The organism is Pseudomonas sp. JDS28PS106 (assembly GCF_036706555.1).
Classification (GTDB): domain Bacteria; phylum Pseudomonadota; class Gammaproteobacteria; order Pseudomonadales; family Pseudomonadaceae; genus Aquipseudomonas.
Genome location: NZ_JBAJGT010000008.1, coordinates 1 through 115,343, shown reverse-complemented (window position 1 = coordinate 115,343; position 115,343 = coordinate 1). Strand labels below are relative to the sequence as shown.

Here is a 115,343-nt window from a genome sequence, read left to right as displayed (position 1 = left end):
TCCAGACAACCGCCGGTATGCAGATTGGCAGTACGCCGTACCGCGAGCTTTTCATCCATAGGCAGGATAGTCGAGTAATCGTAGCCCGCTTCGCGAACCGTCCGCTCGGTTTCCTCGTCCATCGGGATCTTGCTCTCGCCATCGGTGGCGGCGGCGCGACGGCGGCTCTGGGCTTCGATCAGCTGCTTGATGGTATGACGACCATCACCAATGATCTCGGCGGGCCGCCGGATCGCGGCAGCCACCACTTCGAAGCCGATCACCACGATGCGCAGATCCAGCCCTTCGTGAAAGCTTTCCAGAATCACCCGTGTATCGAACTGACGCGCTCGCTCGATTGCGCTCTGCACTTCCTCGATGCTGGTCAGGTTCACCGCAACGCCTTGGCCTTGCTCGCCATCCAGCGGCTTGACCACAACGCGGCCGTGCTCTTCGAGAAAGGCCAGATTGTCATCGGGAGTTGCGGCGCGCTGCTGGGCGGGGAGATTCAGCCCGGCGGCCTTGAGCGTGCGGTGAGTCAGGCTCTTGTCCTGGCACAAAGTCATGCTCACGGCGCTGGTCAGGTCGCTGAGCGATTCGCGGCAGCGGATGCGGCGGCTGCCGTAGCTCAGGGTGAACAGTCCGGCATCGGCATCGTCGACATGTACGTCAATGCCACGGCGGTGAGCTTCTTCGACGATGATCCGCGCGTAGGGGTTGAATTCTGCCTGCGGGCCGGGCCCGAGAAACAGAGGCTCGTTGATGCAGTTCTTGCGCTTGATCGCGAAGGTCGGCAGGTTGCGGAAACCGAGCTTGGCATACAGCGCCTTGGCCTGATGGTTGTCATGCAGCACCGACAGATCCAGGTAGCTCAGGCCGCGGCTCATGAAATGCTCGATCAGATGACGAACCAGCACCTCGCCCACACCGGGACGGGTGCATTGCGGATCGACAGCCAGGCACCACAGGCTGCTGCCTTTTTCCGGGTCATTGAAGGCTTTCTGGTGATTGAGCCCCATCACGCTGCCGATGATCGAATTGTTGCTCTCGTCCTCGGCCAGCCAGTACACCGGACCACCCTGGTGGCGTGGCGTAAGCAGCGTGTGGTCGATGGGCAACATGCCCCGCGCCAGGTACAGGTTATTGATCGCCTGCCAGTCCGATTCGCTCTGCGCGCGTCGGATGCGAAAGCCGCGGAACACGCGATGCGCCGGGCGATAGTCGCTGAACCATAGGCGCAGGGTGTCGGAAGGGTCGAGGAACAACTGTTGCTGGGAGTGCGCCAGCACCTGCTGCGGCGCGGCCACGTAAAGGGCAATGTCGCGCTCGCCGGCCTTCTCGTTGAGCATTTCCTCGGCCAGCGCCGCCGGGTCAGGGTAGGTATGCCCGACCAGCAGCCGACCCCAGCCGCAGTGCAGCGCCAGAGGGTGGTCGTCGGGATGACGACCGTCCTCGGCAAAGCGTGCCTGTAACCGCTCATAGGAGGGCGACTGGCCGCGCAGCAGGCGCTGACTGTAATTGGTCGCATTCTGCTTCATGATTCAGAGTCCTTGCTCGCTGAGCCACAGGTTCAGCGCTGCCAGTTGCCACAGCTTGGAGCCGCGCAACGGCGTGAGTTGACCCTGGGGATTGGTCAGCAATTTGTCGATCATCGACGGGTTGAACAGGCCGCGATCCTGGCTCGGATCGACCAGCAGGTCGCGTACCCAGTTCAGGGTGTCGCCTTCAAGGTGCTTGAGGCCCGGAACCGGGAAGTAGCCTTTCTTGCGGTCGATCACTTCGGATGGAATGACCAGTCGCGCGGCTTCCTTGAGCACGTGCTTGCCGCCATCGGGCAACTTGAATTGGCCTGGAATCCGGGCGGACAGCTCGACCAGACGGTAGTCGAGAAACGGCGTACGCGCTTCCAGACCCCAGGCCATGGTCATGTTGTCGACGCGCTTGACCGGGTCGTCCACCAGCATCACGGTGCTGTCCAGACGCAGTGCCTTGTCCACCGCCGCATCGGCGCCAGCTTGCGCAAAATGCTCGCGTACGAAATCGCCCGCTGCGTCATTGGCGGTCAGCCATTTAGGCTGAACGGTTTCCGCATATTCGGCATAACTGCGGTCGACGAACGCATCGCGGTAAGCCGCGACCGGGTCGGCCGCGCCGTCGACTTGCGGATACCAGTGGTAGCCGGCGAAGAGTTCGTCCGCGCCCTGGCCGCTTTGCACGACTTTGCAGTGCTTGGCGACTTCACGGGACAGCAGGTAGAACGCGATGCAGTCATGGCTGACCATCGGCTCGCTCATCGCCCGGAAGGCAGCGGGCAGCTGTTCGATGATCTCGCTTTCCTGGATACGCAGCTGATGATGTCGAGTGCCGTAATGACGGGCAATCAGGTCCGAGTACTGGAACTCGTCGCCACGCTCGCCGCCGGCGTCCTGGAAACCGATGGAAAAGGTCGACAGATCCTCTACGCCGACTTCGCGCAACAGGCCGACCAGCATGCTCGAATCGACACCGCCGGACAGCAGCACGCCGACATCCACGGCCGCGCGCTGACGGATGGCGACTGCTTCACGGGTGCTGTCCAGCACGCGATCACGCCAGTCTTCCAGAGTCAGATTCTTCTCATCCTCATGGGGGCCATAAGGCAGTGTCCACCAGACTTTCTGCTCGACCTTGCCGCTGGCATCGACACGCATCCAGGTGGCGGGGGGCAGCTTTTCCACCCCGGCCAGCAGCGTGCGCGGCGCGGGCACCACGGCATGGAAGTTCAGGTAGTGGTTGAGCGCCACCGGGTCCAGCATCCCGCTGATGTCACCGCCCTTGAGCAGCGCCGGCAGTGAAGAGGCAAAGCGCAGGCGCTTTTCTGTCTTGGAGAAATACAGCGGCTTGACGCCAAGGCGGTCGCGGGCGATGAACAGCTGACGGCTGTCGCGCTCCCAGACGGCGAAGGCGAACATGCCGTTGAGCTTGGGCAGCATGTCCGCGCCCCAGGCGTGGTAGCCCTTGAGCAGCACTTCGGTGTCGCCGCCGGAATGAAACGCGTAGCCCAAACTTTCCAGCTCGGCGCGCAGTTCGGGATAGTTGTAGATCGCGCCGTTGAACGCCAGCGACAGGCCCAGATGGCTGTCGATCATGGGTTGGGCGGAGCCGTCGGAGAGATCCATGATCTTGAGCCGACGATGACCAAGGGCAATCGGCCCCTGGCTATGAAAACCCCACGCGTCCGGGCCGCGAGGCGCCAGCTCGTGAGTGATGCGTTCTACAGCGGCAAGGTCCGCTGGTTGATGGTCGAAACGTAGTTCACCTGCTAATCCGCACATAATTCCTTACCGGGTTTCCGTTGGGGATGTGCCGGCCCGAGGCGCGGTCACTCAGAAACTGACCCGAAGCAATCGCGGGAGTTTTATATCAATCGGTTATAAGCGGCCCTACGCATTGGCTCAGTCTGGTGCAGGAATGGGCCGGGGAGGCGATGACTGCGCCATCCTGGGTCAATAACCGGTCATTTCCAGATAGCCTACGCCTTCCTGACTGCCGCTCAAGTTCACCGGGCCTTCCCAGTAAGGAATGTTCACCCCCATCCAGGCGTTGGGGTTCAGCGCGTCGACCTTGATTTCCAGCTGGCGCGCGGGAAAGGTGATCGCCCAGCGGGTGGGGATGCTGCGACCCGCAACGTTATTTTGCTGGAGTGGCGAGACTTTCACCTCATCCGCTCGGATCGGCCTGGAACGGCCATTCGGCTCGATCCAGGTCCCGCTGACGTAAGGCTCGCCCGTCGTGTGACGCACCCGGAAGAGCATGATCCGCACGCCATCGGTCAGGTGTAGGGAAAACCAGTCCCAGCCTGTCTGGTTGGCGGTCAGCGGCTGGCTACTCCATTCACGGTCCAGCCAGGCATGGCCGGTGACCTTGTGCAGCTTGCCGTTTATACGCACGTTACCTGCAGCCTCGAAAAACGGCTGGCTGTAGTAATAGGACGCCTGGCCGGCCTCGGACTTCTGGCTGAAACCCTGCTCCCCCTGGAGCACCAAGGGTTTGCTGGAAGTCAGCGTCAGGTCGTAATCGAAGCCATCACCACCGGCCTTGAGCCGCATGCGTCCCAGAGCATCGTTTGCGTCCGAGCCGCTGGCCAGTGACCAGTCGTCGATCCAGGCCGAAAAAGGGGCAACCGTCACGTCGGCCTGGCCGATGCCGCCACGGGCATAACGCTGAGCAACGCGATGTTCGGTGGAAGAGGTGGCTGCCGCGTGGCCGAGCCAGATCGTACCGTCGTTCCAGCTGCTGCCGGGCTGTGAACCTGGACGCAGGGCGCTGCGGAACAAGGTCCACTGCACGCCGAAACGCTGACCCCGTTCGTCTTCGAGGGTCGCGGTCACGTACCACCATTCGATGCGATACCCCGGATGCTGGCCGTGGTCCTGGGGAAAACTGAACGTGCGTCCGGGCGCGACCTGGCTGTAATCGTCAGCCTGGCCGCCGAGTCCGGCAAAGCCGGCATCGGGGGCCGGCGGCTCGTCACAGGCCGCGAGCAGACAAGTGGCGAGAATGATCCCCAACCAGCTAGTTTTCATTGGCGAACGTCCTGATCAGGTCGGCCGGGCGGGTGCGGTACAGCTTGAACAGCGGCCACGCCGAGGCGAGCAGGGTGGCGATCATCGCCAGCCCCAGCAGTTGCAGCAGTTGTCCGGGAAAGATCTGCAAAGGCAATCGCCAGCCGAATGCCTGCACATTGATGACCGCATCCAGACACCACGCCAGCGCCAGGCCCAGCGGCAGGGCACACACCAGCGTAAGGATCGCCAGTAGCCAGGTCTGGCCCAGGTTGAGCATCATCAGCTGGCGTCGCGTGACGCCCAGCGCCCAGAGCGGTGCGAGTTGTCCGACCCGGCTCTGGCTCTGAGTCAGCAGGCTGATGAACAGCGCGACGCCGGCGACCCCGAGCGTCAGGCTGTTGAGCGCAGCCGTCGCGGCAAAAGTGCGCTCGAAGACTTGCGCGGACCAGTTTTTGAGTTGGCTCTGATCGATGATGCGATTGTCGTCCAGCGCGAAACGGGCTTGCAGGCGTGGTATCAGCGCAGGGATGCTGGCGTTGTCGATGCGCAGATTGAAGCGGGTCGGTGTCAATTGCGGCCAGTGCGCCAGCAGGTGCTGTGCATTGACCAGCAAGTGCCCTTTGGGATTACCGTAATCGGCGTAGATACCTACAACTTCGGGGCTCCACTTGCCTTGGGCCACAGGGATATCGATGTGCTGGCCCACGCGCGTTTTCAGGCGGCGGGCCAGTTGCTCGCTCAGCATCACCGCTTGATCATCAACCAATCGGGCCCAGGGATCTCCCGCCCCCGATTCCAGCAATTGCCAGTGCTGACGATAGTGCGGATGGTCCACCACGCCATACAGATCAGCGGGCCAGCCCTGCATCTGCACAGGGACTTGCCAGTTGGGTAGCACTGCCTTGATCTCCGGTTGTTGCTGCAGCCAGTCATGCATCTCACGCGCCTGCGACGGGTCAACGGGTGTGGCATACAGCTCGGCCGCCAGACGCTGTTCCAGCCAACTGCTGAAAGTCTGGCGAAATCCTGAGGTCATGGTGCCTGCCCCGATATTGGCGGCCATTGCCAGCAGCAGCGCCATCAAGGCAAGACTCAGCGCCGGCAACTGCTGTCGACAGTCGGCGACGAACCACTGACCCAGCACGGAGCGGTTGTGTCTGGCTACCGTGCCAAGCAGTGCATCGAGCAGCGTCGGCAGACCCAGCGCCGCGCCTAGCAGCAGTCCGGAAATCAGGGTGAAGCCCGCAGCCAGACTGTCGCCCCACAGCAAAGCGCACAGCGCGACCACGCCGCAAAGCCCGGCCAGCCAGCCCTGGCGGCGCAACCAGCGAGTGTGCGCGTGTTGCCAAGCCTGAGCGTTGGCCAGCGCCAGCAATGGCAGGCGTGCCGCGCGCAACAAACTGTTGGCGCCGGCCAGCAGCGCGCCGAGCAGGCTAAGCCCGATGCCGCTCAACCACCAGCCGAGGTCAAGATGCAGCTGCCCCGCGACTTCCGCGCCATACAAGCCGCGCAGGCTGGCGGCGACATCCGGCAGCAGCAGCCCGGCCAGCAGATAGCCGCTGACCACGCCGAACAGACCGCCCACCAGCGCCAGTGCGCCCAGTTCCACAATCAGCGCACTGATCAGAACGCGTGCGCTGACCCCGGATGCGCGCAAGTTGCGCAACAGGCCCCGGCGTTGCTCCAGGGCCAGACCGATCGCGGCATGAACAATGAACAGCCCGACGATGAACGACAGCACGCCGAGTGCATCGAGATTGAGGTGAAAAGACTCGGTCAGGCGTTGCAGATTGTTGTCTTCGCCGCTCTGGCGGATGACCAGTCGTCCGTTGAGCCCTGGCGGCAGGGCAGGGTGAGTGCTGGCGAAGTTCTTGGGCAGCACCAGGTTCGACAACTGGCCGGGCAGACCGAGCAGCGGCTGGGCGAAGCCGATGTCCATCAACAGCACGCCCGGCGCCATGTCCGGCTGCGTGCGTAGCGGCGGCAGAGAGCGGCCGTCCGGGGTCAAGGGCTGGTCACCCTCGTGCAGGTCCAGCGACGCCAGGGTCTGCGGCGCGATCCAGGTCACTCCCGGCGGCACCAGAAAGCTGACGATACGTTCCGAGTCCAGCTGTTGCCCGGCCACGGCGGAACCTGTCGGCAAAGTGACCGGCTCGATGCCGATCACCTGCAGGCGCTGCGTCTCGCGGTCTTTGAGATGAATTCTGCCCTGCACCATGGGCGAAACCGGCCAGCCAGCGCGACGCAGCTCGATGTACAGCGATTGGGGAAACACCGCGCCATCGGCGGTCGTCAACCGGGTCTGCGGTTCGCCGCCGATCAGCTGACTGGCGCGCTGATAGCTGTCCCGCGCCTGACTGTTGAGCGCCTGAACGCCGGTCAACAAGCTGGTCGCCAGCCACAGACCGGTCAGGATGCTGAAAAACTGCACCGGGTGACGCCGCCAGTGACTGAGCAGCGCGCGCAGCGTCCAGTAAAACACCCGCATCTCAGCTGTCGCCTTGCGCGGCCAGACGGCCATAGTGCAACACCACCGTGCGCGACAGGCGCGCGGCGACCTTGGCACTGTGCGTGACCATCAGCAGGCTGGTGGCGCTGTCGTCGAGCAGGTCCAGAAGTAGCTGCAGCACTTCGTCACTGGTGGCTTCGTCAAGATTGCCGGTGGGTTCGTCGGCCAACAGCAGGCCGGGCCGGGAAGCGAGCGCGCGACCGATGGCGACCCGCTGCTGCTGACCGCCGGAAAGCTGTTCGGGATAGCGCGTGAGCAAATCGGACAGACCCAGCCGTCCCGCCAAATGCGCTTGCCAGTGCGGATCGAAACGGCCGGCCAGACGCGCCTGGAAGGCCAGGTTGTCCTCGACCTTCAGGCTGCCGATCAGATTGAATTGCTGGAACACCAGACCGATCTCGGTACGCCGCCAGTTCGCCAGACGACTTTCGCTCATCAGGTCGAGGCGCTGGCCGTCGACCTCGATGCTACCGGCATCCACCTGATCGAGCCCGGCCACCAGATGCAGCAGAGTACTCTTGCCACTGCCCGACTCACCCATCAGCGCCAGGCTTTCACCCCGCGCCAGTTCCAGGTCGACCCCGCGCAACACTGCCAGCGGCCCTTGCGCGGTCGCGTAACTCTTGAAAACGTTTTGCACTTGCAGCATAAGGGCTCGACCGGTCTGAGGAACGACAAGCATAGGACGTATGGGCGCTCAGGTCTGTTCCGACGGATCGAACTCCTTTCAAAACGACTTCAGTCAGTGACTGCCGAATTGCGCGCGATATGACATGGGCGCCAGCCCCACGGTCTTGCGAAAGGCCGCCCGAAAACTTTCCGCGGAGGCGAACCCGCAGCGTCCAGCGATCTGCTCGTTGCTCAGTTGACTGCTTTCCAGCAGGTCGCGCGCCCGGTTCATCCGTACCTGAAGCAGCCAGGCTTTCGGCGCCATTCCTGTCGCTTCAGTGAAACGGCGCAGGAAAGTTCGCTCGCTCATCAGCGCCCTGGCCGCCAGTTGCTTCACCGTAAGCGAGGTGTCCACATGCAGCGTCGCCCATTCCAGAACCGATGCCAGGTCATCGCGAGGCGTGCGGGCAACCGGCGCGGGAATGAACTGCGCCTGCCCGCCCGAGCGCTGGGGCGCCATTACCAGACGCCGGGCAACGACGTTGGCGACATGCGTACCGAAGTCTCGATTCACCAGATGCAGGCAGGCATCGATGCCGGCCGCGCTGCCTGCTGAAGTGATTACCTGACCACTGTCGACATACAGCACATCCGGGTCCACCTCGATAAGCGGGTAGCGTGCCGCCAGTTCATCCGTATAGCGCCAGTGAGTCGTGGCCCGCTTGCCGTCCAGCAGACCCGCGGCCGCGAGCACGAATACCCCAGAACAGATAGACAGCAATCGGGCGCCCCGCTCATGGGCGGCACACAACGCGTCCAGCAGCGCCTGCGGTGGCCGCTCATCGCGATCACGCCAACCCGGAACGATGATGGTCCGCGCATCGACTAGCGACTCCAGCCCGAACTCCGGCACGACCTGCATCCCACCCGACGCCCGCATGGGACTCGAATCAACGGCGACAATCCGATGGCTGTACCACGCAAACTCGAACTCCGGACGCAGCAGCCCGAATATCTCCACGGCGATGCCGAATTCAAACGTGCACAGCCCGTCATAGGCCAGCACGGCAACCAGACCTGGATCATCAAGCATTGGCGGAAAACTACCGGTGACTGTCGAATGCGCCACTGTAGCGGCCCAGACCCGCTTCCTACAATGGCCGCACTTACAGCCCAGGAGCGAAACCCATGACAAGCTTGGTCAGCGAATACCCGGCAGCACATCCATCCGACGCCTTGCTGCATTTCAGCCGTCGTCTGGCCTTCGAAACGGATTGTTCGGACGTCCAGCGTAGCCAGCAGACAGGCGACGTCGATTACGTGCTGGTAGACGTCAGGAGGAGCGAAGCATTTGCATCAGGCCACGTACCAGGCGCGATCAATATTCCAGGCCGCACCATCACCGCAGAACGCATGGCGGAGTATCCGCAGCAGACGCTGTTCGTCGTTTACTGCGCGGGCCCTCATTGCAATGGCGTACATAAAGCGGCGGCCCGCCTGGCCGGTCTGGGCTATGCCGTCAAGGAAATGCTAGGCGGAGTCACCGGCTGGCTGGACGAAGGGTTTTCGCTGGTTGGCGCGGATGAGACGGCTCAGGGTCATGGCGTGTCCTGCGCATGTTGAGCGAAGCGGGCAAAGTTCGACCCGCACGCCCCGAAGATGTCTCCAGCCTGATCCAACACATGCGAGCGTTGGCGGAGTTCGAGGAATACCTGGACGAGTTTCGGGTAGACGAAAAAGCCCTGCTTGCCCGAGCGTTCGGCGAGCGTCCTGAATGCCACATCTTTGTGGTCGAGGGCAGGGCAGGGATCGCCGGCTATGCCGTCGGGCTGACGATTCCTTTCACTTACGACTTACGACCCACAGTCGTTCTCAAAGAGCTGTTTGTGGCGGCGGAGTACAGAGGGAACGGATTTGGGGCGGCGTTGCTGCGTCGTGTGGCGGCGTGGACGTTGAGCATCGGCGGGGCGAGGTTGAAGTGGGATGTGATGGTGGGGAACCGGAGGGCTGAGGCGTTTTATCGGGGGTTTGGGGGAGGTCCTGATCCGAAATGGATGCCTTATCAGATGAATCAAGGGGCGCTGAAGGGGTGTGCTGGTATCGAGTGATGGCCATGAAAAACGTGGCTTGTGGCGTCAGTGTTCTGGGTGAGCCGGAGGGCTGGTCGCAGCTGGCATGATGATTTTTAAGGGACTGCGTTGGGTGAAAGCTGCCGCGTTTCAATGGCCGCTTTCGACCCAAAGCGGACGGTCCACCCTAGCGCGCATGGCTATGGGATATCCGTGGGATAGGCGGGTAGATGAATAAGTAAGGGTGGCAGCACGCGGGTCGAAGTCATCAGGCGTCAGCGAGGCAACTGTATTTATCTCGATCCGCGCACTTTGAATCAATCAACCTCGCGCTACTTTTCAGCGCGCTTTAGCTTCTCGTAGCTCAGACGAATGTCTGCGGCCCATCCATCGAGTACCGGTTTCACGTCCTCTAGGGCTAGCTTAGTTTTGTTGTCTTCTAATGACTTGCCGCTACCTTTGCGTACTACCTGGGCGAGAATCCTTTTGCTGGAGCCATCAAGAAAAGCGGCTTCGGTAGCGATTTCTACATTCTGGTCTCGTCCGCCCGCTGCGGTATTGACGGCTGCTGCCACGAGGGCAATGGGGATGACTTCGTACGGCTTCAGACCTTCAGTGCTGGTTGAAACCGCTGTAATAGCCGGGCGGACGACAATGGTGTTGGGCCCTGGTGCGGTTGCCAATGGCAAATCCTTGCCAAGTTCACGTTTGAGTGCGGCATCGAAGTAGCGTGTGATGGATTGCAAGGTTTGCGCTGAGATCACTGCTGTCGGCTGCGGCTGCGGATAAAACTGACTGGGCTCGATATACACCTGCGAGTATTCGCTTAGCTTGATGTCAGGATCGATCCAGCGCATGACCGGCGCTCCGGTTTCGCTTTCTGCCGGTTTCAACTGGCTGTAATCTTTTAAAAAGCCAGAGTAATGGCGCGGGTCCACCTGGGAGACTGCGCAGCCCCCTAAACAGAGTACCGCGCAGCAAAGTAGCATATTAAATACCGACGTTTTCATCAGATGATTCCCTGCGTTGGTTAAACGACGTTGGAACTTCTACCAAGCGTATTGCAACCGTAGTGTCCAGGTGTTCACGTCCGCGGAGCCGGTGCGCTCCGAGACTGTATCCGAGTAGGCGATCAGACCGCCGAACTGTGGCGAGAGCATGAACCCAACGCTGGCACCCAGCAGCGCATTTTCCTGCTTGTTGTCTTGCCAGTCGCCGTTGATCCGGCTTTCGCCACCACGGCTGTAGGTCGCATCAACGGATGCCCAGAGGGCGCGGTTGAAGGTATAGCTGTAGTGGCCTTCTACCGCATACAAGGGCTTCTGTTCGAGCTTGCCGTTACCTTGATAATCGTCGTTGTCACCAAACAGCGAGACCCAGGTATTGAACTCCAGCCAGGTCGGTCCGATCGGTGTGCCAAATGCCAGCTCCGGCTTGAACACCCAGCGATTGGAACCGATGTTGATAACACGATTCTTGTCGTAGTCCCCGGTGGGAGCGGTAACCCACAATGCCCCGGTCACGAACGTTCCCGGGGTCCAGGTGGCAAACTCTTCTTTGCTCAACGCGGGTCCGCCAAACAGGTTATGGACCAGCACGACCTGGGTGTCGGCCATGCCGCCATTGTGTTTGGTACCGTCAAAGAAGCGGGCATTGTCGAAGGAAGCAGAGATGTCTGCATACGGTTGCAGGATCTGGATCGCGCTGTTGCGGCCATCGATTCCAAATGAGCGCGCGTAACGGGCGATGTACAAATCGGCATTCAGCGAGAGGCCATTGATCGGCAGCGTGGTATCAATGGGCGTATTGGTATCGATCCGGTTGTAGTACCCGAACACCATGTTCAAATCGGTCGGCAGGTTTTGCCAGTCCCGGGCGTTGTCGGCGAACCCGAGGAGCGGGGTCAGCACCAGCGTTGCAGCACTTAATGCGCGTAACCTTGAAAACGCACTCATGATTCGCTCCTGTCAGGGCTCTGCCAGTTGCCCGGAGTTATAGGTCTGCTGGCGTCAGCAACGGCAACTTCCATTTTCCACTGGCCACTTCCGGCTTGGGCAGATAGATCCTCAGCACCCCATAAAACGGTCCTTTGGGTGCGGGAAGCCAATTGCTTTGCTTATCGTTTCCAGGCGAGGCGTTCTGCACGTACAGGGTCAAACCACCATCCGCATCGCGCTTCAGGTCGGGCAGCATTCTTGAATTGATCAGGTAGCGTTTTAAAGGGTTGTCCACCAGCAACTTGGACGTGCCATCGTACATGGTCAGTGACCAGAAGGCGTTGGCCGGGGGAAGTTGGTCTTTGGCGAAGTGCAGGGTGTAACGGTGTTTGGCGCCATCGACCGGCGTGCCTTTGTTATCGACAAAATAGCCAATGTAAGCCGCTTCATCCGCCGAGTTACCGAAAATGCCCATGTTGGCACCGGCATAGCGGTACAGATAGTTGTTCTGCAAATGTTCACGGGTACCAAAAAGATCGCCGCTGGTGACAGCGTGAGTGTCAACCTTGTCTTTTTTGAAAGCGGCGAACTCAGCCTTGCCATCGGCAATCCCGGCCTCCAGCGCCTGGCGTTGTTCAGCGCTTAGATTATCGATCCGGAAGGGCTCTCCCGGGACGATGCCGATCCTGGCGAAGCGCTCCAACAGGCTCTTCTCGGAAGCCTGCGGATGAGCGAACGCCAGCATGAAGCTCAGGTAGCGAAACAGATCCGGCGTTTCACTCATGTTGGCTTCAGGTTTAGGCCAACTGACTTTGGCGGGAGCCTTGCCGGCGGGTTGGCCGAGATAACTGCCAAGCGCCTGAACCTTGTAACCGTTCTGGATCTGCTTGACGTTTGTCAGGTCTTTTTCATCAAACAGCTGGGTACGATACAACGCGTACGCGATATTGCTTTCGCTGTTGATAACGCGATCGATGTTCGCAGGTGGCTTACCCTTCCAGTCGGGCCCGGCAATCATGAAATGGCCGCCATCGTTGCCCGTGGTACGAGTGCCCAGGTAAGCAAAGTTTTGGGTGTAAAGGTCGATCAACTGCACCGAGTAATAGCGGTTCGCTTCGACTTTCGGCAGGGTCAGGACGATGGGCTCGGCGCGCAAATCCAGCCAGACGAAGGAGTAGGGAGTATCTGAATTGGGCGTGACAAACGCCGTATCTTTAGGGGTAAAAACCATGGCGGTATTGCCGATCTGATTGAACGGTGCCTTGAAGTTCTCGCCGCCTTCATCGACCGCTTGGGTGTAAAGCGTTTTGTACATTTCCACGACCGGGAACCCATAAAGATAGGCTTCCTTGGCAATGGCCTGCGCCTCAGCTGGCGTGGCGGTGAAATCGGCCCAGGCGGAACTGCCCAATGTGATGGACAGGCTTGCACAGAGCAGCCGCGCGGTGTGTCTGATGATCATTATTGAATCCTTCAAATAGGCGGGCTGCGGCCCTCAATCGACTCGTTTGATATCGTCAAGCTTCCAGCTTTTATCGAAGTAGGCTTCGGTGGGTGCGTATAAACGGAAGTAACTGAACCAGTGTCTGCCCGGTACGGTTTGCACCCAGTTGCTTTCAAAGCCTTTGGGCGCAGCAGGGCCAAAGTAAAGGTCTACCGAGCCATCATCATTTCGTCTCAAATCCTGGCGGGAAGAGAGGTCGGCTTTGCGCTGTGGATTGTCAATCAGGCAACGGCTTGCGACGTCATAGACGGTCATCGACCAGAACTGCCTGGCCGGAGGATTGGCGCCGACGTGCAGGCGATAGTTCTTGCCGCCATCGAGCCAGTCGCCTTTCGCATCGGTGTAAGAGCCGAGATAGGTCTGACCCAGCCCAGGGGTCTTGGAGACCATGCCTTTGGTGTTTGTCACGGCCTCATAGAACCACGCACTGCGTTCCCACAGCTGATCATAAAAGGCCACTCGCTGTGACGGCTCTGCAATGTTTAACACAGTGTCCCATTGACGATCCGGCCAGTATTGAGCACCCGGGAAACGCTTGGCGAAGGTGTTGGCCTTGGCGACAAGTTCGCCCATCCGGGCGCCTTGCTCCAGCGCCTTGCGTTGTGCCTCGGTGGGGTTGAAGGTTTTACCTTTTTCGATCCCCAGACTGGCGAGCATGGCCATATAGAACCGGTCTCGTTCATTGACCGGCTCTCTTTGAATGATCTGATGCAAGCGCTCCCAGTACGCCATGCCCCTGGGCTGAGTCCCCGACCACGCTTTTCCTCCCGGGGTTAACAGGTTGGTTCTGGTGGGTTGGGCGCGATTGGAGTAAGGGTACATTTTGAATTTCTCGACCAGCGCCTTGCCCTTGGCGGGGTCGGGGTCCAGCACGCGAAAGCCCACAAGGACGTTCATCGTTTCTGACTTGGCGAGATAGTAGTTGCCACCGTCCGCCGGTGATACCGCGCCCGGTGGAAGCACAAGGTATTTGCCACCCTTGCCCTTATCAGGGCCTGTCTCGCCCATATCGATGATTGCTCGCTGCCAGAAATCTCCGACACCGCCGGCGGTAGGCCCCGGCGGTAACTCAATAACCAACGGGCCGGTTTCATTGAGATCAACAAAACCGAGAATGTAAGGTGTAGTTGCATTAGCGGTGATGACACCGAGCTTGTCTTCGTAGCTATTGAGCACCATCAAGTCGCCACTTTTCGCGCCAAGCTTGTCGCGAAACTCACCTTGCCATTGCGCATAGGACACCAACGGAAGCGCCCACAAATAAGCCTGGGTTGCTTGCTGGAAATCCAGTTCGGCATACAGCGAAGCGATAGAGGCGCGAGCTGGCAGTTCGCCCTCCATGGCAATCTTGCCAATTCGGGTATCAAGGGACGTAGGAGAGTGCGTTCCCGTTGCGCAGCCCGCGACTAATGCAAGCAGGGAAGAACCGGCCAACCGAATTACTCCACGCACAGCCTGCCCTCATTTTCCGAAAGTGATGTTGATACCGGCAAAAAGCGTGAATTGCGGCAAACCATCGCCTTTGCGATCGACCGTCCACTGTGGTTCAACAAATGCGTTGAGGATATTGCTGCCGGATTTCCATGCCTTGCCGACGCCCAGCCCGATGGGGATGTAGTGCGTGTCGTTCTTCAGGTCAAAGGTCCAGGTACCGGTGGAGCGCAGGTACCAGCCTCTCGGCAGATTATGGATGATGAACGGCTGGAAAGTGGTGGTCTCAACGTGCTGACGGTCGCTGTCACCTGCGAAAGAGCTTTGGTATTGCACCAGCGCGCCGAGCAATCCACGGGGCGACGCATCAATGGCGACGGCAGCCAGACCTGCCTGCCATTTGCCGGTGCCCAGTTCGTCCTGCGCAGCCGTCGGAGCGGTAATTTGCGGGCCGACACCTAGCTGTACGCCATCGGTTTTCAGCAAGAATATATCGAAGAGGTTCAGGTCTCCGATGCCGGTGCTGTAGCCATGATGCGGATCGGGGCGCGTGCTGATGGGGAGCGTGGCACGCAGAATTTGCGGGACGCCAATGACGTCACCCGCAGCGACTGGCAACGTGCCGCGCAGTAACGCATCGTTGGTATGCGCGTTGGTGTCGTACAGTTTTGGCGTGTAGTAGTCTTGCAGGTTGGCGCCGGGGGCGAGATTTAGGGGGTTATTACTCTTATTGGCGGTATCCGCATTGTCTGCATGAGCACTCATGGCGAGTGGCAGCATCGTGGTCAGAAACATCGTCCGTTTAAAGCTGTTTTTAGCCATAGCCCCAATCCTGTGTGCACCACTGATGGCTTCTGACCATGCGCTAAAGCTCATAAGTCGCCGTAAGACGCTAGCAGAGGTTGGTAATTCGTCCAGGAGCGCAGCGGAATTATTTTAAAACTCATCCGTTCCAGGCGACTGACGTCCGCTTCTGGCCGATAGCAGCCAGTTGTGGCTGGCAGCTATCACCCAAAGCTGCCATTCGAGCGGAGAAGGCAATCCTCGCAAGTGAGGACCAGGGTTGCCTCTAAACAAGCTGCGACTCAGCCTAGGCTGACTGCATTGAGCAAGGGAGGGTGGCTACGAATTCAGTACCCTGCGAGTCGTTCGAGGTAACCTCGAGCGTTCCGCGGTGCCCGGCACAAATTTCATTCGCGATGTAGAGCCCCAAGCCTAGTCCGTCCTCACGGCTGCCTGTTTCGGGTCGTCTGAATGGATGAAAAAGCGAGGGGAGGACATCTTTATGAATTGGAACGCCGCTATTGTGCACTGACAGCACCAGGTTTTGACCGACTGTGTAGACACGCACCCCAACCGGAGCGCCCTTCGTCCCGTGAGTAATGGCATTGCCAACCAGGTTGGACAGCAGTTGTCCCAGTCGACTGGGATCGCAATAGAGCCCGGATGGAATGCTCAGCTTTTCCAGGATTACCGCTCGAGGGTACACGACCCTGAGTTCCATAAGCACGGCTTCAAACTGCTCCTGCAGAGTGTCTGTCACTACAGGTCTGACGGGGATGCCGCCACCCAATTCGCCGCGGGCGAAATCAAGCACATCTTCGATCAAAACACCCATGCGTATCGCGCTCTGGCGTACGGCCCGGATTAACTTCAAGCTTCGGGGTTCATCGACTCTGGTTTCAAGCAGCTCGGCACTCAAACGCACCGCACTCAAGGGTGTACGCAAATCGTGGCCCAACACTGCCACGAACTGCTCGCGCAGTACGCCGGTTTCAGCAGCGTCCGCGAGCGCCTGCTCGGATGTAAGCAATCCCTTGTGCAGATCAAGGTTCATCGCAATCAACTGAGCGTAGAGTCCCAGCGTTTTCAGCACGGTGCTTTCATCAAAGCTGGCGGGCGTCGGGTCTATCGCGCAGAGCGTGCCGAAGAACTGTCCGTCCGCCGTGACGATGGGGATGGAGACGTAACTTTCGAGACCATACAGCTTTGGGGTGTGGTGGGTTGAGAAAAGCGGATGGTTGCTCGCATGGGTGAAGATGACCGGCTTTCGATTCTGGCGGATCTCATGACAAATCGTGGTTTCGAGCTCGAGTTGGCTCCCAGGTATCAAGCCGAAATCAATAGAGTCATCGACCGCGCATGTCACCCAATGCTTGTCCGTAACCCGTGCGACGGCTGCGAAACGCATGCCTGTCGCTTGTTTGACCATTTCAAGGATCAGCGGCACGGACTCGATTTCCTGAACCGCTGCTATAGCAGCGGAAAATTCAGGCGCATCCAGATGCGTAGGGAGGGAGTCAGTCACGGGCATTAAGTCGCTGTATGGAGGCGCATCGAGGTGGAGAAGCCGCGACTGTTGCAAGCTCCTGGCACACACTGCGTAGGCTAAGCTGCGCCGCATGAAATGTCCAATGGCTACTTCGATGATGCTTATTCATAGGCTGGAAGGGAGATAAAGGACGGTCTATCAGTAAACGGGAGCTACCTGAGAGCACTTCCCAATTTCCAGGACTGCACCGAGCTATGCGTGGACCAAGGACAATTTGCGACCTGTTTTCTGCCTGTTTTCACTGGAGCCGAAATTTGCCCCATCACCTCGATAAACGAACCCGCTGCCATTCCTCCCAACAGTCCTCCGGAACGATATCCGGATACCCACGTTCGTCTTCCAGCGAACAAGCGGCGCTGAACGGTAATGCGATGCAAGCGGCCTTATCGCGAATCTGCACGACTTCAGCCTCAGTGAGCGGTGAGCCTTTTCGGTCTTCCGCCGCCTTGAGCAGAACGACGAGGGCAGGTACGTGAACCAGGCAGAGCGGGTCGTTGGACATTGGCGGTCTCTAGCGGGAAGAGGACGGATCGGTGACTTGCAACTTACCCCGAATCAAATCCCGCAGCACAAACCGATTCGGATGACACGCCTCGGCAACACTGCGCGGCAAGGGCAGGGGTTCGTCGTTCAGCCAGGCGGCGATCAGTTCGCCGGACAGTGGCGCGGTGATCAGGCCGCGTGATCCATGGCCGCTGTTGACGTACAGGCCGTCCAGCCAGGGGCAGGGGATGTCCGGCACTTGCCGGGCGTCGCGGCCGAGCATGGCGTAGGTTTCGATGAAGGCGCTGCGGTCGGCCAGTGGTCCGACGATAGGCAGGTAATCGGGGCTGGTGCAGCGGAAGGCGGCGCGGCCTTGCAAGTGCTCCGGGTCGATTTGATCGACGGCCAGGCGTTCGGCCAGATCGCTGGACACTTCGCGCAGCAGTTGCAGGTTGCCGAGATGGTCGGCGGTGGTTGGCGTCAGGTCGTCGCTGTGGAAGTCGAAGCTTGCGCCGAGGGTGTGTTCGCCCAGACGGGGCGGCGCGACGTAGCCTTCGGCGCACACCACGGTGCTTAACGTGGCGCTCGCTGGCGTCTGCGGCAGGCGCGTGATCTGGCCGCGAATGCGTTTGAGCGGCAGCTCGGCGCTCTGGGCGAAGCGCTTGATGTCCGCGGCTCCGGCCAGCACAGCCACCGGCGCGCTATCGATCAGTCGGTCGCCCTCCCAGGCTTGCCATTGGCCGTCGACCCGGCGCAGTTCCAGCGCCTCGCGATGACCGAGCAGAGTGATGTTGGCGTGAGTCATTTGCCAGTTGCACAGCGCGGGCGGATGCACCCAGCCGCCCTCGGGAAAGAACAGGCCACCGGAGCCGAGCGTCACGCCGCTGCGGGTTTCGGCGGCGGTCTGGTCCAGCACCTGCAAGAGGTCTTCGGGAAAGGCTTCGGCCAGTTGCGCCTGACGCTTGCCTTCCTTCTCGTCGAAGGCCAGTTGCAGTACGCCGCAGTTGTCCCAATCGACCCCGCGTTGCAAGCGTCCCAGCAGTCGACGGGTGTGCCCGAAGCCGCTGAGGATCATTTGCGACAGGGCCGTGCCGTGGGCGGACAGTTTCAGGTAGAGCACGCCTTGAGGGTTGCCGGACGCTTCTTGCGCGGCCTCGGCATGGCGTTCCAGCACGCTGACCTGCCAGCCACGGTTCGCCAGGCTTTGCGCCGTGGCGCAGCCGGCCAGCCCGGCACCGATCACCAGCGCCTTGCGCTCATTTGGCGGGGTGGAAGGGCGGGCGAACCAGGGCGCGCTGCCCGGTAACGCGGGTACATCGTCAGGCCATCCAAGAAACGCGCCGCGCAGCACTTCCCATTTGTGACCGATGCCGGGCACCCGTTTCATCTTGAAACCTGCCGCGTTCAGGGCGCGACGCACCCAGCCGGTGCTGGTGAAGGTGCCGATGGTCGTGCCGGGGGCGGACAGCCGGGCCAGTTGAGCGAAAAGCTCCGGGGTCCACATTTCGGGGTTTTTCGCGGGCGCGAAACCGTCCAGGAACCAAGCGTCGATGCACGCATCCAGTTGCGGCAGCATGTCCAGCGCATCGCCGATCATGAGCGTCAGGGTGACGCGGCCGTCATCGAACATCACGCGCTGAAAGCCCTGATGCACGGCAACGTACTGTTCGAGCAGCCGATCGGCCAGCGCCGCCAGCTCAGGCCAAAGCGCCAGCGCCCGTTGCAGGTCGGCGCGGCTCAAGGGGAATTTTTCAGCGCTGACGAAGTGCAGGCGCGCACCGGCTGGTGCGCAGGTCTCGAACAGTTGCCAGGCGCAGAGAAAATTCAGACCGGTGCCGAAACCCGTTTCGCCGATCACCAATCGGTCTTTCGCGGCCATTGCCAGGAAGCGAGCCTGCAAATCGTTCTGCACCAGAAATACATGCCGGGTTTCGGCGAGGCCCGACTCGGTGGAAAAGTACACGTCGGAGAAGGTTCGGGAGCGGGGGTTGCCCTGGTCATCCCAGTCGATCTGGGCGTGGTGGTTGATGGTCATGATCGGCTCGGCGTTAACAGAGCCGGCATTTTAAACCGTTGACGCGGCAAAAAGCCGGTTTGGCGGCATATCCGATTGACCCATGCTCGTGAATGGTGGTCAGAACCAGCATGTCGCCATCGCAGCGCTTTGCTTCATTCGATCACAAGAGGGATTGCCCATGTTCGAGTCCGCCGAAATCGGTCATGCCATTGACGATGACACCTACGACGCCGAGGTTCCGGCGTTGCGCCAGGCATTGCTGGCTGCGCAGTACGAGCTGCGCGAGCAGGCCGAGCGACAGATCATCGTCTTGATCAACGGCATCGAGGGCGCGGGCAAGGGCGAGACAGTCAAGTTGCTAAACGAGTGGATGGACCCGCGGTTCATCGAAGTGCGGACTTTCGATGAGAAGACCGATGAGGAATTGGCCCACCCGCCGGCCTGGCGCTACTGGCGGCAACTGCCCGCAAAAGGCCGTATGGGCATATTCTTCGGCAACTGGTACAGCCAGATGCTGCAGGATCGGGTTCACGGGCGTTTCAAGGACGCGGTGCTCGATCAGGCTATCGGCGGCGCCGAGCGTCTGGAAAAAATGCTGTGCGACGAGGGCGCGCTGATCTTCAAGTTCTGGTTTCACCTGTCGCGCAAACAGATGAAGCGCCGGCTCAAGACGCTCAAGGACGATCCTCTGCACAGCTGGCGCATCAGCCCGCTGGACTGGCAGCAGTCGCGCACCTACGACAAGTTCGTGCGTTTCGGTGAGCGCGTGCTACGCCGCACCAGTCGCGAGTACGCGCCTTGGCACGTGATCGAAGGCGCGGACGCCAACTATCGCAGCCTGACCGTCGGGCGTCTGTTGCTCGAAGGCATGCAGGCGGCGCTAAAGAATCCCAAGGGCCGGCCCCAGGCGCTCACCATCGGGCCGCTGGGCAGCAGTCATGATGATCTGAGCTTGCTCGACAGCCTCGATCTCAGCCTGCGCCTGGAGAAGGACGAATACGAACAGGCACTGATAGCCGAGCAAGCCCGCTTGTCCGGCAACCTGCGGGACAAGCGCATGAAAAAACATGCGCTGGTGGCGGTGTTCGAAGGCAACGATGCGGCGGGCAAGGGTGGGGCGATCCGCCGCGTGGCTGCCGCGCTCGATCCGCGCCAGTACGCCATCGTGCCGATTGCCGCGCCGACTCAGGACGAGCGCGCGCAACCCTACCTGTGGCGTTTCTGGCGACAGATTCCGGCGCGTGGCAAGTTCACGATCTTCGATCGGTCCTGGTATGGCCGGGTATTGGTGGAACGCGTGGAAGGGTTCTGCAGCGAATCGGACTGGTTGCGAGCCTATGGGGAAATCAACGATTTCGAGGAACAGCTGACCGATGCCGGTGTGGTCGTGGTGAAGTTCTGGCTGGCGATCGACGAGCAGACTCAGTTGGAGCGTTTCGAGGAGCGCCAGGAGACGCCGTTCAAACGCTACAAGATCACCGAAGACGACTGGCGCAACCGCGAAAAGTGGTCTGTGTACCGGCAGGCGGTGGGCGATATGGTCGACCGCACCAGCACCGGCATCGCGCCCTGGACGCTGGTCGAAGCCAACGACAAGCGCTGGGCGAGGGTCAAGGTACTGCGCACGCTCAATGACGCGCTGGAGGCGGCTTTCGCCCGGGACAAGAAGAAGTGAGCCACGGCGCTTTGGTCCAGGCGGCTGCTGTCCGACGATCTGCCAAAAGGTGGCAGCAGAAACAGTGTGGTGCGTCAGGGCTATCGCGCATCACTCATCGCCAGCAAGCTGGCTCCTACGCACGCGCCTATTAGCTGGTAGGAGCCAGCGGGCGGCGTTCCGTCTCGCTGGCTCCCACGCGGCTGACAGATACCCGCGCATCGGATAGCGTTACCCTGTCATGCACAGAGCCCGGTCTATCCATGGATATCTCCATCAAGCAAGCACGTCGTCTGGCGCTCGCCGCGCAGGGATTTCGCGGGCGCCGGCAGCCGGCGGTGATCAAGGCCGCGCAGGTGACGCGGATGATCGAGCGGCTGGGCGTGCTGCAGATCGACTCGGTCAATGCGTTGGTGCGCTCTCACTACCTGCCGCTGTTTTCACGGTTGGGCAGCTACTCACCGACGTTGCTGGATCAGGCGGCCTGGAGCCAGGGGCGTCATCGTCGGCTGTTCGAGTACTGGGGGCATGAAGCTTCGCTGATGCCCATCGAGTTGTATCCCCTGATGGTCTGGCGCATGCACCGCGCGCAGCGGGGAGAGGGCATCTATCAGGGGCTGGCGACATTCGGACGCGAGCAGCGTCCGGTCATCGAGCGCGTGTTGCAGGCTGTGCGTGATCAAGGCGCACTGGGCGCCGGCAGCCTGAGCACGCGTCAGGAACGGGCCGGGCCTTGGTGGGACTGGAGCGCGGAGAAGCTGGCGCTGGAATGGTTGTTCGCGGCAGGTGAGGTCACGGTGGCCGGGCGGCGCGGTTTTGAACGCCTTTATGATCTGCCGGAACGAGTATTGCCTGGGAAGGTTCTGAATGCGCCTGACGTCAGCGAAGCCCAGGCCCATCGCGATCTTCTGCTGCATGCGGCGACCGCATTGGGTGTCGGCACCGAAAAGGACCTGCGCGATTATTTCCGGCTGGACCCGCTGCCGAGTCGCCGTGCGCTCGCCGAACTGGTCGAGGGCGGTCAGTTGCACCAGGTCCGGGTTCAGGGCTGGAAGCAGACTGCGTTCTGTCTGCCTGACACCAAGGCGCCCGGCAGGGTCTCGGCCAGCGCGCTGCTGTCGCCTTTCGATTCACTCATCTGGGAGCGTGGGCGTACCGAGCGGCTGTTCGATTTTCGCTACCGGTTGGAGATCTACACACCCCAGCACAAACGGGTGTATGGCTATTACGTTCTGCCGTTTCTGCATCGTGAGCGCATCGCGGCCCGGGTCGACCTGCGCGCTGAACGCACGGCGGGTCGCCTTGCCGTGCACGCCGTTCACGAAGAGCCGCGCGGGCTGGACGAGGAGGGCATGCAAGCGCTGGCTGCCCACCTGCTCGGGCTGGCGGGCTGGCTGGGGCTGGAACAGGTTCAGGTCAACTGCCAGCGTTCGAGCGGCGTGCGCTTGCTCGCCGCGCTGCGAGCGTCTGCTTAGCGCTTCACCTGCTTGAGCGTTTCGGCAATCAGAAACGCCAGCTCCAACGACTGGTCCGCGTTCATGCGCGGATCGCAGTGGGTGTGATAGCGGTCCGACAGGCCGGCCTCGGTGATCGGCCGGGCGCCGCCGATGCACTCGGTCACGTTCTGCCCAGTCATCTCGATGTGAATGCCGCCCGCGTAGGTGCCTTCGGCCTGATGCACCTGGAAGAACTGTTTGACCTCACCCAGGATCTGCGCGAAGTCGCGGGTCTTGTAGCCGCTGCTGGCCTTGATGGTGTTGCCGTGCATCGGATCCGAACTCCAGAGTACCTTGCGGCCTTCGCGTTCGACCGCGCGGATGAGCTGCGGCAGGTGGTCGGCAACCTTGTTGGCGCCCATGCGCGCGATCAGGTTCAGGCGACCGGGGTCGTTGTCGGGGTTGAGGATGTCGATCAGGCGGATCAGGTCATCGGTGTTCATGCTCGGCCCGACCTTGACCCCAATGGGATTGTTCACACCGCGCAGGAACTCGACATGGGCGCCATCGAGCTGGCGCGTGCGGTCGCCGATCCACAGCATGTGCGCCGAGCAATCGTAGTAGTCGTTGGTCAGGCTGTCGCGGCGCACGAAGGCTTCTTCGTAGTTCAGCAACAAGGCTTCGTGCGCGGTGAAGAAACTGGTTTCGCGCAGTTGTGGCGAGCTGTCCATCCCGCAGGCGCGCATGAACGCCAGGGTTTCGTCGATGCGGCTGGCAAGCTGGTTGTACTTCTCGCCCAGCGCCGAGTGGGCGATGAAGTCCAGGTTCCACTGATGGACCTGGTGCAGATCGGCAAAGCCACCCTGGGCGAACGCGCGCAACAAGTTCAGGGTCGCGGTGGACTGGTGGTAGGCCTGCAACAGCCGCTCCGGGTCCGGCACGCGGCTCTCCGCGTCGAAACCGATGCCATTGACGATGTCGCCACGGTAGGCCGGCAGCGTCACACCCTCGATGGTCTCATCGTTGGAAGAGCGGGGCTTGGCGAACTGACCCGCCATGCGTCCGACCTTGACCACCGGGCAACCGGCGGCGAAGGTCATGACCACGGCCATTTGCAGCAACACCTTGAAGGTGTCGCGAATCTTGGCTGCGGAAAATTCCATGAAGCTTTCCGCGCAGTCGCCGCCTTGCAGGAGAAATGCGCGGCCCTGGGTGACCTCTGAAAACTGGCGACGCAACTCCCGGGCTTCACCGGCGAAAACCAGCGGCGGATAGCCGGCCAGCGTGCGCTCCACCTTCGCCAGGCGGTCCGCATCCGGATACAGAGGTTGCTGCTGAATCGGCAGTGCCCGCCAGCTGTCGGGGCTCCAGGGTTGGCTCATGGTGCGCTCTTCGAGGTCATGCAAATCGGACAGGCATGTTAGCAGGTGGACGGAGGGCTGGCAGCGGGGGCGGGACTATCGGCGTCATAGTGCTCAGGTTCCGCAAAATGCCGCCGATAGGCTCAAAGCGGCATATGCCCGAAGGCAATGGGTTGCACCTCCATGGGAGGGTTGCGCCTGTACAAAAACAATGACTTTGTATAACCCCGACGAACGGCAATAGTGGCACATTGATTTCATGATGCCACAATGACATAGTCGCCGCCGTCGCAAATTTATCTCGTGAGCAACATGAAAGCCCTTATGTCACTTCTGGCAGCCTGTGCGCTGATCAGCGGGTGCAATGGAATGTCCACCGCGTTTGTAAAGGATCCTGTTAACGACCAGGCGTTCGTCGTCCATTCCGGAGGTCCGCTGCCCATGCTGCTCATGGGAACCGCGGTGCAGTGGAATGACGAGTATGCCGTGACGGTCAAACATCTTCCCTATGTTTCGGGGTCGGTATTCGAAGGTCGGGGGGACGTGCAGTTCTTCCGCCATAAGGCAGCCAATGCGCCTCAGTGGCGCCAGTATCAGCCGGGCGAAACGGTGACTGCGGTCGGCTTCAACTCGCTTTATATTCCGACCCAGGGCCAGGGCCAGACCCTCAAGGCCATGGTTCGTCTGAGCGCCACCGATGGCGGCGTGATGTACGGCACCCACACCGGCTCGACGGTCAAGGGTATGTCAGGCGGCCCGGTCTTCGCCGAGAACGGGGACGCCGTGGGTATCAGCGTCGCCTACCTCGACGCGGCACGCCTGCGGAAGCTCAAGCGCGCCGACCTGGCGACCCAGCCTCAGATCAGCATTTTCCTGCCATACGCCGAGATCAATCGTGAATGGCAGCGCTTCTCCGCCCAGCAACAGGGCAAGAGCAAACCCAAGCCTGCTCCGATCGGCCTGGCGGTCGCCGAACAGTGATCGTCTAGCGCTCGCGCAATGCCTCCTTGGCGCGATTCAAAGGTTTGATCAGGTAATCGAGAACGGTCTTTTCCCCGGTGCGGATGTCGACAGTCGCCACCATGCCGGGGACGATCGCGAAGGATTTACCGGCCTTGTTCTTCAGCACGTCCGAATCGGTCCGAATGTAGACCCGGTAGTAGAAGACTTCCGGCTTGGCCTCGTCCTGGATGGTGTCGGGCGAAATCGTCACCACCTTGCCGTCCAGGCTGCCATAGATCGAATAGTCGTAGGCAGTGATCTTGACCTTGGCTTCCTGCTCGGGATGGATGAAGGCAATGTCACGCGGATTGATGCGCGTCTCGATCAGCAACTGTTCATCCTGCGGCACGATCTGCATCAGCTGTCCGTTGGGGGGAATCACTCCGCCAATGGTCGTCACCTCGATATCCTTGACGATGCCGCGTACCGGCGAACGCATGGTCAGGCGTGTCAGCGAGTCGGCACGGCCACGCACCACTTCGGCCAGCGCATCGGCTTCCGCGCTGGCCTTGGCCAGATCCTGACGCGCGTCAACCATGTAGTCTGAGCGTGCTTCGGTGGCCTTGAGTTCCAGCTCCGAGCGCTGACGATTCAAACGAATCACCTCCACCCGGCTGGAGGCCCCGATCTTCGCCAGATTTTCGGTGATCGCCAGCTCGCTGCGCACCAGCTTGAGCGAGTCCTCGATACCGGCCAGGGTTTCCCGCAAGCCGCGCTGGCGGGTGTTGTACAGCTCGGTTTCGGCGCGGATCAGCTCCGGCCAGGCGTCCAGCGCCTTCGGAAAGCTCAGCGGCTTGCCGCTCGCCTCGGCCTGCAGGCGAGCGACGCTGGCCAGTGTGGCGCGGTACTTGGCCTCGCTCTCGCCGACATTGGATTGAGTCTTGATCGGGTCGAGCTGGGCCAGGATCTGGCCGCGCTCCACCAGGTCGCCTTCGCTCACATTCATCTCGGTGACGATGCCGCCTTCCAGTGACTGAATGACCTGTTCCCGCGAACTGGGAATCACTTTGCCGGTGCCATTCGACACTTCAACCACCTCGAACCAGGCGGCCCACGCCAGGAAGCAACCCAGCATCAGGGCGCAAATCCATACCACGCGGGTCGCGCGCGCCACGGCGTATTCGTCGGCACCGTCCAGATAGGACGCCGGGGCCTTCGGCATGCGGATGGCTACATCGCCGCTCATGGTCGTTCTCCTTTGGGTTGCCGAAGCTGGGCGAGGGCGACGTCGCGCGGCGCATCGATGACGATGCGGCCGTTGTCGACCACGATGATCCGACCAACTCGCTGCAGCACGCTGAGGCGATGGGTCGCGATGACCAGCGTTCGGCCTTCGCCCCACAGCATCAGGTCGTCCAGCAGCTTGCGTTCGGTGACGTCATCCAGCGACGCGGTGGGTTCGTCTAGCAGCAGGACCTGCGGCTGGCGCAGCAGCAGTCGCGACAACAACAGGCTCTGGCGCTGTCCGCCGGAAAGACCCAGGCCGCCTTCGAGAATCAGATGATCCAGGCCCTTGGGCAGCTTGCGGATGAAATCCAGCGCACCGGTGAGCGACAGCGCCGCGAGCATTTCCTGATCGCTGGCCCGGCCGGCGCCCAGCACCAGATTGTCGCGCAGGGTGCCGTGGAACAGGCGGGCGTGCTGTTGCAAGAGTCCGACATCGCGGCGCAGGTCGGCGGGATCGATATGGTTCATGGCGATACCGTCCAGGGTCATGTCGCCCGTCGCCAGGTCCATGGCCCCGGCAAGACCCTGTAGCAAGGTCGACTTGCCCGCGCCGTTACGCCCCAGCACGGCGATGTGCTCGCCGGGGCGGATGCGCAGCTCGCCAACCTCCAGCGCCGGGGTACCTTCCTCGTTGTAGCGGAAGCTGGCGTCCTTGAAGTGGTAATCACCGTGGATCACCGGCAAGTGCACTCGCTTGCTGCCCTCGGGGTGATCGACCGGCGACTGCATCAGGCGGTTGAGACCCTGCAAGGCAACCTTGGCCTGTTGCCAGCGGGTCAGCACATGATTGAGCTGCGCCATGGGCGCCATCATCCGGGACGCCAGCATCGAGGCGGCCACCAGGCTGCCCGTGGTCAGGTCGCCGGCAATGACCATCGGGGTGCCGAACACAATCACGATCGCGAACACGGCGCTCTGCACATTCTGAGTCCAGGTCACCAGGCCATTGGTCAGCGTGCGCAGGCGCAGTGCGGTGTCAGCGGAAGTGGCGTTGTAGTGATTCCACTGTTCCTGGAAACGCTGTTCGGCCTGTAGCGACTTGATGTCGTCCAGGCCCTGAATGCTCTCCACCAGCATCGCGTTGCGCAGCGCCGATTCACGCATGTTTTCGTTGGCGAGCCGCGCCAGTTTGCGCTGATAGAGCAGACCGGGCAGCAACATGACGATCAGCGCAACAATGGGAATCGCCACCAGCGCTCCGCCGATCATCCAGAACACCAGCAGGAACAGCAGAAAGAACGGCAGATCGGCCAGCGCCGTGGCGGTGCTGGAAGTGATGAGGTCGCGAACCTGTTCCAGCTCGCGCAGCTGGGCGATGAACGAGCCGGTGGACTTGGGACGCACGGAGTTGCGCAAGCGCAACGCATGGCCGTACACCAGATCCGAGACGCGCAGGTCGGCACGCTTGCCCAGCAGGTCGGTAATGCGCAGACGCATGATGCGCATCAGGAAATCGAACACCACCGCCAGCAGCACGCCGCCGAACAGTACATACAGCGTGGGCAGCGACTCGGCGGGAATCACCCGGTCGTAGACCTGCATGGAGAACAGCACGCCGGCCATGCCCAGCAGGTTGGCGACCAGCGACGCCAGCATTACGTAAGAGTAGGGGCGCAGATCACGCAGCACGATGCGCCGGAACCAGTGCTCGTCGTAAGGCTGCACATAATCATCGGTGCGTACGTCGCTCAACGGGCGAGCCGGGCGCATGATCACAGTGCGCCGCAGGCGTTCGCCCAGCGCTTGCAGCGGCATGCGGTTCTGCAGCCCCTGATCGCCGCTCAAGGCAATGCCGATCTCGCTGTCGTCCACCGTCTGCACCACGCCAACCTGGCCGTCGAGCAGTTCAACGACCAGCGGTGTACGCCATTTGCTGAGATCGTTCGGCGCACTGGGGGTGAACTTGACCGTCAGCCCCGCCTGGCGGGCCATCTGCCGTACCACGTCTTCCAGGCTGCGGTCCGGCCGCTGGGCCGCGATGCGCACGGTTTCTTCGGAAACATCCAGCCGGTAATGCCGGGCGACCAGCAGAACGGCTTCCATCCACTGACTGTAATCCGGGGGCAGGGCGCCCTGGCCCGCGCCCGCGGCAGGAATTATCACGGCGTCATTCATGGCAGGATCCTCACGCCTTGTAACGTACGGTCTTCAAGTGCGAAGGCGCGCCGCAGGCCGCCGCTGTTGTAAAGACAATCGATTTGCAGGCGGCGCAGGTCCGCCTGAGTGCTGGCCAGATCGAAGTGTGACTGATGGATCTCCTGTTCGGCATTGAGCAGATCCAGTAGAGGCCGGGTGCCCAGCTCCAGATACTGGCGACCGTAAAGCATACGGGCCTCGCTGATGCTGGTCTGACGCGACTGCAACGCATCCATGCGACGGTTCAGGCCCATGGTCTGCACCCGGGCTTCGGCCAGGCCGCGGGTGGCTTCGAGCCGCGCCGTGTCTTCGGCGGAATCGGCGGCCGTCAGCGCATAGCCGGCGGCGCGGCTGCGCGCGGTGGTGGCGCCACCCTGGTAGATCGGCACTTCGACATTCACGTAGATCCCGGCCTGGGTGCGGTCCATTGCCGGGTTGTTGTCGTTGTAGCCACTGTCCAGATAGTGGTTGACCGAAGGCTCCAGAGAAATGGTCGGATAGCCTTCCGAGCGGGCGCGGGCCAGTTCCGCCTGGGCTTCGTTGCGCTGAGCGAGGGCCACGAGCACCGCCGGCAATGCGTCGATGGACGGCTCGGGGCTCTCACATGCTTGCGCGGTGGAGGGGGGAATGTCGTCGGCGACATCCGCCGTGGTGGCGCGTCCCATCAGTGTGCTCAGGGCGGCCTGCCAGCGGGCGTATTGCGCCTTGTATTCCTGCAAGGTGGCGACAGCGCCCTCTGCGCGCGATTGTGCCTGGACCATATCGGAGCGGGTGCTGGCGCCCATGTCGCTGCGTTGTCGGGCCAGTTCGACGATCTGACCAACGCCTTCAATCTGCTGGCGAGCGATTTCCAGAAAATTGCGATAGCGCTGCACTTCGATCCAGGCGTAGGCCGTATCCCGTGCGGTCTGGTCCACGCTGAGCAGGATCTGCGCCTGGCTGCGGGCGACACGGGCTTTGGCGACTTCAACGGAGTTGGACACTTTGCCGAAATCGTAAAGCATCTGCTTGAGCGAAATGTTCAGTGCCTGGGTGCTGCCGTCGCCGCCGTTTCCAGTCTCGATACCCGAACGGAGACCGCCACTGATCTGCGGGTAATACCCTGCTTCGGCAACGTTGATGCCTTCGGCCTGTTGATAGAGCGTCCCGATCGACTGACCGATGCTCGGGTGCCACGATACTGCCTGCTGCACGGCCTGATCGAGCGTGAGCGTGGGACTGGCGGGCAGCGGGTCGCGCTGCGGGGGTTGTCCGGCGCGCCGACTGGCAAGGCGCGGTTTACTGAGTGCCGAGGGGCTGAGGTTCTTGAGTTCCGGGGCAATGGGTTCGTCGGCAGCGGCTGCCGAATGGCTGACGAGCAGTACCGCCGTCGCCAACAGCGCGGCGGACATTTGCCTTGTGACACAGGCGTGAGCTGACTTCACTAGAATCCCTTACTGAAAGTCCCCAGACGCCGCGGCCACCGGGCGCGCTGCCCGGTGTCCGCGAAGCCTGCGGTAATGCTGCTTTACAGGTTCACACTACTTGTATGCCGTTCTGTACCCATAAATGGTGAGTCGGATCCTCCTGAGGGGTGTATTGGGTGTATTCGAGTCCGTCCGCCAGTTGCGTGCCCTCGGCGCTCCATTGACCGGTCATGTGCACGCTGTCCTGTTCGCTGCCCTTGATGAACAGCGTGCTCTGGTCCGGTTCGGTGATTGCGATCAGATCGGCCAGGCTGACAGTCAACTGCACGGCGCTGGTGTCGTTGAGATCGATGACCTCGATGTTGCTCAACCGGTCCTGCAGGTTGCCCAGGTCGATCGATGCATCGCCGCCGGCCCACAGCAAGGTGTCCGTGCCGGTCCCGCCGTTGACGGCCACGAAGTCCTGGTCACTGATGATCAGGGTGTCGTCGCCGGCCCCTCCGTCCAGAGTCACGGCACCGCCTTGCGAGCCGTCCAGGGTGTCGTTGCCGTCGGTCCCGGTGAGCGTCTCGCCGCCGGTGCTTGCCCCCAGCGCGCTGAACGAAGAGCCGTCGTCATCGACGCTGGCGATGAACGCCCGGGCAGCGCCCGCCTGGTTCAGATCGATGGTGAGCGTCGCGGTGTCGGTGGTGCCGTTGGGATGGGTGAGCTGGTAGGTGAACACGTCTTCCTGACCGATCACTGCGCTGGTCAACCCGGCCTTGAGGGTATAGGTGTAACTGCCATCCGCCCGCACCAGCAGGGTGCCGTAGGTACCGGTGATGCTGGTGCCGTTGAAGCCCGGCTGCACATAGGTGCCGGCCGCGGCCAGGACACTGAGCACCGTCAGGCTGGAGCCCAGTACGTCCGCGCCACCACCCGCGGTGTCGGTCAGCAGGTTGCCGGAGACCGGCGTGTAGCTGTTGACGACAAACTGACTGGTGTAGGTCGCGCTATTGATCAGCCCGACGTTGATCGAGGTCGCCACAGCGACGCCGCCCACTGTCAGGGTGACGCGGTAGGTGCCTTGGGTCTGGTCATCGACCGTGGCACCGTAAGCGCCACCGCCCAGTCCGACCAAGGTGCCGCCTGCCCAGCTCTTGACCAGCACATATTGGTTGGTCGCGGTGTTGAGCTTGTACAAGCCCAGGTTCACCGAACCCAGCAGCGACAGCAGACTGCTTGACGACAAGGTGATGGTCAGGTCGCTGACCGTGTTGGGCGCTACCGTGAAGCCGTAGTTGCCGGTGCTGCCCAGGCCCAGCAGTGTGTTGAGCGTGCCGAGGTTGGAGGTGGTGGTGCTCATCAGGTTACCCAGCGTGATGCTGGTGCTGGCGATGTCGTTAGTGGCGTCGACCACGAAGGCCGGTGCCGCCAGGTTGGTGCTGCTCCAGACTTCGGTGGCCTGCGGGCTGTCGATCCGCACGTAGAGCGTCGCGGTATCGCTTTTGCCGTTGGGGTGGACCAGTTGATAGTTGAAGACGTCTACCTTGCCAACGCTGGTGGCGCTACCGTTGGCCCGGTAGGTGTAGTTGCCCTGGGCATCGATGGTCAGGCTGCCGTACAAGCCTTGCACCGTAGTGCCCGCGCCCGCGTTGACATAGCCCGCGTTGCCGTTCTGCACCCGCAGTTGCGCGCCGTTGTCGGGACCGGTGATATCGGCGGTGCCATCCGTGCCGATATCGCTGATCACATTGCCGGTCACCGCCGCGCCCGCCACGCTGTTGAACTGGGTCAGGCTGGTGACATCGAGCTGCAGGTTGCTGTTGATCGTGGTCAGCAACGAGATGCTGTTGCTGGCGAACACGATCCGGTAGTCACCGGCCTGCAAGGTACCGACATTGACCCGTATGCCAGTGCCCGCCAACAGTTCCAGATTGAGCAGCGCGCCGTTGCCGGCGGTACCCAGCGTCACCCAGCTGCCGCTCGCGTCCTTGACCTGCAGGGTGTAGGTCGCCCCGGTATTGAGGTTCAGCAGCCCGCCATCAGTCAGGGTCAGCGTCGGTCTGGCGGTCGTGCCGCTGGCGACGTTGAAATTGAACGTATGGCTGAAGCCTACCCCCAGCACGGTCGGGAAGGAGTCGAGGATATTGCGCGTGGTCGTCACCGGACTCAGCGTCACGGTTGCCGTCGTCAGGTTGTCACTGGCAACCACTGGCCGGTCGACGTCAACGTCCGGCGCCACCAGGGTGGCGATGGTCGAGACGTTGCCGCGCGGGTCAGTGACGCTGACATTGAGGGTTTCACCATTGATCTGCGCACCGCTCAAGGTGACGCTGAACGTACCGTTGGCCTGTGCGGTGGCGGTCCCCAATGCCGTGCCCGCGCCATTTCTGACGGTGATCGTGGCGCCGGCCTCGGCCGAGCCCGACAGCGTGGTGCCGTCGGCGCTGAGCAGCAGACCGCTGGCCGGAACCGGCGCGGTCAGGTCGGGCGCAGTCACCGGCAACGCAGTCGACACGTTCCCGGCCGCGTCGACCTGAGTCACGCTCAACGCCTGATTGTCGATCTGCGCCGGCGTGAGGGTCGCCGACCAGGTGCCGTCCGCCGCGACGACTGCGGTACCCAGCTGGGTACCGTTGAAGCTGCGGATGAAGATCCGCGCGCCGGCGAAGCCGGTGCCGGTCATCAAGGTACCTGCGGAGTTGATGGTCGCGGTAGCCGGTGCAGCAGGCGGCGTGGTGTCCGGTGCCGTGACGCTGGCCGGCAGCGACTCGTTGGTAGCAACGTCGGTCAGGCGCACGCTCAGTGCCTGACCATCGTTCTGAGCAGGCGTCAGGGTGACAGTAAACGAGCCGTTCGCCGCAACCAGCGCGCTGCCCAGCAACTGGCCACCGGCATTGAAGACCCGCGCGGTCGATCCGGCTTCACCGGTTCCGCTCAGGGTCGTGCCGTCCGCCGACACGCTCAGGCCTGTGGCGACCACAGGTGGTGTGGTGTCCGGAGCGGTAGCCGGCGCCGACGGCGACTGATTGCCCGCCGCGTCGGTCTGGACGACCGTCAGCACCTGGCCGTTGACCTGTGCCGAGGCCAATTGAACGCTGAAGGTTCCGCCCGCGCCGACCACGGCGTTGCCCAAAGGTGTGCCGGTGGCGCTGGTCACCAGAATGGTTGCGCCAACTTCGCCATTACCGGTCAGCACCAGGCCACCTGCCGCGACCGCAAGATTCGACGGCGCCACAGGTGCGGTCGTATCACCGGCGTTGACGATGGCCGCCTGGGAGGTGTTGCCGGCAGCATCGGTAAGGCTGATGTTCAGCGCCTGACCATTGGTCTGCGCTTGATTGAGTGTCACGCTAAATGTGCCGTCCCCCGCAACGGTGCCTTCACCCAGCACGGTGCCGGCAGCGTTGGTCACCCGCACAATGGCATTGGCTTCGCCGCTGCCGGTAAGCAGCAGGCCTGCGGCATTGACTGCCAGGTTAGTGGCGAGCAGCGGTGCGGTGCTATCGCCCGCCGTGACCTGACTGACCGGCGAGACGTTGCCGGCCGGATCGGTCTGCACGGCGCTGAGCACCTGACCATTGATCTGCGAGCTGTTCAAGGTGACGCTGAAACTGCCGTTGTTGGCGACCGTGGTGGTACCCAGCAGCGTTCCGGCGGCGTTGCGAACTTCAACCGTTGCGCCTGCCTCGCCGGTACCGGTTACCAGCGTACCGTTGCCGCCGATCGCCAGGTTGTCCAGCGGCGCGGGGTCGGTATTGTCCGGCGCGATGCCGAGAGTCGGGATCGAGGTCCCGCCCGTGGCGGTCGTGGCAGTGACCAGAAAGGTTTCACCGTTGTTCTGCGCCGGCGACAGGCTCACGGTGAAGGTGCCGTCCGCATTCGCGGTGGTCGACCCCAGCAGCGCACCGCCCGGCGCACGCACATCTACCGTGCTGTTGGCGACCGCGAGGCCGGTCAGGGTCGCGCCGGCATCGGCCAGCACCAGAGCGGTAGGCGCCGGAGTTGGCGGATCGATCGGCACCGCGAACGGCGTCGAGCCGGAGTCGTTGCCGGCGGCATCGGTCTGGATGACGTCCAGGTCCTGCTCCGCCACGGCCGCGGGCACCAGATCCACCACGAAGGTGCCGTCGGCGGCAACCACTGCGGTACCCAGAGTCGCTCCGCCAACGGCCGCGGTCACCGTGACCGTCGCGCCCGGTTCGCCAATACCGGACAGTTGATCCAGGTCGGTACTGATCGAGAGGCCGGTTACGGCTGCCGGCGGCGTGGTGTCGACCGCAGTGAAGGGCAGGGCGGCCGAAGCGTTGCCCGCCGCATCGCTAGCGGTGGCGGTCAGAGGCGCGCCGGTGTTCTGGATGGGGGCCAGAGGGGCCGTGTAGTTGCCGTCAACGTCGGCCACCGCACTACCCAAAGCGGTGCCGTCAGCGGCGCGGATGGTTACCGTGCTGCCGGCTTCCGCAGTGCCGGTGACCGAAGATTCGGTACGCGACGAGACCGTCGGCGTGCCGGGCGCGGTGATGTCGGCGGCGGTGTAAGCGGTTGGCGCTGAAGGGATCGTCGACGCATCGGTTTGCGTCACGTCCAGCACCTGGCCGTTGAGTTGCGGGGCGCTGAGCGTCACCGAGAAGGTGCCGTCGGCGGCTACCGTGACCACGCCGGTGTTCAGGCCGACGCCGGCACTGCTGACACTGACCGTGGCGCCGGGTTGGCCGGTACCGGTCAGCACCAGACCGTCGGCGGAGAGCGCCAGGTTGGCGACCGGCGCTGCGGCAGTAGCGTCCGGAACCTGGAAGGTGACATCCGTCGACGCGTTGCCTGCGGCATCCACTTGCCGAAGGGTCAGCACTTCCGCATTCAGCTGCGGGGCGCTCAGGGCAATGATGAAGTCGCCATTGGCGTCCACGACCCCGGTACCGATGATCCCCTGGCTGCCATTGCGAACCTGGACGGTTGCGCCTGGCTCGCCGCTGCCGATCAATGTCAGACCGTCGGCGGTGATTGCGAAGTCGGCAGGGATGGCGGGCGGCGTGGTATCCGGCGCGTTGACCAGTACCGCGCCAGAGGTGTTGCCGGTCGGATCGGCCTGGGTGACGCTCAGCGGCTCGCCGTTCACCTGCGCAGGAGCGAGGTTGACGGTAAAGGTGCCATCGCCAGCCACGACGACCGATCCAAGCGTAGCGTTGCCGGACGTGACTGTCACCGTCGCGCCTGGTTCGCCAGTACCGGTCAGCACATTGCCTTGCGCGCCGACCACCAGATTGTCCACGGCGGCGGGCGGCGTTGTATCCGGGGTGGTGATGCTGCCGGGCTGCGAGACGTTCTGCGCGGCGTCGATCAGCACCACGTTGAGCGCGTCGGCATTGGCCCGTGGTGGGTTGAGAGCAACCACGAAGGTGCCGTCGCCCGCCACCGTCGTGGTCGCCAGCAGAGTGCCGTCAGCCAGACTGACCCGGACCTGCGCACCAGCTTCGCCAGTGCCGGTCAACTGATCGCCGTTGGCGCTGACCACCAGGCCGGTCGGCGCGGCGGGTGCAGTCAGATCCGGCGCGGTCACGCCCGCCGACTGGCCGATATTGCCGGCCTGATCCGCTTGCTGCACGGTCAGTGCCTGCAGATTGATCTGGGCCGGGGCCAGCGTCACGCTGAAGGTTCCGTCCGCCAGAATCTGCGTGGTTCCCAATGCGGTGCCGCTGGCATCACGTACGGTAATGTTCGCGCCCGGCTCGCCGCTGCCGGTAATGGTCGTGCCGGTGGCATTGATCGCCACGTTCACCAATGGCGCGGGCGGAGTGGTATCGGGCGCCGTCAGAGTAGTGGCTGGCGAGACGTTCAGCGCCGCGTCTGACTGCGTAAGGCTCAGCAGTTCGGCATTGGTCTGCGGTGTCGGCAGAACCACAGTGAAGGCACCGGTTGCGTCCACCGCGCCTGTGGTCAGAACCGCGCCAAGATTATCCCGTACGGTCACAGTGGCGCCGGGCTCGCCGCGACCGGTGATGGTCGCGCCATCGCCGGCGATCGCCAGGTTGGTCAATGGCGCCGGAATGGTCGTGTCGCCTGCCAGCAAGGCCGCCGGCGTCGACGCGTTGCCCGCGGCATCGGTCAGGGTCACGGCCAACTGCTGGCCATTGATCTGCGGGCTGGACAGGGTGACCTGGAAGGTACCGTCGACCCGCACCACACCGCTGCCCAGCAGGGTACCGGTGGCATCGCGAACCGCGACGCTGGCGCCCGCTTCGCCGGTGCCGGAAATTACGGTTCCCGTGGCATCGAGCGCCAGATCGGCGGCAATGGGCGGTGCCACGCGATCCGGCGCGACGAGACTGACAGCCGCTGACTCGTTGCCGGCCGCATCGACCTGCACCAGATTGAGCTGCTGGCCGCTGATCTGGGCAGGGCCGAGCGTAGCGGTGAAGGTGCCGTCGGCGGCAACCAGCGCGGTGCCCAGTTCAACGCCGTCAAGGTTGGTCACCTGGACAGTCGCGCCGGCTTCGCCGCGGCCGGTCAGGGTCACGCCATCGCTCGCCAGGCGGTATTCGATCAAGGCGTCGGGCGCGGTGTTGTCGTCGGCGGTGATCGGCGCGGGCGTGGAGCTGAGCCCGTCACTGAACGCCGCGCTGACCGACAGCGATTCGCCATTCAACTGCGCAGGGTTCAAGGCCACGCTGAAATTACCGTCATCGGCGACCTGGGCCGTGCCGAGCAACTGGCCGTTGAAGCGTCGCACACTGATGAACGAGCGAGGCGTGCCGGTGCCGGTCAGGGTCAGGCCGTCCGCCGAAAGCGCCAGGTTGCTTGGCGTGTCCGGGGCCAGATTGCCCGGAGCAGTCACTGTTGCGGGCGTCGAGACATTGCCGGCCACGTCAGTCTGTACGACCGACAGCAGCGCGTTGGTGGATGCCGGAGGCGTCAGCCCCAAGGAGAAAGTGCCGTCGCCGGCGACTGTCGTGGTGCCCAGCACCGTGCCGGTCGGGCCGGTCACGCTGATCTGTGCGCCGGCTTCGCCAAGCCCGGTGAGGGTGGCACCGTCGGCGCTGACCGCCAGCGCGGTGACCGGCACCGGCGCGGTGGTATCGCCTGCGGTCAACGCTGTGGCGGCAGACAGATTGCCGGCGGCATCACGGGAAGTCACGCTCAGGGCCTGGCCGTTGAGCTGGGCTTCGCTGAGGGTGACCTGGAAGGTGCCGTTGGCGGCAACCACGCCCGTGCCCAGCACGCGACCGCTGCCGTCGCTGACGGTGATGGTGCTGCCGGCTTCACCGGTACCGGTCACCTGCAGGCCGGGGCCGTTGAGGGTCAGGTCGGCGGGTGCGACAGGGGCCACGAGATCCGGCGCCGTGAGGCTGACAGCCGGGCCTTCGTTACCCGGTGGATCTTCCTGGTTGATGGTCAGCAACTGCGCGTTGGTCTGCGCCGGGGTGAGGGTCACGCTGAATGCGCCGTTACCGGCTACCAGACCGCTGCCCAGCACGTTGCCATCGATATCCCGCACGAACACGGTCGCGCCGGGTTCGCCCTGGCCAGTCACGGTCAGACCGTTGCCGTTGATCACAACGTTGCTCAGCGGTGCCGGTGCGCTCAGATCCTGGGCGGTAAGGTTGACGTTCGACGAAACGTTGCCGGCCGGGTCGAGCTGCACAACGCCCAGGGTTTCCCCGTTGGTGGGCGCGGGTGACAGGGTCGCGGTGAACTGGCCGTTCGCACCGACCAGCGCGGTGCCCAGCACGGTGCCGGCCGCGTCGCGGATCTGCACGGTTGCGCCGGCTTCGCCGCGGCCGACCAGGGTAACGCCGTCGGGGCTCAGCGTCAGCGCAGTGACCGCCGCCGGTGGCGTGCGGTCCACGGTCGGCAGGCTTGCCGGTGTCGACAGGTTATTGGCGGCATCGGTCAATTGCACTTGCAGCGGCGCCCCCGTGACTTGCGGCGCGGGCAGGGTGACCTGGAAATTGCCGCTCGGGTCGACGACGCCGGTGGCCAGTACGGCCCCGGCATTGTCGCGGATCGAAACCGTTGCGCCGGCTTCGCCCGTGCCGCTGACCACAGTGCCCGCGTCATTGATGGACAGCTGCGCGGGTGCCGCCGGGCCTTGCAGGTCGGGTGCGGTGAGCGTGCCGTCCGCCGAGGTATTACTGGCCTGATCGGTCTGGCTGACCAGCAGCGGCTGGGCGTTCAGTTGAGCCGGTGTCAGGGTGATGGTGAACAGTCCGCTGGCACCGGCAACCGCCGTGCCCAGCACATCACCGTTGGCGTTGCGCACCGTCACGCTGGCGCCGGCCTCGGCACGGCCGGTGAGGGTGGTGCCATCGGCGCTGACTGCCAGTTCGGTCGGTGCGGCGGGAGCGGTGATATCGGCAGCGGTAGTCGTGGCCGGCACCGAAACCAGCGCGCCGTTGGACGCAGTCGCCTGCAGGACTTCGCCGTTCACCTGCGCGGCGGACAGCTGAATGCTGAAAGTACCGTCCGCGCCGACCGGAGCGGCAGTAGTGCCCAGCACCTGACCGTTTGCGCCGGTGACCGTGACGGTCGTGCCAACGGTGGCAGTGCCGGTCAGCACCAGGCCGTCGGCGCTCAGCACCAGATTGACCGGTGCCGCGATTTCGTTGCCGGTAGGCCCTGACAGGTTGGCGACAGGCGATTCGTTACCGATGGCGTCACGCAGAATGACGTCCAGTGTCTCGCCCGCGAGGGCCGCGCTGTTCAAGGTGACGACGAAGACACCGTTAGGGTCCACGGTCGCCTGACCCAGCGGCGTGCCACCGCGGCTTACGATGGCGGTGGTGCCAGATTCGCCGGTTCCGGACACGGTCAGCCCGTCGGGGCTGATCTGCAGATTGGTCGCGATCGATGGGTCAGTCACGTCCGGCGCGGTCACGGCCAGCGGAGCCGTGGTCTGGCCGCCCGTGGTAATCGCCACCAGCTCCAGGGTTTCGCCATTCAACTGCAGAGGAGACGGGGTCACGCTGAACGCGCCGCCGGCGTCGGCCACGTCGCTGCCGAGCAGCGTCCCGTCGGCGGCGCGGACTTCCACGGTCGCGCCAGGCTGAACAGTGCCGGTGACAGCGCCGGTGGTGGGGTCGATCTGCACATTGGTCGGTTGAGCCGGTGCACTGAAATCAGGTGCGGTAACTGCCACCGCCGTCGATTGATTCAATGCCGCGTCGGTCTGGATCACGTCCAGCGATTGACCATTCAGCTGGGTGGGATTGAGCGCGACACTGAAGCTGCCGTCGGCGGCTACGAGCGCAGTACCCAGCACCGCGCCGCCGGGACCGGTGACGGTGACGGTGCTGCCCGCCTCGCCGGTCCCGGTCAGGGTTGCGCCATTGGCGCTGACCAGCAGGTTGTCGACCAGCGCGGGCGGAGTGGAATCCGGCGCGGTGACCAGGCCCGCGGCCGACGCATTGAGCGCCGCATCGGTCTGCACCACCTCCAGCGCCTGACCGTTGAGCTGAGCAGTGGTCAGCGTCAGGCTGAACGTGCCGTCAGGATTGACGCCGCCAGTGCCCACCACTGCCCCTGTCGAGTCTCGCACCTCAAGCGTGGCATTCGGCTCGCCGTTGCCGGTCAGGGTCACGCCATCCCCGGCCAGCTGCAGATTGGTGGGCGCGGCAGGCGCCTGAATGTCCGGCGCCTGGATGGGGACGGTCGGAGAAACATTGTTGCTAAGGTCCGCCTGACTTGCGGTCAATGCCTGTCCGTTCGCCTGGGCCGGGGTCAGGGTAATCTCGAAGCGGCCGTTGGCGCCGACGATCCCGCTGCCGAGGGCGGTGCCCTGGGCATCGAATACCGTCACGGTAGCGCCTTGCTCGCCATTACCCGAGACGACGGTGCCGTTCGCGGAAATCGCCACGTTGGCAAGCGGTACCGGTGGCGTGGTATCCGGAGCGCTGGTGGTAACGGGTGCCGAGATATTGCCGGCGACATCGCTCTGCACCACCTGTAGCGTTTCGGTAGTGGGCGGAATGGGGGCGAGGGGGACGCTGAACGCGCCAGTGCCATCGACCAGCGCTGTGCCGAGCACGGTGCCGGCGCCGTCGCGAACGGTGACGGTCGCTCCAGGTTCGCCGGTGCCGTTCAGGGTCGCGCGGTCTCCGCTCAGCGCCAGGTTCGTCACGGCGTCAGGGGCCAGGGTGTCCTGACCGGTGAAGCTGACCGGCGCGGATGTCTGCCCCGAAGTACCGACAGCGCTGACCAGCAGCGTCTGTCCGTTGTTTTGCGGACTGTTCAGAGTGACCGCGAAGTTGCCGTCGGCGCCGACCAGCGCCGAGCCCAGCACCGCTCCGTTGGGGCCGGTAACCGTGACTGTCGAGCCGATCTGGCCGGTCCCGCTCAGGATCGTGCCGGCGGTGTTGAGGCTGAAATTGTCCGGCTGCAACGGACCGAGTGGATCAGGCGCACTGACGCCAGCCGGCGCCGAAGCATTGCCGGCGGCATCGGTCAGGATGACTTGCAGCGGTTGACCCAGCGTCTGGGCGGCATCGAGGTTGACGGTGAAGCTGCCGGTGGCGCCCACCACGGCGGTGCCGAGCACATTGCCCTGGGCATCGGTGACGGTCACCTGCGCGCCGGGCTCGCCCCGGCCGGTCACGGCCAGACCGTTAGGGTTGACGGCCAGATCGGTGGCCGATGCGGGCGCAATACCGTCGGCGGTCTGTAAGGGGGTCGGAATTGACTCGGTGCCGTCGGGATTGACCGCAACGATGTCCAGCACCTGCCCATTGTTCTGCGGGCTGGTCAGGGCAACGCTGAAATTGCCCAGGGCATCGACGACTGCGCTACCCAGCACGTTGCCGGCGGCATCGCGTACTTCGATGGTCGCACCGGGCGTACCCGTCCCGGTAACGGTGGTGCCATCGGCACTCAGCGCGACCTGGCCGGGCGCGATGGGGCCGCTGGCATCCGGAACCGTTACGGTCGAGTCCGCGGAAGGCAGCCCCGAGCCGTCAGCCTGGCTGACGGTCAGCACCTGACCTTCGGCAACTGCCGGAGCAAGGGCCAGGATAAAAGTGCCGTTGGCGCCGACCAGCCCGCTGGCCAGAATCTGACCGCCGGCATCGCGTACGGTAACCGTAGCGCCAGGCTGTCCTTTGCCGGCAATGGTGGCGCCGTCCGGGCTGACCACCAGATCAGTGACCGCCCCTGGAGCTACGGTATCGGGCGCATTGACGAGCACGGTTTCCGTGCTGTTGCCCGATGCATCGATCGCGCTGACTTCCAGCGGCTCGCCGTTCAGCTGCGCGGGATTGAGAGCAACACTGAACAGGCCGTCGGCGCCAACCCGGGCCGAGCCCAGCGCAACACCCGATGCGGTGCGCACGAAGATGCGCAGGCCGGGGAATGCCCGGCCGGTCAGGGTCAGGCCGTCCGCGGACACCGCCAGATCAGTCGGCGCGGTCGGTTGAGTCAGGTCCGGTGCATTGATGGCAGCGTTGCTCGAGGTGTTGCCCGCCGCATCGGTCAAGGACACGCTCAGTGGCAGGCCGTCGGTCTGCGCCGGGTTCAGCGTTACGCTGAACAGGCCGTCAGCGCCGACTACACCGGTTCCGATCAGATTGCCGGCGTTGTCCAGCACCCGGACCTGAGCTCCGATCTCGCCGCGTCCGCTGAGCAGCGTGCCGTCAGGGCTGACGGTCAGGTCGGCAGGGGCGGTCGGTGGGGTGACATCAACAGGGAAGGTGACGTCCGGCGCGGTCACGCTGACGGGGGGCGATACGTTGCCGGACGGATCCGTCTGCACAATGGACAGCTGCTGGCCGTCGACCTGCGCGCTGCTCAGCGGCACGCTGAAACTGCCGTCGGCGGCGACGACCGCGCTACCCAGTACCGCACCATTGGCGTCGCGCACGGTGACCGTCGCACCGGCCTCGCCGGTCCCGGCCAGGGTCAGGCCATTGGCGCTGACCTGCAGATTGGTCGGCGCGCTGGGCGGGGTGGTATCCGGGGCCGCAACCGGCGTAGTGGTGGAGGTGTTGCCGGCCGCATCGGTTTGCTCGACGGTCAGCGGTTGGCCGCCGGTCTGCGGGCTGTTGAGACCGACGGTGAACGTGCCGTCCTGTGCCACGACAGCGCTGCCCAGCACATTGCCATTGGCGTCGCGCACGGTAACGGTCGACCCGGCTTCGCCGGTCCCGGTCAGGGTCAGGCCGTCGGCGCTGACCTGCAGATTGGCCGGCGCGGTGGGCGGGGTGGTATCCGGGGCGACAACCGGTGTCGTCGTCGACGTATTGCCGGCCGCGTCGGTCTGATCGACCGTCAGCGGCTGGCCGCCGGTCTGCGGGCTGTTGAGGCCGACGGTGAACGTGCCGTCCTGCGCCACGGCAGCGCTGCCCAGCACATTGCCATTGGCGTCGCGCACAGTGACGGTCGACCCGGCTTCGCCGGTCCCGGTCAGGGTCTGGCCGTCCGCGCTGAGTTGCAGGTTGCCGGGCGCCGCCGGCGGAGTCGTATCCGGAGCCGTCACTGGCGTTGTAGTGGAAGTATTGCCGGCCGGGTCGGTCTGGTCGACGATCAGCGTCTGACCGTTGTTCTGCGGCGAGCTCAAGGGCACCGTGAAACGACCGTCGGAGCCGACCACCGCCGAGCCCAGCAGACCGCCGTTGGCGTCGCGGACGTTGATGGTGGATCCAGGCGTACCGCTGCCCTGCAGGCTCAGACCGTCAGGCGAAAGGATCAGGTCGGCCGGCGCGGTCGGAGCCGGTGCGGCGGCTCCACCGCCGCCACCCCCACCGCCGCCGCCACCCGCGGCGGCCGCAGCGCCGCCCACGCCCAGCAGCCCGAGCCCTGCGAAGGCGAACGTCTGGGTCGCGTTGTCGATGACGCCGGTATCGGCCAGGAGGGTATCGATCGAGGAGACTTCCTCGAATGTGAAACCGTTGAAGGATTCGGTGCTGTACTGCGCCTGCCAGAGCGCGCCGTCGTCACCCTGGAACACGATGTCACTGCGTATATCGCCTTCCGTGTTGAAGAAATTACCAATCCTGACCTGTTCGCCGGATTTGAGGTTGACGACCAGATCCTGACCGCTGCGATTGACCGAGGCGACCTGGGACGGCGCCACTGGCATCTGTACGACGCCGGGTCTGGTTAACTGAAAACTACCCCATTCCTTTGCAGTGATTTCGGATGATGCTTTATCGGCGACTACGATATTGTCCATAACTACTCCTGCCTGTTTCCCGTTCCCTCACCGACAGCCTGTCAGCGTACTCAGCCTTTCTAAGAGCTGTTCGGAAAGAGCCATGCGTCAACCTGAACAGTCGGACCGTAAGAAGCGGCCTTCGTCCGTTCGGATGAATTCGGTATAGCAAAGTTATGGCACGCGGCCAGCCGGAGCCTGTCATCAAGCGTTTTCAACGCGTTGAAAAAGGTCTTTCAAATACAGCCACTTAGCGCGATCGCCCCATAAACAAGGGCCTCAAGAGGCTTTGAATCAGGGAAAATGCCATTCGTCGGGTAGTCGATTTCCTACACTGGAGATATGCAGTGAATCGATAAAGGAATAAGACCCAGCACACCTCTTCTAACGCAGCGGCCAGTTATGCCTGGCGCACTTGTTAGTGTGACAAAACCGCCGGCTTCAATGACAATCGGCACTTTGCGCACAACGCGCGCAGGCAGGACGGGCCATGACGGAAGAGCGGGAACGGGTAGAGCGAATCCTGGCTGAAGTGCACGACGAATTCGGCATGATCCGCGTGCTGGAGGTCGAGGATTACCGCTTTCTGGAATTCGGCGAGGCCATCGAGCAAAGCTGCACCTTCACGGCCGATCCCAGCTGGCTGGAGTATGACTACACCCGCGCCATGCTGATCGGGGCGTTGTGCCACGACGCACCTGAAAGCGCCCTGTTTCTCGGATTGGGCGCGGGAACGCTGACCCAGGCGTGCATGAAATTCCTGCCGCTGGAGGATGTGGAAGTTATCGAGCTGCGCCCGGACGTCCCTCGCCTGGCGATGGAATACATGGGGCTGGACGATGATCCTCGGCTGTTCGTGCGGATAGGGGACGCGGTCGAGCTGCTCGCCAGCGCCGAGTCCGCCGACCTGATCTTCGTCGACCTTTATACCGATGTCGGTCCGGGCGTCGGTCACCTGGCCTGGAATTTTCTGCGTGACTGCCAGCAGCGCCTCAATCCCGGCGGCTGGCTGGTCATCAACCAGTGGGCCACGGACGACGGCAAGCCTCTGGGCGCAGCCTTGCTGCGCGGTCTCTACCACCGGCATTACTGGGAATTGCCGGTGAAGGAGGGCAATGTGATCCTGCTGGTGCCGGCCGACCTGGAACAGACGGTCTCGCTCACTGAAGTCGCGGCGCGCGCCGAAGCACTGGCGCCAAAGCTGGGTTACTCCTTGCAGACGCTCATCAAGGACATTCGCCCGGCGAGCTGACGACCCTGACCCTCATCCTGACCCAGGCTGAGGCAATTCGCCGCACTCCGCAGCCCGACCGACGGCGCTGCGCCCGGAGCGCGGTGAAACGTTTAAGCCGCAGCCCCGGCGCTGCGGGGCGCGGCACGCTTTCGGATCCAATGCACACCCCGCGCAGCCCCCGAATACCGTGGACCGTGGCGGATCGTTCGCGCAAAAAAAAGACTCACTTCCACGCGCAATTCCGGTATAGTGCGCGCCGGCCTTAACAGGGCCCTCGTTCAGGATCGCAGCACCCGAAGCCTGCTTCGGCTGCCCGTTCGCTCAGCGAACTATCCTTGACGATCCATTCATTCAAACGTTTTCGCAAATCCCCGCCGACAAAGCAGCCAGGGTGACCTCAAGGTCGTACACGGCACGCGCAGCTTTGCAGCATGGGTCTTTGCGGATGCACCAGAGGCAGACCCATGACCCAGGAAACCGGCGGCTTCGCCGCTCTCGATCTTCACCCAAATATCGTTGCAGCCGTTGTCGCGACAGGCTACGAAGAGCCGTCCGCCATTCAGCAGCAATCGATCCCGATCATCCTCGCCGGTCACGACATGATCGGCCAGGCGCAGACCGGTACCGGCAAGACGGCCGCATTCGCGCTGCCGATCCTGAACCGTATCGATCCGAGCAAGCGTGAGCCGCAAGCCCTGATCCTGGCCCCGACACGCGAGCTGGCGCTGCAAGTCGCTACCGCGTTCGAGACCTACTCCAAGCAAATGCCGGGCGTGACCGTTGTCGCGGTCTACGGCGGCGCGCCGATGGGCCCGCAGCTCAAGGCCATCCGCAATGGCGCGCAGATCGTCGTCGCGACTCCAGGTCGTCTGTGCGACCACCTGCGTCGCGATGAAAAAGTCCTGGCGACCGTGAACCACCTGGTTCTCGACGAAGCGGACGAAATGCTCAAGCTGGGCTTCATGGACGACCTCGAAGTCATCTTCAAGGCCATGCCTGAATCCCGCCAGACCGTCTTGTTCTCGGCTACCCTGCCGCAGTCGATCCGTGCCATCGCCGAGCGCCACCTGCGCGATCCGAAGCACGTCAAGATCCAGACCAAGACCCAGACCGTCACCAAGATCGAGCAGGCCCACCTGCTGGTTCACGCCGACCAGAAGACCTCCGCGGTCCTCAGCCTGCTGGAAGTCGAAGACTTCGACGCGCTGATCATGTTCGTGCGCACCAAGCAGGCGACCCTGGATCTGGCCAGCGCCCTGGAAGCCCGTGGCTACAAGGCCGCCGCGCTGAACGGCGACATTGCCCAGAACCAGCGTGAGCGCGTGATCGACTCCCTCAAGGACGGCCGTCTGGACATCGTGGTTGCGACCGACGTCGCTGCCCGTGGCCTGGACGTTCCGCGCATCACCCACGTGTTCAACGTCGACATGCCGTACGACCCCGAGTCCTACGTGCACCGTATCGGCCGTACCGGCCGCGCCGGTCGCGAAGGTCGTGCCCTGTTGCTGGTGACGCCACGCGAGCGCCGCATGCTGCAGGTGATCGAGCGTGTGACCGGTCAGAAGGTCGCGGAAGTGCGTCTGCCCGACGCGCAAGCGGTGCTGGATGCGCGCATCAAGAAGCTCACCAACGGCCTGTCGCCGCTGGTGGCCGATGCCGAATCGACCCACGGCGACCTGCTGGACCGCCTGACTGCGGACATCGGCTGCACGCCTCGCGCCCTGGCCGCGGCTCTGCTGCGCAAGGCCACCAATGGTCAGGCGCTGACTCTGGCCGCCATCGAGCGCGAGCGTCCGCTGGTGCCGAACAGCACGCCACGCGGCGACCGTCCTGATCGTGGCGATCGTCCAGAGCGCGAGCGTCGTGCTCCGGCTCCGCTGGCCGAAGGTCGCGCACGTTGCCGCACCGCGCTGGGCGCGCGTGACGGTATCGCCGCCAAGAACCTGCTGGGCGCTATCCTCAACGAAGGCGGCCTGGCCCGCGAAGCCATCGGCCGTATCCAGGTACGCGACAGCTTCAGCCTGGTCGAACTGCCGGAAGACGGCCTTGAGCGCCTACTGGCCAAACTCAAGGACACCCGCGTCGCCGGCAAGCAGCTGAAACTGCGTCGCTATCGCGAGGACTGATCGACTCCTGAGTTGATCGCCGGATAAAAAAATCCCCGACTGGTTCGGGGATTTTTTTTGCCTGGGGTTTCAGTCAAATCGGTAGATATCCATCCCGAGCGCCCCCAACGTAAACCCCTGATGCTCGATCCCGAACCGGCCTCCCGAGCCGCGGGCGAAGTAGAGTGGCAGCAGGTGTTCATCGCTGGGATGATTGCGCACTGCTTGCGGTGCCAGGCGGCGGTAGTCGTGCAGGGCATCAACGTCGTCGGCTTGCAGCTTCTCAATCATCCAGTCGCGAAACGTTCGTGCCCAGGGTTCGACGCGCTCTGGCCCTGCGTGCCAGTCCAGTTCGCGCAGGTTGTGGGTGATGCTGCCGGAACCGATGATCAGCACGCCTTCTTCCCGCAAGCTGGCGAGTGCTTTTCCCACCCGGGTCTGGAAGGCCGGGCCGCGGCGGCTGGGCAAGGAGATCTGGACAATGGGAATGTCGGCCTGCGGGTACATCAGCGAGAGCGGCACCCAGACGCCGTGATCGAACGGGCGATGCGGGTCGACAGAGGCTGGCAGATCAGCGCTCGTCAGGCGTTCGACCACTTGCCGCGAAAGCTCCGGAGCGCCGGGAGCAGGGTACTGCACGGCGAACAGGGCGGCGGGAAAGCCGCCGAAGTCGTGCCAGGTTTCCGGCTGCGGGTTGGCGTTGACGTGCAGTTCCCGGCTTTCCCAGTGGGCCGAGACGATGACAATGGCGCGCGGCCGGGGCAGTTCGGCTGCCAGACGCCGCAGTGCGACTCCGCTCTCGCCCGGCTCCAGCGCGAGCATGGGCGAGCCATGGGAGATGAACAGACTTGGAAGCATGGATCGGTCCTGGAATATCGAGATGACTCATCTTCAGGCAGATCGACGATCCGAATCTAATATAAGTTCTGCGCCATAATCATCGAAATTTCAGGAGGTTTCATGCAAGCGGAGTTCTGGCAGCAACGCTGGGAGGCGGGACAGATCGGTTTTCATCAGCCTGAGGCAAACGGCTTTTTACGCCAGTACTGGCCGACACTGGCGCTGGATCCAGGCGTTCGGGTTCTGGTGCCCTTGTGCGGCAAGAGCCTGGACATGACCTGGCTTGCCGCTCAGGGGGTATCTGTAGTGGGTGTCGAGTTGTCGGAGAAGGCGGTCGCCGGTTATTTCGCCGAGCAGGATCTCGAACCGCAGGTGAGGCAGCAGGGCGTTTTCAAGGTGTACAGGGCCGACGAGGTGGAGATCTGGTGTGGCGATTTCTTCGCGCTCAGCGCCGAAGATATTGGTCAGTGCGACGCGCTGTATGACCGGGCGGCCTTGATTGCCTTGCCTGAGGCGATGCGCAAGCGATATGCCGAGCATCTCCTGCGCCTGCTGCCGGCAACCTGTCGCGGTCTGCTGATCACGCTGGATTACGACCAGTCTCAGGCGGACGGTCCGCCGTTTTCCGTTCCACCACTGTGGATTAACGAGCATTTGTCAGCCGACTGGGAGATGTGTGAATTGGCGGCATGCGATGCGCTACCGAGTTCGCCGAAGGCGATGCGGGAAGGGGTGACGCGGATGGATGAGCGGGTGTATCGGTTGGTGCGCAAGGCGCTGTAGCGCGGTTTGCGATGGATGGATCGCCAGCAAGCTGGCTCCTACGGGTTCTGTAGGAGCCAGCTTGCTGGCGATTGAGGCTATCAGTGACGGTTACGCAGTGCCTCGATCCGCACTTCCAGTGGCGGGTGGCTCATGAACAGGCCGGCCAGACCGTGCTTCAGGCCGCCGTTGATGCCGAAGGCTTTCAGGGTATCCGGCGTGCCTACCGGCAGGCCTTGCTCCGAGCGCAGGCGTTGCAGCGCGCCGATCATGGCGTTGGTGCCCGCCAGTTGCGCACCGGCCTCGTCGGCTCGGAATTCGCGTTTGCGCGAGAACCACATGACGATGGCGCTTGCGAGGAAACCCAGCACCAGTTCGGCAAAAATAGTGGTCACGTAGTAGGCGATACCCTGGCCGTTCTCGGTCTTGAAGATCACCTTGTCCACGAAGTTGCCGATGATGCGCGCGAAGAACATCACGAAGGTGTTCACCACGCCCTGGATCAGCGCCAGGGTCACCATGTCGCCGTTGGCGACGTGACCGATTTCGTGGGCCAGCACCGCCTTGACTTCATCCGGCGAAAACCGCTCCAGCAGGCCCTGGCTGACCGCGACCAGCGCGTCGTTCTTGTTCCAGCCGGTGGCGAAGGCGTTGGCTTCATACGCCGGGAAGATCCCGACTTCCGGCATCTTGATGCCGGCTTCGCGAGACAGTTGCTCCACGGTCTGCAGCAGCCACTGCTCATGCCGTGTGCGCGGCTGAGTGATGATCTGCGTGCCGGTGCTCATTTTCGCCATCCATTTGGAAATGAACAGCGAGAACAGCGAGCCGGCGAACCCGAACACGGCGCAGAAGACCAGCAGCTGATTGAGGTTGAGATCAACCCCGTTGGCCGCCATGAACCCATTGAAGCCGAACAGGCTCAGGGTAATGCTGGCAATCAGCACGACCGCAAGGTTGGTGGCCAGAAACAGCAAAATGCGCATCATGGTCGAAACGTTCTCCTGGGAGTAAATATGTAACTGAATGCGGGGTATATAAGGTGCTGCCCGCTGCGATTCAACCGGGGGACTATTTCAAACTATGTCGTTTCGTCCGTGGCGATCATGCGCCGCGGCAGCTGAACGGAAGCTGAGCCAGCCCCGCGTGCATCCGGGCGCTTGCTGGCGCCTTGGCGCGGGCCGTGACCGGACCTGAAATAAAACTGCCCCGACAGGTCGGGGCAGTGGCATGCAGCGAGTTGCCGGGTTGACCCTACTGGCGATAGCCCTTGAGGAAACCGCCGATCCGGCCGATGGCCTGTTCCAGGTCGTCGACCCTGGGCAGCGTCACGACGCGGAAGTGATCAGGCCACGGCCAGTTGAACGCGGTGCCCTGCACCACCAGCAGTTTTTCCGACAACAGCAGGTCGAGCACGAACTTCTCGTCGTTATGGATCGGGCAGACCTTGGGGTCAATGCGCGGGAACGCATAGAGCGCGCCCATCGGTTTCACGCAGCTGACACCGGGAATGTCGTTGAGCAGTTCCCAGGTCCGGTTGCGCTGCTCCAGCAGGCGGCCCGGCGGCAGCACCAGATCGTTGATGCTCTGGTAGCCGCCCAGCGCGGTCTGGATCGCATGCTGGCTCGGCACGTTGGCGCACAGGCGCATGTTGGCCAGGATGTCGATGCCTTCGATATAGCTCTGAGCGTTGTGCTTGGGGCCGGAGATGGCGATCCAGCCCGAGCGGAAGCCCGCGACGCGATAGGACTTGGACAGGCCGTTGAAGGTGAGGCAGAGCAGATCGGGCGCCAGCGAAGCGGTGCTGATGTGCACGGCTTCGTCGTAGAGAATCTTGTCGTAGATCTCGTCGGAGAACACCACCAGATTGTGCTGGCGGGCGATTTCCAGCATGCCCAGCAGCACTTCCTTCGAGTACACCGCGCCGGTCGGGTTGTTGGGGTTGATGATGACCATCGCCTTGGTGTTGGGTGTGATCTTGGCCTTGATGTCGTCCAGGTCAGGCCACCAGTTGGCCTGCTCGTCGCACAGATAATGCACCGGGTTGCCGCCGGCCAGACTGACGGCCGCCGTCCACAACGGATAGTCCGGCGCCGGGATCAGCACTTCGTCGCCGTTGTTGAGCAACGCCTGCATCGACATCACGATCAGCTCGGAGACGCCGTTGCCCAGGTAGATGTCCTCGATGCCGACACCTTCCACCTGCTTCTGCTGGTAGTACTGCATCACGGCCTTGCGCGCGCTGAACAGACCCTTCGAATCGCTGTAACCCTGGGCGGTCGGCAGGTTGCGGATCACGTCCTGAAGGATTTCGTCCGGCGCCTCGAAACCAAACGGCGCCGGGTTGCCGATGTTCAGCTTGAGGATGCGATGGCCTTCCTCTTCCAGGCGTTTGGCGTGCTTGAGCACCGGCCCGCGAATGTCATAGCAGACGTTTGCGAGCTTGTTCGATTTGCTGAACTGCATGGTGATTGATCCCGAAAATGGACGTGCTGTTGCCGGCTTGCAATGAAGGTCGCATGATCAAACGCCACGAAAATGGGTTTGTGCGCGACAGACGCGGGTGCCAGACTGACGCCTGACAAAGGCGCAATCATACGTGCCGCCTGTTCCGTGGAAAAGACACAGATCAGGCTTTTTCGGATTCGGAGGTGTACCTGTGGACAAGCTGAACAAGACGCTCGAAGAGTGGAAGCAAATGCTCGATCCGGAGCAGTACAACGTCTGTCGACTCAAGGCGACCGAACGTCCTTTTACCGGCAAGTACAACACCACCAAGACCGCCGGCGTCTACCATTGCGTCTGCTGTGATGAAGCCTTGTTCGATTCGACCACCAAATTCGACTCCGGCTGCGGCTGGCCGAGCTTCTATGCGCCCATCGAAGGCAGCGCGGTGGTGGAAGTGCGCGATACCAGCCATGGGATGATCCGCACCGAAGTGGTCTGCGCGAAATGCGACGCGCATTTGGGGCATGTGTTTCCGGACGGCCCGAAGCCGACCGGCCTGCGTTACTGCATCAATTCGGTGTGCCTGAATCTGGTGCCGCGTGACGCCGCCTGAGGCGCCGCCGCGATTGCTTCTGTCATCGATATCCGCGTGAGGGCTGGTCATGAACGATAACCTGCTGGGCATCGCCTGCACGACCATCGAGGGCGAGCAGAAGACCCTGGGCGATTTTGCCGGCAAGGCGCTGCTGGTGGTGAACACCGCGAGCAAATGCGGCTTCACCCCGCAATATCAGGGACTGGAGCAGCTCTGGCAGACCTGGCGGGATCGCGGGCTGGTCGTGCTCGGGTTCCCGTGTAATCAATTTGGCCAGCAGGAGCCCGGCAGCGAGAGCGAGATTGCCCGGTTCTGCGAACTGAACTACGGCGTCACCTTTCCCCTGTTCAAGAAGATCGATGTCAACGGCAGCGACGCGCACCCGTTGTTCGTGCAGCTCAAGAAGCGGGCGCCAGGGCTTCTCGGGTCCGGCCGAATCAAGTGGAATTTCACCAAGTTTCTGATCGGCCAGGACGGCAGGGTGGTCAAGCGGTTCTCGCCACTGACCAAACCGCAGGCGATCACTGACGAGATCGAAGCCCTATTGCGCTGACGACAGGCATGTTCAGCTGTCTTGCGGCACCGGCACCCACTGTTCCAGCACGTTGAGCAGTTCGGAGCGACGAAACGGCTTGGCCAGATAGTCGTTCATGCCCGCAGCGCGGCAGCGTTCCCGCTCCTCGGGCATGGCGTTGGCAGTCAGGGCGACGATGGGCAGATCCGGCCAGCGCCCGCTGCCGCGAATCTGGCGGCTGGCTTCGTAGCCATCCATCACCGGCATGTTGCAGTCCATCAGCACCAGGTCGAAGCAGCCGCGTTCCAGGGCTTCGAGCGCTTCGCCGCCGTGCCGGGCGATGACGACGTCGCAACCCAGCTTGCTCAGCATGCCTTTGGCGACCAGTTGATTGACCGGATTGTCTTCCACCAGCAGGATGCGGGCCGAACGCTGGGCATCCAGCTCGTCGCTCTGCGTGTCACCGATTCCCGTGTCCTCGTGATGCAGGGCGCGGCGCAGGGTCTGATAAAGGGCGCTGCGCGCCAGCGGACGCGCCTGCTGTTGCAACGGAGCCAAGGCGCTGACTTGCTCGCCGGGCATGAAATTGCCGTAGGCCGTCACCAACAGGATCGGCACCGGGGTCGCCGGGCGGATGCTGAACAGGCATTCGGGACAGTCGGTAATGACCAGATCCGGCGCCTGATCGCCGACGATCCGGTCCTCGACGCCCACGCGCCGGTAGGCGATGCCCCACGCCGGAAGCAGGTCGCCCAACAGTTGTGCCAGCCCGCTGCCGGCGGTGCTGACCAGCGTGACCCGGCCTTTGAGTGGATCGGGAAGGATAGCGGGCAAATGCACGGGCAATGGCAACTCGGCCACGAATACGCTGCCAAAGCCCGATTGCGACTGGATACTCAGCCGCCCGCTCATGGCCTCGCAGAGATTGTGGGTCAGCGCCAGCCCCAGACCCGTGCCGCCGAATTGCCGGGTGATGGCGGCTTCGGCCTGGGTGAATGGCTGGAAAATCCGCGCCTGGGCGTCCTTGGCGATGCCGATTCCGGTGTCGCGCACCTCGATGCGAACACGGCTCTCCTGGGATTGCGCGTCGAGCACATGACTCAGGCGTACGTCGACGCGACCGAAGCGAGTGAACTTCAATGCGTTGGACAACAGGTTGCTCACCACCTGACGCACCCGGGTGGGATCGCCGATCAACATGGCCGGGAAGTCGGCCGGGATCAGGCAGGTCAGCTCCACGCTGGGCGCGGCGTTCTGCGACAGCAGGCTGGCGGTGTCCTCCACCAGTGCGCCGAGATCGAACGGAATGCGTTCGACCTCCAGGTGGCCGGCGTTGAACTTGGACAAGTCGAGAATATCGTTGAGCAGCTCGACCAGCACCTTGCCCGAGTCGTGGGCGATCATCAGTTGCTGGCGCTGTTCGGCGCTGAGCGGCCCGTCCATCGACAGCGCCAGCATGCCCAGCAACCCATTGAGCGGCGTGCGGATCTCGTGGCTCATGTTGGCGAGGAAAGCCGAGCGTGCCTGGGCCATGTCCAGCGCGGTGCTGCGCGCCAGTTGCAATTCGTCGTTGGACTGACTCAGGCGCAGGTTGCTGGCCTTGAGCTCTTCGGTACGGGCCGACACGATGCTTTCGAGCTGATTGAGATGATCGGTCAGCCGGCTTTCCGCCTCCTGACGCCGGGAAATCTCGCGGGCCATGGTCTCGATCTGGCGATTGAAGGCTTCGACCAGCACGCCGATTTCGTCTCGCTCGTGACTGGGGGGACAACTGATCCGGCGCTGCGCCGGGTTGGGCGCATCGTGACGGATCAGCTCGCGTATCACCCGTACCAGTGGTTTGGTCAGCGTGGTGTAGAACAGGATGGTCAGAATGCCGGCCAGCGCCAGGCTGCGCACGAAACCATTGAGCAAGGTGATTTCGGCACGTTGCAGAAAGTGACTGCCGAAGGCGAAGGTGTCGACCTCCAGGGAGAGCATGCCGATGTTTTCGTTGGGCAGGTGGTCCAGGTGCAAGGCGTCTTCGAAACGCCGGTTCTCGCCGAACAGCCAGTCGCTGAGCATCCGGTTGCGCCCCGCGGCCGGGGCGCGCTCGACGCTGGCGAGCACCATATTATTGTTGTCGGTCAATCGCGCGCTGATCACGGCGGGGGAGTGCAGCAGGCCCAGCGTCAGTTCCTGGGCCAGTTCCGCATCGAGGTTGTAGGCGATACGCGAAGCGGGATTGTGACTGATTTCCAGCAGCGAGTTGATTTCACGATCGATGGAGGCATCTTCGCTGGCATAATCGAGGGCGATCTGCAGCAGGCTGAGCAGGGTGCCAAGGACGAAGCCGATCGAAACCGCCAGGCGAGCCTGTTTGAACGACAGCCGATTGGTGAGCGAAATGTCCATGAATGCCTACTGCCATGTCGAGTGCCCAATGCCGGGCTAGCATAGCCGATCACGCCCGGCGATTAGTCAGTTAAATATGAGGAGAAACCGTGGATTCTCGGTTGAATGCTTTTCTGGAACGAGCCGACGCCGTACTGGCTCGTCTGGAGCCCTTGCTTCCCGCCCCGCGCGAGCCGGTGGACTGGTCGCAGGCGCTGGCCGCGCGCTGGGTGCGCGAAGGCCGCGCCGGTTACCTGATGCCGCTCCAGGTCAGTCTCGACATGCGTCTGAGCGACCTGATCGGCGTCGATCTTCAACGCGACCAACTGGGCCGCAATACCCGTCAGTTCCTCGACGGCCTGCCGGCCAACCACGCACTGCTGTGGGGCTCGCGAGGCACCGGCAAGTCCTCGCTGGTTCGCGCGCTGCTGGCCGAATATGCCGGGGCGGGCCTGCGCCTGATCGAGATCGAGCGCGACCATCTGGGCGATCTGCCGCGTGTGGTCGAGCAACTGCAAAAACTGCCGCAGCGCTTCGTGCTGTTCTGCGACGATCTTTCGTTCGAATCCGGCGAAGGTGACTATCGGGTACTCAAGAGCGTGCTCGATGGGTCGCTGGAACAGGCGCCGGACAATGTGCTGCTGTATGCCACGTCCAATCGCCGCCATCTGGTGCCCGAGAAGGAAAGCGACAACGCCAACTGGAAACACGTCGACGGCGAACTGCATCCCAGCGAAGCGGTGGAAGACAAGATCGCCTTGTCCGACCGCTTCGGCCTGTGGCTGTCGTTCTACCCGTTCACCCAGCAGCATTATCTGGATGTCGTCGAACACTGGATCGCTCAGCTGGCGGAAAAGGCCGGCCTGGAGTGGCAGCGTGACGAAGAACTGGACAAGGCCGCGATTCGCTGGGCAACCGGGCGCGGCAACCGCAACGGCCGCTGCGCCTATCAATTCGCCCGTTACTGGGTAGGTCTGAAATTGCTGGAGCAACACCCATGATCGATTTGCAACAAGCGGGCGAGGGCCTGGATGGTTACGCGCTACTGGCCGCGCAGCTGGAGGCCTTGCTGGCCGGCGAGCGTGACTTCATCGCCAACGCTGCGCAGTTTTCCGCGTTCCTGTATACCCAGGTAGAGGATCTGAACTGGGCAGGTTTCTACCTGAATCGCAATGAAGAGCTGGTGCTCGGTCCGTTCCAGGGGCAGGTGGCCTGCGTGCGCATTCCGTTCGGTCGTGGGGTATGCGGCGCTGCTGCCCAGAGTCGCGAGACGCAACGCGTGGAAGATGTGCACGAATTTCCGGGACACATTGCCTGCGACAGCGCGTCGAACAGCGAGCTGGTAGTGCCTTTGGTCAAGGACGGGCGCCTGATTGGCGTACTGGACCTGGACAGTCCGAGCCTCAAGCGTTTCAAGGAGGTGGATCAGAAGGGTATAGAGCGTCTTGCGCAGATCTTTCTGGCGGCCACCGACTGCTGAGTCATTGCAACGCCGTTGCGCCGGTTCCGAACCGGCGCAACTCTGGTCATCTCAATCGTAGATGACCTTCTTCTTCCATTCCGATTCGCTCTGGTCCGCCTTCAGGCCTTCGGTCAGCGCGTTATCGTCATCTTCGCTCGGTGCGATATTGGTCAGCACCATCGAGTTGGCCCGGGCCAGCTGTTTTTCCATCGCCGCCAGTTGCTGCTGATAGGTCACAGGGTCAGGCTGGTTGCGCAGGTACTGGACGCCGCGTTCGAAGGCCAGGCGTGCCTGACCCGGCTGGTCCTGGGACAACGCCGCCTGCCCCAGGTTATTGAAGAACTCGATATGCAGGCTGACCAGGATGGTGCGGATCTCGCGGATCCAGTGCTTGGCTTCGCTGGTCTGCAGGAAACCGTCGTGGGCGGCGCGGGTTACCTGACCGTGCAAGGCTTCGAGCAGGAAGCGAACATCCTTGGCCTTGGCTTCGGTCATGATCGGGCTGACCGGGTTGTTGACCGGAATGCGATCGCTCAATGCAACTTGCTCTTCCAGCTCGGCGATTCGCTGCTTGAGCGTGGTATTGCCTTTTTCCAGTGCCAGCATGCGCTGCACCACATTGAGCTCCAGACGGGCCAGCAGCAATTTGAGGGCAGGGGACATGAGCTGTCCGGGGAAGGTCTCGCTGATTTCGGTGCAGCGACGCAGTCGGTCAGCCAGTTCCACCTTGGTACGGGCTTTATCGAGTTTGCTGTTTTCAGCGACGTGATTCAGGTAGCCGATTGCAATCAGCAGCGCGATGCCGATTATTACCATCAGCGTGATCATGAGTGGTGTCACTGCGCAAACCTCATTGATTGTATGTAATTTCACGCGAGTGTAGTGGCTAAGCACTATCGCGCATAGGTGTTCTTGTCGGACGCTGCCTACAGGCATTCTCTATAGATACTGTTGTCGGCCGCCGCGCGCGTCTCTGAATGGGTGAAGTCATTGATTTCAAATAATTTTCACAAGGGGGTTGACGACCCCCCAAACCATCCATAGAATGCGCGCCACTTGCAGCGTAAAGCACACAGCGAAGCGCGGCAGGGAGTGAATGTTGTACGTGTGTCCCCTTCGTCTAGTGGCCTAGGACACCGCCCTTTCACGGCGGTAACAGGGGTTCGAGTCCCCTAGGGGACGCCATATTGCGGGAATAGCTCAGTTGGTAGAGCACGACCTTGCCAAGGTCGGGGTCGCGAGTTCGAGTCTCGTTTCCCGCTCCAGTTTTAAGCAATCTTGCTCTCGGGCAGGGTTGAGTGAAACCAGAACGTATCCAAGGATGCAGTTCTGGAACTGAAACACAAGCCAATGGTGTTTCAGGCAGTGTCCCCTTCGTCTAGTGGCCTAGGACACCGCCCTTTCACGGCGGTAACAGGGGTTCGAGTCCCCTAGGGGACGCCATTTGCGGGAATAGCTCAGTTGGTAGAGCACGACCTTGCCAAGGTCGGGGTCGCGAGTTCGAGTCTCGTTTCCCGCTCCAATTCATACAAAAACGCCGCTCATACGAGCGGCGTTTTTGTTCGTCTGTCTTTTGTGACAAGTATCAGGAGCCTCACTCGGCGAGCACCACCTGATTCCGGCCTTGCTGCTTCCCCTGGTACAACGCCTGATCGGCACGGTGCAAGGCGTGCTCGAAGCTCTCGCCCGCGCGAATTTCGCTGACCGCCACTGTCGCCGTCACTTCGATCTGCGGCTGTTCGAGCTTTCCGGCCTGCTCGCGAATCTGCTGCAGAATTCTCTGTGCCACCGTTCCGGCATCCTGCTGAAGCGCTTCGGGCATCAGCACCAGGAATTCTTCGCCTCCCCAGCGAGACGCCACGTCCGTCGCCCTGACATTGCTGCGAATCGCCTGCGCGACGTGTTGAAGGATCTGGTCGCCGCGCTCGTGACCCAGCCGATCGTTGATCTGCTTGAAGTGATCGATATCCAGGAGAATGATCGCGGAGCGGGACGCGCCGGTCAGTTGATGGACCCTGCGCATCACGCGGCGCCTTGTATAAAGGTTGGTCAGGCTGTCGAGGTTGGCGGTGTGAAACAGCCCCAGTTGCATGCTGTGGGTGAAGCGCACCGACAGCGCCGTGCCGTGCAACAACAGGGCCGTGGCGGTCAACACGTTGATAACGCCGAATACCTCGAGCAGCCCTGGCGCAACGCCAGGGTCAGTGCCCATCCGGCCGCGCAGCAGATAGATGCAGGCCGCCGCGGCAATGATCGACAGGTTCAGCAAACGGCGTGGTAGCGGAGCGTGCTGAAAGCTGAACGCGATGATCGGTACCAGGCAATACAGGTAGAAATGGAAATTACTGCTCCAGCCCAGTATCCAGGTCGCCAGTAATGCATGAAGAATGATTTCCACGCTCATCAGCACACCGGCGAAACTCAGTCGTCCTGCGCGGATTGCTTTAAGGCAGACCACGTAGGTCAGAATGCTCACGGCGTTGCCCACGGCCAGTAGCGTCAGCCCGAGGCTGGCGAACAGAACGAACAGCACGACATGAATGGCGAATGCGATCTGCACGATAGGCACGATGTGCTGCCAGAACTGCACCGTGGCGTCGCGCACCAGTTGAGCGCGGTCGTTTGCTGAAAGGGTGTTCATCAGATTGCCTCGGAAGCGGCACAAGGGAAAGCCGGGTGTAGCGGAAACGGGTGAGGGTGGTGAGCAGGCTATCGGCCGCAAACGCCTCGCCTTGATGGCAAGACCCGCGATGCGCTTTCGATGCTTGACCTTAACCGCACTTGAGGTCTGAGACTGGCGCTTCTTTCTTATAAGGAGTCAGTTCCATGTCTCGATTCGACACGGCGGTGCCATTCGATCTGATCAATCCAGCCGGCCTCTATGACCCCAGCCCCAACGGTTATTCCCACGTTGCGCAAGTCGCGTCCGGTACAAGGTTACTGTTTATGGCGGGGCAGGGCGGAGAGCGTGAAGACGGCAGTCTGCCGCCGCTGTTTGCCGATCAGCTTGCACAGGCCCTGATCAATCTGCGCACCGGGCTACGGGCGTGCAACGCTGACCTGGGGCAGGTATTCAAATTGATGTTATTGATCGTCGATCACTCGCAGGAGAAGCTGAACGCCTGGGTTGAGGCGGCTGAGGACGCCTGGGGCGACGCGATGAAGCCTGCCTGCACGCTGATTCCGGTACCGCGTCTGGCGCTGGAGGGCATGCTGATCGAAATCGAGGCGGTGGCTGCGTTGAGGGAAGAGTCAGCGCAGCCAGGTCTGTGAGGACTGCAGCGTCAACGGTTTTTCTGCACGCTGCGATAACTGACGGTTTCTTCTTCAAACAGCTGTTGATCGGAAATGTCCAGCGAGGGGAGCAGCCGCGCCTGGTCCACATCGAGTTCAGGGTCGAGCCAGAGCAATGCATTTTCAGCGGAAAACGCCAGCAGCTGGAGTGGACCCGATGCGCCTCCGCCACCTTTGGTCACCAGCACCAGCCCATTGCAACCATTGGCCGACTGACTTATCTGGGCAACCGCCGCGAGATAGACGGGTTGGCCGGAACGGCGACGTACATAGTGGAATCGACTCCTGCTCATTGCTGGCTGGTCGACTGCGGCATCGAACCAGCCATCGACTGCCACCAGCGCCCGACCGCTGTCATGCATCCGTTTGAAAACTCTGGAACGCATGACGATTTCAAGCGGCAGGTGGGTCAAGGGCGGTCGCGTGCCCATGCTCCACACCGGTGACCAGCCCCAGCGCACTTGCGATGCGCGTAGAGCGCCATCCTGGTGGGTGATAGCTGTCAAAAAATGGTTCGGTTTAATGACTTGGTCTGGATCATAAATGTTCTGGACTGGATTTTTATTCGTCTGGAGGGTTTGACAAGCTGCCAACTGTTCGTTTGAGGGGGCGAATAAGGATGATGTATCCAGATGGTCCAGGCTGGAACGATTTGAAATATTTTGAGCAAGTAATTCGCACATATCTACACTCGGCAGTATAAGTAAATATTTCTATGAGCAATATTATTTGGGCAAGGAACAATCGATGCCGTGGATCAAGCGTCTGAACCGGTTCGGGCGCTGTGCATTTAGCAATGCTTACGAGGATTTCGAGGGGCGTCTTAGTTTGAACGTTCTCTGCGAGTAGTTGAAAGTCGACAAGTGGTGTTTCCAATTAGCGGATGCATCCATACGAATGTCATTACGGCCATGATGCTATTCATATGACCTGTATGCACTTGTGACGGAGCCGTCCACCTCAAAGCGGCCATGGCGTTTGAATTGCTCTGTGGCTTCTATCAGCGCGCTGACGACCCCCGGCTCCGATGGCGCATGCCCGGCATCCTGAACCACCGTCAGCACAGAGCCTGACCAGGCCTTGTGCAAGCGATACGCGGAGTTGGGCGTGGCGATCATGTCGTGGCCGCCCTGAACGATCCGGCAAGGCAAATGATGGATAGCGGCGATGTCGCGTATCAGCTGATCCTCTTCGAGGAACAGCCGGTTCTTGAAATACCAGGCATCGAGCCGACCCATGCCCAAGGCGGTCGTATCGTCGGAGGCTTGCGCTTCCACACCGCCCGGATCATGGCGCAGTAGCGAGCAACTGGCCGAATAGCGCACCCAGCATCGTGCCGCCTCCATCTGCACGGCTGGATCAGGATCCGTCATGCGTCGCAGATAGGCTTCCAGCAGATCGGGCCGTTCGTCTTCCGGAATGTAATTGACGAAGTCCTCGTGGGCCCGCGGGAAAAAGCGACGCATGCCGTGGATGAACTAGTGGATTTCGTCTTCGGTTCCCAGAAACACGCCTCTGAGCAGAAACCCCAGGCAGCGCTCCGGGTGTGCCTGGCCATAAGCCAGCGCCAAGGTCGTTCCCCAGGAACCCCCGGTAATCAGCCACTTCTCGATGCCCAGGTGCTTGCGTAATGTTTCGATGTCCTCCACCAGCATCTGCGTAGTGTTGTTGCGCAGTTTAGCCAACGGCGTCGAGCGCAACGCGCCTCGCTGATCGAACAGTACAATGCGGTAACTTTCTGGATCCCAGAAAGTTCGCTTGGAGGGCGGCGCGCCTTCACCTGGACCGCCATGTAGATAAACGACTGGCAGTCCCTGCGGGTTCCCACTTTCCTCCCAGTAAAGTTCATGGATATCGTCGACCGCCAATCGGCCGCTGCGAATCGGTTCTTCAATCGGATCGAACAGCCCATAAGTGATCTCGCATGGCGCGTCCATAGTATCTGCCTCACTCGCTATCGCAGCTATATATCTGCTTTCAACAGGTGGGAAATTTGCCCGCCGTTCAAGTTCAGCATTGCGCTAACGAGTGGCGACCAGTGGCGCGGGGCAATTGTTACTTGATATCAGCAGGTACAGCACGATTCGAAGAATGACGCGCCAGTCAGGCAGCAAAAAAATTGTGAGGAAACTTTTCAAGAGAGGCGTCCCTCTATCAGAGATCAGGTACTCCTCTGCGACGAGAACTCCCCTATGCAACTGCTCCATCCCAAAGCGCATTATCGGCCCTACACCAGCGCTTCAGGCGGATGGGGCTCGGCCCGGTCGGTGATGAGAATTCTCTGGCGCGAGCAAGCGCTGGTGAAAGGTCCGGTGGCGCTCTTGCGGCAGAACAAGCCCGGAGGATTTGCCTGTGTGAGCTGCGCCTGGGCCAAGCCTGGCAATCCGCACGCGCTGGAATTCTGCGAAAACGGCGCCAAGGCCACGGCCTGGGAGTTGACCTCGCTGCGAACCACCCCCGACTTCTTCCAGGCGCATTCGCTTGCCGAGCTGCGCGGTTGGTCGGATTTTGCGCTGGAGCAGCATGGGCGCTTGACCCATCCTCTGCGGTATGACCCCGCCACGGACCGTTATCACGCCACTTCGTGGGAACAGGCCTTCGCAGAAATCGGCGCCGAATTGAACAGGCTGCAACCGGATGAGGTGGTGTTCTACGCTTCCGGGCGTGCGTCACTGGAAACCTCTTTTGCCTGGCAACTGTTCGCCCGGGCCTACGGCACCAACAATCTCCCCGACAGCTCCAACATGTGCCACGAAAGCACGTCGGTCGGTTTGCAGGAAAGCATCGGCGTACCTGTCGGCACTGTGACGCTGGAGGACTTCGAACACACTGACTGCCTGTTTTTCTTTGGCCAGAACGTCGGCAGCAACAGCCCGCGTATGCTTCATCCGTTGCAGGAAGCGCGCAAACGCAAGGTGCCGATCATCACCTTCAACCCGATTCGCGAGCGAGGGCTGGAGCGTTTCGTCAATCCGCAGTCCCCGGTGGAAATGCTCGGGCCGGAGTCGACGGTCATCAGCACGCAGTATCACCAGGTGGCCATCGGCGGCGATACGGCGGCGATCATGGGCATCGTCAAAGCCCTCCTGGAAATGGAGCGGGCGGCCGAGAGTAATGGCGCCCCGGCGATCCTGGATCATCGATTCATCGCCGAACACACTCAGGGGTTCGAGGCTTTCAAAGCACAGGTCGAGCAGCACACCTGGGACCAGCTGGAGCAGCGCGCCGGACTGAGCCGTGCCGCGCTGGAAGCCGCGGCGACCGTGTATGCCCGCAGTGAACGGGTGATGGTGGTCTATGGCATGGGCATCACCCAGCACAGGCACGGCGTCGAAGCGGTGCAGATGCTGGTGAATCTGCTGCTGTTGCGCGGCAATATCGGCAAGCCGGGAGCCGGTATCTGCCCGGTGCGCGGCCACTCCAACGTGCAGGGGCAGCGCACGGTCGGTATCACTGAAGACCCGCAGAAAGTGCCGGTGGACAAGATTCAGGCTTTGTTCGATTTCAAGGTGCCCGAAGAGAAAGGGCTGACCACCGTGGACACCTGCGGAGGGATTCTGGCCGGTCGGGTCAAAGGCTTCATCGGCCTGGGCGGCAACTTTCTGCGAGCGGTGCCTGATACATCCCGCATGGAGCCTGCCTGGTCGGAGCTGGCGCTGAACGTGCAGGTCGCGACCAAGCTCAACCGCACGCACCTGTTCCCCGGCAAGAAAGGCTGGCTCTTGCCATGCCTGGGCCGTATCGAAATCGACCGTCAGGAAGGCATCGAGCAGACCCACAGCACCGAAGACAGCACTGGTTGCATTCGCGGCTGGCGCGGCACCAGCGAGCCGGCGGGGGAATACCTGCGCTCGGAAGTCGCGATCATCGCCGGACTGGCCGAAGCGGCGCTGGGCGACCGGGTACGTATTCCCTGGGATGCCTGGCGTCGCGACTATCGATTGATTCGTGCGGCCATCAGTCAGGTTTACCCCGACATTTTCCACGACATGGAACGTCGCATGTGGGAGCCGGGCGGCTTTCATCGGCCACTGGCCGCCTGTAAGCGAGAGTGGAAGACCGAGTCGGGCAAGGCGGAGTTCGTCACGCCGCGCACGCTGGATGAGGATGATGACGTGTCCACGGACCGCAATAATCGGCAGGTGCTGCAACTGATGACGATCCGCAGCAATGATCAGTTCAACACCACGGTATATGGCTACGACGACCGTTTCCGAGGCGTGCACGGCACTCGCCACGTGGTGCTGGCCAATCGTAACGATATCGTGCGCCTGGGGCTGGCGCCGGGCGACTGGGTGATGCTGCGCACGGCCATCGAACCCGAAATCCGTCGTGAAGTCGGACCGATGCAGATCATCGCCTACGACATACCCGAGGGCTGCGCCGCGGCCTACTACCCGGAATGCAACGCGCTGGTTCCAGTGTGGCATTACGCCGAGCGAAGCAAGGTGCCCGCGGCCAAGTCGGTACCGGTGACGCTGCACAAGACCACTCCGTCGTCCGCCGAGCTAGAACATGCGTTGCCAACGGGCGATCAGGTGGTATGACGCCAGGAGTTGGCGTCAATGCTGCGCGAGAATGCACGCGAGCAGGCCGGGGAAACGCCCGTCCAGCTCTGCTGCGCGCAGGGAATTCATATGAGTGGTGCCGACGTTGCGGGTCTGCACCAGGCCCGCATCGCGCAGGACCCGGAAATGATGGGACATGCTCGACTTGGGGCGACCGCCGTCGAGTTCGCCGCAAGTCGCCTCGGTGACCCCCGCCAGAACGCGGACGATGCCCATGCGCACGGGATCGCTCAAGGCGTAGAGCACGCGCTCGAGAACCAGGTCTTCAGGATTGGGGTGTCGGTAGGCTCGCATGGCGCACATGATAACGGGGGTTACATAAATTGCCATAGTTCGATTATGATCGAACTATCGTAAATCAGACTGTCCCGGAGTCAGCGAATGTCTGCATTGTTCCAACCCTATACGCTCAAAGACGTCACGCTGCGTAATCGCATCGCGATCCCACCCATGTGCCAGTACTCGGCCGATGAAGGTGTCGTCAATGACTGGCACCAGGTTCACTACGCCGGTCTGGCCCGCGGCGGCGCGAGCCTGGTGGTCGTGGAAGCGACCGCTGTCGCACCGGAAGGCCGTATCACCCCCGGCTGCGCGGGAATCTGGAGCGATGAGCAGGCCGATGCGTTCGTGCCGATCGTCAAGGCCATCAAGGCTGCCGGCTCGGTGCCCGGTATCCAGATCGCCCACGCCGGTCGCAAGGCCAGCGCCAACCGTCCCTGGGAAGGCGACGACCATATCGACAGCGATCCACGCGCCTGGCAGACCATCGCGCCGTCGGCCATCGCGTTCGGCGCCAACCTGCCGAAAGTGCCGAAGGCCATGACCCTGGACGACATCGCCCGGGTTCGCCAGAACTTCGTCGACGCTGCGCGCCGCGCGCGTGACGCTGGTTTCGAATGGATCGAGCTGCACTTCGCCCACGGTTACCTGGGCCAGAGCTTCTTCTCCGAGCACTCCAATCAGCGCACCGATGCCTATGGCGGCAGCTTCGACAACCGTAGCCGCTTCCTGCTGGAAACCCTGGCTGCCGTTCGTGAAGTCTGGCCCGAGCATTTGCCACTGACCGCGCGCTTCGGTGTGATCGAATACGACGGTCGCGACGAGCAGACCCTGGAAGAGTCCATCGAACTGGCGCGCCGCTTCAAGGCCGGTGGTCTGGACCTGCTCAGCGTCAGCGTCGGTTTCACCATTCCCGACACCAACATCCCGTGGGGCCCGGCGTTCCTGGGTGAAATCGCCCAGCGCGTGCGCCGCGAAGCCGATATCGCAGTGACCTCCGCCTGGGGCTTCGGTACTCCGCAACTGGCCGAAGCCGCCATCAAGAACGGCCAGCTCGACCTGGTATCGGTGGGTCGCGCGCATCTGGCCGATCCGCACTGGGCCTATGCCGCGGCGAAGGAACTGAACGTCGACAAGGCGTCCTGGACACTGCCGGCGCCTTATGCGCACTGGCTGGAACGCTATCGCTAACGCCTCTCAGGGCGAGGGGTATAACTCGCCCGAGTTGCGCAGCCGTCCGGCATCCTTGGCCGGCGGCAGGCCGAACATGCGCAGGTAGTGCCGGCTGAATTGCGACGGGCTTTCATAGCCGACGCGGTAGCCGGCATCCGCTGCGTCTATCGCTTCGGCCACCATCAGCCGGCGGGCTTCCTGCAAACGGAGCTGGCTGCGAAATTCCAGCGGCGTCATCGAGGTCACTGCCTTGAAATGCGCATGGAAGGTAGAGCGACTCATCCCCGCCAGATCGGCCATATCGTCGATCCGGAAGGACTCGCGGTAATGGCTTTGCAACCAGGCAATCGCTTTCGCGATCTGGTTCAGACGACTGTCCGCCCGGGTCAGTTGACGAATGGCGCCACCTCCTGGCCCTGTCAGCAATCGGTACAACATTTCGCGGATCACCAGTGGTGCCAGCGCGTCGATGTCGTTCGGCGTGTCCAGAAGCCTGGCGAGCCGTAGCGCCGCGTCCAGCAGTTCGATGCTGGTGTCTTCAAGTGTGATTCCCGCTGCCGGCGCGTCGGCGTGGCTATCGTCACCGGGGTAGCGTAAGGCAAGCTCGCTCAGCGCCGTCATGTCCAGATCCAGCACCAGACATAAGTAAGGCGCCGCTTCGCTGGCTTCTATGACCGACCCCATCACCGGCAGATCCACGGACGCCACCAGATATTTCGCCGCGTCATAAACGTATGCCGTGGTGCCGAGCATCGCTTGCTTGCGACCCTGTGCGACCAGACACAGCGTGGGCTCGTAGACCACCGGCATCGGTGTGGTCGCGGTGCCCGAGCGCATCAGGCTGACCCCGGGAATGGGCGTCGGCCAGGCACCGTCGTCCGGCGCGTGACGGCTGATGATCTCGACCAGCATTGCCAGAATGTCCATGGTGGCTCCTGCTCCATAGGGTGCGGTTCGGCCCGGACGATCGTACAAGCACGGGCGACGATCCTGCTACAGGGAAAAACGTGTTCAAGGGCAGACTTCAGGGCAACGATGATGATGCGACTCCAGCCCCGAGGACTCCGATCATGCTCATGCCTTTACAACGAAATCTGCGTTCACTGGTATTCATGGCCTTGCTCCTGCCAGGGACAGTTATGGCGGCATCGCAGGCTGACACCGAAGCGACCAACCGGCAGATCGTCACCCAGGCTTTCGACCGCTGGGCTGCCGGGGGCTCGACGTTCTTCACGGATGTTCTGGCGCCGGACGTAAGCTGGACCATCAAAGGCTCAGGCCCCAGCGCGGGGGTCTTCGAAGGGCGGGAGCGCTTCATCGAGCAGGCCGTCCGTCCCTTCGTATCGCGCTTGTCCAGCCCGGTCCGGCCCGTCAGCAGGCAGTTGTGGGCAGACGGCGACCATGTCGTCATCCACTGGGACGGGGTTGCCGTGGCGCGTGACGGTCAGGCGTACAACAACAGTTACGCCTGGATCTTCCGCATGCAGGACGGCAAGGCCGTCGAGGTCACGGCGTTTCTCGATCTCGCGCCCTACGACGACGTCTTGCGGCGGGTGCCGGCAGCCGAGGCAGAATGAAAACGACGGTGGTCAGTTCTTGCATTGCGCCAGCACTACCTGGCAGGTGCCAGGCGTCCCGCCGGATCGGGCGGCATAGCGCATGCAGTTGGTCATGGACTTTTTGCGCGCCACGCCTAGCGTCGAGCCCCAGGCCAGTCCGCCGGTGCCGACGCTGGGCAGCGCCTTGGCATAACAGCTTGAGCCGACCGCGGCGCTTGCATAACGCGTCGCGGGTTTGCTGGAGCAACCCGTCGTCAGCAGCAGATGAACCGCCACCAGGGTCCAGAATGCACGGGAGCGTGCCTGTCTCGCGTTCATGCCACTTCCTCTTCATGCCGTTCCGTCAGCGTTGGGTCTTGCGGAGCGTCGAAGCATTCGTAGAAGCGTAGCTATTGAAGCAGCGGAGAAAACCCGACCCGACCGAACGTGCGGCTCAAGAGACCGGCGACTGAACGCCGCCGGTCGGGGGAGGCGGGGAAGATCAGTACTTCCAGGTGACCGAAGCGGTCAGGTTGCGCGGCTCGCCATAATTGGAACTGGCGCCGCTCTTGAGCGACATCAGGTACTTGCGATCGGTGACGTTGTTCAGGTTCAGCGATGTGTTCCAGTGCTCGTCGATGTCGTAACTGGCGAGCAGGTCCACCAGTGCATAGTCTTCCTGACGAACGTTGCTGGCGGAATCGGCCTCGATGCCGCTTTGCCAGGTCAGACGCCCCCCCACCCGCGCCTTGGGCATGCCCGGCAGGCGATAGGTCGCCATGCCACGGAACGTGTGGGTCGGCACGTAGCGGCGGATATGATCGCCGTTATCGTCGTCGATGCGCACATAGGTGTAACCGGCCAGCAGATCCAGCCCCGGCAGCGCTTCGCCGGAAGCCTGCAGCTCGACGCCGTGGCTTTTGACGTCCACGCCTTCATAAATGTACTGGGTGCCGAGCTGACCGGCATATTCGGCGACGTTCTGCTGCTTGGTCTTGAACAGCGCGGCCGTCACGTTCAGGCGGTCATTGAGCAGACTGCCTTTCACGCCCACTTCAGTGCTGGTGCCTTCCAGCGGATCGAGCAACCCGCCGTCGGTGCTGAGGACGTATTGAGGGCTGAAGATCTGGGTCCAACTGCCATACACGGCCCACTGATCGGTCAGGTCATAGACCAGGCCGGTATAAGGCGTGACCTTGCCGTGCACGCGGGTATCGTGCGCCGCGCCGTAGCTTTCGCCTTCACCATCGGCGCTGAGCATCCGTGCCCCGGCGATCCAGTGCAGATCGTCCATCAGGCTGAAACGCGCGCCGGCGTACAGGCTTTTCTGGGTGTCGCGAAAGTTGCCCATGTTGTCGCCGTCGGTGTATTCCAGCGAAGGGCGCGTGATGTTGCCGGCCAGGGCGTCGGCCAGACTGGTCGTGAAGTAGCCGGTTTCATTAACGTTGTAGGCGCGTTCCTTATGATGGGTGCGGCCGTAGTTGGCGCCGAAGGTCAGCTCGTGTTCGCGGCCGAACAGGCTGAACGGCCCGGAGACCTGTGCCTCGCCAATTAACTGATGCTCTTTGCTTGAGGTGTCGGTGGCGTAGCTGGAGCCTAGGCCGTCGGTAACACTGGAGATGTAGTACATGTCCGTGTCCTGGTACTGGGTCACGCCGGTCACGGTGACTTTGCCGTTCCAGCCATTGCCGAAATCGTGGGCCAGCTCGGCAAAGGCGCGCTGGGTGTGCAGGTTCCAGTAAGTCCACGGCTGGCCGACGCTTGCGCTCCGGCTGCTGTAGTGAATCCGGTTACCGGCGCTGTCTGTCAGTGGCAGGTTGCCCCAGCTGCTGCCATTGGCATCGCTGTTGTGCTGGGAAAAACCGACGGTCAGGGTGTCCGCGTCGGACAGGTCGAACGCCAGCAGGCCGGCGGCGACGTTTCGCTCATGTCCGTACTGGTCCAGGTAGGAATTGCCCTTGTCGTGGGCATAGATGAAACGTCCACGCACGTTGCCGGTAGAGGTCAGCGGACCGGAGACGTCCGCTTCGACACGACGATTGTCCCAGGAGCCGGCACTGGCGCTGATCTGGGCCTGGAATGTGTCGGTCGGTCGCTTGCGCACGAAATTCACCGCCGCCGAAGGATTACCGGTGCCGCTCATCAGGCCGTTGGCGCCGTGCAGTACGTCGATCTGTTCGTATTCGACCAGATCCTGCTCGCCGACCAATGTGGTGGCGGAGAAGGGCATGCCCATGCCGTCGTACTGGAAGGTATCGATGGTAAAGCCACGTGAGGTGAACTCGGTGCGGTCGGTCTCGATCTGCTCGACCGTCACCGACGGCGCGGCGCGCAAGGCGTTGCGAATGCCGTCGAGATGGAAGTCCTTGATCTGGTCACGGGTGATGGTGGTGATCGCCTGGGGAGTTTCCTTGTCGCTCAGTCCCATCCCCCGCGTGGTGCTCGCGGCCGGCCGCCCCTGATACCCCTCGCTCTGGCTGCCGCTCTGGGCGCTGGTGCTCTGGATCGTGGTTTCGGGCAAGGTCAACTGGTCTGCAGCCTGTGCATGGGGCACAGCGATGCAGGCACTGACCAGCGCAAGGCCGGCAGAGAGACGAGAGGTCACGGTATCTTCCTGATGCTCTGTAGATGGGAATGAGATTCTGACTCATATAGCGAATGAGAAACAGATGCAGATACGCATTTCCACTCACATTTTTTTACATGTGTTGCATATCGCGTAGGAGCCAGCTTGCTGGCGATGGGGCCACACCCGGGAAACCGCGTTGTAGACCCTCTGCCTGCATCGCCAGCAAGCTGGCTCCTACAAGGATCACGCCTGTAGGAGCCAGCGGGCGGCGATCCGTCTTGCTGGCGATGGGGCTGGGTGCGATTGATCAGGCCGTCACGCTCGGCTGGGTGGGGGTTGCTTTATCGGCAGGTTCCCGCTGGCCGTCGACGGTTGTCGGTGCGGAACGGTCCTGACCAGGCGCCGGACGATTCGGCAGCGGCGGCAGGGCCTTGGCTTTTTCCAGGTCGATGCCTGCGCCTTGTGCCAAGCGCTGTCCGTAATCCGGGTCGCAATGCCAGAAATGCCAGACCATGCGCAGCTGGATGTTCTCCGGACATTGCTTGAGGTCGGCCACGATGTTGGCGATCAGATCATCACGCTCCCAGTCCTCGAAGCTGCGATAGCGCTCGCCGGTCTGCTGGTAGTCCGCCGCCGTCTTGCTGGTCTGATAACGACCGACATGGCCTTCGATCCACTGCTTGTAATCCGGACCGCTGCGCTCGGCCTCACGCAACCCGCCTTCGGAACTCGGCTCGTAGTTCACATGAGGGTTCTCGCCCGCGCCATCGACCTTGTAAGCCATCTGCCCGTCCCGCTGATTGGTGGCATAGGGGCACTTGGGCGCGTTGATCGGCAGTTGCAGGTAGTTCGGCCCGACGCGGTAGCGCTGGGTGTCGGAGTAGGACAAGGTACGGCCCTGAAGCATCTTGTCGTCCGAGAAATCGATGCCGTCGACCAGCACGCCTGTGCCGAACGCCGACTGCTCGGTCTCGGCGAAGAAGTTCGACGGATTGCGATCCAGTACCACGCGTCCAACCGGCAACAGCGGGAACTGGTCTTCTGGCCAGCGCTTGGTGTCGTCGAGGGGATCGAACGGCAGTTCGTCGTGAGCATCGTCCGACATCACCTGCACGCACATTTCCCACTCGGGGAAGTCCCCGCTATCGATGGCTTCGTAGAGGTCCTTGGTCGCATGACCGACCTCGTGCTTCTGGATTTCCGCCGCCTGTTCGCTGGTCAGGTTACGCACGCCCTGCTTGGGCTCGAACGAGAATTTGCACAGCACCGCAACGCCGTCTTCGTTCACCAGCTTGTAGGTGTTGACGCTCGAACCCTGCATTTCCCGGTAGCTGGCGGGAATTCCCCAAGGGCTTTTCACCCAGGTGACCATGTGCAGCGCTTCGGGATGGTGCTGGACGAAATCGTAGAAACGCCAGGGCTCCTGGCGATTGGTGATGGGGTCGGGTTTGAACGCGTGGATCATGTCCGGGAACTTGATCGCGTCACGGATGAAGAACACTTTGAGGTTGTTGCCGACCAGATCCCAGTTGCCGTCTTCGGTATAGAACTTGATCGCGAAGCCGCGCGGATCGCGAGCGGTTTCAGGCGACTCCTTGCTGCCGATCACGGTTGAAAAACGGATGAACACCGGGGTCTTCACGCCGGCTTTGGTCAGCACCTTGGCGCGGGTGTATTTGCTGGCCGGCTCGTCGCCGATGGTGCCATAGGGTTCGAAGTAACCATGGGCCGCGGTGCCGCGCGCGTGCACGACCCGCTCAGGGATACGTTCGCGGTCGAAGTGCGTGATCTTTTCAATGAACTGATAATTTTCCAGGGTGCCCGGACCGCGCTCGCCCACACTGCGCAGACTCTGGTTGTCGGTTACGGGGTGGCCCTGGCGGGTGGTGAGGGTGTCGTGTTTCTCAGTCATCTTCATCTCCTTACATCAGGTCGCATCAAGCCTCATCAGGTGTTCAGGATTGGGGGGACGAACGACGCAATGGTTTCGCTCGACGGACGAGCGGTTCGTTCGATGACCGGCCCGTTTCAAAAGAATGGACAAAGCCGGCGGGTGGCGGTCTGTCTTGATTCACGTCATGCACAAGAACGGAGATCCCTCCATGTCCGCACAACACGTACTTATCGCAGGCGCCAGCGGCGTGATCGGCCAGGCCGTGATGCACAGCTTCGCCGCCGCCGGTTGGCAGATCACCACCATCGGCCGATCGGACAAAGCGCCCGGCGATCATCCCCACGTGGTGGCCGATCTGCTCGATGCCGACAGCCTGAGCAGCGCGCAAGCGGCGCTTAAAGCCGTCACGCATCTGTTCTATAGCGCGCTCAAGCCTAACTCCGACCCGGGCGTCGAGGCCGACGAAAACGCCGCGATGTTCGAGAACCTGATCGGCGCTCTATGTAGCGCCGGAGCGGACTTGCAGCGCATCACTTTCGTACAGGGCGGCAAGGTCTACGGCGCGCAACTGGGTGTCTACAAGACGCCGGCTCGTGAAGACGACAGCCGGCATTTCCCGCCCAATCTGTATTTCCGCCATGAGGATTACGCCCGCTCACTGGAAGCGGACGGCGTGAAGTGGACCGCGTTGCGACCGGACATTGTCATCGGTCATTCCCTTGGCTCAGCGATGAATCTGGGCAACCTGATCGGCCTGTACGGCGCGCTGTGCCGGGAAACCGGCACCGCCATGCAGTTCCCCGGCCCTGAGCAGGCTTATCGCAATGCGGTGGTCAACGTCACTTCGGCTGAGCTGATCGGCGAAGCCGCCGTATGGGTGGCGCAGAATGACATCGACGGTGCCTACAACCTGACCAATGGCGATGTGTTCCGCTGGAGTCATGTCTGGCCGAAGCTGGCGCAGTGGTTCGGTCTGGAAGTCGGCGAGCCGCAGCCGATTTCCCTCGCGCAACGCATCAAGGCGCTGCAGCCGGTGTGGAAAAATCTGGCAGAGCGAGAAGGCCTGAGCGAAACCGACCCCGACCGGATCGCGCTCGGTGCCTTCGGCGATTTCATTTTCCATGTCGAAAGGGATGCGTTCTTCGACGTGACCAAGGCCCGCCAGGCTGGCTTCAATGCCATGACGCTGCGCTCGGACGAAGTCCTGCTGGCGCACCTGGAAGACATGCGCCTGCGAAAGCTGATCCCATGATCAGCTTCAAGCTTCAAGCTTCAAGCTTCAAGCTTCAAGCTTGCCGCCTGCCGCTTGCCGCTTGCCGCTTGAGGCTTAAAGCAAAACCCCGTCCCGCGGTTCAAGCGGGGCGGGTGCCGGTTCATCGAGCAGTTCCAGCACGGCGATCTCGATATTCCGGCACATCGCTTCCAGCGGCAGATCGTTAGGCAGGGTGTCGAACGGATCGGCGATCTGGTCGCCCAGGGCGTCCAGCCCGAAGAAGGTGTAGGCCAGCACGCACACCGCGAACGGGGTGAACCAGCCGATGGCGTCGACCAGGCAGAAGGGCAGCAGGAAGCAATAGACGTGCACCACGCGGTGCAGCATCAGGATGTAAGGGTAGGGAATGGGCGTGTTCTTGATTCGTTCGCAGCCTCCCAGCACGTAGGATAGCCGCGACAATTGCCGATCGATGTTCAGGTGGGCGGCGGTGCCGCCGCCGGCGCTTTCGATGGCTTCACCGAAACGACGTCCCAGCATGCCGAGCACCCCACTAGGCAGATTGTGCGTGGGCTGCGCGGTCGGACCCAGCCACTGCCGCGCCCGTTCGTCTGCGGGTTCGTCGCGCAGCTGGGCCTTGAGCGCCAGAGCGAAGGCGGGAAGGCCGTCGATCAGGCGTCGCCGCTGTTCTGCGCCCAGGCCGGGCAGCAGACCGAGGCTCTGTCGGGTCAGGTTGCGGCTGACAATCAGCAGTTCGCCCCACAAGGTGCGCGCTTCCCAGAAGCGCTGGTACGCCACGGTGTTGCGAAAGCCGAGAAAGATCGCCAGCGTCAGTCCCCAGAGGGTGAAGGGTGTGGCGGTCATGATCACTTTGAAGTGAAACAGGGTGCCGTGCATCGCCACCACCGCCGAACTGACCAGAACGGTGAACAGCACCTTGCGCCAGATGGCGGGGATGATCGACCCCTTGAGCGAAAACAGCAGGGTCGTGACGGAGAGACGCTGGGGGCGAATGATCAACTGCGTAGATCCTCGGGGGCGAAGCCGGTGTGCATACCCTGACACCGGCTCGGCGCAAACGCCAGCCCGCTCGGGATCACAACTCTTTCTTGAGGTGCTTTTCGATCTGCTCCAGCGACTTGCCGCGGGTTTCCGGCAGGCAGAAGAACACGAACAGCAGTGAACCGACGTTGATCACGGCGAACACGAAAAAGGTCGGGTTGCCCAGCGTGTCCGCTGCAATCGGGAAGCTGAACGCCACGGTCGCATTGAACAGCCACTGCATTGAAACCGCCACGCCGGTCAGCAGACCGCGGACCTGCATCGGGAACAGCTCGGACATCAGCAGCCAGTACACCGGCGACACGCAGGCCTGCATGAACAGCAGGAACACCAGAATACAGGCAAGCGCCGTATAGCTCTGGGTCAGGTCGTGAGGCATGAATTGCAGCACGCAGCCCAACGCGGTCTGCATCAGGATCACCATGACCAGTCCGGTCATCAGCAGATGACGACGGCCATAACGGCCGATGGCCCAGATCCCGATCAAGGTCGCAATGACCGAAACCACACCGTTGCCGATGGTCGCGGTCAGGGCGGCATTGGTGCCCATGCCGGTTGTCTTGAGGATGATCGGCGTGTAGTACATGAACGCGTTGACGCCGGTGAACTGCGCGGTAAAGCCCAGACCGATGCCGATCAGCAGCAGCTTGATCACCCAGGGCTGGCGCAGCAGGTCCCGGGCGGCAGGGCGATGACGCGCCTGCTCGTCCTGCGCCTTCATCGCGGCGATTTCCTTTTCGGCGTCAGCCTTGGTGTCGCGCAACTGTTCGAGCACCTCCTCGGCTTCGTCGAAGCGGCGCTTGGACGCCAGCCAGCGCGGAGAAGGAGGAACGAAGAAGGTGCCGATCAGCAGCAGGACACCCGGCACCATGGCAATCGCCAGCATGTAGCGCCAGATGCCAGGCGTATGCAGCAGGGCAGCCATGACCGCGCTCAGCACGTAAGCCAGCAGCTGGCCGCTGACGATCATCAGTTCGTTGCGACTGACCAGACGCGCGCGGCGCGACGGTCCGGCGATTTCCGCGATGAACACCGGCACCGTTGCCGACCCGCCGCCTACCGCAACGCCGAGCAGAAAGCGGGCGGCGATCATGAAGTCGATACCCGGTGCGACGGCGGTGCCGAGCGCGCCGACGATAAACAGGATCGACAGCAGCCGCAGCGTGACGCGACGGCCGAATTTGTCCGAGATATAGCCGCTGGCAAGCGAGCCGAACGCCGCGCCTACGATCAACGATGCCGTGACCAGACCTTCGGTGAAGGCGTTGAGACCCAGCCCGCCCTGGTCGACGGGCAAGGTCATGAACGGCAGCGCGCCGGCGATGATCCCGGTGTCGTAACCAAAGGCCAGCGCGCCCATGGTCGCGACGAGGACGGAAATGAAGATGAGACGACGCGCCGATGGGCGCTGTTTATGAGGTGAGCCGGCCGTTGCGGCCGTAATGCTAGAAGACATGAAATCCAGACCCTTGCTACGGAACTAGCGTCGTGCCAGTACACAGAACTGAGGGTTTAGGGCGGTATGCGCTTCGCTAGTTCCCTGATTTTGAAACAAATTGTATGGATTCCCCGTCCTGTAGGGGCCAGCTTGCTGGCGATAACTCCCTCCCGCGTCAACCGTGCCCTCCACGGACGCCACTGTCCTCGGCGCCGTCATCTTTCCAGATACCTGCGAGCGATAAAGGTGAACTAACACGCCGCCACCACGATCCTTTGCTGTGCGCTGTCAGCGCGTCCCGCCGGACCGGTGCCCAGGCACCGCGCCCGATTTAAAGCCACTGGAACGATGTAGTCGCTGAACAACAAGGAGCCGCCGTGACCGTCACCGCCCACCCTCTCTATCGCATCACGCCAAGTCCGCTTCACGCGATCTTGCTTGGCGGAGCCGTCGCTCTGTTTCTCGGCGGTCTGCTGAGTGACATTGCCTACTACAAGACCTATCAGATTCAGTGGAGCAACTTCGCTTCCTGGCTCATCGCCGGGGCCGAGGTGTTCTGCGGTCTGGCGCTGCTGTTCGCGCTGGTCAATCTCATCCGCGCGGATCACAAGGCGGGGCGCCCGGTGCTGTATTTCCTGCTCCTGCTGGTGACTTGGGTACTGGGGCTGATCAACGCCTTCGAACATGCCAAGGATGCCTGGGCGGTCATGCCCGCGGGGCTGATCCTGTCCGTCATCGTGACCGCGCTCAGCGTTGTCGCGGCCTGGATCGGTTTCACTAACCTGCGTTCTGGAGGTGCGGAATGAAGCACAAGTGCGCATTGTCCGTCCTGAGCATGGCCGTGCTGCTGAGCGCGTGTGGCGGCGAAAGCAATTCCACCCAGGCCCTCGGCCCGGACCCCAAGATGCCCGAGCCCCAGCGCGGCTTGCTGCCGAGCATGAAGATCGCTGAACCGGTGCAATGGGGCGACCAGAAACCGACGGTCCCCGAAGGTTTCGCCATCACCCCGATCGCGACCGATCTGCGAATTCCTCGCCAGACCCTGGTGCTGCCCAACGGCGATATCATCGTGGCCGAAGGGCGGGGCGGCAGCGCTGCCAAGCTCAAGCCCAAGGATGTCATCGCCAGTGTGATCAAGGCCAAGGGCAACACCCAGGTCAAGGGCGGCAACCGCCTGACCCTGCTGCGTGACGCCGACGGCGACGGCAACTACGAGATGAAGACGGTGTTCGCCGAAAATCTCAACGCCCCTTATGGGCTGGCGTTCTTCAACGGCAAGCTGTACGTTGCCAACCAGGACGCGCTGGTCAGTTTCGACTACCAGGATGGCCAGACTAAGGCCAGCGGCGCGCCGACCAAACTCACCGACCTGCCGGCGGAGATCAATCACCACTGGACCAAGTCGCTGACCATCAGTCCTGACGGCCGCTTCCTGTACGTGGGCATCGGCTCCAACAGCAACGTCACCGAGCGCGGCATGGAAGCCGAAGTCAACCGCGCCGAAGTCTGGCAGATCGATGCCGCGACCGGTGCTCACAAGCCGTATGCCACCGGCATTCGCAACCCTACCGCGCTGGCGATCCAGCCCGAATCGGGCAAGTTGTGGGCGGTGGTCAACGAGCGTGACGAGCTGGGTCCGGATCTGGTGCCCGACTACCTGACGTCGGTTCAGGAAGGTGGCTTCTACGGCTGGCCATACAGCTACTGGGGTCAGAACGTCGACCCGCGCGCCCAGCCGCAGAATCCGGACAAGGTCGCCGCCGCGATCAAACCCGATTACAGTCTGGGTTCCCACGTCGCTGCGCTGGGCGTGAGCTTCTCGATTCCGGCCATGGGCGACAAATTCGCCAACGGCGTATTCGTTGGCGAGCACGGCAGCTGGAACCGCGACAACCCGGTGGGCTACAAGGTGATCTTCGTGCCGTTCAACAATGGCCAGCCTGCCGGCGAGCCGATCGACTTCGCAACCGGTTTCCGGGGCGACGACGGCAAGACCCGTGGCCGTCCGGTTGGCGTGACCGTCGACCCGCGCGGTGCGTTGATCATTGCTGACGACCTTGCCAACACCGTGTGGCGAGTCACCCGCAACCAGTGATCCGTGCTTCAAGGTAAACCCATGCCCCGGCCATGTGCCGGGGCATTGCGTTTGAAGCATGGTCGAGCGAATTCGTGACCCTCAGGCAAAAGTCATTTGGCCCTGCCTGTCTTTTTCGCAGCAAAGACCGGGCGGATACTGGCTCTAACATTTCGCAACGGGAGTCAGCCCTTGAACATTTTCATCACCGGCGCAGCAGGTTTCATCGGAGGTTCTATCGCCACTGGTCTGGCGCGGCGCGGCCACGAGGTCACTGGCCTGGTACGCAGTGCCGAACAGGCTGAGGAACTCAAGGCTCTGGGCATCACACCGGTCATCGGCACCCTGGAAGACAGCGAACTGCTCACCCGCCAGGCCCGTGCGGCCGACGGGGTGATCAACGCCGCCAGCAGTGACCATCGAGGGGCAGTACTGGCCCTGATCGAAGGCCTGAAAGGGTCGAGCAAGCCTTTTCTGCACACCAGCGGGTCGAGCATCGTCGGCGACGCTTCCGGCGGCCAGGGCGGCGGTCAGATCTATTACGAAGGTCAGTTGCCCGAAGCGACGCCCGACAAGGCCGCGCGAGTCGCCATCGACGATCTGGTCATCGCGTCGGCGAAAGAGGGTGTCCGTTCGGCGGTGCTCTGCAACACGCTTATCTACGGCAAAAGCCTGGGCGTCAATCGCGACAGCGTTCAATTGCCGAGGCTGTTGAAGCAGGCGCGCAAGAGCGGGGTGGTTCGCCATGTCGGGCCGGGCGAGAACGTCTGGTCCAATGTGTTCATTGAAGACGTGGTCGATCTGTACGCGCTGGCGCTGGAAAAGACTCCAGCGGGTACGTTCTATTTCGTGGAAAGCGGCGAAGCGTCCTTTGTGGACATGAGCAATGCCATGGCCGAGGCGATGGGGCTGGGCAAGGCGCAGGCCTGGCCGCTCAAGGACGCCGAAGCCGAATGGGGTTATGAAATGGCCAATTACGGTCTGGGCTCCAACAGCCGGGTGCGCGGCAAGAACGCCCGCGAGCTGCTGGGCTGGGCGCCCAAGCGGACCTCGGTCATCGACTGGATCCGCAACGATATGCTGTGACCAGGTACCGCTGCTCCTACGGGCTGCGCAGGTGCCTGTAGGAGCCAGCTTGCTGGCGATCTACCGCAAAGCGGTAGCAGCAAACTCGCGGAATATCAGGCACACCGTGTCGTCGTGGATCGCCAGCAAGCTGGCTCCTACACCAATCGTGCAGGCCGCGCGCAACCTGTAGGAGCGGCCGGGCGGCGTTCCGCTTTAGCCGCGATGCTCACTGGCAAATACAAGAGGCGCGGATCAACGGCTTGAACGCTTCGCACGCCTGCGCTTCGGTGGTGCTGCCCCGCACCACCGCGGCGGCCAGCGCTTCACCCGCGCCGACCAGGCTAATGCAGCGAAGCTGAAGTTCATCGAGGGGCAGCGCGCTGTGCGGTTGCAGCACCGCCACGAACATCTGCACGCAGTTATCGAGCAACTCACGCAACACCGCCGTTTTCTCCTCGCTGCCGGCCAGCGCCGCGCCTATCGCGTACACCTCGCCCTTCATGTCCGCAGCGCAATGAATGTAGGCGTTGGCAAGCATCTCGAAAGTGTCCTCCGGGCCATGTCCGCCAGCCGCCATGGCGTCCTGAAACGCTTTGACCTGCTCCAGATCCATCCATCGATACAGTTCGATCAGCAGCGATGAACGAGAGGGGAAATGGTCGTACACCACGGGTTTGGAAACGCCCGCACACACGGACAGATGCCCCAGGGTCAATCGATCCGCGCCTTCATCACGAGCAATCATCCGCGCTTTTTCCAGCAGTTGCTGGCGTCTCTGTGTCTTCGACAGTCGGCGCGAACCGGCCTGATCCACGCTTGCTTCATCACCATCAGCATTCATTTCATCGGTTCCTTTTTGCCAACCTACTAAAGGTAGGGTATACCTTTTCAGTACACCTACCAAAAGTAGGTTAAATCTGAACGAGGCGATCGCGCTGTTTCGGATACAGGCTGCGTCGCAGGTTCATATCCTGAGTCATCGGATCGAGGACTGCATCATGTCAACTTCACCCATATTGTTCGTAGGCGGGTCAGGCGTCGTTGGAAAAGCGGCTGTGAGATGGTTTCGCCAGCGTCACCCTGAAATCGGTGTACTGATCGGCGCGCGCAACGTTCAGGCCGCCAGCGAGTTTGCGCAGCAGGTCGGCGCGGCGAAAGCGATTGCGCTGGATCTCGACCGACCGCGAATGGGACTTGAAGAGGGCATCGTCGCCGGCGCGGTGGTCATGATGGGCCCAGACGATGCGCTGCACGGTCTCGGCTACGCCCAGGACCTGGGCATCCCCTATGTGAACATCGGCAATGGCCTGATCGAACTCGGTCCGGAGCTCGCACATTTTGCGCATCGTCCATCGGCCGCGCCGGTGGTGCTGTCCAGCCACTGGGCTGCGGGCGCCGCGATGTTCCTGGCGCTTGAAACGACCAAGGGTTTCCAGAGCGTGGATTCGATCCACATCGGTGTTCTGCTCGACAGTGAGGACCAGGCCGGCCCGCTCGCCTACGAAGACATGGAGCGGACCACGGCGCCCGCCACGCTGGTGTTCAAGGATGGGCGCCGGACCTGGATCACCGCAGAGCAGGCTGAAGGCCAGTTTCAGGCGATCGATGGCCGCACGATGTCAGCGCAGATCTATTCGCCGCTCGACATCATCAGCCTGCACGCGGCGACAAGCGCGGCCGACGTGCGCCTGGATCTGGTCACCGCTGAATCCTCCAGTCGGCGCAGGGGCGGGCCGGCGGCTGCCGAAATCGTCGTGGAGGTACAGGGCAGTCGCGAAGGCCGGGCCGAGCAGGCGCGGTCGACCCTGGAGTTTCCGCAGGGGCAGGCCTCGCTCACTGCGCTGAGCGCCGTGCTGTCGCTGTCCGCCGCGCTGGGCCTGACAACCGGTGCGCCGGCCAGCCCCGGCCTCTACATGCCGGAGCTGCTGTCGGACTCGGGAGAGTTTCTTGGCCAGCTGCGCGCGGAGGGCGCGATCATCGAGATTGGCGGCAACTAGACCGGCGCCAGTGATTGAGGACTTGTGCGGGTCTGGTCCACCAGTCGAAGACTGTCCCGCCCGCTGCGCTTGGACTCGTAGAGCGCGGCGTCGCCCTGTTCGATCAGCGCTGTCAGGCTGGCGGGCGGCTGATCGAACAGGCTGGCGCCAATGCTCAACGTCACCGGCTCCGGCGTGGCGAACAAAGCGCACGCCGTCTGCTGGAACTGCGCGCGCAGCGTAGTGCCCAGCGCCACGATCAATTCGCTCGACGCGTTGCCGAACAGAATGACGAACTCGTCGCCACCCAGACGCGCCGCCAGCGCACCGGTGGGCAGCGACGAACGAATCATCTCGCTCAGCGTGACCAGCAGGCGATCGCCAGCGCTGTGTCCATACATGTCGTTGACCAGCTTGAAATTGTCGACGTCGATCAGCAGCAGACCGCCCGGCCGCGCGGTGGAAACCTCGTCGAGTATCCGTGGCGCGCGCACTTCCAGCGCGCGGCGGTTATACAGCGCGGTCAAGGGATCCCGCGCCGCCAGCCGCTCGATGCGTTTCTCGCGACGATGCCGCTCGGTGCCGGTCATCGACAGCGCGATAAGCATGATCGCCATTACGCCCTCGACCAGAGACAGCTGAATGATCGCGCCGCGAAAGGCCGCCAGATCCAGCAAGGTGCCGGGAATGATCACCGTCAGCCCCTTGACGAAATAGAACGCCCCGTGGCCCAGCAGCACATACCGCAACTGCACCGCGCCCACGCTCAGCGAGCTGCCATGCGGGCGCAACAGAAAACTGGCCCGGAGGGTAACCAGCGACACCAGCCACGAGTTGGCCAAGAGCATGACTTTCGACCAGGACTGGTCATTGGGCAACAGCAACAGAGATAGCCAGGCCACGATGATCAGATACCAGACCGGTGACAGCCGGTTTTCGGTAAATCGCGCGACCCCTTTCAGAAACAGCCAGTGCGCGACGATCAGCAGGCCGTTGGCGAACCAGATGCCGATCACCAGCAGACCGCTTCCACGCAACAACGCCAGCGTCGATCCCACGCTGATAGTGGCGAACCCGGCAGCCCAGTACAGCAGAGAAGATTCACGCACACTGCGCCACTCAACCGCCAGATACAACGCCGCGGCGGCCGCCAGGGCGATCGTGATGGTCAACATCGTAAGAGGATCGAGCGCCATGAACGTCTGGCCTTTGACTGCAATAAAAGACCCGATTGTAAGCGCTTGCGCTGAAATATCGAACAGCTAGTATCAAAATGCCACTACATCGGGGCGAGGGGTGCGGCCCACCCCGTCGCACGCGTTCTGTAGGAGCCAGCTTGCTGGCGATAATGCCGGGCCTATCGCCAGCAAGCTGGCTCCTACAGGTGTGGCAGGTCACGGCATCTGCGGCAACTCATGAGGCCGCAGGTCGAAGACCAGCACCTCGGCGTCGGAACCTTCGCTCAGGCGCAGCACCTGTTCGTCACGAACCCGCATGCCGTCGCCTTCGCCCAGGCGTTCGCCGTTGAGCGTGACGCTGCCACGCGCGACATGCACGTAAGCGTAACGGTCGGCGGCCAGTTCCAGAGTGGCGGTTTCGGCGCCGTCGAACAGCCCGGCGTAAACCCTGGCGTCCTGACGTACGTGCAGTGAGCCGTCCCCGCCGTCCGGGGAGATGATCAGTTGTAGACGACCGCGTTTCTGCTCAGTGCTGAAATGCTCCTGCTGGTAGCGCGGCGTCGCGCCACTCACGTTCGGTACGATCCAGATCTGCAGGAAGTGCACGGGCTCGACGCTGGAATGGTTGAACTCGCTGTGCGCCACGCCCCGACCGGCGCTCATCAGCTGAACGTCGCCGGGACGAATCACCGAGCCGGTGCCCAGAGTGTCTTTATGCTCCAGCGCGCCTTCCAGCACGTAGGAAAAGATCTCCATGTCGCGATGCGGATGCTGGCCGAAACCATTGCCTGCCGTCACGCGGTCGTCGTTGATCACCAGCAGGTCGGAAAAGCCCTGCTCGCGCGGGTCGCGATAACCGGCAAAGGAAAAAGTGTGGAAAGATTTCAGCCAGCCGTGATCGGCGGCGCCACGTTCGGAAGCTTTGCGAAGAGTCAGCATGATTCGTTCTCCAGGTTGTCGACGCTGCTCATTCAGGCGTCGACTCGATGGACACAGGTTACTGTTTATCCAATGTCGCAATAAGTGGCTGGAAAACGAATCACTGTCTCGTAGAGGTGGACAATATCGTACTCAACGATTCTGCAGCCAGCTCAGGAACCCACCTTTCTTGACCTGCGCGGGGCGGGCCAGCAGGACGGCGTGGCTGGACTTCTGGCGCACGGCCTGGAGCTTGTGCAATGCACGATCAACGTGGTTGCACTGCAACATGCAGTCGCGGGCCACGGATTTGTCGATGCGATAAATGATGCTGGACGTCAGGGCGGTGAAGCAGGCTTCGGACGGAATGTCGCCGATGATGCTCTGTTCGCCCATGACCTCGCTGGGGCCCATGCGGCCCGCTTCCACGCGCCGTTCGCCATCGGGAACCGCGGCGCTCACCACGCCGGTCGCGATCACGAACAGACTGTCCGCAACCTCGTTCAGATCCAGTACCACCTGGCCGGCCGTGTATTGCTGTGCCGTCATGTTCTGCGCCAGCCGATCGCGCTCCTCATTGTTGAGCGAGCGGAATATCTTGACCTCGTCGAGCAGGGCACGCGCCCGCGAAGTGGGCTCGCCGCTGCCTTCCTGCTGGCGAACGATACCCGCGGCCTCCAGGTGACGGTGAGCCAGGTCGAACAGTTGATTGCGGACCTCACCCTTCTTGCCAAGCTCGGCGATAAAACCGCTGGCGACATACTCCGAGGTGGTTTCCCCGGCTTCCTTGAGTACGGCTTTGGGCGCCGGGTCCAGCAACAGGCTGCTGCTACCTTGCAGGGTCCGGTTCAGCGCATCGAGCACGCGCCGCGGACGTATGTGGTTGGGCACATGGATGCTGATCGAGACTCCGTGCATGTTCAACGGCCGGCTGAGGTTGACGATCTTGGCCTTGGCCGCCACCGAATTCGGCACCACGGCCGTGGTCCCGGCGCCGGTGAGCAGGTGCGTGGCCCGCCAATCGACGTCCACCACCTTGCCTTCCACACCGTCGATGGATACCCAGTCGTCCACTTGATAAGGCTTGGTGGTGTTGAGCACGATTCCCGAAAACACGTCGCTCAAGGTGCTTTGCAGCGCCAGACCGACGATGATCGCGACGGCGCCGGAGGTCGCGAGCAGTCCCTTGACCGGCAGCTCCAGCACATAACCGGCTGCCGCGACCACGCCGATCAGAAACACCAGCGCGCCGATCACGTCCTGCAGCAGCCGCCCGCTGTGGCCGATACGACGCATCAGCGCCAGACCGATCAGCACGGTCAGCACCCGCGCCGCATAGATCCACCAGAGAATCGCCAGCGCCGTCGCGGTCAGTTGCATGACGCTGTCGTCCGGCCAGGACGGCGCCAGCAACGGGCTGATGCCGGAGTTGATCAACAGCGAGCTGAAGGCCAGGAACAGCGCCAGACGCATCGCGACCTTGAGGACCCGATGCTGGACCGGGGCCAAGTGCCAGGTCAGTACGTCGGTCAGCAACAGCACGACGCTCCACAGCAGGGGATGGCTCAACAGAAAAGTCATTGGAAACTCCGGCGCGGCATGAAAATGAAAGAACCTGCCGAGGCAGGTTCTTGGTGGGCAGGGTAGGCCTCAGTTGAGGTGAGCCTTGAGTTCTACGGCCGCCTGACGCATGGCGGCGCGGACTTCCGGCACCTGGCTGAGCGGGTTGAGCAGGCCGTAGTCGTGAATCATCCCGTTGTAGCGGACCTGGGTTACCGGCACGCCGGCTGCGTCGAGCTTGCGGGCATAACCTTCGCCTTCGTCACGCAGCACGTCGAACTCGGCGGTCTGCACCAGCGCTGGCGGCAGGCCACGCAATTGCTCGGCCGAAGCGCGCAGCGGCGAAGCATGGATCTCGGCGCGCTTGGCGGCATCAGCGGTGTAGTTGTCCCAGAACCACTTCATCATGTTGCGGGTCAGAAAGTGGCCTTCGGCAAACTGCTGGTAGGAGCCGTTATCGAAGTTGGCGTCGGTCACCGGCCACAGCAGCAGCTGGAAGCGCAGCGCCGGGGCTTTCTGTTCCTTGGCCATCAGCGCAACGACCGCTGCCATGTTGCCGCCGACGCTGTTGCCGGCGACCGCCAGACGCTTGCCGTCGACACCGATCTGCTTGCCGTGCTCGGCAACCCAGCGAGTGGCGGCGTAGGCCTGGTTGATAGCGGTCGGATACTGCGCTTCCGGCGACGGGGTGTAATCGACGTAGACCGCCACCGCACCGGAGCCGACCACCAGGTCGCGGATCAGGCGCTGGTGAGTCGGGAAGTCACCCAGCACCCAGCCGCCGCCGTGGAAGAACATGAACACTGGCAGGTCGCCTTTGACATTGGCCGGACGCACGATCTTGAGCGCCACTTTCTGGCCGTCGACGTCGATCGACCGATCGCTGACTTCGATACCCGACAGGTCGACTTTCACCGAAGCCTGAGCGCCGGTCAGTACTGCACGAGCGTCCTTGGGGCTCAGCTGCTCCAGCGGCTTGCCGCCACCGGCGGCCAGGGCTTCGAGGAATGCCTGAGTGTTGTGCTCAACACCGGGGCTGCCGGCGGCGAAGGCGCTGTTGACGGAAAGGGCCAGCAAGCTGACGGTCAGGGCTTTCTGCAGAGTGTTCATGGGCAAATCCTTTTTGATCGGTTGATTTTCTAGAGAGTGGGCAGTCTGGCTTTCAGGCTTCAGCTGCTCCGTGGAACACAGATTAATAGGGTGTCGTAAAGCGAAAAAGCCGGTATAAAGCGTTTAACTGTCAACCAGGGCGAGACAATGAACCCCTTCGAAGATATGCGCATCTTTTGCCAGGTCATGGAATCCGGCAGTTTCACGGCGGCATCGGACAAGCTCGGACTGTCCAAGCAGTTCGTCAGCCGACGCCTGATGCAGCTTGAAGACCGCCTTGGCGTGCGGTTGCTGAACCGCTCGACCCGTCGGCTCGACGTCACTCCGCTGGGGCAAAGCTATTACGAATCCGCGCTGCGCCTGCTCGGTGAAGTCGAGCAGGTGGAGCAGGGCATCACCGGGCAGAACGCCGAGCCGCGCGGCACCATTCGCCTGAGCGCGCCCTTGTCGTTTGCCGTGGCCCATCTGGGCTGCCTGCTGCCGTTGTTCCTGCAGCGCTATCGGGATGTCACGGTGGAAGTCGACCTCAGCGACCGGCCGGTGGACCTGCTCAGCGAAGGGTACGATCTGGTGCTGCGTATCGGCGTGCTGGAAGACTCCAGCCTGATTGCCCGGCGCATCGCCCACATCGACCGGGTGTACTGCGCCAGCCCCGCTTATCTCGCCGAACGGGGCACGCCGACCAGGCCCGAAGACCTGCACAGCCATGACTGCCTGCCCTATGGCCACAGTCGCCAGGTGCAGTGGCGGTTCCAAGGCAGCGGAAAGCCGGTGATCCTGGGCGTCAGCGGCCGGATGCGGGTCAACAACGGCGAGTTGCTGCGCGACGCGGCGCTGGCCGGGCTGGGCATTACCTATCTGCCAACCTTCATCGTCGGCGCGGCGTTGCGCGATGGCAGTCTGGTCAGAGTGCTGGACGAACTGCGGCCCGAGCCGCTCACCTTGTCGGCGGTTTACCCGCAGCACCGCCAGGCATCGCGACCGGTGCAGGCGTTCATCGAGTTCCTGCGCGAACGGCTCGACCCCAACGTCGACCTGGACGACCGCCGGGCAAGCTGAGGAGGCCAGCGCCCGGTGCTTCATGGCCGGGCACGCATCAGATCGAAAGGGTATTCGACGACCAGATACACCCGGTCGAGATCATTGTTGCCCTGGGCCGCGTTGCCGCGGTGGCTGACGTGGGACAGGTTGACTGTCAGATCCCTGGCCGGCCCGGACGGTACGGTCCAGGCCAAAGCCACATCACGCTCCCAATGCTTGCCGCCCTTGCCCTGGCTCGGCCGGTAACCCTGAACGGAATCATCGAACAGATTCCACGCGCCGCCGGCGGGCGTCTTGCTGCCGTCGATCTGGCTGCCGCGTACGTAGCGCGCCATCAGGCTCAGGCCGGGCAAAACCTGCTTCAGGTCCAGGTCGTAGCGCAATTGCCAAGACTGCTCGTTGGCACCGTTGAAATCGGTGTATTTGATCGAGTTGGCCAGATAGATCGAATCGCCGCCGACGAAATCGAACGGCGTGTCGCCATGAATCTTCTGGTAACCGAGGCTGAAAGCCTGGCCGCCGGACCGCAGCCGACCCAGCAGGCTCGATGCGGTGGTGGCTATATCCCCGGCGCTGGCGCTGCCGGTGTCCAGCGTGCGGTACAGATTGGCGTCCAGGAACAGCGAGGTGTCGGCGCCCAGCGCTTGCGTGTGGTTGAGGTTGCCGTAGTACTGCCGCCAAGTGTCATCCAGTTTCGAGGCATAGAGCGCGCCGCCCCAGGGCGCGCCCGCCGGGGTCCGCACGCCGGCCAGGCTGATGCTGCGACCCCGGGTGTTGGCGCCGTAGCCTTCGAAATCGCCATGGGATGAGCTTTGCGCCTGGTTCTTGAAGGCATTGAAGCGACCCGCGACCCAGGTCATGCCCGGTATGGCGGTGCTTTGCAACAACGCGCCGGTGGCATATTCGGGTTGCAGGCGTTTGTCGGCCGTGTCGAAAACCGGGGTTTCGACTTCCATTTCGCCGATCTTGAGCAAGGTGTCGCCGGCGCGCAGCTTGAGCGCCAGGCCTGCGCTCGAATATTCAGGCTCCGCGCGTCCGTCGCTGTCGACGGGCAGCAGGCCGGTGCCGGAGGTGCCGCGCCCGCTGTCCAGCCGTACCCCCAGAAATCCATGGGCGTCCACGCCGACCCCGACAATACCGGGCGTGAATCCTGAGCTGTAGCGACCGATGAAACCCTGCGCCCATTCCTGCTGGTAGCTCTTGTCGCGCACATCATCGTGGCGGTAGTCGTTATGCAGAAAGAAGTTGCGCGACAGCACGCTGGCGGTCGAGCCGTCCCAAAGTCCGGCGCTGGCGCCCTGGGACAGGCCGAGCAGCGGCACGAAAACGATCGACGACAACCGGGTAATACGCATAGACCTGACCAGCACCCAAATGCCGACTATGCGCGCCAGTGCGCCTTTCTGGATTGTAGGAATGTGCTGTAGCGCGAAGCGGCGCGTATCATGGCCGCTTCCCTGTCAGAAGGTGGCGCTCATGTCCGTCGCAAAAGCCGAAGTCATCATCACCTATTGCACCCAGTGCCAGTGGCTGTTGCGCGCTGCCTGGCTGGCTCAGGAACTGCTCAATACGTTCTCCGACGATCTGGGCAAGGTCTCGCTGGAGCCGGGCACCGGCGGCGTGTTTCGCATCACCTGCGATGGCGTGCAGATCTGGGAACGCAAGGCCGATGGCGGCTTTCCTGAAGCCAAGGTCCTCAAGCAGCGAGTGCGCGACCGTATCGATCCGCTGCGGGACCTGGGTCACAACGATAAGCCGATGACTCACTGAGAAGGTGGTGTCGACTTCCTGAGCCCTGACGCGACGATCGCCAGCACGATCAGCGCACCGCCCGCCAGCATGCGCAGCGTCGGGGTTTCAGCGAACACCAGCCAGGCGAACGCGATCCCGTAGACCGGTTCCATGGCGAACACCACGGCCGCGGTGCGCGCTTTGATCACCGCGAGGCTGGCGACGAACAGGCTGTGGGCGATCCCCGTACATAGCACCCCGAGCAGGGCGACCCATAGCCAGTCGATAGCGGCCATGCCCGGGGTTTCCGGTAATGCCCAGGGCAGCAGGCACACCGCGACCACCAGGTTCTGGCACAGCGCCGCCTGAACCGCCGGCACCTCGGCCGCGCTCGCCCGGTTGATCAGCGACAGCAGTGCAAATGTCAGTCCGGACAGCACGCCCCACAACAGCCCGCCGGTGGCGTCACTGCCGAGGTCGAAATCCGGAGTCACGAGAATCAGTCCGATGCTGACCGCAGCGACCAGCAGCACTTCATGGCGGCGAATCCGCTCGCGAAACCACAGGCCCTCAAGGATCACGGTAAACGCCGGAAAACTCGCGAATCCCAGCGTGGCGACGGCAACGCCGGCGATCTTGATCGCGATGAAGAACGCGACCCAGTGTCCGGCCAGTAAAGCGCCGCTTGCCGCCAGGCGCACCCAGTGCCGACCGCGCAACGCTTGCCACTGTGCCTGTCCGGCGAGACGAATGAAGAGTCCCAGCGCCAGTACGGCAAACGCCGCGCGCCCAAAGACGATCATCGAAGGGGAGGCAGCGGCCAGCTTGCCGAACACGCCGGACAATCCGAACAGCAGGGCGCCGGCATGGAGCGCGGCGAGTGCGAAACCTGGGGTCATCCTGATCCTTGTCATCCTGTGAAACCGGTGCCTGAGTCTATACGGCGACAGCTGTCATCACATAGCCATGCGCTTGTCACAGTGGATTAACCCGCGTGGCGCACGCTCTGCGAAACCCTGCCGGAGGTCGTGCCCATGAGCAGCGCTCAGCTTGCCAAACCCAGCCGTAAGCAACGCGTGCGGACCCTGTGGATTTCCGACGTGCACCTGGGCACCCGGGATTGCCAGGCCGAGCATCTGTCAGCGTTTCTCAAAGCGTATCAGGCCGATCGTATCTATCTTGTGGGCGACATCATCGACGGCTGGAAGCTGCGCGGCGGCATGTACTGGCCGCAGGCGCATACCAACGTCATTCGCCGCCTGCTGACCATGAGCAAGCGCGGCACCGAGGTCATTTACGTGACCGGCAATCACGACGAATTCCTGCGTCGCTATTCGAAACTGATCCTGGGCAATATCCAGCTGGTGGACGAAGCCGAGCACGTGACCGCCGATGGTCGCCGGTTGCTGGTCATCCACGGCGATCAGTTCGACGTCATCACCCGCTATCATCGCTGGCTGGCGTTTCTCGGGGATTCAGCCTACGAATTCACCCTGACGCTAAACCGCTGGCTCAACCATTGGCGGGCGAAATACGGGCACGGATACTGGTCGCTGTCGGCCTACCTCAAGCACAAGGTCAAGACCGCGGTGAATTTCATCAGCGACTTCGAACAGGCCATCGCCCATGAATGCGTCAACCGGGGGCTGGACGGCGTGGTCTGCGGGCATATTCACCATGCCGAAATCCGTCAGGTTGGCGGTGTGGAATACATGAACTGCGGCGACTGGGTTGAATCCTGCACAGCCCTGATTGAACATCTGGATGGCACCATCGAGCTGTACCGGCTGGCGGATGCGCATTTGAAAACCGAAGTTGCTGCCCCGGCCATGCCCGAGCCTGTGTGCGAATGAAGGTAATCGCCTGTAGGAGCGACCTTGGTCGCGATTTGCTGCGACGCGGCGCGTCAGATCCCTCGCGTTATCGTTCATCGCCAGCAAGCTGGCTCCCACATCGTATCCTGTAGGAGCCAGCTTGCTGGCGATAGATAAGGGGTTAAAACGCAATCTTCCCCAGCAACATATCCCGATACATCACGAAATCGCCCAGCAGACTGTAGAAAGGATGCTTGAAGGTCGCCGGCCGGTTCTTTTCGAAGAAATAATGCCCGACCCAGGCAAATCCGTATCCGGCCAGCGGCACCAGCCACAGCAGCCACCAGCGGCCGCTGCCGATGCCGAATGCCAGCAGGATGATCACCAGCGTCGTGCCGACGAAATGCAGACGGCGGCTGGTGCTGTCGGCGTGTTCGGCCAGATAGAACGGGTAGAACTGAGCGAAACTGGTGAAGCGCTGAACGTGATCCATGATCAGATCCTCGTGTAGGCATTTTCCGAGTCTAGCCGATCAATGCCGCCAGAACGCAGGCATGCACAGTACCAGAATCGTGATGATCTCCAGACGGCCCAGCAGCATGCCGGCTGACAGAATCCATTTCGCGGCATCGGGCAGAGTCGAGAAATTGCCCGCCGGCCCGATGACCTCGCCCAGTCCCGGTCCTACACCAGACACGGTGCTGGCGGCGCCGGTCAGCGCGGTCATCCAGTCCAGACCGAGCAGCGACAGCAGCAAGGCGATGATGCAGATCGTGATCGTGAAAAAGAACGAGAAGGTCAGGATCGAGCGCACGATCTCGTCGTCCAGCCGATGGCCGTTGTAGCGTTGCTTGATCACCGCCCGTGGATGAATCAGCTGGTTGAGGTTGGCCTTGAGCAGGATGTAGGCAACCTGGAAGCGGAAGATCTTGACGCCGCCCGCCGTCGAGCCGGAGCAGCCACCAATGAAGCCCAGATAGAAAAACAGCATCAGCGAGAAATTGCCCCACAGGCTGTAGTCGCCCAGCGCGAAGCCGGTCGTGGTGACGACCGAGGTCACATTGAGGGCCACATGCAACAAGGCTTCGTCCCAAGGCAGGTCGGTGGTGTTGGCGTACCAGATGGTCATCACCAGCCAGGTCACCAGCAACAGGCCGATCAGCCCCTGAACCTGTTCGTCCCTGAACAGCGCGGTGCGATGGCCGCGCATGGTCGCCACGTACAGGGTAAAGGGCAGGCTGCCGAGGATCATCACCACGATGGCGACCCAGTGCACGGCCGGTTGTTTCCACTTTGCCAGCGACAGGTCGGAGGTGGAGAAACCGCCGGTGGAGATCGCCGACATCGCGTGGTTGATGGCGTCGAACGCGCTCATGCCAGCCAGCCAGAATGCCAGGCTGCCCAGGGCGGTGAAGCCGACATAGGCCAGCACGATGAACTTGGCCACCATGTGCGAGCGGGGCATGACCTTTTCCGAACGGTCCGAGGATTCGGTCTGGAAGAGCCGCATGCCACCGATGCGCAGCAGCGGCAGAATCGCGACCGCCATGCCGATGAAACCGATGCCGCCGAGCCAGTGCAGCATCGAGCGCCAGATCAGGATGCCCGGCGACGCGCTGTCCAGATTGCTCAGCACGGTAGAGCCGGTAGCGGTAATGCCTGACATGCTTTCGAAGAACGAGTCGGTATAACTGATGTGCTGGGTCAGCAGGAACGGCATGGCGGCGAAGATGCAGACGATGATCCAGCTCGACACGGTGAGCATGTACATGTCCCGCGGACGCAGATGAACCTGCGCCGGACGACCCGGGGCCAGCAACGCCAGGCCTGCGACACAGGTGATGGCGCTGGCCCAGATGAATGAGCGCAGGTCTTCATGACGGTCGTAGATGATCAGGGTTGCCATGGGGACGACCATGGCGACGGCCAGCGTGATCAGGAAGATGCCGATGATGAATCCGATGATGCGCAGGGTCGGCAACGCCATGAAATGCTCTGACTCGAAGGTGGAAAGGCGGCCATTTTACCTGTGCCGGATAGCAAGTAAACCGAACTGCTTATCGGCACCTTCGATAAGCCTGAATTCGCGCACGTCGGGTTCGTCATTGCACAGAGGAGGCGGTGCGACTCGCGCCGGATGGCCGACACCCCTAGAATGCCCCATTTACTTTTTCAAGGAGACAGTCCATGGAAGCGCTCGACGTATTGCTCAATCGGGTATCGGTACCGCGATTGATCGACCCGGCCCCGGATGCCGCGCAGCGGGAAATCCTGCTGGGCGCGGCGCTGCGTTCGCCCGACCATGGCCAGTTGCGCCCGTGGCGTTTCATCACCGTGGAAGGTACGGCGCGCGAGCGCATGGGCGAGCTGCTGGTGCAGGCCCTGGAGCAGGGCGGCGGCGAGGTGACTCAACAGGCGCTGGACAAGGCGCGGCTGGGACCGTTGCGCGCGCCGCTGATCATGGTAGTGGTTGCCCGGCTGCAGGATCACTACAAAGTGCCGCGCAAGGAACAGTTGATCACCGCCGGCTGTGCGGCCCATGGCGTGCTGCTCGCGGCCTATGCCATGGAGCTGGGCGCGGTCTGGCGCACCGGAGAGCTGTGCTACTCGCCGGTGGTCGCCAAGGGATTCGGCCTGGCGCCGGACGAGGAGGTTATTGCCTTCCTGTACCTGGGCACGCCGCAGAACCCGCCACGCGAAGCCCAGAAAGTCGACGCGAGCGGGCTGGTTTCGGCCTGGCAGGGCTGATCAGTTCGTCGTCACGATCGGCTCGGGCGGCAGATCCAGCACGGCGATGAAGCCGCCGTCCGGATGATTGCCCAGGGTCAGACTGCCGCCGTGACGTTCCGCGGCGCGTCGGGCAATGGCCAGCCCCAGACCGTGACCCGGAGCGCTTTGGCCCGGCGCTCTGTAGAAAGGTTCGCCCAGTTGCGCCAGATGCTCCGGTGCCGCACCCGGGCCGTGATCCCGGACGCTGATCTGCATGCGTCCTTCGATCATTCGGGCCTTCACTTCGACAGCCGCGCCAGGCGGGCTGAAGCGCAGCGCATTGCGCAGGAGATTATCCACCGCGCGTTCGATCATGTCCGGCCAGCCTTGCAGGCTCAGGTCACTGGTCGCATCGACCTCGATGGTCTGCGACGAGGCATCCAGTTGGGCATCGTGCTTGAGACGTTGCAACAGCTCCTTGACTCGCACCGGCTCAGGGCTGCCAAAGTCAGCGTCGAGCCTCGCCAGAGCCAGAATTTCGCTGATCAGTGCTTCCAGTCGATCGCATTCGCGTCCTAGCCGAGGCCACAGCTTTTCCCGTTCGGCCGGCTCCGCGCGCTCGGCCAGCGCCAGGGCGATACGCAGCCGCGCCAGTGGCGAGCGCAGTTCATGTGAGACGTCACGCAGCAGCTGGCGCTGGCTGCCGATCAGGCTTTGCAGACGAGCGCCCATGCGGTTGAAATCGGTCGCCAGCACACCGAACTCGTCCCGGCGATTGGCGAGCTGGCCCAGGCTGTGCTGCTGATAACTGGTCTGTCCCAGATCATGCACGGCACCACGCAGGCGACTGAGCGGCCGGGTGATGGAAAGGGTCACCAGCAGGCTGAACAGGGTCAGGACCACCAGGGCGATGCCCAGCGCACTGAGCGGCCACATCAGACTCTGGCGATGCCAGTCTTCCAGTTCGGGATGGGGGATGCGGAATATCAGCAGGTAGGTGTCGCCGCTGCGTTCGCTGGTGTATTCAGTGGTCAGACGGCGCCATGGCAATTGTCTGGGGTCGCCATCCTGCTGGCGCGCTTCGAAGGCCGCCGCGCGAGGCGGAAAAGTGCCGCGGACCACCGATTCGCCGCTGTCGTTGAGCACCTGGACGTCGATTCGATGCCGGCGCTTTATGTTCTGAAGATAATCCTGCGCGCTGTCGGCGCCTTGTTCTTCGTAGATCCGCGTCCATTCATGCGGTACTTGATTGAGAACCGGATGCCGATTGAGGATCCAGGCATCCTGGTTGAGCATATGACTGAGCAGGATCGACAGGCCTGCCACCAGGGCTATAGCCAGCCAGAAACTGGCCAGAATTCGCCAGAACAATGAGCGCACGGAGTTTCCTCAATGGAGAAACCCGACATGCAGGGCATGCCGGGTTCGGGTGGACGATTTGACGATTATTGCGCCTTCTTGGCCTTTTCCGCTTTCCAGGCCTTGAACTCTGCCCATTCAGCGCGGCGCTCGTCCTGCTTCTTCTTCATGTCATCGAACTGCTTTTGCTGCTCAGGCTTGAGAACCGCGCGGATATCGCTGTCGGTCTTGGCCTTCTTGGCGGCGATTTCGTCTTTCATGGCTTTCTGGTCAGCCGCCGGCAGCTTGTCCAGGTAGCGCTTGGTGATCTCGCGACGCTCGTGCATCTGCTCGCCCATCAGCTTGCCGATCTGCGCACGCTGCTCGCGGCTCAGGTCCAGCTCGCCCAGGGGGCCTGGACCGCGGTGCATGCCAGGGCCGCGATGGTCGCGATCCATGTGCATGCCCGGTGCATCGAAATCGGGGCCAGGACCACCGGCGGGCGCGGCCATGGCGACGGTTGGCAGTGCAGCGGCGAACATCATAGCGATCAGGGTCTTGCGCATGGTGAATCTCCTTGTCTCTGGTCCGGCTCGTTTGCCGTTGGAGCCCAGTTTAGGGAGATCAAGGTCAAGCGCGGTCAGGGGAGGGTAAAGGCTTTGTAAAGCTGGTGTCGCTTTGATCGCCAGCAAGCTGGCTCCTACAGCCTCCGCGTAGGAGCCAGCTTGCTGGCGATGGGGGTTTCCCCGAAATCAAAGGCAGTAATAATATCCGCGGCTGCGCAACGCCACGATCCGCGGGCGGCCGTCGGGGTGCGGGCCGATCTTCTTGCGCAGGTTGCTGACGTGCATGTCCAGGCTGCGGTCATAGAGCGTCAGCTTGCGCCCCAGCGCCAGTTGCGCCAGTTCCTGCTTGTCCAGCGGTTCGCCGGGTTGACGCAAGAGGGCTTCGAGCAGGCGGCTTTCGGAAACGGTCAGCGTCAGTTCTTTCTCGTCGATACTGACCACGCCACGCACCGGACTGAAGCTCAGGTCGCCCAGCTCCAGCTGGGTAGGCGATGCGACCGGATGGCTGCGCCGCAGCACGGCCCGCAGACGGGCAGTGAGTTCACGCGGGTCGCAGGGTTTGGCAAGGTAATCGTCGGCGCCCAGCTCCAGACCCAGGATGCGATCCAGCGGTTCGCCTCGTGCCGACAGCATCACCACCGGCAGATCCGGGTGTTCACTGCGCAACTGCTTGAGCAGCTCTAGGCCACTGCCATCAGGCAGCATCACATCGAGAACCACCGCGGCCGGCGCCATTTGCGCCAGGGCGCTGCGGGCACTGTTGCCGTCGTGACATGCCCGCACCTGGAAACCTTCCTGACCCAGCCAACTGACCAGCAGCTCACACAGCTCCTGGTCATCATCAATAAGTAACAGCTCGCTCATGACTCACTCAATTTAGCCATTGCCGGCGTTGCCTACGCCAACCGCTGGCAAATATACCGCACAACAGGGCAATCATCGCAACGCCGCCAGTGGTCACGGGCGGCGGTGGCTGATCGGGCGGCAAAGGTCGAGGAGCCGGGCCTCGCTGTTCTGAAGCAGGCGGTCAGGGGGCGACTATGGCAGGACTTGCTTGAACGGCTTGACCACGACGTTGGCATAGACGCCGGCCGCCACGAACGGATCGGCCTTGGCCCAGGTTTCGGCGGCGGTCAACGAATCGAACTCGGCCACGATCAGGCTGCCGCTGAAACCGGCGGCACCCGGGTCATTGCTGTCAACGGCCGGGTGCGGACCGGCCAGCACCAGGCGACCGGCGTCCTTGAGGGTATTGAGACGTTCCAGATGAGCAGGGCGCACGCTCAGGCGCTTGTCCAGGGAATCGGCGACGTCGGTGGCGATAATGGCGTAGAGCATGTCAGTCCTCGGTTTTGGTCGTGGAAGAGGGTGCGGCGTCATGCATTTGGCGGGTCAGGTAGATGCCCTGGCCCACCAGGAACAATAGCGTCATGCCCAGGCTGCCGAAGACTTTGAAGTCGACCCAGAAGTCCTGATAAGTGAAAGCGACGTAGAGGTTGGCTGCGCCGCAGAACACGAAGAACAGAATCCAGGCCACGTTCAGGCGGACCCAGACCGGCTGCGGCAAGGTCAGCGCGTGGCCCATGACACGCTGGATCAACGGTCGGTCACCGATGAAGTGACTGCCGGCGAACGCCAGGGCGAACAGCCAGTTGACCACCGGCGCTTTCCACTTCAGGAAGGTTTCGCTGTGGAAAGCCAGCGTCAGGCTGCCGAATACCAGGCAGGCGACCAGCGTCAGCCACTGGCTCTTTTCCAGCTTGCGCTGTTTGACGTACAAGATGCCGTAGACCACCACCGAGCTCAGGATCAACACTGCGGTAGCGCTGAAGATCCCGCCCAGCATGTAGCTGTGCCCCAGAATGTCGACGGCGCGAGGTTCGGTCTTGTAGACGATGAAAAACAGGAGCAGCGGGATGAAATCGATGAATTGTTTCACAATGGCAGCCAGAAGCAGGATGTGGCGGCATAATAACAAACATCAATGACCGCGAAAGCACCACTATGAATGTTGATCTGCACTGCCACAGCACCGCATCCGACGGCACGCTCGCGCCCGCCGCACTGGTTGCCCGTGCTCACGAACATGGCGTGCGCGTCCTGGCCCTGACCGACCACGATACCCTCGAAGGTCTTCCCGAAGCCCGGGAAGCCGCTGTCGCGCTGGGCATGCAACTGATCGACGGCGTCGAATTGTCGTGCACCTGGGGCGGGGCGACCATTCATGTGCTGGGCTATGCGTTCGATCCGAAGGCACCGGCGCTGAACGAGGCGATTGCCCAACTGCACGAAGGTCGCTGGCTGCGTGCCGAGGAAATCGATCGCAAACTGGCGGCCAAAGGCATGCCCGGCGCGCTGGACGGGGCTCGCGCCATCCAGCAGGAACTGGGCGACAGCGGCAATGCGCCGGCCCGCCCGCATTTCGCCGAGTTTCTGGTGCGCGGCGGATACGTCAAGGATCGCGCCGAAGCGTTTCGCAAATGGCTGGGCGCCGGCAAGCTGGGCGACGTCAAGCAGCACTGGCCGACGCTTGCGCAGACCGTCGCCACGCTGCGGGCCTCCGGCGCCTGGGTGAGCCTGGCGCATCCGTCGCACTATGACTTTACGCGCAGCAAACGGCGTAAACTGGTCGCCGATTTCCTCGAGGCGGGCGGACATGCCATCGAGGTGGTCAACGGCATGCAGCCGGCCGAGCAGGTCGGCACCTTATCCATCCTGGCGCGCGAGTTCGGCCTGCTGGTGAGCGCCGGCAGTGATTTCCACGGCCCTGGCGCCTGGTCGGAAATCGGCATATACCGCCCCGTACCTGAAGATTTGCCGCCCTTGTGGTGCAGATTCAAACATGAACCGTCTACTGCCGCCGTCTGAACAGGAACGTATCGTGAGTCAATTTTTCCAGGTCCACCCGGAGAACCCGCAACCGCGCCTGATCAAACAGGCGGCGGAGATCATCAAGGCCGGCGGGCTGGTGGTGTATCCCACGGATTCCTCCTACGCACTGGGTTGCCAGATCGGCGACAAGAGCGCCATCGAGCGAATACGGCGCCTGCGTCAGCTCGACGACAAGCACAATTTCACATTGTTGTGCTGCGACCTGTCCCAGCTGGGGCTGTTCGCCAAGGTCGATACCGGCGCATTCCGCGCGCTCAAGGCCCATACGCCGGGGCCTTACACCTTCATTCTCAACGCCACCCGTGAAGTGCCACGGCTGATCCTGCACCCCAAGCGTCGTACCATCGGCCTGCGCGTGCCCAGCCATCCCATCGCCCAGGCGCTGCTGGAAGAACTGGGCGAGCCGCTGATGAGCGTCAGTCTGATCATGCCCGGCGACAGCGTGCCATTGAGCGATCCCTATGAAATGCGCGAACTGCTCGAACATCAGGTCGACCTGATCATCGACGGCGGCATGGGCGGGATCGCCGCTTCCACCGTGGTCAGCCTGGCCGAGGGTGATCCGAAGGTGATTCGCGTCGGCTGCGGCGATCCGACGCCATTCGGTGGCGAGGCGTAATGACCGTCGTCGAGACGCTCGACCCTCAGGCTGACGCCCAGCAGGAACTGCCGTTCGCGCTGGTCTACGGCCAGGCGGTCACGCAGATGCCGCTGGATCTCTACATCCCGCCGGATGCGCTGGAGGTCTTTCTCGAAGCCTTCGAAGGGCCGCTGGACCTGTTGCTGTACCTGATCCGCAAACAGAACATCGATATCCTCGACATTCCGGTGGCGGAGATCACCCGACAGTACATGGGTTACGTCGAGTTGATGAAGACCGTACGCCTGGAACTGGCCGCCGAGTATCTGGTGATGGCCGCCATGCTGGCCGAGATCAAGTCGCGCATGCTGCTGCCACGCTCCGCGGAGGTCGAGGAAGAAGAGGGCGACCCGCGTGCCGAGCTGATCCGCCGTCTGCAGGAATACGAGCGTTTCAAGGCCGCCGCCGAAGGCATCGACGCCCTGCAGCGGGTCGGTCGCGACGTGCTGGTGCCCCGCCTGGACGCCCCCGAGGCGCGGGCGCGCAAGCTGCTGCCCGACGTCAGCCTGGAGGAAGTGCTGATGTCCATGGCCGAGGTCCTGCGCCGTGGCGACATGTTCGAAAGTCATCAGGTCAGTCGTGAAGCGCTGTCGACCCGTGAGCGCATGAGCGACGTGCTCGAACGGCTCAAGGGCGCGGGCTTCGTGCCCTTCGCCGAGTTGTTCAGCGCCGAGGAAGGACGGCTGGGCGTGGTGGTGACCTTCATGGCCGTGCTGGAACTGGTCAAGGAGTCGCTGGTGGAACTGGTGCAAAATGAGCCGTTCGCGGCGATCCATGTCCGGGCGCGAGCCGAGTAGAGCAGTGACCGAATGAACCTGAACGAACCCCGCGATCTGGCCCCGTTGCTCGAAGCCTTCCTGCTGGCGTCTGGAAAACCCCAGACGCTGGAGCGCTTGTACGAGTTGTTCGAAGAAGCCGAGCGGCCCGACCCAAAGGTGTTCAAGAAGGCGCTGGACGTATTGCGCAAGTCTTGCGAAGGGCGTGCCTTCGAACTCAAGGAAGTCGCTTCGGGCTATCGCTTGCAGATCCGCGAGCGTTTTTCGCCCTGGGTCGGGCGTCTGTGGGAAGAGCGACCACAGCGCTATTCGCGAGCGATGCTGGAAACCCTCGCCCTGGTTGCTTACCGCCAGCCGATCACCCGCGGCGAAATCGAAGACGTGCGCGGTGTGGCGGTCAACAGCAACATCGTCAAGACCTTGCTGGAGCGCGAATGGATCAGGGTCGTGGGCTACCGCGACGTGCCGGGCAGGCCGGCGATGTTCGCCACCACCAAGGGTTTCCTGGACCATTTCAACCTCAAGAGTCTCGACGAGATGCCACCGCTGGCCGAACTGCGCGAGATGGAAACCGAGCCTGCGCTGGATTTCGAAGACGCCCCGGTGCCCGCGCACATTCAGGCCCTGGCCGATGCGTCCCTGGAAGACGAAGAAGAACCCGAAGCGCCGAAGGACGAAACCAGCTTTCGCAGCCTGCTGGCGGAACTCGACAGCATGGAACAGGGCCTCAAGACAGACTTCGACGATTTGTTGCGCGATGAACCAGAGGATGAGGCGCCGTAGGGGCGCTGCGTACATCGCCAGCAAGCTGGCTCCTACGGTCGGTATGCGTCTGTAGGAGCCACCGGGGCGGCGTTCCGCCTTGCTGGCGATGACCGACCACGAGAACCGCTATCCATGAGCTCCACCAAAAACCCCTGCATCAGCCTCTGCAAATTCGATGACGATGTCTGCCTGGGCTGCGGGCGGACCAAGCGGGAGATCAAGGCGTGGAAAAAACTCGACAAGGATGACAAGCGCGAAGTGCTGGCCGAGTCAGCCGTGCGGCTCAAGCGGCTCAAGACCACCGGTCGCAAAAAGAAGAAGTGACTCGGCAATTTTCGACTAGCCTTTGATGCGCGTTGCGCAACATGAGCGTATGATTCGCGACCCCCCGGCAAACCTGCGCCGCGGGCTTCCACAGTATTCCGCCCTGCGGCATCGCGCATCCCCGCGCGGCACGCGGGCAACAGGCCTGGCCACGCTTGTGCCCGGCCTGATTCGACACACCGGGAGGTGCCCAGATGAGTGAACAAGACATACCTGACAGCCAGGACAGCAAACCGGCCGGCGAAAAGCTGCAAAAGGTGCTGGCGCGTATCGGCGTCGGCTCGCGCCGTGACGTCGAGGCCTGGATCGGCCAGGGCCGCATCAAGGTCAACGGCAAGGATGCGACCCTCGGTCAGCGCGTCGACATGCACGACGCCATCAGCGTCGACGGTCGCCTGATCAAGCGCGAAGAAGCGGCCGAAACCGTGCGCCGCGTCATCATGTACAACAAGCCGGACGGCGAAATCTGCACCCGCGACGACCCTGAAGGCCGTCCGACCGTGTTCGACCGCCTGCCGCGTCCCAAGGAAGGCCGCTGGATCAACATTGGTCGCCTGGACATCAACACCACAGGTCTTCTGATGTTCACCACCGACGGTGAGCTGGCGAACCGCCTGATGCATCCTTCCTACGAGATGGACCGTGAATATGCGGTGCGTGTGCGTGGGGAAGTCGATGACGAGATGATCGAACGCCTCAAGAGCGGCGTGGAACTGGAAGACGGTCCGGCGCGCTTTACCGACATCCAGCAGGCTCCGGGTGGCGAAGGCTTCAACCACTGGTATCACTGCGTGGTGATGGAAGGTCGCAACCGCGAAGTCCGTCGTCTGTGGGAGTCCCAGGGGCTGGTGGTCAGCCGCCTCAAGCGCGTTCGTTACGGGCCGGTGTTCCTCAACTCCGACCTGCCGATGGGCCGCTGGCGTGAAATGAGTCAGTACGAGGTCGACATTCTGTCCGCCGAAGTAGGCCTGACGCCTGTGGCCCAGCCGCAGATGAACGCCAAGACCAAGGAAAAACTGGAGCGCCTGCAGCGTCAGTCGTCGCGTCCTCTGGGCAAGGGCGAGCGCGTGCGCACCCTGCGTCCGGCCAACGGCGCCTCCGCGCCTGCCGAGCGCGCGCCGCGTCAGCCACAAGTGCCGGGCAGCGATCGTGATCGTCCGCGCGGCGATTCGAGCCAGCGTCCATCGCCGCGCAAGGACTCCGGGAAACCGGGCTCGCGTTCGCGCCCGGCCGAAGGTGGTCGCGGCACGCCTGTGGCGGAACGTCCGAGCGAGATGAACAAGCGCCCGGCCAAGCCAGCACCGAAGCGTCCGGGCATCAAGCTGGTCGATGACGATGCGCCTTCAGGCAAGCGCCGTGGGCCGCCCGCAGGTTCCGGTCAGCGTCCGGGCTTCGGACGTCGCAAGCCGCAGTGATCGCAGGCCTGTAGTCGACGCTGCAGTCGCGAGCAAGCTCCCTCCCACGGATCACGCGGATCACGTGTGAGGGAGCTTGCTCGCGACGAGCCTCGGCGAAGAAGTTTGCGGCAGGAGGACGACAAAAACGCCAGTCGGAAGACTGGCGTTTTTGTTTCCCGCAGAAGCTGTCGACTTTGCGTTAAGCCCGCCATCGCCCGCAGGGTGTACAATGCCCGGCTTTTTCGCGATCCCGCTTCAAACCGCTCCCGGCCGTCGCTGGCCGTTGCGCAGCAGTCCGCTCCCGCCAGAGGGGCGAGAATAACCAGGTGGTCATGTCCATGAGTGAAAAAATCTCGCCCTCGGGTGAGTTGAAACGCGGCCTGAAAAACCGTCATATCCAGTTGATCGCCCTGGGCGGCGCCATCGGCACCGGCCTGTTCCTGGGATCGGCCGGGGTTCTCAAGTCGGCAGGCCCGTCGATGATCCTCGGCTACGCGATCTGCGGGTTCATCGCTTTCATGATCATGCGCCAGCTTGGCGAGATGATCGTCGAAGAACCGGTCGCCGGCTCGTTCAGTCACTTTGCCCACAACTACTGGGGCGGGTTCGCCGGCTTTCTTTCCGGCTGGAACTGCTGGCTGCTGTATATCCTGGTCGGCATGTCCGAACTCACGGCGGTGGGCAAATACATTCATTACTGGCTGCCCGATATTCCGGGCTGGGTGTCGGCGGCGGTCTTCTTCGTGCTGATCAACGCCATCAACCTGACCAACGTCAAGGTGTTCGGCGAGACCGAATTCTGGTTCGCCATTATCAAGGTGGTGGCGATCATCGGCATGATCGCTCTGGGCAGTTACATGCTGGTCAGCGGCACCGGCGGTCCCCAGGCGTCGGTCAGCAATCTCTGGGAGCATGGCGGGTTCTTCCCCAATGGCGTGAGCGGGCTGGTGATGGCGCTGGCGATCATCATGTTCTCGTTCGGTGGCCTGGAAATGCTCGGCTTCACCGCGGCCGAAGCGGAGCAACCCAAGACCGTCATTCCCAAGGCGATCAATCAGGTCATCTACCGCATCCTCATTTTCTACATCGGCGCGCTGGTGGTGCTCTTGTCGTTGACGCCCTGGGACACGCTGCTCGGTACGCTCAATGCTTCGGGCGACAGCTACAGCGGCAGCCCCTTCGTGCAGGTTTTCTCCCTGCTGGGCAGCGATACTGCGGCGCACATTCTCAACTTCGTGGTGCTGACCGCCGCCTTGTCCGTCTATAACAGCGGAACCTACTGCAACAGCCGGATGCTGGTCGGCATGGCCGAGCAGGGCGACGCGCCCAAGGCGTTCGCGCAGGTGGACAAGCGCGGCGTTCCGGTACGGGGCATACTGGCGTCCGCCGTGGTCACGCTGGTGGCGGTGCTTCTAAACTACTTCATGCCGCACCAGGCACTGGAACTGCTGATGTCGCTGGTGGTGGCGACCCTGGTCATCAACTGGGCGATGATCAGCTATTCGCACCTCAAGTTTCGTCAGCATCTGAACCGCACGCGGCAGGTCCCGACCTTCAAGGCGCTGTGGTACCCCTACGGCAACTACCTGTGTCTGGCGTTCGTGGTCTTCATCCTCGGCATCATGCTGATGATTCCCGGGATTCAGGTATCGGTGTACGCGATTCCGGTCTGGCTGGTCGTCATGTGGCTGTGCTACCGGTTGAAGGTCAAGCGCGGCGCGGCGGCGGTGGCGTAGCGGCATTCGAGCGAGGAGAGATCTCCATGCTGGTGATTTCCAACAACGTCCATCTGCCTGACGCTGAAATCGAACTGACGGCCATCCGCGCCCAGGGCGCGGGTGGGCAGAACGTCAACAAGGTGTCCAGCGCCGTGCACCTGCGCTTCGACATTCAGGCTTCGTCGCTGCCGCCGTTCTACAAGGAGCGGTTGCTGGCGCTGCGCGACAGCCGGATCACCGGCGAGGGCGTGATCGTCATCAAGGCCCAGCAGTACCGGACCCAGGAGCAGAACCGCGCCGATGCCTTGTTGCGGCTGACCGAGCTGATCCTCAGTGCCGGCAAGGTCGAGAAAAAACGCCGCCCCACCAAGCCGACACTAGGCTCGAAAACCCGCCGTCTGGAAGCCAAGAGCAAGCGTGGCTCGATCAAGGCCGGGCGGGGCAAGGTGGATTTCTAAGGCTGTTCAGCATTGACTTGCGCATGACGACTGTAGGAGCCAGCGGGCGGCGATCCGTCTTGCTGGCGATGCTGACGGCGCGGTTTATCTGACGGACCGCGTTGCCTGGGTCGCGATCAAGGTCCCTCCCACATCGATCCGTGCCAAGCTGTCCTGGCTCTCTCAGTGGCGCGCCGCCTGCGCCTGTTTGTAGAGATAAACACTCAGCCCCAACCCGCACAGCGAGGCCAGTGCGGCGAACAGGAATATCGACACAAATCCGAAACCTGCCGCAATGGCGCCTGCCAGCGGGCCGGTGATGCCCAATGACATGTCGATGAACAGCGAATAGGCGCCGACCGCCGCGCCGCGGCTGGATGCCGGCACCAGATTCACCGCTTCGACGCCTAGTGCCGGAAACACCAGCGAAAAGCCGAACCCAGTCAGGGCGGCGCCCGCCAGCGCCAGGGTGGGGGTCGGTGCCAGCCACAGCAGTAGAAGCCCGAGGGTTTCCACCGACAGGCAGACGATCGCCACGCGAAACCCGCCCAGACGGTTGATGAAATTGCCGAACAGCAAACGGGCGAGGATGAAACAGCCGCCGAACAGGCTCAGGCACAAGGCCGCATCCGGCCAGTGGTTGCTTGCGTAGTAGAGCGTGATGAAGGTGGCGATGGTGCCGAACCCGATGCCGCCCAGCGCCAGACCCATGCCGTGGGGGAAAACCTTCCCCAGCACATGCAGGAACGGCAGCCGCTCGCCATGCACGATGGGCGCGCCGGGTTTGTGCCAGGTCAGCGCCAGACCGATGGCACACAACAGCATGATGCTGACGCCCATGGTCCAGAGCCCGAAAGACTTCACCAGCCAGACGCCCAGCGGCGCGCCTATCGCCAGGGCGCCATAGCTGGCGATGCCATTCCACGAAATGACCTTGGCGGTGTTCTGCGCACCGACGCGCCCGATGCCCCAGCCGATGGAGCCGGAGCCCACCAGGCTCTCGGCGCTACCGAGGATCACCCGGCCGATGAACAGGATGGTCAGGCTCACGACCGGCCAGTCCCCCAGCCAGACCGGGACCAGCATGAACACGCCGCTGACGCCACACCCTGCCAGTCCGATCTGCACCGCCTTCTTGCTGCCCAGATTGTCGATGATGCGACTGGCCCAGGGACGACTGATCAGGGTCGCCAGGTATTGCACGCTGATCACCAGACCGGCGACTACCGCGCCGAAGCCCAGGTCGGTGTGCACGAAGCCGGGCAACACGGCGAGCGGAATGCCGATGTTCAGGTAGCCGATGAAGGTGAAAAGGACAATGGAAACGACCAGCAGCGTTACCCCCATCGGGGTCTGCGGGACGGAAACTTCAGGTTCGGACATGAGGAGACGACCAGTTGGGCAGTGGAGCGGGCAAAGTCAGTCGAACGCAGGCAGGCGAAAAACCTTAGCAAGCTTTCGAAGTTGCCATGATAACGGGGGGCGGGCTGCTACAGGAAAAAACAGCAGAAAAAAGACCAGGGCAGAACGCGCGGCGGCGAGCAGAAACCTATCGGTCTTCCGCGTTCACCAGCTGGGTCGTTATGAGCGCGGCCAGAGCGTTTTCCTGGGTGCCGAAACGGGCCAACAGGGCAGCCTGTTTTTCCAGGCTGAGACGGTTCCAGATATCGATCATCTTCTCGGCGGCGTCGATCAGCGAAGTGGCTTGGGAATCATCGAAATCGGTCATGGCGGTGTCTTCACGGTAGGCATTCCAGGCGTATGAAGCCGGTCTGGCCGGGTTCGATACACCTGAAAACGATGGCGTTTAGTCAAGCCTCAAGGCTTGGAAGCGGGCTCTTGCTTGGCTGGCGCAGTGGCTTGCAGGCCGTCTGTCTGCCCCATTTCCTGTTGAGCCAGGGGTGATTGCTGCGGTTCCTGTTGGCCTGGTGGGAAGTTTGGAATTTCGTGCATCGTCATCGCTCCTCGCAAGGGGTTTCAGAGGGAATGAACGCCCTCTCAGGGTAAACCGTGCTTAAAAAGCCCGCGCAGGATACCCCAGTGAAAATGACAATCCGGATTTTTTTTGCTCCGTTGGTCATTTCCCGCCAAACGGAATCCGGTTTCCGTTGTCGTTTCGCGAAGGCCGGAAGCCGGGCGACAGCGGGTGCCCCCCGGCTTCCAGACGGCTTACCGCCCGCAGACCGCCGCGATGGCGCTGGCGAGTCGGTCGATGCGCGCGGCATCGATGCCTGCAATGTTGGCCCGGCCGGCGCTGACCATGTACACACTATGCTCCTGGCGCAGGCGCGCGACCTGATCGTCATTGATGCCGGTGTAGGAAAACATCCCACGCTGCTGCGCGATGTGCGCGAAGCGCTCGCCCAGACCCAGCGGGGTCAGGGCTTCCACCAGCCCGACGCGCAGTTGCGCAATACGCTGGCGCATCTCTTCCACTTCCGAAGCCCAGAGGCTTTTCAGCTCGGGATCGCCAAGGATTTCCGCCACCACGGCCGCCCCGTGATCCGGCGGGTTGGACCAGAGGTTGCGAGCGATGTTGGCCAGCTGGCTACGCACGTCGAGCAGTTTGTCGGCGTCGCCGGCGGTGACGATGAGTGCCCCGGTGCGTTCCCGGTACAGACCGAAATTCTTTGAACAGGAACTGGTGATCAGCAGTTCCGGCAGCTCGGCGGCGAACAGGCGCACCGCCCAGGCATCTTCTTCCAGACCGTCGCCAAAGCCCTGGTAGGCGAAGTCGATCAGCGGCAGCAGGTTGCGGCTGCGCACGATGTCCAGCACTTGTCGCCATTGGTCCTGGGACAGATCGAAGCCGGTCGGGTTGTGGCAGCAGGCATGTAACAGGACAACATCCCCTTGCGGCACTTCGCGCAGGGTCTGGAGCATGCCTTCGAAATTCAGACGGTTGTCGGCACCCACATAAGGGTAATGACTGACCTTCAAGCCGACCTTATTGAAAATCGACTCATGGATCGGCCAGGTCGGATCGCTCAGCCAGATGCCTTTCCCGGGCAGGCACTGGGCGATGAATTCGCCGGCCAGGCGCAGCGCGCCGGTGCCGCCCGGCGACTGGGTAGCGCCCGCGCGTCGGGCTGTGAGCAACGGGGAATCGGCACCCAGTACCAGTTCGTTGAGCAGCGCGCCGAAGCGTGGCTCGCCATGTCCGCCGATGTAGGATTTGGTCAGTTGCGATTCCGCCAGGCGCAGTTCGGCCAGTTTCACGGCGCGAGGAATGGTGGTCAGGCCTTGTGCATCCTTGTAGACGCCCACCCCCAGGTCGAACTTGTCGGGGTTGCGGTCATTGGCGTACGCCTCGATCAGACCCAGGATCGGGTCACCCGGCACACGCTGGATATCCTTGAAATGCATTACTTGCGGCCCTCGGCGCTCTTGGCCACCTCGTCGGTGCGAGCGGCCATGATGAAATCGTTGCGGTGCAGCCCCTTGATCGAGTGACTCCACCAGGTCACGGTCACCTTGCCCCATTCGGTCAGAAGACCGGGGTGATGACCTTCGGCTTCGGCAATTTCGCCGACCGCGTTGGTAAACGCCAGCGCAAATTTGAAATTCTTGAACAGGAAGCGCTTTTCCAGCTGCATCACCCCGTCGCGTACTTCGATGTTCCAGTCGGGAATCTGGCGCAGCAGCTCCGGCAGCTCCGCTTCACTGACCTGCGGGGCATCGGCGCGGCAGGCTTCGCAGCTGGCTTGATTGAGTGGCGTCATGTAAAGCTCCTGGGTCTGTGGGTTCAGGCGCTTGCCCTGGTGGGGCGAGGCGCGAATTTCGGGGCGTGCAGGCCCAGCCGCATGCCCTGCTGGACAAGGTCCATGATGTCCTGATGGGCAAGCTCGAACAGGCGCTTGAGCTCGGGCAGCACGAAATAGACAGGTTGCAGGATATCGATGCGGTACGGCGTGCGCATCGCTTCCAGCGGATCGAACGGCTGGTGCTCGGGCACATCGGAAAGGCTGTACACCGCCTCTTTCGGCGAAGAAAGGATGCCGCCACCATAGATGCGCCGCCCCTGAGGCGTGTCGACCAGTCCGAATTCGATGGTCATCCAGTACAGTCGCGCCAGGTACACGCGCTGTTCCTTGCTGGCGCTCAGGCCCAGCTTGCCGTAGGTATGGGTGAATTCGGCGAACCACGGGTTGGTCAGCAGCGGGCAGTGGCCGAAGATCTCGTGAAAGATGTCCGGCTCCTGCAAGTAGTCGAGTTCCTGTTCGGTGCGGATGAAGGTGGCGACCGGAAAGCGCTTGCTGGCCAGCAGTTCGAAAAAGGTCTGGAAAGGAATGAGCGCGGGCACGCGTTGCACTTGCCAGCCCGTGGTCGCGCCCAGTACCCGATTGATGTCGCCCAGTTGCGGAATGTGGTCGCGCGGCAGATTCAACTGCTCCACGCCGTCGAGATATTCCTGGCAGGCCCGGTTTTCGATCACCTTCAGTTGCCGGGAGATCAGCGTCTGCCATACCGCATGGTCGGCTTGCGGCCAAGCAATGAAGCCGTTGGCATCGGGCTCTCGCGCCACGTAAGAGGTGCAGGTCATGTCATTCTCCTGGAGCGGAGTTATTGTCCTGCAAGCGTAGTTCAGGAATGAGGAGGGCGTGTCAGGAATTTTCTGACTGTCGAGGGAGGATAATAAATGACAGGCGCCGTATAACTTCGCTCGACGGAACGATATAAATAAGCGACTAACTTGCGAAGAGTTTGAAGCTGTTCGGAAAGTATCAGACGGTTTGAAAACCGCCCCGTCGGTGAGAAGACGGGGCGCTGGTTTCATTGCCGAAATCAGATCAGCCGTTGCTGCAGCCGTTGCCCATCACCTGGTAGCTCATGATGTGGCGCTGACCCTGGTGGTCTTCGTAAGTCATGCGCGCCGGTACGACTTCGCAAACGTTGGGGATAGGGCTGATGGAGAGCACGCGGGCGATGTCCGGATGCGAGTCGTAGGTGTACTGCTCGACCCGGGCTTTCTGCGCGGCGACCTTGGTTTCCGATTCTTCGGCCATGGCCAGAGTGCTGAAACCGCAAAGGGCGATAACCAACAGGGAGATTCTCACGATGTATTAACCTTCTTTCAGGCGAGTGGGTGCGTAACCCGTCGAGGATTATGCATGTTTGATTCTTTGGATTCTTTTTCAAGCCTTCGTGGGGGCTGCCAAGTGTTGCCAAGTTGGCGAGGACAATTCTAAGAGTCTTGCGCACGGATAGAAATTAAAACTTTCGATAATGCTTATTGGCAAATCTGTAACAATCGTTGCGCCGGGGCCGCGGCGGGCGGGGAGAGCGGTCGGCCCGGTAAGACCAACGTCGAATGGCCCGGCATCAGGCAGCGGGATACAACAGAGGAACCTACAAAAACAACTATCCACCGAGGTAACCAAGATGAGTGCAGCTCCCCTGTACCCCGTCCGCCCAGAGGTCGCAGCGACTACGCTGACGGATGAGGCCACCTACAAGGCGATGTACCAGCAGTCGGTAGTCAATCCCGATGGTTTCTGGCGTGAGCAGGCTCAGCGCCTCGACTGGATCAAACCCTTCACCCGCGTCAAGCAGACGTCCTTCGACGATCACCGTGTCGACATCAAATGGTTTGCCGACGGTACGCTCAACGTGGCGTACAACTGCCTTGACCGTCACCTCGAAGAGCGCGCTGACAGCATCGCGATCATCTGGGAGGGCGACGACCCTTCCGAGCATCGCGAAATCACTTATCGCGAGCTGCACGCCGAAGTCTGCAAATTCGCCAACGCACTGCGCGGCCAGGACGTTCATCGCGGCGATGTGGTGACCATCTATATGCCGATGATCCCCGAAGCCGTGGTCGCCATGCTGGCCTGCGCGCGTATCGGCGCAATCCATTCGGTGGTTTTCGGCGGCTTCTCGCCGGAAGCGCTGGCGGGCCGCATCATCGATTGCAGCTCCAAAGTGGTGATTACCGCCGACGAAGGCATCCGTGGCGGCAAGAAGACCGCCCTCAAGGCCAACGTCGACCGTGCGCTGACCAACCCGGAAACCAGCAGCGTGCAGAAGGTCATCGTCTGCAAGCGCACCGGTGGCGAAATCGAGTGGAACCGTCACCGCGACATCTGGTACCACGCGCTGCTGGAAGTCGCATCGAGCACTTGTGCGCCGAAGGAAATGGGCGCCGAAGAATCGCTGTTCATCCTTTACACCTCCGGCTCCACCGGCAAGCCCAAGGGCGTGCTGCACACCAGCGCCGGTTATCTGCTTTACGCCGCGCTGACCCATGAGCGAGTGTTCGATTACAAGCCAGGCGAGGTCTACTGGTGCACGGCCGACGTGGGCTGGGTCACCGGCCATAGTTACATCGTCTATGGTCCGCTCGCCAACGGGGCGACAACCTTGCTGTTCGAAGGTGTGCCTAACTATCCGGACATCACCCGTGTGTCGAAGATCATCGACAAGCACAAGGTCAACATTCTCTACACCGCGCCGACCGCCATCCGCGCCATGATGGCCGAAGGCACCAAGTCCGTGGAAGGCGCCGACGGTTCCAGCCTGCGTCTGCTGGGATCGGTGGGCGAGCCGATCAATCCCGAGGCCTGGGGCTGGTACTACGACACGGTGGGCAAGCAGCAGTGCCCGATCGTCGACACCTGGTGGCAGACCGAAACTGGCGGCATCCTGATCAGCCCACTGCCGGGCGCCACGGCCTTGAAGCCCGGTTCGGCAACCCGTCCGTTCTTCGGCGTGATCCCCGCACTGGTGGATAACCTGGGCAACCTGATCGAAGGTGCGGCGGAAGGCAATCTGGTGATCCTGGATTCCTGGCCGGGCCAATCGCGCTCGTTGTACGGCGACCATGACCGCTTCGTCGACACCTACTTCAAGACCTTCCGGGGTATGTACTTCACCGGCGACGGCGCGCGCCGCGACGAAGACGGCTACTACTGGATCACCGGTCGCGTCGACGATGTGCTCAACGTATCCGGTCACCGCATGGGTACCGCCGAGATCGAGAGCGCAATGGTCGCGCATCCGAAAGTCGCCGAGGCCGCGGTGGTCGGCGTGCCTCACGACCTCAAGGGGCAGGGCATCTACGTGTACGTCACGCTCAATGCCGGAGAAGTCGCCGACGAAGCGCTGCGCATCGAGTTGCGCAACTGGGTGCGCAAGGAGATCGGACCAATCGCCTCGCCGGACTTCATTCAGTGGGCGCCAGGCCTGCCCAAGACCCGCTCGGGCAAGATCATGCGCCGCATTCTGCGCAAGATCGCCACGGCCGAGTACGATTCGCTGGGTGATATCTCGACTCTCGCCGATCCGGGCGTAGTGCAGCACCTGATCGATACCCACAAGACCATGAACGTCGCCTGATCCTTGCCTGACGTGAAGACGCCCCGCTGGCCGTACGGCCGCGGGGCGTTTTCGTTGGCCGGGAGTGTCGGCGAATCCGCACGTCGGGCTTGCCTGATCGGGAGGGTACGCGAATAATGGGCGGGTTTTTTGCCACGCTATTTTTTCGCATGATTTCCACGATCACGAACATCCCGGTTTGTCAATAGACTGAAGCGGGTATGCTGGTGTATTCGTAACTATTTGTCGCATTGAAGAAATATCGACAATGATCGTGCCGCTAAAATGCTTCTCTATCAGCCACGGGCTTGTCCGTAGAGCCTGGCATTGTCTTTGGTGTCCCTCGCATATTGGGCTTTCGCTCACTCTGCCTTAGTCGTGCTTCACCGATGGAGTCCTAAATGAAAAAGCTCATGCTTATTGGCGCGCTCGCGCTGTCCGTGCTCGCGCAGCCAACCTTCGCGGACGAGAAACCCCTGAAAATCGGGATCGAAGCGGCCTATCCTCCGTTCGCCTCCAAGGCGCCGGACGGCAGCATCGTGGGCTTCGACTACGACATCGGCAACGCGCTGTGCGAAGAGATGAAAGCCAAGTGCACCTGGGTCGAGCAGGAATTCGACGGCCTGATCCCGGCGCTCAAGGTTCGCAAGATCGACGCTATCCTGTCTTCGATGTCCATCACCGAAGACCGCAAGAAATCCGTCGACTTCACTGGCAAGTACTACAATTCCCCGGCGCGTCTGGTCATGAAGGAAGGCACGGTGGTGAGCGACAGCCTCGCCGAGCTCAAGGACAAGAAGATCGGTGTGCAGCGCGGCTCGATCCACGAGCGTTTCGCCCGTGACGTACTGGCGCCGCTGGGCGCGGTCGTGACGCCGTACGGCTCGCAGAACGAGATCTATCTGGATATCGGCGCCGGCCGCCTCGACGGCACCGTTGCCGACGCGACCCTGTTGCAGGACGGCTTCATCAAGACTGACGCTGGCAAGGGCTACGCTTTCGTGGGGCCGGCATTCTCCGATCCGAAGTACTTCGGCGACGGCATCGGTATCGCCGTGCGCAAGGGCGACAGGGCCAATCTGGATCGCATCAATGCGGCCATCGCGGCGATTCGCGCCAACGGCAAGTACAAAGCCATTCAGGACAAGTATTTCGACTTTGACATCTACGGCGAATAACCGTCGGTAACATTCAGATGGCGCAAACAGGGCAGCCTGGTTTGCGCCATTTTTATTACACGCTTGAGGACCGCAAAACATGTTGAAAGGCTACGGGGCTGTGATCCTCGAAGGGGCCTGGCTGACCTTGCAGCTGGCTCTGTCTTCGATGGCCCTGGCAATCGTTCTTGGTCTGATCGGCGTTGCGTTGCGCCTGTCGCCGGTCCGCTGGCTGGCCTGGCTCGGCGACCTGTATTCCACCGTGATTCGCGGCATTCCCGATCTGGTTCTGATCCTGCTGATTTTCTACGGCGGTCAGGATCTGCTCAATCGCGTCGCGCCGATGCTGGGTTTCGAAGACTACATCGATCTCGATCCCATGGCGGCGGGCATCGCGACGCTGGGTTTCATCTTCGGCGCTTATCTCTCGGAAACCTTTCGCGGGGCGTTCATGGCGATCCCCAAGGGGCAAGCCGAGGCCGGACTTGCATACGGCATGAGCGGCTTCAAGGTGTTCTTCCGGATTCTGGTACCGCAAATGATCCGGCTCGCGATCCCTGGCTTCACCAACAACTGGCTGGTACTGACCAAGGCGACGGCGCTGATTTCCGTAGTCGGCCTGCAGGACATGATGTTCAAGGCCAAGCAGGCGGCCGATGCCACGCGTGAACCCTTCACCTTCTTCCTGGCGGTCGCGGCCTTGTACCTGGTCATTACCAGTGTCTCGCTGCTCGCCCTGAAATACCTGGAAAAGCGCTACTCTGTGGGCGTGAGGGCTGCCGACCTATGATCTTCGACTACAACGTCGTCTGGGACAGCCTGCCGCTGTACTTCAGCGGGATGCTCGTCACCCTCAAGCTGCTGGCGATTTCCCTGGCGATCGGGCTGGCCGCCGCGCTGCCGCTGGGTCTGATGCGCGTCTCGAAGCGCCGCTGGGTCAATCTTCCGGCCTGGACGTATACCTACGTGATTCGCGGCACGCCGATGCTGGTCCAGCTGTTCCTGATCTACTACGGTCTGGCGCAGTTCGAGGCGGTACGGGAGAGCTTCCTGTGGCCCTGGTTGTCCAGCGCGACGTTCTGCGCGTGTCTGGCGTTCGCCATCAACACCAGCGCCTACACTGCGGAGATCATCGCCGGCAGTCTCAAGGCGACCCCCGCTGGCGAGATCGAAGCGGCACGGGCCGTCGGCATGTCGCCGATGAAGATGTACCGGCGTATTCTGCTGCCCTCGGCGCTGCGCCGCGCGCTGCCGCAGTACAGCAATGAAGTGATCATGATGCTGCAGACCACCAGTCTGGCTTCCATCGTGACCCTGATCGACATCACGGGCGCGGCGCGAACGGTCAACGCCCAGTATTACCTGCCCTTCGAGGCCTATATCACCGCAGGTGTCTTTTATCTGTGCCTGACGTTCATTCTCGTGCGGCTGTTCCGGATCGCCGAACGCCGCTGGCTGGGTTACCTGGCCCCACGGAAGGTCTGACATGCAAAGAATCGATCACCCGCTGCCCTGGAGCACCCTGGGTACCCAGCGTCAGCTGAGTGTGTTCAGTTTCGGCTGTGGCGAGCGCAAGGCCTACATTCAGGCCAGCCTCCACGCCGATGAGCTGCCGGGCATGCGCACCGCCTGGGAACTGAAGAAACGCCTGCGCGAACTCGAAGCCCAGGGCCTGCTCAAGGGTGTCATCGAGCTGGTGCCGGTCGCCAATCCGCTGGGTCTGGGCCAGCTGCTGCAAGGCGCGCATCAGGGGCGTTTCGAGTTCGGCAGCGGCAAGAACTTCAACCGTGACTTCACCGAGCTGAGCGAGCCGGTCGCCGAACTGCTCGAAGGGCAGTTGGGCGATGATCCGCGCGCCAATACCCGGCTGATACGGCAGGCGATGAGCGAAGCGCTGGGCAGGCTGCCCGCCGCGCAGAGCGAACTGCAGGGGCTGCAACGACTGCTGATCGGTCATGCCTGCACCGCCGACGTGGTGCTGGACCTGCATTGCGACGCCGACGCTGCATTGCACATGTACGCCTTGCCCCAGCACTGGCCGCAGTGGCGTTCGCTGGCGGCGCATCTCGATGTCCGGGTCGCATTGCTGGCCGAGGATTCGGGCGGCAGTTCCTTCGACGAAGCCTGTTCGCTGCCCTGGTTGCGGCTGTCGCGGATCTTTCCCGATGCCGAGATTCCGCTCGCCTGTCTGGCGACCACTATCGAACTGGGCGGGCAGGCCGACACCGGCAAGCTCGACGCACAGGCCCATGCCGAAGGCATCCTGGCGTTCCTGGCCGAGCAGGGTTTCATCGGCGGCGAGCGGCCGCGGGCAGCGCATGAAGCCTGCGAAGGCATGCCGTTCGAAGGCACCGAGCTGCTGTACGCGCCGCATCCGGGCGTCGTGACCTTTTTGCGTGCTGCGGGCGATGTGGTCGAGGTCGGCGATCCGCTGTTCGAAGTCATCGACCCGCTGTCCGATCAGGTCAGCACCATCTGCGCGGGCACCGCCGGCGTCCTGTTCGCCATCGAGCGGCTGCGATACGCCCAACCGGGATTCTGGCTCGCCAAAGTGGCGGGTCGTACTGCGCTGCGCCAAGGGCGCCTGCTCAGTGATTGATCGATTTATGAGAACCGAAAGCATGAACAAACTGGAAGTCCGGGACCTGCACAAGCGTTATGGCAGTCATGAAGTCATCAAGGGTGTTTCCCTGACAGCCAAGGCAGGCGATGTGATCAGCATCATCGGCTCCAGCGGCTCGGGCAAGAGCACGTTCCTGCGCTGCATCAACCTGCTCGAACAGCCTCATGCCGGCAAGATCCTGCTCAACGACGAAGAGCTCAAGCTGGTGCCGAACAAGGACGGCGGCCTGAAGGCGGGCGATCCCAAACAGCTGCAGCGCATGCGTTCGCGGCTGTCGATGGTATTCCAGCATTTCAACCTGTGGTCGCACATGACCGCCTTGCAGAACGTGATCGAGGCTCCGGTGCACGTGCTGGGCGTATCGAAGAAGGAAGCGCTGGAAAAAGCCGAGCATTATCTGGCCAAGGTCGGCGTCGGCCATCGCAAGGACGCTTACCCAGGCCATATGTCCGGTGGCGAACAGCAGCGCGTGGCGATTGCCCGCGCACTGGCGATGGAACCTGAAGTCATGCTGTTCGACGAGCCGACCTCGGCGCTCGACCCGGAACTGGTCGGTGACGTCCTCAAGGTGATGCAGGGGCTGGCGCAGGAAGGTCGGACCATGGTGGTCGTGACCCACGAAATGGGTTTTGCCCGTGAAGTGTCCAACCAGCTGGTGTTTCTGCATCAAGGCGTGGTGCTGGAGCGCGGCGATCCGCGCGAAGTGTTGCGCAATCCGCAGACCGAGCGTCTGCAACAGTTCCTCTCGGGCAGCCTGAAGTGACGGTCGGCGGCGTGTGGCCGGTGTCTTTTGCGGCAGAACAAGGCATGCTGCGCAGCGCGCCAGCTGTCCTGGCTGTTTCGAACCGGTCCTGTTGAGGGCCGGTCTTGCGCGGTGATAAGTATTCGGATGACTCAATGACTGCCCATCGAATAGGTTTCCTGGTATGGCCCGGCACCAAGGCGCTGACCCTGGCGCTGGCCGAGGAAGCCTTGCGCGTTGCCCAGAGCGTTCATCCCGAGGTCGTCTACGAGCTGACCTTTCTGCAGGCCGACACTGAAATCGCGGGCACCGAGGCGCAGGGCAGCGCATGGCGACTGCCGGGCGAGCCGTGGTCGGGGCGGCTGGAGGGTCTCCAGAAGCTGTTCCTGCTGGCCGACGAGCCGCCGGCCACAGTCAGTCCGGCGCTGGTTACAGCCTTGAAACAGGTGGTCAGAGCCGGCTGCGTGATCGGTGGATTGTCAGCCGGTGTCTATCCGCTGGCGCACCTGGGACTGCTGGACGGCTACCGGGCGGCGGTCCACTGGCGCTGGCAGGATGATTTCAACGAGCGCTTCCCCAAAGTGATTGCTACCAGTCATCTGTTCGACTGGGACCGTGACCGGCTGACTGCCTGCGGCGGCCTGTCCGTGCTGGACCTGCTGCTCGCGGTGCTTTCGCGCGATCATGGCGCGGAGCTGGCCGGCGCAGTGTCCGAAGAGCTGGTGGTGGAGCGTATTCGCGAAGGCGGCGAGCGCCAGCGTATCCCGCTGCAGAACCGCCTGGGTTCCAGCCATCCCAAGCTGACCCAGGCCGTACTCTTGATGGAAGCCAATATCGAGGAGCCACTCACCACTGACGAAATCGCCCAGCATGTGTGCGTTTCGCGTCGTCAGCTGGAGCGGATCTTCAAGCAGTACCTCAACCGGGTGCCGAGCCAGTACTACCTTGAACTGCGCCTCAACAAGGCCCGGCAGATGCTGATGCAGACCAGCAAGTCGATCATCCAGATCGGACTGTCCTGCGGCTTTTCCTCCGGCCCGCATTTCTCCAGCGCCTACCGCAATTTCTTCGGCGCCACCCCTCGTGAAGACCGCAACCAGCGACGCAGCAACAGCCCGTTTGAATTGTCGTCGGTGCCTGCCGAGCGCGGGTGATATTGCGCGGTTTGATGATGCTGCCGCTTCGCGCCAGATCGCGGATGAATCCGCTCCTACGGCCCGTACGAACCGTAGGAGCCAACTGTCTTTCGACTCTCTCCGATGAGCGGGCGCAGCCCGCCTCATCCGGGCGTCGTCATACCGGCTGATCCCTCCACGGGGTTCCATCCCGCGCCATGGCGTTCAGGCGTATCAACA

Annotated in this window: 95 protein-coding genes, 4 tRNA genes and 1 pseudogene (1 of these 100 running past the window's edge); 44 read left to right on the top strand and 56 right to left on the bottom strand. The window is 62.4% G+C overall.

Translation table 11 applies throughout. The features are described 5' to 3' along the window. The 6 genes from ngg to ftrA form a co-directional block, all read right to left on the bottom strand. Positions 1-1,517: the 5' portion of an N-acetylglutaminylglutamine synthetase gene (gene ngg, locus TRP66_RS14915; protein ID WP_333404018.1), read on the bottom strand. It extends 232 nt beyond the left edge of the window; 1,517 of the gene's 1,749 nt are visible here — the first part of the coding sequence; it begins with the start codon at positions 1,515-1,517; the stop codon falls past the left edge of the window. Between the two features lie 3 nt (positions 1,518-1,520). Next, positions 1,521-3,293 (bottom strand): N-acetylglutaminylglutamine amidotransferase, encoded by a 1,773-nt coding sequence (locus TRP66_RS14910; RefSeq protein ID WP_333404016.1) that lies wholly within the window; start codon positions 3,291-3,293, stop codon positions 1,521-1,523. Positions 3,294-3,464: 171 nt separating this feature from the next. Then, positions 3,465-4,544: a lipocalin-like domain-containing protein gene (locus tag TRP66_RS14905; RefSeq protein WP_333404014.1), complete on the bottom strand. Its 1,080-nt coding sequence runs from the start codon at positions 4,542-4,544 to the stop codon at positions 3,465-3,467. Next, a complete protein-coding gene (locus TRP66_RS14900) occupies positions 4,534-7,014 on the bottom strand; it encodes an ABC transporter permease (RefSeq protein ID WP_333404284.1) in 2,481 nt (826 codons plus the stop codon). The genes TRP66_RS14905 and TRP66_RS14900 overlap by 11 nt, the downstream gene beginning before the upstream one ends. Before the next feature lies 1 nt (position 7,015). Beyond that, positions 7,016-7,684, bottom strand: coding sequence for an ABC transporter ATP-binding protein (locus tag TRP66_RS14895; RefSeq protein WP_333404012.1), 669 nt, complete (start codon positions 7,682-7,684; stop codon positions 7,016-7,018). Between the two features lie 93 nt (positions 7,685-7,777). Continuing rightward, entirely contained in the window at positions 7,778-8,737 is a 960-nt protein-coding gene (gene ftrA, locus TRP66_RS14890; RefSeq protein WP_333404010.1) for a transcriptional regulator FtrA, read from the bottom strand. Between the two features lie 95 nt (positions 8,738-8,832). Here ftrA and TRP66_RS14885 point away from each other — a divergent pair, with 95 nt between their 5' ends. Next, positions 8,833-9,267, top strand: coding sequence for a rhodanese-like domain-containing protein (locus TRP66_RS14885; protein WP_333404008.1), 435 nt, complete (start codon positions 8,833-8,835; stop codon positions 9,265-9,267). Beyond that, positions 9,261-9,752: a GNAT family N-acetyltransferase gene (locus TRP66_RS14880; RefSeq protein ID WP_333404006.1), complete on the top strand. Its 492-nt coding sequence runs from the start codon at positions 9,261-9,263 to the stop codon at positions 9,750-9,752. Before TRP66_RS14885 ends, TRP66_RS14880 begins: the two co-directional genes overlap by 7 nt. A gap of 293 nt (positions 9,753-10,045) precedes the next feature. On the opposite strand, the gene TRP66_RS14875 is transcribed toward TRP66_RS14880, so the two are convergent. The 8 genes from TRP66_RS14875 to mnmC form a co-directional block, all read right to left on the bottom strand. After that, positions 10,046-10,723 carry a DUF3313 domain-containing protein gene (locus TRP66_RS14875; protein ID WP_333404004.1) on the bottom strand — a complete coding sequence of 226 codons (678 nt, stop codon included), beginning with the start codon at positions 10,721-10,723 and terminating at the stop codon, positions 10,046-10,048. A 39-nt stretch (positions 10,724-10,762) separates the two neighbouring features. After that, positions 10,763-11,668 (bottom strand): transporter, encoded by a 906-nt coding sequence (locus TRP66_RS14870; protein WP_333404002.1) that lies wholly within the window; start codon positions 11,666-11,668, stop codon positions 10,763-10,765. A 37-nt stretch (positions 11,669-11,705) separates the two neighbouring features. Beyond that, positions 11,706-13,112 carry a DUF1254 domain-containing protein gene (locus TRP66_RS14865; RefSeq protein ID WP_333404000.1) on the bottom strand — a complete coding sequence of 469 codons (1,407 nt, stop codon included), beginning with the start codon at positions 13,110-13,112 and terminating at the stop codon, positions 11,706-11,708. Positions 13,113-13,145: 33 nt separating this feature from the next. Then, positions 13,146-14,606 carry a DUF1254 domain-containing protein gene (locus TRP66_RS14860; protein WP_333403998.1) on the bottom strand — a complete coding sequence of 487 codons (1,461 nt, stop codon included), beginning with the start codon at positions 14,604-14,606 and terminating at the stop codon, positions 13,146-13,148. A 9-nt stretch (positions 14,607-14,615) separates the two neighbouring features. Continuing rightward, the gene (locus tag TRP66_RS14855) at positions 14,616-15,380 is read right to left on the bottom strand and encodes a hypothetical protein (protein ID WP_333404282.1); all 765 of its coding nucleotides are present in this window, start codon (positions 15,378-15,380) and stop codon (positions 14,616-14,618) included. Between the two features lie 295 nt (positions 15,381-15,675). Beyond that, complete coding sequence (locus TRP66_RS14850; protein WP_333403996.1) at positions 15,676-16,893, bottom strand: GAF domain-containing sensor histidine kinase; 1,218 nt, start codon at positions 16,891-16,893, stop codon at positions 15,676-15,678. A 286-nt stretch (positions 16,894-17,179) separates the two neighbouring features. Continuing rightward, on the bottom strand, positions 17,180-17,419 hold the full coding sequence (locus TRP66_RS14845; RefSeq protein ID WP_333403995.1) for a hypothetical protein: 240 nt from the start codon (positions 17,417-17,419) through the stop codon (positions 17,180-17,182). Between the two features lie 9 nt (positions 17,420-17,428). Beyond that, positions 17,429-19,435 (bottom strand): bifunctional tRNA (5-methylaminomethyl-2-thiouridine)(34)-methyltransferase MnmD/FAD-dependent 5-carboxymethylaminomethyl-2-thiouridine(34) oxidoreductase MnmC, encoded by a 2,007-nt coding sequence (mnmC, locus tag TRP66_RS14840; RefSeq protein ID WP_333403993.1) that lies wholly within the window; start codon positions 19,433-19,435, stop codon positions 17,429-17,431. 160 nt (positions 19,436-19,595) lie between these two features. On the opposite strand from mnmC, the gene pap reads away from it, so the two are divergent. Both pap and TRP66_RS14830 read left to right on the top strand, forming a co-directional pair. Continuing rightward, positions 19,596-21,092 carry a polyphosphate:AMP phosphotransferase gene (pap, locus tag TRP66_RS14835; protein WP_333403991.1) on the top strand — a complete coding sequence of 499 codons (1,497 nt, stop codon included), beginning with the start codon at positions 19,596-19,598 and terminating at the stop codon, positions 21,090-21,092. Between the two features lie 242 nt (positions 21,093-21,334). Next, on the top strand, positions 21,335-22,546 hold the full coding sequence (locus TRP66_RS14830; protein WP_333403989.1) for a winged helix-turn-helix domain-containing protein: 1,212 nt from the start codon (positions 21,335-21,337) through the stop codon (positions 22,544-22,546). Here the strand turns inward: TRP66_RS14830 and TRP66_RS14825 are convergent. Further along, a complete protein-coding gene (locus TRP66_RS14825; RefSeq protein ID WP_333403988.1) occupies positions 22,543-23,889 on the bottom strand; it encodes a class II 3-deoxy-7-phosphoheptulonate synthase in 1,347 nt (448 codons plus the stop codon). The two genes, TRP66_RS14830 and TRP66_RS14825, sit on opposite strands and share 4 nt — an antisense overlap. Before the next feature lie 348 nt (positions 23,890-24,237). On the opposite strand from TRP66_RS14825, the gene TRP66_RS14820 reads away from it, so the two are divergent. After that, complete coding sequence (locus TRP66_RS14820) at positions 24,238-24,849, top strand: trypsin-like peptidase domain-containing protein (RefSeq protein ID WP_333403986.1); 612 nt, start codon at positions 24,238-24,240, stop codon at positions 24,847-24,849. 4 nt (positions 24,850-24,853) lie between these two features. Here TRP66_RS14820 and TRP66_RS14815 read toward each other — a convergent pair whose 3' ends face one another. The 4 genes from TRP66_RS14815 to TRP66_RS14800 form a co-directional block, all read right to left on the bottom strand. Next, the gene (locus tag TRP66_RS14815) at positions 24,854-26,032 is read right to left on the bottom strand and encodes an HlyD family type I secretion periplasmic adaptor subunit (RefSeq protein WP_442965212.1); all 1,179 of its coding nucleotides are present in this window, start codon (positions 26,030-26,032) and stop codon (positions 24,854-24,856) included. A gap of 20 nt (positions 26,033-26,052) precedes the next feature. Beyond that, positions 26,053-28,212 (bottom strand): type I secretion system permease/ATPase, encoded by a 2,160-nt coding sequence (locus TRP66_RS14810; protein WP_333403984.1) that lies wholly within the window; start codon positions 28,210-28,212, stop codon positions 26,053-26,055. Then, positions 28,209-29,624, bottom strand: a complete 1,416-nt coding sequence (locus tag TRP66_RS14805; protein WP_333403982.1) for a TolC family outer membrane protein — start codon at positions 29,622-29,624, stop codon at positions 28,209-28,211. The genes TRP66_RS14810 and TRP66_RS14805 overlap by 4 nt, the downstream gene beginning before the upstream one ends. Before the next feature lie 124 nt (positions 29,625-29,748). After that, complete coding sequence (locus tag TRP66_RS14800; protein WP_333403980.1) at positions 29,749-42,777, bottom strand: BapA/Bap/LapF family large adhesin; 13,029 nt, start codon at positions 42,775-42,777, stop codon at positions 29,749-29,751. A gap of 469 nt (positions 42,778-43,246) precedes the next feature. Here TRP66_RS14800 and TRP66_RS14795 point away from each other — a divergent pair, with 469 nt between their 5' ends. Together TRP66_RS14795 and TRP66_RS14790 are read left to right on the top strand one after the other, a co-directional pair. Next, positions 43,247-44,008 carry a spermidine synthase gene (locus TRP66_RS14795; protein ID WP_333403978.1) on the top strand — a complete coding sequence of 254 codons (762 nt, stop codon included), beginning with the start codon at positions 43,247-43,249 and terminating at the stop codon, positions 44,006-44,008. 413 nt (positions 44,009-44,421) lie between these two features. Further along, the gene (locus TRP66_RS14790) at positions 44,422-46,116 is read left to right on the top strand and encodes a DEAD/DEAH box helicase (protein WP_333403976.1); all 1,695 of its coding nucleotides are present in this window, start codon (positions 44,422-44,424) and stop codon (positions 46,114-46,116) included. Positions 46,117-46,185: 69 nt separating this feature from the next. Here the strand turns inward: TRP66_RS14790 and TRP66_RS14785 are convergent, their stop codons facing one another. Continuing rightward, complete coding sequence (locus TRP66_RS14785) at positions 46,186-46,953, bottom strand: DODA-type extradiol aromatic ring-opening family dioxygenase (protein WP_333403974.1); 768 nt, start codon at positions 46,951-46,953, stop codon at positions 46,186-46,188. Positions 46,954-47,055: 102 nt separating this feature from the next. Between TRP66_RS14785 and TRP66_RS14780 the strand changes: the two genes are divergently transcribed. Continuing rightward, entirely contained in the window at positions 47,056-47,718 is a 663-nt protein-coding gene (locus TRP66_RS14780) for a thiopurine S-methyltransferase (RefSeq protein WP_333403973.1), read from the top strand. 80 nt (positions 47,719-47,798) lie between these two features. On the opposite strand, the gene htpX is transcribed toward TRP66_RS14780, so the two are convergent. Together htpX and TRP66_RS14770 are read right to left on the bottom strand one after the other, a co-directional pair. Further along, positions 47,799-48,686, bottom strand: coding sequence for a protease HtpX (gene htpX / locus TRP66_RS14775; protein ID WP_333403971.1), 888 nt, complete (start codon positions 48,684-48,686; stop codon positions 47,799-47,801). A 265-nt stretch (positions 48,687-48,951) separates the two neighbouring features. Beyond that, positions 48,952-50,163, bottom strand: a complete 1,212-nt coding sequence (locus tag TRP66_RS14770; RefSeq protein WP_333403969.1) for a pyridoxal phosphate-dependent aminotransferase — start codon at positions 50,161-50,163, stop codon at positions 48,952-48,954. A 193-nt stretch (positions 50,164-50,356) separates the two neighbouring features. On the opposite strand from TRP66_RS14770, the gene msrB reads away from it, so the two are divergent. Together msrB and TRP66_RS14760 are read left to right on the top strand one after the other, a co-directional pair. Further along, a complete protein-coding gene (msrB, locus tag TRP66_RS14765; RefSeq protein WP_333403966.1) occupies positions 50,357-50,758 on the top strand; it encodes a peptide-methionine (R)-S-oxide reductase MsrB in 402 nt (133 codons plus the stop codon). A 49-nt stretch (positions 50,759-50,807) separates the two neighbouring features. Beyond that, positions 50,808-51,293: a glutathione peroxidase gene (locus TRP66_RS14760; RefSeq protein ID WP_333403964.1), complete on the top strand. Its 486-nt coding sequence runs from the start codon at positions 50,808-50,810 to the stop codon at positions 51,291-51,293. A gap of 12 nt (positions 51,294-51,305) precedes the next feature. On the opposite strand, the gene TRP66_RS14755 is transcribed toward TRP66_RS14760, so the two are convergent. Further along, the gene (locus tag TRP66_RS14755) at positions 51,306-53,648 is read right to left on the bottom strand and encodes a hybrid sensor histidine kinase/response regulator (protein ID WP_333403962.1); all 2,343 of its coding nucleotides are present in this window, start codon (positions 53,646-53,648) and stop codon (positions 51,306-51,308) included. Between the two features lie 89 nt (positions 53,649-53,737). On the opposite strand from TRP66_RS14755, the gene TRP66_RS14750 reads away from it, so the two are divergent. Then, complete coding sequence (locus TRP66_RS14750) at positions 53,738-54,628, top strand: ATP-binding protein (RefSeq protein ID WP_333403960.1); 891 nt, start codon at positions 53,738-53,740, stop codon at positions 54,626-54,628. Next, positions 54,625-55,107, top strand: a complete 483-nt coding sequence (locus TRP66_RS14745) for a GAF domain-containing protein (RefSeq protein WP_333403958.1) — start codon at positions 54,625-54,627, stop codon at positions 55,105-55,107. The genes TRP66_RS14750 and TRP66_RS14745 overlap by 4 nt, the downstream gene beginning before the upstream one ends. 51 nt (positions 55,108-55,158) lie before the next feature. Here the strand turns inward: TRP66_RS14745 and TRP66_RS14740 are convergent, their stop codons facing one another. Next, positions 55,159-55,917 carry a hypothetical protein gene (locus TRP66_RS14740; RefSeq protein WP_333403956.1) on the bottom strand — a complete coding sequence of 253 codons (759 nt, stop codon included), beginning with the start codon at positions 55,915-55,917 and terminating at the stop codon, positions 55,159-55,161. Positions 55,918-56,198: 281 nt separating this feature from the next. On the opposite strand from TRP66_RS14740, the gene TRP66_RS14735 reads away from it, so the two are divergent. The 4 genes from TRP66_RS14735 to TRP66_RS14720 all read left to right on the top strand — a co-directional run bounded on the left by TRP66_RS14735 (position 56,199) and on the right by TRP66_RS14720 (position 56,611). Next, positions 56,199-56,274: transfer RNA gene (locus TRP66_RS14735), tRNA-Glu, on the top strand. Positions 56,275-56,278: 4 nt separating this feature from the next. Further along, a tRNA-Gly gene (locus TRP66_RS14730) sits at positions 56,279-56,354 on the top strand. 102 nt (positions 56,355-56,456) lie between these two features. After that, positions 56,457-56,532, top strand: a tRNA-Glu gene (locus TRP66_RS14725). A 3-nt stretch (positions 56,533-56,535) separates the two neighbouring features. After that, positions 56,536-56,611, top strand: a tRNA-Gly gene (locus TRP66_RS14720). Between the two features lie 72 nt (positions 56,612-56,683). Here the strand turns inward: TRP66_RS14720 and TRP66_RS14715 are convergent. Then, positions 56,684-57,730 (bottom strand): GGDEF domain-containing protein, encoded by a 1,047-nt coding sequence (locus tag TRP66_RS14715; protein WP_333403954.1) that lies wholly within the window; start codon positions 57,728-57,730, stop codon positions 56,684-56,686. A gap of 185 nt (positions 57,731-57,915) precedes the next feature. On the opposite strand from TRP66_RS14715, the gene TRP66_RS14710 reads away from it, so the two are divergent. Then, positions 57,916-58,362, top strand: a complete 447-nt coding sequence (locus TRP66_RS14710) for a RidA family protein (RefSeq protein ID WP_333403952.1) — start codon at positions 57,916-57,918, stop codon at positions 58,360-58,362. Positions 58,363-58,373: 11 nt separating this feature from the next. Here TRP66_RS14710 and TRP66_RS14705 read toward each other — a convergent pair whose 3' ends face one another. The 3 genes from TRP66_RS14705 to TRP66_RS23615 all read right to left on the bottom strand — a co-directional run bounded on the left by TRP66_RS14705 (position 58,374) and on the right by TRP66_RS23615 (position 60,320). Further along, a complete protein-coding gene (locus tag TRP66_RS14705) occupies positions 58,374-59,066 on the bottom strand; it encodes an SOS response-associated peptidase family protein (RefSeq protein ID WP_333403950.1) in 693 nt (230 codons plus the stop codon). 234 nt (positions 59,067-59,300) lie between these two features. Continuing rightward, the gene (locus TRP66_RS23620) at positions 59,301-59,849 is read right to left on the bottom strand and encodes an alpha/beta fold hydrolase (protein WP_442965210.1); all 549 of its coding nucleotides are present in this window, start codon (positions 59,847-59,849) and stop codon (positions 59,301-59,303) included. 12 nt (positions 59,850-59,861) lie between these two features. Continuing rightward, a complete protein-coding gene (locus TRP66_RS23615; RefSeq protein WP_442965209.1) occupies positions 59,862-60,320 on the bottom strand; it encodes an alpha/beta fold hydrolase in 459 nt (152 codons plus the stop codon). 255 nt (positions 60,321-60,575) lie between these two features. Here TRP66_RS23615 and TRP66_RS14695 point away from each other — a divergent pair, with 255 nt between their 5' ends. Next, positions 60,576-62,930 carry an FdhF/YdeP family oxidoreductase gene (locus TRP66_RS14695; RefSeq protein WP_333403948.1) on the top strand — a complete coding sequence of 785 codons (2,355 nt, stop codon included), beginning with the start codon at positions 60,576-60,578 and terminating at the stop codon, positions 62,928-62,930. Positions 62,931-62,945: 15 nt separating this feature from the next. Here the strand turns inward: TRP66_RS14695 and TRP66_RS14690 are convergent, their stop codons facing one another. Next, entirely contained in the window at positions 62,946-63,281 is a 336-nt protein-coding gene (locus TRP66_RS14690; protein WP_333403946.1) for an ArsR/SmtB family transcription factor, read from the bottom strand. A 51-nt stretch (positions 63,282-63,332) separates the two neighbouring features. Here TRP66_RS14690 and TRP66_RS14685 point away from each other — a divergent pair, with 51 nt between their 5' ends. Beyond that, a complete protein-coding gene (locus TRP66_RS14685) occupies positions 63,333-64,421 on the top strand; it encodes an NADH:flavin oxidoreductase/NADH oxidase (protein WP_333403944.1) in 1,089 nt (362 codons plus the stop codon). A 6-nt stretch (positions 64,422-64,427) separates the two neighbouring features. On the opposite strand, the gene TRP66_RS14680 is transcribed toward TRP66_RS14685, so the two are convergent. Next, positions 64,428-65,330 carry an AraC family transcriptional regulator gene (locus TRP66_RS14680; protein ID WP_333403942.1) on the bottom strand — a complete coding sequence of 301 codons (903 nt, stop codon included), beginning with the start codon at positions 65,328-65,330 and terminating at the stop codon, positions 64,428-64,430. Between the two features lie 143 nt (positions 65,331-65,473). On the opposite strand from TRP66_RS14680, the gene TRP66_RS14675 reads away from it, so the two are divergent. Continuing rightward, on the top strand, positions 65,474-65,980 hold the full coding sequence (locus TRP66_RS14675; protein WP_333403940.1) for a nuclear transport factor 2 family protein: 507 nt from the start codon (positions 65,474-65,476) through the stop codon (positions 65,978-65,980). Positions 65,981-65,992: 12 nt separating this feature from the next. On the opposite strand, the gene TRP66_RS14670 is transcribed toward TRP66_RS14675, so the two are convergent. From TRP66_RS14670 to TRP66_RS14660, 3 genes are all read right to left on the bottom strand, one after another. Continuing rightward, positions 65,993-66,280: a hypothetical protein gene (locus TRP66_RS14670; RefSeq protein WP_333403938.1), complete on the bottom strand. Its 288-nt coding sequence runs from the start codon at positions 66,278-66,280 to the stop codon at positions 65,993-65,995. A 163-nt stretch (positions 66,281-66,443) separates the two neighbouring features. Then, positions 66,444-68,546 (bottom strand): TonB-dependent siderophore receptor, encoded by a 2,103-nt coding sequence (locus TRP66_RS14665; RefSeq protein WP_333403936.1) that lies wholly within the window; start codon positions 68,544-68,546, stop codon positions 66,444-66,446. Between the two features lie 271 nt (positions 68,547-68,817). Beyond that, entirely contained in the window at positions 68,818-70,422 is a 1,605-nt protein-coding gene (locus TRP66_RS14660; protein ID WP_333403934.1) for a catalase, read from the bottom strand. Between the two features lie 190 nt (positions 70,423-70,612). Between TRP66_RS14660 and TRP66_RS14655 the strand changes: the two genes are divergently transcribed. Further along, positions 70,613-71,656 carry an SDR family oxidoreductase gene (locus TRP66_RS14655; protein WP_333403932.1) on the top strand — a complete coding sequence of 348 codons (1,044 nt, stop codon included), beginning with the start codon at positions 70,613-70,615 and terminating at the stop codon, positions 71,654-71,656. A gap of 75 nt (positions 71,657-71,731) precedes the next feature. Here the strand turns inward: TRP66_RS14655 and TRP66_RS14650 are convergent, their stop codons facing one another. Together TRP66_RS14650 and TRP66_RS14645 are read right to left on the bottom strand one after the other, a co-directional pair. Then, entirely contained in the window at positions 71,732-72,637 is a 906-nt protein-coding gene (locus tag TRP66_RS14650) for a bestrophin family protein (RefSeq protein ID WP_333403930.1), read from the bottom strand. A gap of 76 nt (positions 72,638-72,713) precedes the next feature. Next, positions 72,714-74,135 carry a sugar porter family MFS transporter gene (locus tag TRP66_RS14645; RefSeq protein ID WP_333403929.1) on the bottom strand — a complete coding sequence of 474 codons (1,422 nt, stop codon included), beginning with the start codon at positions 74,133-74,135 and terminating at the stop codon, positions 72,714-72,716. 359 nt (positions 74,136-74,494) lie between these two features. Between TRP66_RS14645 and TRP66_RS14640 the strand changes: the two genes are divergently transcribed. The 3 genes from TRP66_RS14640 (at position 74,495) to TRP66_RS14630 (ending at position 77,277) form a co-directional block, all read left to right on the top strand. Continuing rightward, the gene (locus TRP66_RS14640) at positions 74,495-74,923 is read left to right on the top strand and encodes a DUF2231 domain-containing protein (protein WP_333403927.1); all 429 of its coding nucleotides are present in this window, start codon (positions 74,495-74,497) and stop codon (positions 74,921-74,923) included. Further along, complete coding sequence (locus TRP66_RS14635) at positions 74,920-76,212, top strand: PQQ-dependent sugar dehydrogenase (RefSeq protein WP_333403925.1); 1,293 nt, start codon at positions 74,920-74,922, stop codon at positions 76,210-76,212. Before TRP66_RS14640 ends, TRP66_RS14635 begins: the two co-directional genes overlap by 4 nt. Before the next feature lie 171 nt (positions 76,213-76,383). Then, positions 76,384-77,277, top strand: a complete 894-nt coding sequence (locus TRP66_RS14630) for an NAD-dependent epimerase/dehydratase family protein (protein WP_333403923.1) — start codon at positions 76,384-76,386, stop codon at positions 77,275-77,277. A gap of 208 nt (positions 77,278-77,485) precedes the next feature. Here the strand turns inward: TRP66_RS14630 and TRP66_RS14625 are convergent, their stop codons facing one another. Continuing rightward, the gene (locus tag TRP66_RS14625; protein ID WP_333403921.1) at positions 77,486-78,100 is read right to left on the bottom strand and encodes a TetR/AcrR family transcriptional regulator; all 615 of its coding nucleotides are present in this window, start codon (positions 78,098-78,100) and stop codon (positions 77,486-77,488) included. 214 nt (positions 78,101-78,314) lie between these two features. Here TRP66_RS14625 and TRP66_RS14620 point away from each other — a divergent pair, with 214 nt between their 5' ends. After that, positions 78,315-79,256 (top strand): hypothetical protein, encoded by a 942-nt coding sequence (locus TRP66_RS14620; protein WP_333403919.1) that lies wholly within the window; start codon positions 78,315-78,317, stop codon positions 79,254-79,256. On the opposite strand, the gene TRP66_RS14615 is transcribed toward TRP66_RS14620, so the two are convergent. From TRP66_RS14615 to TRP66_RS14600, 4 genes are all read right to left on the bottom strand, one after another. After that, complete coding sequence (locus tag TRP66_RS14615) at positions 79,253-80,431, bottom strand: GGDEF domain-containing protein (RefSeq protein WP_333403917.1); 1,179 nt, start codon at positions 80,429-80,431, stop codon at positions 79,253-79,255. The genes TRP66_RS14620 and TRP66_RS14615 overlap by 4 nt on opposite strands. A gap of 198 nt (positions 80,432-80,629) precedes the next feature. Next, positions 80,630-81,352, bottom strand: coding sequence for a pirin family protein (locus TRP66_RS14610; RefSeq protein WP_333403915.1), 723 nt, complete (start codon positions 81,350-81,352; stop codon positions 80,630-80,632). Positions 81,353-81,484: 132 nt separating this feature from the next. Continuing rightward, positions 81,485-82,912 (bottom strand): mechanosensitive ion channel family protein, encoded by a 1,428-nt coding sequence (locus TRP66_RS14605; RefSeq protein ID WP_333403913.1) that lies wholly within the window; start codon positions 82,910-82,912, stop codon positions 81,485-81,487. A 69-nt stretch (positions 82,913-82,981) separates the two neighbouring features. After that, entirely contained in the window at positions 82,982-84,001 is a 1,020-nt protein-coding gene (locus TRP66_RS14600) for an alpha/beta hydrolase (protein ID WP_333403911.1), read from the bottom strand. Between the two features lie 147 nt (positions 84,002-84,148). Here TRP66_RS14600 and TRP66_RS14595 point away from each other — a divergent pair, with 147 nt between their 5' ends. Then, positions 84,149-85,060, top strand: coding sequence for a LysR family transcriptional regulator (locus TRP66_RS14595; RefSeq protein WP_333403909.1), 912 nt, complete (start codon positions 84,149-84,151; stop codon positions 85,058-85,060). A 20-nt stretch (positions 85,061-85,080) separates the two neighbouring features. On the opposite strand, the gene TRP66_RS14590 is transcribed toward TRP66_RS14595, so the two are convergent. Then, positions 85,081-86,397 (bottom strand): OprD family porin, encoded by a 1,317-nt coding sequence (locus TRP66_RS14590; protein ID WP_333403906.1) that lies wholly within the window; start codon positions 86,395-86,397, stop codon positions 85,081-85,083. Positions 86,398-86,518: 121 nt separating this feature from the next. Here TRP66_RS14590 and TRP66_RS14585 point away from each other — a divergent pair, with 121 nt between their 5' ends. Continuing rightward, complete coding sequence (locus TRP66_RS14585) at positions 86,519-86,812, top strand: SelT/SelW/SelH family protein (protein WP_333403904.1); 294 nt, start codon at positions 86,519-86,521, stop codon at positions 86,810-86,812. Here the strand turns inward: TRP66_RS14585 and TRP66_RS14580 are convergent. Further along, positions 86,806-87,672: a DMT family transporter gene (locus TRP66_RS14580; protein WP_333403902.1), complete on the bottom strand. Its 867-nt coding sequence runs from the start codon at positions 87,670-87,672 to the stop codon at positions 86,806-86,808. The genes TRP66_RS14585 and TRP66_RS14580 overlap by 7 nt on opposite strands. A gap of 135 nt (positions 87,673-87,807) precedes the next feature. Here TRP66_RS14580 and TRP66_RS14575 point away from each other — a divergent pair, with 135 nt between their 5' ends. Then, the gene (locus TRP66_RS14575) at positions 87,808-88,626 is read left to right on the top strand and encodes a UDP-2,3-diacylglucosamine diphosphatase (RefSeq protein ID WP_333403899.1); all 819 of its coding nucleotides are present in this window, start codon (positions 87,808-87,810) and stop codon (positions 88,624-88,626) included. A gap of 142 nt (positions 88,627-88,768) precedes the next feature. On the opposite strand, the gene TRP66_RS14570 is transcribed toward TRP66_RS14575, so the two are convergent. Further along, a complete protein-coding gene (locus TRP66_RS14570; protein ID WP_333403897.1) occupies positions 88,769-89,080 on the bottom strand; it encodes a DUF962 domain-containing protein in 312 nt (103 codons plus the stop codon). A gap of 39 nt (positions 89,081-89,119) precedes the next feature. After that, positions 89,120-90,574, bottom strand: coding sequence for a TrkH family potassium uptake protein (locus tag TRP66_RS14565; RefSeq protein ID WP_333403895.1), 1,455 nt, complete (start codon positions 90,572-90,574; stop codon positions 89,120-89,122). Between the two features lie 200 nt (positions 90,575-90,774). On the opposite strand from TRP66_RS14565, the gene TRP66_RS14560 reads away from it, so the two are divergent. Beyond that, positions 90,775-91,335, top strand: a complete 561-nt coding sequence (locus tag TRP66_RS14560; RefSeq protein ID WP_333403893.1) for a nitroreductase family protein — start codon at positions 90,775-90,777, stop codon at positions 91,333-91,335. Here the strand turns inward: TRP66_RS14560 and TRP66_RS14555 are convergent, their stop codons facing one another. From TRP66_RS14555 to TRP66_RS14530, 6 genes and pseudogenes are all read right to left on the bottom strand, one after another. Continuing rightward, the gene (locus tag TRP66_RS14555) at positions 91,336-92,676 is read right to left on the bottom strand and encodes a sensor histidine kinase (protein WP_333403891.1); all 1,341 of its coding nucleotides are present in this window, start codon (positions 92,674-92,676) and stop codon (positions 91,336-91,338) included. It abuts the gene before it with no gap. Between the two features lie 65 nt (positions 92,677-92,741). Then, positions 92,742-93,200 (bottom strand): Spy/CpxP family protein refolding chaperone, encoded by a 459-nt coding sequence (locus tag TRP66_RS14550; RefSeq protein ID WP_333403889.1) that lies wholly within the window; start codon positions 93,198-93,200, stop codon positions 92,742-92,744. A gap of 186 nt (positions 93,201-93,386) precedes the next feature. Then, positions 93,387-94,064 (bottom strand): response regulator transcription factor, encoded by a 678-nt coding sequence (locus tag TRP66_RS14545; RefSeq protein ID WP_333403887.1) that lies wholly within the window; start codon positions 94,062-94,064, stop codon positions 93,387-93,389. A gap of 7 nt (positions 94,065-94,071) precedes the next feature. Beyond that, positions 94,072-94,212, bottom strand: a pseudogene (locus tag TRP66_RS23610) (translation initiation factor 2); the annotation flags it as partial. Positions 94,213-94,238: 26 nt separating this feature from the next. Then, a complete protein-coding gene (locus tag TRP66_RS14535) occupies positions 94,239-94,538 on the bottom strand; it encodes a YciI family protein (RefSeq protein ID WP_333403884.1) in 300 nt (99 codons plus the stop codon). A gap of 1 nt (position 94,539) precedes the next feature. Then, positions 94,540-95,139, bottom strand: coding sequence for a septation protein A (locus TRP66_RS14530; protein ID WP_333403882.1), 600 nt, complete (start codon positions 95,137-95,139; stop codon positions 94,540-94,542). Positions 95,140-95,204: 65 nt separating this feature from the next. Here TRP66_RS14530 and TRP66_RS14525 point away from each other — a divergent pair, with 65 nt between their 5' ends. The 8 genes from TRP66_RS14525 to arfB all read left to right on the top strand — a co-directional run bounded on the left by TRP66_RS14525 (position 95,205) and on the right by arfB (position 102,170). Continuing rightward, positions 95,205-96,068, top strand: coding sequence for a PHP domain-containing protein (locus TRP66_RS14525; RefSeq protein WP_333403880.1), 864 nt, complete (start codon positions 95,205-95,207; stop codon positions 96,066-96,068). A 13-nt stretch (positions 96,069-96,081) separates the two neighbouring features. Beyond that, complete coding sequence (locus tag TRP66_RS14520) at positions 96,082-96,711, top strand: L-threonylcarbamoyladenylate synthase (RefSeq protein WP_333403878.1); 630 nt, start codon at positions 96,082-96,084, stop codon at positions 96,709-96,711. A gap of 119 nt (positions 96,712-96,830) precedes the next feature. Continuing rightward, positions 96,831-97,529 carry a segregation and condensation protein A gene (locus TRP66_RS14515; protein ID WP_333404278.1) on the top strand — a complete coding sequence of 233 codons (699 nt, stop codon included), beginning with the start codon at positions 96,831-96,833 and terminating at the stop codon, positions 97,527-97,529. A gap of 12 nt (positions 97,530-97,541) precedes the next feature. Beyond that, the gene (gene scpB, locus TRP66_RS14510) at positions 97,542-98,291 is read left to right on the top strand and encodes an SMC-Scp complex subunit ScpB (protein ID WP_333403876.1); all 750 of its coding nucleotides are present in this window, start codon (positions 97,542-97,544) and stop codon (positions 98,289-98,291) included. Between the two features lie 114 nt (positions 98,292-98,405). Further along, positions 98,406-98,597, top strand: a complete 192-nt coding sequence (locus TRP66_RS14505) for a DUF1289 domain-containing protein (RefSeq protein ID WP_333403873.1) — start codon at positions 98,406-98,408, stop codon at positions 98,595-98,597. Positions 98,598-98,791: 194 nt separating this feature from the next. Continuing rightward, entirely contained in the window at positions 98,792-100,012 is a 1,221-nt protein-coding gene (rluB, locus tag TRP66_RS14500; RefSeq protein WP_333403870.1) for a 23S rRNA pseudouridine(2605) synthase RluB, read from the top strand. A 320-nt stretch (positions 100,013-100,332) separates the two neighbouring features. Further along, complete coding sequence (locus tag TRP66_RS14495) at positions 100,333-101,730, top strand: amino acid permease (protein ID WP_333403868.1); 1,398 nt, start codon at positions 100,333-100,335, stop codon at positions 101,728-101,730. A gap of 26 nt (positions 101,731-101,756) precedes the next feature. After that, entirely contained in the window at positions 101,757-102,170 is a 414-nt protein-coding gene (gene arfB / locus TRP66_RS14490; protein ID WP_333403866.1) for an alternative ribosome rescue aminoacyl-tRNA hydrolase ArfB, read from the top strand. Positions 102,171-102,332: 162 nt separating this feature from the next. Here arfB and TRP66_RS14485 read toward each other — a convergent pair whose 3' ends face one another. The 6 genes from TRP66_RS14485 to TRP66_RS14460 form a co-directional block, all read right to left on the bottom strand. Then, on the bottom strand, positions 102,333-103,532 hold the full coding sequence (locus tag TRP66_RS14485) for an MFS transporter (protein ID WP_333403864.1): 1,200 nt from the start codon (positions 103,530-103,532) through the stop codon (positions 102,333-102,335). A 166-nt stretch (positions 103,533-103,698) separates the two neighbouring features. Continuing rightward, on the bottom strand, positions 103,699-103,878 hold the full coding sequence (locus TRP66_RS14480) for a hypothetical protein (RefSeq protein WP_333403862.1): 180 nt from the start codon (positions 103,876-103,878) through the stop codon (positions 103,699-103,701). A 440-nt stretch (positions 103,879-104,318) separates the two neighbouring features. Then, a complete protein-coding gene (locus tag TRP66_RS14475; protein ID WP_333403860.1) occupies positions 104,319-105,515 on the bottom strand; it encodes an amino acid aminotransferase in 1,197 nt (398 codons plus the stop codon). Further along, entirely contained in the window at positions 105,515-105,871 is a 357-nt protein-coding gene (locus TRP66_RS14470) for a 4a-hydroxytetrahydrobiopterin dehydratase (RefSeq protein WP_333403858.1), read from the bottom strand. Before TRP66_RS14470 ends, TRP66_RS14475 begins: the two co-directional genes overlap by 1 nt. Before the next feature lie 23 nt (positions 105,872-105,894). Continuing rightward, positions 105,895-106,692, bottom strand: a complete 798-nt coding sequence (gene phhA / locus TRP66_RS14465) for a phenylalanine 4-monooxygenase (RefSeq protein WP_333403856.1) — start codon at positions 106,690-106,692, stop codon at positions 105,895-105,897. 247 nt (positions 106,693-106,939) lie between these two features. Next, positions 106,940-107,155 (bottom strand): DUF2790 domain-containing protein, encoded by a 216-nt coding sequence (locus TRP66_RS14460; protein WP_442965211.1) that lies wholly within the window; start codon positions 107,153-107,155, stop codon positions 106,940-106,942. A gap of 376 nt (positions 107,156-107,531) precedes the next feature. Here TRP66_RS14460 and acs point away from each other — a divergent pair, with 376 nt between their 5' ends. The 7 genes from acs (at position 107,532) to TRP66_RS14425 (ending at position 115,142) form a co-directional block, all read left to right on the top strand. Beyond that, positions 107,532-109,487 (top strand): acetate--CoA ligase, encoded by a 1,956-nt coding sequence (gene acs / locus TRP66_RS14455; protein WP_333403853.1) that lies wholly within the window; start codon positions 107,532-107,534, stop codon positions 109,485-109,487. A gap of 380 nt (positions 109,488-109,867) precedes the next feature. Then, entirely contained in the window at positions 109,868-110,644 is a 777-nt protein-coding gene (locus TRP66_RS14450; RefSeq protein WP_333403850.1) for an ABC transporter substrate-binding protein, read from the top strand. 79 nt (positions 110,645-110,723) lie between these two features. After that, positions 110,724-111,413 carry an ABC transporter permease gene (locus TRP66_RS14445; protein ID WP_333403848.1) on the top strand — a complete coding sequence of 230 codons (690 nt, stop codon included), beginning with the start codon at positions 110,724-110,726 and terminating at the stop codon, positions 111,411-111,413. Next, positions 111,410-112,108, top strand: coding sequence for an ABC transporter permease (locus TRP66_RS14440; protein WP_333403846.1), 699 nt, complete (start codon positions 111,410-111,412; stop codon positions 112,106-112,108). Before TRP66_RS14445 ends, TRP66_RS14440 begins: the two co-directional genes overlap by 4 nt. 1 nt (position 112,109) lies before the next feature. Next, positions 112,110-113,222, top strand: a complete 1,113-nt coding sequence (locus TRP66_RS14435; RefSeq protein WP_333403844.1) for a M14 family metallopeptidase — start codon at positions 112,110-112,112, stop codon at positions 113,220-113,222. A gap of 22 nt (positions 113,223-113,244) precedes the next feature. Further along, the gene (locus tag TRP66_RS14430) at positions 113,245-114,009 is read left to right on the top strand and encodes an ABC transporter ATP-binding protein (protein ID WP_333404276.1); all 765 of its coding nucleotides are present in this window, start codon (positions 113,245-113,247) and stop codon (positions 114,007-114,009) included. Positions 114,010-114,143: 134 nt separating this feature from the next. Then, positions 114,144-115,142: a GlxA family transcriptional regulator gene (locus TRP66_RS14425; RefSeq protein WP_333403842.1), complete on the top strand. Its 999-nt coding sequence runs from the start codon at positions 114,144-114,146 to the stop codon at positions 115,140-115,142. The last annotated feature ends 201 nt before the right edge of the window (positions 115,143-115,343 follow it).

Bases quoted from the DNA above. Each gene is read 5' to 3' on its own strand.
- TRP66_RS14910 (WP_333404016.1), bottom strand. From the start codon at position 3,293: ATGTGCGGATTAGCAGGTGAACTACGTTTCGACCATCAACCAGCGGAC.
- TRP66_RS14865 (WP_333404000.1), bottom strand. From the start codon at position 13,112: ATGATCATCAGACACACCGCGCGGCTGCTCTGTGCAAGCCTGTCCATC.
- TRP66_RS14710 (WP_333403952.1), top strand. From the start codon at position 57,916: ATGTCTCGATTCGACACGGCGGTGCCATTCGATCTGATCAATCCAGCC.
- rluB (WP_333403870.1), top strand. From the start codon at position 98,792: ATGAGTGAACAAGACATACCTGACAGCCAGGACAGCAAACCGGCCGGC.
- TRP66_RS14505 (WP_333403873.1), top strand. From the start codon at position 98,406: ATGAGCTCCACCAAAAACCCCTGCATCAGCCTCTGCAAATTCGATGAC.
- TRP66_RS14635 (WP_333403925.1), top strand. From the start codon at position 74,920: ATGAAGCACAAGTGCGCATTGTCCGTCCTGAGCATGGCCGTGCTGCTG.
- TRP66_RS14565 (WP_333403895.1), bottom strand. From the start codon at position 90,574: ATGGCGTTGCCGACCCTGCGCATCATCGGATTCATCATCGGCATCTTC.
- TRP66_RS14590 (WP_333403906.1), bottom strand. From the start codon at position 86,397: ATGCGTATTACCCGGTTGTCGTCGATCGTTTTCGTGCCGCTGCTCGGC.
- TRP66_RS14825 (WP_333403988.1), bottom strand. From the start codon at position 23,889: ATGAGCCAACCCTGGAGCCCCGACAGCTGGCGGGCACTGCCGATTCAG.
- TRP66_RS14545 (WP_333403887.1), bottom strand. From the start codon at position 94,064: ATGAGCGAGCTGTTACTTATTGATGATGACCAGGAGCTGTGTGAGCTG.
- TRP66_RS14810 (WP_333403984.1), bottom strand. From the start codon at position 28,212: ATGAATGACGCCGTGATAATTCCTGCCGCGGGCGCGGGCCAGGGCGCC.
- TRP66_RS14615 (WP_333403917.1), bottom strand. From the start codon at position 80,431: ATGGCGCTCGATCCTCTTACGATGTTGACCATCACGATCGCCCTGGCG.
- TRP66_RS14885 (WP_333404008.1), top strand. From the start codon at position 8,833: ATGACAAGCTTGGTCAGCGAATACCCGGCAGCACATCCATCCGACGCC.
- TRP66_RS14495 (WP_333403868.1), top strand. From the start codon at position 100,333: ATGAGTGAAAAAATCTCGCCCTCGGGTGAGTTGAAACGCGGCCTGAAA.
- TRP66_RS14610 (WP_333403915.1), bottom strand. From the start codon at position 81,352: ATGCTGACTCTTCGCAAAGCTTCCGAACGTGGCGCCGCCGATCACGGC.
- arfB (WP_333403866.1), top strand. From the start codon at position 101,757: ATGCTGGTGATTTCCAACAACGTCCATCTGCCTGACGCTGAAATCGAA.
- pap (WP_333403991.1), top strand. From the start codon at position 19,596: ATGTTCGAGTCCGCCGAAATCGGTCATGCCATTGACGATGACACCTAC.
- TRP66_RS14855 (WP_333404282.1), bottom strand. From the start codon at position 15,380: ATGTTTCTGACCACGATGCTGCCACTCGCCATGAGTGCTCATGCAGAC.
- TRP66_RS14685 (WP_333403944.1), top strand. From the start codon at position 63,333: ATGTCTGCATTGTTCCAACCCTATACGCTCAAAGACGTCACGCTGCGT.
- TRP66_RS14670 (WP_333403938.1), bottom strand. From the start codon at position 66,280: ATGAACGCGAGACAGGCACGCTCCCGTGCATTCTGGACCCTGGTGGCG.
- TRP66_RS14430 (WP_333404276.1), top strand. From the start codon at position 113,245: ATGAACAAACTGGAAGTCCGGGACCTGCACAAGCGTTATGGCAGTCAT.
- TRP66_RS14435 (WP_333403844.1), top strand. From the start codon at position 112,110: ATGCAAAGAATCGATCACCCGCTGCCCTGGAGCACCCTGGGTACCCAG.
- TRP66_RS14535 (WP_333403884.1), bottom strand. From the start codon at position 94,538: ATGCTCTACGCCATTATCGCCACCGACGTCGCCGATTCCCTGGACAAG.
- TRP66_RS14880 (WP_333404006.1), top strand. From the start codon at position 9,261: ATGTTGAGCGAAGCGGGCAAAGTTCGACCCGCACGCCCCGAAGATGTC.
- TRP66_RS14525 (WP_333403880.1), top strand. From the start codon at position 95,205: ATGAATGTTGATCTGCACTGCCACAGCACCGCATCCGACGGCACGCTC.
- TRP66_RS14780 (WP_333403973.1), top strand. From the start codon at position 47,056: ATGCAAGCGGAGTTCTGGCAGCAACGCTGGGAGGCGGGACAGATCGGT.
- ftrA (WP_333404010.1), bottom strand. From the start codon at position 8,737: ATGCTTGATGATCCAGGTCTGGTTGCCGTGCTGGCCTATGACGGGCTG.
- TRP66_RS14740 (WP_333403956.1), bottom strand. From the start codon at position 55,917: ATGATCACGCTGATGGTAATAATCGGCATCGCGCTGCTGATTGCAATC.
- TRP66_RS14875 (WP_333404004.1), bottom strand. From the start codon at position 10,723: ATGAAAACGTCGGTATTTAATATGCTACTTTGCTGCGCGGTACTCTGT.
- TRP66_RS14585 (WP_333403904.1), top strand. From the start codon at position 86,519: ATGTCCGTCGCAAAAGCCGAAGTCATCATCACCTATTGCACCCAGTGC.
- TRP66_RS14645 (WP_333403929.1), bottom strand. From the start codon at position 74,135: ATGTCTTCTAGCATTACGGCCGCAACGGCCGGCTCACCTCATAAACAG.
- TRP66_RS14790 (WP_333403976.1), top strand. From the start codon at position 44,422: ATGGGTCTTTGCGGATGCACCAGAGGCAGACCCATGACCCAGGAAACC.
- TRP66_RS14580 (WP_333403902.1), bottom strand. From the start codon at position 87,672: ATGACCCCAGGTTTCGCACTCGCCGCGCTCCATGCCGGCGCCCTGCTG.
- TRP66_RS14550 (WP_333403889.1), bottom strand. From the start codon at position 93,200: ATGCGCAAGACCCTGATCGCTATGATGTTCGCCGCTGCACTGCCAACC.
- scpB (WP_333403876.1), top strand. From the start codon at position 97,542: ATGAACCTGAACGAACCCCGCGATCTGGCCCCGTTGCTCGAAGCCTTC.
- TRP66_RS14675 (WP_333403940.1), top strand. From the start codon at position 65,474: ATGCTCATGCCTTTACAACGAAATCTGCGTTCACTGGTATTCATGGCC.
- TRP66_RS14625 (WP_333403921.1), bottom strand. From the start codon at position 78,100: ATGAATGCTGATGGTGATGAAGCAAGCGTGGATCAGGCCGGTTCGCGC.
- TRP66_RS14905 (WP_333404014.1), bottom strand. From the start codon at position 4,544: ATGAAAACTAGCTGGTTGGGGATCATTCTCGCCACTTGTCTGCTCGCG.
- TRP66_RS14820 (WP_333403986.1), top strand. From the start codon at position 24,238: ATGTCCACCGCGTTTGTAAAGGATCCTGTTAACGACCAGGCGTTCGTC.
- TRP66_RS14795 (WP_333403978.1), top strand. From the start codon at position 43,247: ATGACGGAAGAGCGGGAACGGGTAGAGCGAATCCTGGCTGAAGTGCAC.
- TRP66_RS14760 (WP_333403964.1), top strand. From the start codon at position 50,808: ATGAACGATAACCTGCTGGGCATCGCCTGCACGACCATCGAGGGCGAG.
- TRP66_RS14575 (WP_333403899.1), top strand. From the start codon at position 87,808: ATGAGCAGCGCTCAGCTTGCCAAACCCAGCCGTAAGCAACGCGTGCGG.
- TRP66_RS14485 (WP_333403864.1), bottom strand. From the start codon at position 103,532: ATGTCCGAACCTGAAGTTTCCGTCCCGCAGACCCCGATGGGGGTAACG.
- TRP66_RS23620 (WP_442965210.1), bottom strand. From the start codon at position 59,849: ATGCGTCGCTTTTTCCCGCGGGCCCACGAGGACTTCGTCAATTACATT.
- TRP66_RS14480 (WP_333403862.1), bottom strand. From the start codon at position 103,878: ATGACCGATTTCGATGATTCCCAAGCCACTTCGCTGATCGACGCCGCC.
- TRP66_RS14475 (WP_333403860.1), bottom strand. From the start codon at position 105,515: ATGCATTTCAAGGATATCCAGCGTGTGCCGGGTGACCCGATCCTGGGT.
- phhA (WP_333403856.1), bottom strand. From the start codon at position 106,692: ATGACCTGCACCTCTTACGTGGCGCGAGAGCCCGATGCCAACGGCTTC.
- TRP66_RS14445 (WP_333403848.1), top strand. From the start codon at position 110,724: ATGTTGAAAGGCTACGGGGCTGTGATCCTCGAAGGGGCCTGGCTGACC.
- TRP66_RS14705 (WP_333403950.1), bottom strand. From the start codon at position 59,066: ATGTGCGAATTACTTGCTCAAAATATTTCAAATCGTTCCAGCCTGGAC.
- TRP66_RS14715 (WP_333403954.1), bottom strand. From the start codon at position 57,730: ATGAACACCCTTTCAGCAAACGACCGCGCTCAACTGGTGCGCGACGCC.
- TRP66_RS14600 (WP_333403911.1), bottom strand. From the start codon at position 84,001: ATGAACACTCTGCAGAAAGCCCTGACCGTCAGCTTGCTGGCCCTTTCC.
- TRP66_RS14450 (WP_333403850.1), top strand. From the start codon at position 109,868: ATGAAAAAGCTCATGCTTATTGGCGCGCTCGCGCTGTCCGTGCTCGCG.
- TRP66_RS14690 (WP_333403946.1), bottom strand. From the start codon at position 63,281: ATGGCAATTTATGTAACCCCCGTTATCATGTGCGCCATGCGAGCCTAC.
- TRP66_RS14440 (WP_333403846.1), top strand. From the start codon at position 111,410: ATGATCTTCGACTACAACGTCGTCTGGGACAGCCTGCCGCTGTACTTC.
- TRP66_RS14460 (WP_442965211.1), bottom strand. From the start codon at position 107,155: ATGGCCGAAGAATCGGAAACCAAGGTCGCCGCGCAGAAAGCCCGGGTC.
- htpX (WP_333403971.1), bottom strand. From the start codon at position 48,686: ATGATGCGCATTTTGCTGTTTCTGGCCACCAACCTTGCGGTCGTGCTG.
- TRP66_RS14470 (WP_333403858.1), bottom strand. From the start codon at position 105,871: ATGACGCCACTCAATCAAGCCAGCTGCGAAGCCTGCCGCGCCGATGCC.
- TRP66_RS14895 (WP_333404012.1), bottom strand. From the start codon at position 7,684: ATGCTGCAAGTGCAAAACGTTTTCAAGAGTTACGCGACCGCGCAAGGG.
- TRP66_RS23615 (WP_442965209.1), bottom strand. From the start codon at position 60,320: ATGGACGCGCCATGCGAGATCACTTATGGGCTGTTCGATCCGATTGAA.
- TRP66_RS14830 (WP_333403989.1), top strand. From the start codon at position 21,335: ATGGATATCTCCATCAAGCAAGCACGTCGTCTGGCGCTCGCCGCGCAG.
- acs (WP_333403853.1), top strand. From the start codon at position 107,532: ATGAGTGCAGCTCCCCTGTACCCCGTCCGCCCAGAGGTCGCAGCGACT.
- mnmC (WP_333403993.1), bottom strand. From the start codon at position 19,435: ATGACCATCAACCACCACGCCCAGATCGACTGGGATGACCAGGGCAAC.
- TRP66_RS14425 (WP_333403842.1), top strand. From the start codon at position 114,144: ATGACTGCCCATCGAATAGGTTTCCTGGTATGGCCCGGCACCAAGGCG.
- TRP66_RS14770 (WP_333403969.1), bottom strand. From the start codon at position 50,163: ATGCAGTTCAGCAAATCGAACAAGCTCGCAAACGTCTGCTATGACATT.
- TRP66_RS14570 (WP_333403897.1), bottom strand. From the start codon at position 89,080: ATGGATCACGTTCAGCGCTTCACCAGTTTCGCTCAGTTCTACCCGTTC.
- TRP66_RS14695 (WP_333403948.1), top strand. From the start codon at position 60,576: ATGCAACTGCTCCATCCCAAAGCGCATTATCGGCCCTACACCAGCGCT.
- TRP66_RS14755 (WP_333403962.1), bottom strand. From the start codon at position 53,648: ATGGACATTTCGCTCACCAATCGGCTGTCGTTCAAACAGGCTCGCCTG.
- TRP66_RS14605 (WP_333403913.1), bottom strand. From the start codon at position 82,912: ATGACTTTTCTGTTGAGCCATCCCCTGCTGTGGAGCGTCGTGCTGTTG.
- TRP66_RS14745 (WP_333403958.1), top strand. From the start codon at position 54,625: ATGATCGATTTGCAACAAGCGGGCGAGGGCCTGGATGGTTACGCGCTA.
- TRP66_RS14560 (WP_333403893.1), top strand. From the start codon at position 90,775: ATGGAAGCGCTCGACGTATTGCTCAATCGGGTATCGGTACCGCGATTG.
- TRP66_RS14785 (WP_333403974.1), bottom strand. From the start codon at position 46,953: ATGCTTCCAAGTCTGTTCATCTCCCATGGCTCGCCCATGCTCGCGCTG.
- TRP66_RS14800 (WP_333403980.1), bottom strand. From the start codon at position 42,777: ATGGACAATATCGTAGTCGCCGATAAAGCATCATCCGAAATCACTGCA.
- TRP66_RS14870 (WP_333404002.1), bottom strand. From the start codon at position 11,668: ATGAGTGCGTTTTCAAGGTTACGCGCATTAAGTGCTGCAACGCTGGTG.
- TRP66_RS14900 (WP_333404284.1), bottom strand. From the start codon at position 7,014: ATGCGGGTGTTTTACTGGACGCTGCGCGCGCTGCTCAGTCACTGGCGG.
- TRP66_RS14595 (WP_333403909.1), top strand. From the start codon at position 84,149: ATGAACCCCTTCGAAGATATGCGCATCTTTTGCCAGGTCATGGAATCC.
- TRP66_RS14660 (WP_333403934.1), bottom strand. From the start codon at position 70,422: ATGACTGAGAAACACGACACCCTCACCACCCGCCAGGGCCACCCCGTA.
- TRP66_RS14815 (WP_442965212.1), bottom strand. From the start codon at position 26,032: ATGCCGAAGGCCCCGGCGTCCTATCTGGACGGTGCCGACGAATACGCC.
- TRP66_RS14680 (WP_333403942.1), bottom strand. From the start codon at position 65,330: ATGGACATTCTGGCAATGCTGGTCGAGATCATCAGCCGTCACGCGCCG.
- TRP66_RS14805 (WP_333403982.1), bottom strand. From the start codon at position 29,624: ATGTCCGCCGCGCTGTTGGCGACGGCGGTACTGCTCGTCAGCCATTCG.
- TRP66_RS14655 (WP_333403932.1), top strand. From the start codon at position 70,613: ATGTCCGCACAACACGTACTTATCGCAGGCGCCAGCGGCGTGATCGGC.
- TRP66_RS14845 (WP_333403995.1), bottom strand. From the start codon at position 17,419: ATGTCCAACGACCCGCTCTGCCTGGTTCACGTACCTGCCCTCGTCGTT.